Source organism: Enterobacter cloacae complex sp. OE43NF (assembly GCF_023544405.1).
GTDB classification, from domain to species: Bacteria; Pseudomonadota; Gammaproteobacteria; order Enterobacterales; family Enterobacteriaceae; genus Enterobacter; species Enterobacter cloacae.
On sequence record NZ_JAMJFW010000001.1, the window covers coordinates 1 to 113,993 of the forward strand.

108 protein-coding genes, 3 tRNA genes, 3 pseudogenes and 1 other annotated feature (1 of these 115 running past the window's edge) are annotated in these 113,993 nt (G+C 55.3%); of the genes and pseudogenes, 60 read left to right on the top strand and 54 right to left on the bottom strand.

Features of this window, described 5'->3' with window-relative positions; genetic code table 11:
* Positions 1-421: 421 nt before the first annotated feature.
* From M8370_RS23540 to M8370_RS00010, 3 genes and pseudogenes are all read left to right on the top strand, one after another.
* A pseudogene (locus tag M8370_RS23540) lies at positions 422-1,253 on the top strand (DEAD/DEAH box helicase); the annotation flags it as partial.
* 5 nt (positions 1,254-1,258) lie between these two features.
* Positions 1,259-1,729, top strand: a pseudogene (locus M8370_RS00005) (HlyD family secretion protein); the annotation flags it as partial.
* Positions 1,719-2,795, top strand: coding sequence for a DUF2955 domain-containing protein (locus M8370_RS00010; protein WP_013095434.1), 1,077 nt, complete (start codon positions 1,719-1,721; stop codon positions 2,793-2,795). The pseudogene M8370_RS00005 and the gene M8370_RS00010, both read left to right, overlap by 11 nt.
* Here the strand turns inward: M8370_RS00010 and M8370_RS00015 are convergent.
* The gene (locus M8370_RS00015; protein WP_250020353.1) at positions 2,765-4,063 is read right to left on the bottom strand and encodes a DUF445 domain-containing protein; all 1,299 of its coding nucleotides are present in this window, start codon (positions 4,061-4,063) and stop codon (positions 2,765-2,767) included. The genes M8370_RS00010 and M8370_RS00015 overlap by 31 nt on opposite strands.
* A 169-nt stretch (positions 4,064-4,232) precedes the next feature.
* Here M8370_RS00015 and M8370_RS00020 point away from each other — a divergent pair, with 169 nt between their 5' ends.
* Together M8370_RS00020 and M8370_RS00025 are read left to right on the top strand one after the other, a co-directional pair.
* Positions 4,233-4,520, top strand: a complete 288-nt coding sequence (locus tag M8370_RS00020) for a BrnT family toxin (RefSeq protein ID WP_047023211.1) — start codon at positions 4,233-4,235, stop codon at positions 4,518-4,520.
* Positions 4,507-4,809, top strand: coding sequence for a BrnA antitoxin family protein (locus tag M8370_RS00025; protein ID WP_023620649.1), 303 nt, complete (start codon positions 4,507-4,509; stop codon positions 4,807-4,809). The genes M8370_RS00020 and M8370_RS00025 overlap by 14 nt, the downstream gene beginning before the upstream one ends.
* Before the next feature lie 30 nt (positions 4,810-4,839).
* Here the strand turns inward: M8370_RS00025 and M8370_RS00030 are convergent, their stop codons facing one another.
* Positions 4,840-5,478: a LysE family translocator gene (locus M8370_RS00030; protein WP_250020354.1), complete on the bottom strand. Its 639-nt coding sequence runs from the start codon at positions 5,476-5,478 to the stop codon at positions 4,840-4,842.
* Positions 5,479-5,526: 48 nt separating this feature from the next.
* Entirely contained in the window at positions 5,527-6,270 is a 744-nt protein-coding gene (locus M8370_RS00035) for a helix-turn-helix transcriptional regulator (protein WP_062729728.1), read from the bottom strand.
* 137 nt (positions 6,271-6,407) lie between these two features.
* On the opposite strand from M8370_RS00035, the gene M8370_RS00040 reads away from it, so the two are divergent.
* Positions 6,408-7,778 carry an NAD-dependent succinate-semialdehyde dehydrogenase gene (locus M8370_RS00040; RefSeq protein ID WP_038418628.1) on the top strand — a complete coding sequence of 457 codons (1,371 nt, stop codon included), beginning with the start codon at positions 6,408-6,410 and terminating at the stop codon, positions 7,776-7,778.
* Positions 7,779-7,819: 41 nt separating this feature from the next.
* On the opposite strand, the gene M8370_RS00045 is transcribed toward M8370_RS00040, so the two are convergent.
* The gene (locus tag M8370_RS00045) at positions 7,820-8,140 is read right to left on the bottom strand and encodes a hypothetical protein (protein ID WP_013095439.1); all 321 of its coding nucleotides are present in this window, start codon (positions 8,138-8,140) and stop codon (positions 7,820-7,822) included.
* Positions 8,140-8,685 carry a YfaZ family outer membrane protein gene (locus M8370_RS00050; protein WP_013095440.1) on the bottom strand — a complete coding sequence of 182 codons (546 nt, stop codon included), beginning with the start codon at positions 8,683-8,685 and terminating at the stop codon, positions 8,140-8,142. The genes M8370_RS00045 and M8370_RS00050 overlap by 1 nt, the downstream gene beginning before the upstream one ends.
* Before the next feature lie 402 nt (positions 8,686-9,087).
* Here M8370_RS00050 and M8370_RS00055 point away from each other — a divergent pair, with 402 nt between their 5' ends.
* Entirely contained in the window at positions 9,088-10,446 is a 1,359-nt protein-coding gene (locus M8370_RS00055) for an esterase-like activity of phytase family protein (RefSeq protein WP_250020355.1), read from the top strand.
* Positions 10,447-10,498: 52 nt separating this feature from the next.
* Here the strand turns inward: M8370_RS00055 and yjiA are convergent, their stop codons facing one another.
* The 14 genes from yjiA to hpaG all read right to left on the bottom strand — a co-directional run bounded on the left by yjiA (position 10,499) and on the right by hpaG (position 25,516).
* Entirely contained in the window at positions 10,499-11,452 is a 954-nt protein-coding gene (gene yjiA / locus M8370_RS00060) for a GTPase (RefSeq protein WP_038981101.1), read from the bottom strand.
* Positions 11,453-11,462: 10 nt separating this feature from the next.
* Positions 11,463-11,666, bottom strand: coding sequence for a YbdD/YjiX family protein (locus tag M8370_RS00065; protein ID WP_003856610.1), 204 nt, complete (start codon positions 11,664-11,666; stop codon positions 11,463-11,465).
* A gap of 114 nt (positions 11,667-11,780) precedes the next feature.
* Positions 11,781-13,934 (bottom strand): carbon starvation CstA family protein, encoded by a 2,154-nt coding sequence (locus M8370_RS00070; RefSeq protein ID WP_029882188.1) that lies wholly within the window; start codon positions 13,932-13,934, stop codon positions 11,781-11,783.
* A gap of 213 nt (positions 13,935-14,147) precedes the next feature.
* On the bottom strand, positions 14,148-15,041 hold the full coding sequence (locus tag M8370_RS00075; protein ID WP_250020356.1) for a helix-turn-helix transcriptional regulator: 894 nt from the start codon (positions 15,039-15,041) through the stop codon (positions 14,148-14,150).
* Between the two features lie 178 nt (positions 15,042-15,219).
* Positions 15,220-15,732: a 4-hydroxyphenylacetate 3-monooxygenase reductase subunit gene (locus M8370_RS00080; RefSeq protein ID WP_047352037.1), complete on the bottom strand. Its 513-nt coding sequence runs from the start codon at positions 15,730-15,732 to the stop codon at positions 15,220-15,222.
* 17 nt (positions 15,733-15,749) lie between these two features.
* Entirely contained in the window at positions 15,750-17,312 is a 1,563-nt protein-coding gene (gene hpaB, locus M8370_RS00085; RefSeq protein WP_013095447.1) for a 4-hydroxyphenylacetate 3-monooxygenase, oxygenase component, read from the bottom strand.
* A 177-nt stretch (positions 17,313-17,489) separates the two neighbouring features.
* Positions 17,490-18,422, bottom strand: coding sequence for a 4-hydroxyphenylacetate catabolism regulatory protein HpaA (gene hpaA / locus M8370_RS00090; protein ID WP_058678932.1), 933 nt, complete (start codon positions 18,420-18,422; stop codon positions 17,490-17,492).
* Positions 18,423-18,431: 9 nt separating this feature from the next.
* The gene (gene hpaX, locus M8370_RS00095; RefSeq protein WP_250020357.1) at positions 18,432-19,778 is read right to left on the bottom strand and encodes a 4-hydroxyphenylacetate permease; all 1,347 of its coding nucleotides are present in this window, start codon (positions 19,776-19,778) and stop codon (positions 18,432-18,434) included.
* 21 nt (positions 19,779-19,799) lie between these two features.
* On the bottom strand, positions 19,800-20,597 hold the full coding sequence (hpaI, locus tag M8370_RS00100) for a 4-hydroxy-2-oxoheptanedioate aldolase (protein WP_038981110.1): 798 nt from the start codon (positions 20,595-20,597) through the stop codon (positions 19,800-19,802).
* Positions 20,598-20,606: 9 nt separating this feature from the next.
* Complete coding sequence (gene hpaH, locus M8370_RS00105; RefSeq protein WP_250020358.1) at positions 20,607-21,410, bottom strand: 2-oxo-hept-4-ene-1,7-dioate hydratase; 804 nt, start codon at positions 21,408-21,410, stop codon at positions 20,607-20,609.
* A 122-nt stretch (positions 21,411-21,532) separates the two neighbouring features.
* Positions 21,533-21,913, bottom strand: coding sequence for a 5-carboxymethyl-2-hydroxymuconate Delta-isomerase (locus tag M8370_RS00110; RefSeq protein WP_038418633.1), 381 nt, complete (start codon positions 21,911-21,913; stop codon positions 21,533-21,535).
* 9 nt (positions 21,914-21,922) lie between these two features.
* Entirely contained in the window at positions 21,923-22,774 is an 852-nt protein-coding gene (hpaD, locus tag M8370_RS00115; RefSeq protein ID WP_029882183.1) for a 3,4-dihydroxyphenylacetate 2,3-dioxygenase, read from the bottom strand.
* Between the two features lies 1 nt (position 22,775).
* Positions 22,776-24,242, bottom strand: a complete 1,467-nt coding sequence (hpaE, locus tag M8370_RS00120) for a 5-carboxymethyl-2-hydroxymuconate semialdehyde dehydrogenase (protein WP_250020359.1) — start codon at positions 24,240-24,242, stop codon at positions 22,776-22,778.
* Positions 24,239-25,516 carry a 4-hydroxyphenylacetate degradation bifunctional isomerase/decarboxylase gene (gene hpaG / locus M8370_RS00125; protein WP_250020360.1) on the bottom strand — a complete coding sequence of 426 codons (1,278 nt, stop codon included), beginning with the start codon at positions 25,514-25,516 and terminating at the stop codon, positions 24,239-24,241. Before hpaG ends, hpaE begins: the two co-directional genes overlap by 4 nt.
* Positions 25,517-25,784: 268 nt before the next feature.
* On the opposite strand from hpaG, the gene hpaR reads away from it, so the two are divergent.
* Positions 25,785-26,225: a homoprotocatechuate degradation operon regulator HpaR gene (gene hpaR, locus M8370_RS00130; protein ID WP_013095456.1), complete on the top strand. Its 441-nt coding sequence runs from the start codon at positions 25,785-25,787 to the stop codon at positions 26,223-26,225.
* A gap of 83 nt (positions 26,226-26,308) precedes the next feature.
* Positions 26,309-27,973 (top strand): methyl-accepting chemotaxis protein, encoded by a 1,665-nt coding sequence (gene tsr, locus M8370_RS00135; RefSeq protein ID WP_013095457.1) that lies wholly within the window; start codon positions 26,309-26,311, stop codon positions 27,971-27,973.
* 72 nt (positions 27,974-28,045) lie between these two features.
* Here the strand turns inward: tsr and M8370_RS00140 are convergent, their stop codons facing one another.
* The 10 genes from M8370_RS00140 to M8370_RS00185 form a co-directional block, all read right to left on the bottom strand.
* Positions 28,046-28,564, bottom strand: coding sequence for a GNAT family N-acetyltransferase (locus tag M8370_RS00140; RefSeq protein ID WP_130626863.1), 519 nt, complete (start codon positions 28,562-28,564; stop codon positions 28,046-28,048).
* The gene (opgB, locus tag M8370_RS00145; protein WP_250020361.1) at positions 28,564-30,855 is read right to left on the bottom strand and encodes a phosphatidylglycerol--membrane-oligosaccharide glycerophosphotransferase; all 2,292 of its coding nucleotides are present in this window, start codon (positions 30,853-30,855) and stop codon (positions 28,564-28,566) included. The genes M8370_RS00140 and opgB overlap by 1 nt, the downstream gene beginning before the upstream one ends.
* Before the next feature lie 270 nt (positions 30,856-31,125).
* The gene (locus tag M8370_RS00150) at positions 31,126-31,608 is read right to left on the bottom strand and encodes a YjjA family protein (protein ID WP_013095460.1); all 483 of its coding nucleotides are present in this window, start codon (positions 31,606-31,608) and stop codon (positions 31,126-31,128) included.
* An 83-nt stretch (positions 31,609-31,691) separates the two neighbouring features.
* Positions 31,692-32,429, bottom strand: a complete 738-nt coding sequence (gene dnaC, locus M8370_RS00155; protein WP_023620778.1) for a replicative helicase loader DnaC — start codon at positions 32,427-32,429, stop codon at positions 31,692-31,694.
* Entirely contained in the window at positions 32,426-32,971 is a 546-nt protein-coding gene (gene dnaT, locus M8370_RS00160; RefSeq protein WP_014830554.1) for a primosomal protein DnaT, read from the bottom strand. The genes dnaC and dnaT overlap by 4 nt, the downstream gene beginning before the upstream one ends.
* A gap of 148 nt (positions 32,972-33,119) precedes the next feature.
* Entirely contained in the window at positions 33,120-33,548 is a 429-nt protein-coding gene (locus M8370_RS00165; RefSeq protein ID WP_013095463.1) for an organic hydroperoxide resistance protein, read from the bottom strand.
* An 84-nt stretch (positions 33,549-33,632) separates the two neighbouring features.
* Complete coding sequence (locus tag M8370_RS00170; RefSeq protein ID WP_013095464.1) at positions 33,633-34,085, bottom strand: MarR family winged helix-turn-helix transcriptional regulator; 453 nt, start codon at positions 34,083-34,085, stop codon at positions 33,633-33,635.
* Between the two features lie 41 nt (positions 34,086-34,126).
* A complete protein-coding gene (locus M8370_RS00175; RefSeq protein WP_013095465.1) occupies positions 34,127-34,768 on the bottom strand; it encodes a TetR family transcriptional regulator in 642 nt (213 codons plus the stop codon).
* 67 nt (positions 34,769-34,835) lie between these two features.
* Positions 34,836-35,309, bottom strand: a complete 474-nt coding sequence (locus tag M8370_RS00180) for a threonine/serine exporter (RefSeq protein ID WP_013095466.1) — start codon at positions 35,307-35,309, stop codon at positions 34,836-34,838.
* Positions 35,300-36,076, bottom strand: a complete 777-nt coding sequence (locus M8370_RS00185; RefSeq protein WP_029882175.1) for a threonine/serine exporter family protein — start codon at positions 36,074-36,076, stop codon at positions 35,300-35,302. Before M8370_RS00185 ends, M8370_RS00180 begins: the two co-directional genes overlap by 10 nt.
* A 412-nt stretch (positions 36,077-36,488) precedes the next feature.
* Between M8370_RS00185 and M8370_RS00190 the strand changes: the two genes are divergently transcribed.
* The gene (locus tag M8370_RS00190; protein WP_020688833.1) at positions 36,489-37,226 is read left to right on the top strand and encodes a helix-turn-helix transcriptional regulator; all 738 of its coding nucleotides are present in this window, start codon (positions 36,489-36,491) and stop codon (positions 37,224-37,226) included.
* Positions 37,223-37,858 carry a DNA-binding transcriptional activator BglJ gene (gene bglJ / locus M8370_RS00195; RefSeq protein ID WP_013095473.1) on the top strand — a complete coding sequence of 212 codons (636 nt, stop codon included), beginning with the start codon at positions 37,223-37,225 and terminating at the stop codon, positions 37,856-37,858. The genes M8370_RS00190 and bglJ overlap by 4 nt, the downstream gene beginning before the upstream one ends.
* 42 nt (positions 37,859-37,900) lie before the next feature.
* On the opposite strand, the gene M8370_RS00200 is transcribed toward bglJ, so the two are convergent.
* On the bottom strand, positions 37,901-38,359 hold the full coding sequence (locus M8370_RS00200) for a YbaK/EbsC family protein (RefSeq protein ID WP_013095474.1): 459 nt from the start codon (positions 38,357-38,359) through the stop codon (positions 37,901-37,903).
* Between the two features lie 328 nt (positions 38,360-38,687).
* Here M8370_RS00200 and M8370_RS00205 point away from each other — a divergent pair, with 328 nt between their 5' ends.
* Positions 38,688-40,034: a PTS cellobiose transporter subunit IIC gene (locus tag M8370_RS00205; protein ID WP_013095475.1), complete on the top strand. Its 1,347-nt coding sequence runs from the start codon at positions 38,688-38,690 to the stop codon at positions 40,032-40,034.
* A gap of 95 nt (positions 40,035-40,129) precedes the next feature.
* Here M8370_RS00205 and fhuF read toward each other — a convergent pair whose 3' ends face one another.
* Both fhuF and M8370_RS00215 read right to left on the bottom strand, forming a co-directional pair.
* On the bottom strand, positions 40,130-40,918 hold the full coding sequence (gene fhuF / locus M8370_RS00210; protein ID WP_013095476.1) for a siderophore-iron reductase FhuF: 789 nt from the start codon (positions 40,916-40,918) through the stop codon (positions 40,130-40,132).
* A gap of 92 nt (positions 40,919-41,010) precedes the next feature.
* Complete coding sequence (locus M8370_RS00215; RefSeq protein ID WP_058678925.1) at positions 41,011-42,075, bottom strand: GGDEF domain-containing protein; 1,065 nt, start codon at positions 42,073-42,075, stop codon at positions 41,011-41,013.
* A gap of 216 nt (positions 42,076-42,291) precedes the next feature.
* Between M8370_RS00215 and M8370_RS00220 the strand changes: the two genes are divergently transcribed.
* Positions 42,292-42,561, top strand: a complete 270-nt coding sequence (locus M8370_RS00220; protein WP_013095478.1) for a DUF1435 domain-containing protein — start codon at positions 42,292-42,294, stop codon at positions 42,559-42,561.
* A gap of 42 nt (positions 42,562-42,603) precedes the next feature.
* On the opposite strand, the gene M8370_RS00225 is transcribed toward M8370_RS00220, so the two are convergent.
* From M8370_RS00225 to rsmC, 4 genes are all read right to left on the bottom strand, one after another.
* A tRNA-Leu gene (locus tag M8370_RS00225) sits at positions 42,604-42,690 on the bottom strand.
* 31 nt (positions 42,691-42,721) lie between these two features.
* Positions 42,722-42,808 (bottom strand) — tRNA-Leu (locus tag M8370_RS00230).
* A 28-nt stretch (positions 42,809-42,836) separates the two neighbouring features.
* Positions 42,837-42,923, bottom strand: a tRNA-Leu gene (locus tag M8370_RS00235).
* 151 nt (positions 42,924-43,074) lie between these two features.
* The gene (gene rsmC / locus M8370_RS00240) at positions 43,075-44,103 is read right to left on the bottom strand and encodes a 16S rRNA (guanine(1207)-N(2))-methyltransferase RsmC (protein ID WP_013095479.1); all 1,029 of its coding nucleotides are present in this window, start codon (positions 44,101-44,103) and stop codon (positions 43,075-43,077) included.
* Between the two features lie 102 nt (positions 44,104-44,205).
* On the opposite strand from rsmC, the gene M8370_RS00245 reads away from it, so the two are divergent.
* The 8 genes from M8370_RS00245 to M8370_RS00280 all read left to right on the top strand — a co-directional run bounded on the left by M8370_RS00245 (position 44,206) and on the right by M8370_RS00280 (position 50,569).
* Complete coding sequence (locus tag M8370_RS00245; protein ID WP_013095480.1) at positions 44,206-44,619, top strand: DNA polymerase III subunit psi; 414 nt, start codon at positions 44,206-44,208, stop codon at positions 44,617-44,619.
* On the top strand, positions 44,588-45,031 hold the full coding sequence (rimI, locus tag M8370_RS00250; RefSeq protein ID WP_013095481.1) for a ribosomal protein S18-alanine N-acetyltransferase: 444 nt from the start codon (positions 44,588-44,590) through the stop codon (positions 45,029-45,031). Before M8370_RS00245 ends, rimI begins: the two co-directional genes overlap by 32 nt.
* Positions 45,032-45,051: 20 nt before the next feature.
* Entirely contained in the window at positions 45,052-45,729 is a 678-nt protein-coding gene (gene yjjG, locus M8370_RS00255; protein WP_045292816.1) for a pyrimidine 5'-nucleotidase, read from the top strand.
* A 92-nt stretch (positions 45,730-45,821) separates the two neighbouring features.
* On the top strand, positions 45,822-47,411 hold the full coding sequence (prfC, locus tag M8370_RS00260) for a peptide chain release factor 3 (RefSeq protein ID WP_023621922.1): 1,590 nt from the start codon (positions 45,822-45,824) through the stop codon (positions 47,409-47,411).
* A gap of 300 nt (positions 47,412-47,711) precedes the next feature.
* On the top strand, positions 47,712-48,329 hold the full coding sequence (gene osmY / locus M8370_RS00265; protein ID WP_013095484.1) for a molecular chaperone OsmY: 618 nt from the start codon (positions 47,712-47,714) through the stop codon (positions 48,327-48,329).
* A 126-nt stretch (positions 48,330-48,455) separates the two neighbouring features.
* The gene (locus M8370_RS00270; RefSeq protein ID WP_003856556.1) at positions 48,456-48,617 is read left to right on the top strand and encodes a DUF1328 domain-containing protein; all 162 of its coding nucleotides are present in this window, start codon (positions 48,456-48,458) and stop codon (positions 48,615-48,617) included.
* Positions 48,618-48,737: 120 nt separating this feature from the next.
* Positions 48,738-49,790, top strand: coding sequence for a patatin-like phospholipase family protein (locus tag M8370_RS00275; protein ID WP_013095485.1), 1,053 nt, complete (start codon positions 48,738-48,740; stop codon positions 49,788-49,790).
* Positions 49,787-50,569 (top strand): metal-dependent hydrolase, encoded by a 783-nt coding sequence (locus M8370_RS00280; RefSeq protein ID WP_013095486.1) that lies wholly within the window; start codon positions 49,787-49,789, stop codon positions 50,567-50,569. The genes M8370_RS00275 and M8370_RS00280 overlap by 4 nt, the downstream gene beginning before the upstream one ends.
* Here the strand turns inward: M8370_RS00280 and M8370_RS00285 are convergent.
* Together M8370_RS00285 and M8370_RS00290 are read right to left on the bottom strand one after the other, a co-directional pair.
* The gene (locus M8370_RS00285) at positions 50,564-51,424 is read right to left on the bottom strand and encodes a YjjW family glycine radical enzyme activase (protein WP_038418645.1); all 861 of its coding nucleotides are present in this window, start codon (positions 51,422-51,424) and stop codon (positions 50,564-50,566) included. The two genes, M8370_RS00280 and M8370_RS00285, sit on opposite strands and share 6 nt — an antisense overlap.
* The gene (locus M8370_RS00290; RefSeq protein ID WP_013095488.1) at positions 51,399-52,946 is read right to left on the bottom strand and encodes a YjjI family glycine radical enzyme; all 1,548 of its coding nucleotides are present in this window, start codon (positions 52,944-52,946) and stop codon (positions 51,399-51,401) included. Before M8370_RS00290 ends, M8370_RS00285 begins: the two co-directional genes overlap by 26 nt.
* A 262-nt stretch (positions 52,947-53,208) precedes the next feature.
* Between M8370_RS00290 and deoC the strand changes: the two genes are divergently transcribed.
* The 4 genes from deoC to deoD all read left to right on the top strand — a co-directional run bounded on the left by deoC (position 53,209) and on the right by deoD (position 57,492).
* Positions 53,209-53,988: a deoxyribose-phosphate aldolase gene (deoC, locus tag M8370_RS00295; protein ID WP_013095489.1), complete on the top strand. Its 780-nt coding sequence runs from the start codon at positions 53,209-53,211 to the stop codon at positions 53,986-53,988.
* A gap of 100 nt (positions 53,989-54,088) precedes the next feature.
* Positions 54,089-55,411 (top strand): thymidine phosphorylase, encoded by a 1,323-nt coding sequence (gene deoA, locus M8370_RS00300; RefSeq protein WP_013095490.1) that lies wholly within the window; start codon positions 54,089-54,091, stop codon positions 55,409-55,411.
* Between the two features lie 51 nt (positions 55,412-55,462).
* Positions 55,463-56,686 carry a phosphopentomutase gene (gene deoB / locus M8370_RS00305; RefSeq protein WP_013095491.1) on the top strand — a complete coding sequence of 408 codons (1,224 nt, stop codon included), beginning with the start codon at positions 55,463-55,465 and terminating at the stop codon, positions 56,684-56,686.
* 83 nt (positions 56,687-56,769) lie between these two features.
* Positions 56,770-57,492 carry a purine-nucleoside phosphorylase gene (deoD, locus tag M8370_RS00310; protein WP_013095492.1) on the top strand — a complete coding sequence of 241 codons (723 nt, stop codon included), beginning with the start codon at positions 56,770-56,772 and terminating at the stop codon, positions 57,490-57,492.
* A gap of 61 nt (positions 57,493-57,553) precedes the next feature.
* Here deoD and lplA read toward each other — a convergent pair whose 3' ends face one another.
* Together lplA and M8370_RS00320 are read right to left on the bottom strand one after the other, a co-directional pair.
* The gene (lplA, locus tag M8370_RS00315) at positions 57,554-58,570 is read right to left on the bottom strand and encodes a lipoate--protein ligase (protein ID WP_038418649.1); all 1,017 of its coding nucleotides are present in this window, start codon (positions 58,568-58,570) and stop codon (positions 57,554-57,556) included.
* A 39-nt stretch (positions 58,571-58,609) separates the two neighbouring features.
* Positions 58,610-59,254 (bottom strand): YtjB family periplasmic protein, encoded by a 645-nt coding sequence (locus M8370_RS00320; protein ID WP_013095494.1) that lies wholly within the window; start codon positions 59,252-59,254, stop codon positions 58,610-58,612.
* Positions 59,255-59,371: 117 nt separating this feature from the next.
* Here M8370_RS00320 and serB point away from each other — a divergent pair, with 117 nt between their 5' ends.
* The 3 genes from serB to nadR all read left to right on the top strand — a co-directional run bounded on the left by serB (position 59,372) and on the right by nadR (position 63,069).
* Positions 59,372-60,340 (top strand): phosphoserine phosphatase, encoded by a 969-nt coding sequence (gene serB / locus M8370_RS00325; protein WP_013095495.1) that lies wholly within the window; start codon positions 59,372-59,374, stop codon positions 60,338-60,340.
* A gap of 75 nt (positions 60,341-60,415) precedes the next feature.
* Positions 60,416-61,801: a DNA repair protein RadA gene (gene radA / locus M8370_RS00330; protein WP_013095496.1), complete on the top strand. Its 1,386-nt coding sequence runs from the start codon at positions 60,416-60,418 to the stop codon at positions 61,799-61,801.
* A 35-nt stretch (positions 61,802-61,836) separates the two neighbouring features.
* Positions 61,837-63,069, top strand: coding sequence for a multifunctional transcriptional regulator/nicotinamide-nucleotide adenylyltransferase/ribosylnicotinamide kinase NadR (nadR, locus tag M8370_RS00335; protein ID WP_014830583.1), 1,233 nt, complete (start codon positions 61,837-61,839; stop codon positions 63,067-63,069).
* A gap of 105 nt (positions 63,070-63,174) precedes the next feature.
* Here nadR and M8370_RS00340 read toward each other — a convergent pair whose 3' ends face one another.
* Positions 63,175-64,176 (bottom strand): zinc-binding alcohol dehydrogenase family protein, encoded by a 1,002-nt coding sequence (locus tag M8370_RS00340; RefSeq protein ID WP_013095498.1) that lies wholly within the window; start codon positions 64,174-64,176, stop codon positions 63,175-63,177.
* A gap of 108 nt (positions 64,177-64,284) precedes the next feature.
* On the opposite strand from M8370_RS00340, the gene M8370_RS00345 reads away from it, so the two are divergent.
* Entirely contained in the window at positions 64,285-65,184 is a 900-nt protein-coding gene (locus M8370_RS00345) for a LysR family transcriptional regulator (RefSeq protein WP_045292797.1), read from the top strand.
* A gap of 91 nt (positions 65,185-65,275) precedes the next feature.
* Here the strand turns inward: M8370_RS00345 and ettA are convergent, their stop codons facing one another.
* Complete coding sequence (ettA, locus tag M8370_RS00350; RefSeq protein ID WP_013095500.1) at positions 65,276-66,943, bottom strand: energy-dependent translational throttle protein EttA; 1,668 nt, start codon at positions 66,941-66,943, stop codon at positions 65,276-65,278.
* Between the two features lie 227 nt (positions 66,944-67,170).
* On the opposite strand from ettA, the gene sltY reads away from it, so the two are divergent.
* A complete protein-coding gene (gene sltY / locus M8370_RS00355; protein WP_013095501.1) occupies positions 67,171-69,108 on the top strand; it encodes a murein transglycosylase in 1,938 nt (645 codons plus the stop codon).
* A 55-nt stretch (positions 69,109-69,163) separates the two neighbouring features.
* The gene (gene trpR / locus M8370_RS00360) at positions 69,164-69,493 is read left to right on the top strand and encodes a trp operon repressor (RefSeq protein ID WP_013095502.1); all 330 of its coding nucleotides are present in this window, start codon (positions 69,164-69,166) and stop codon (positions 69,491-69,493) included.
* A 27-nt stretch (positions 69,494-69,520) separates the two neighbouring features.
* Here the strand turns inward: trpR and yjjX are convergent, their stop codons facing one another.
* Positions 69,521-70,036, bottom strand: coding sequence for an inosine/xanthosine triphosphatase (gene yjjX, locus M8370_RS00365; protein WP_029882672.1), 516 nt, complete (start codon positions 70,034-70,036; stop codon positions 69,521-69,523).
* A gap of 49 nt (positions 70,037-70,085) precedes the next feature.
* On the opposite strand from yjjX, the gene gpmB reads away from it, so the two are divergent.
* The gene (gene gpmB / locus M8370_RS00370; RefSeq protein ID WP_013095504.1) at positions 70,086-70,733 is read left to right on the top strand and encodes a 2,3-diphosphoglycerate-dependent phosphoglycerate mutase GpmB; all 648 of its coding nucleotides are present in this window, start codon (positions 70,086-70,088) and stop codon (positions 70,731-70,733) included.
* Here gpmB and robA read toward each other — a convergent pair.
* Entirely contained in the window at positions 70,730-71,599 is an 870-nt protein-coding gene (gene robA, locus M8370_RS00375; protein WP_013095505.1) for an MDR efflux pump AcrAB transcriptional activator RobA, read from the bottom strand. The two genes, gpmB and robA, sit on opposite strands and share 4 nt — an antisense overlap.
* Positions 71,600-71,810: 211 nt before the next feature.
* Here robA and creA point away from each other — a divergent pair, with 211 nt between their 5' ends.
* Positions 71,811-72,284 (top strand): protein CreA, encoded by a 474-nt coding sequence (gene creA / locus M8370_RS00380; protein ID WP_013095506.1) that lies wholly within the window; start codon positions 71,811-71,813, stop codon positions 72,282-72,284.
* A 46-nt stretch (positions 72,285-72,330) separates the two neighbouring features.
* Here the strand turns inward: creA and arcA are convergent, their stop codons facing one another.
* Positions 72,331-73,047 (bottom strand): two-component system response regulator ArcA, encoded by a 717-nt coding sequence (gene arcA / locus M8370_RS00385; protein ID WP_003856501.1) that lies wholly within the window; start codon positions 73,045-73,047, stop codon positions 72,331-72,333.
* A gap of 95 nt (positions 73,048-73,142) precedes the next feature.
* Here arcA and yjjY point away from each other — a divergent pair, with 95 nt between their 5' ends.
* The 7 genes from yjjY (at position 73,143) to M8370_RS00420 (ending at position 79,950) form a co-directional block, all read left to right on the top strand.
* Positions 73,143-73,283 carry a YjjY family protein gene (gene yjjY, locus M8370_RS00390; RefSeq protein ID WP_001541509.1) on the top strand — a complete coding sequence of 47 codons (141 nt, stop codon included), beginning with the start codon at positions 73,143-73,145 and terminating at the stop codon, positions 73,281-73,283.
* Positions 73,284-73,682: 399 nt separating this feature from the next.
* Positions 73,683-74,369, top strand: a complete 687-nt coding sequence (locus M8370_RS00395; protein ID WP_250020362.1) for a tRNA/rRNA methyltransferase — start codon at positions 73,683-73,685, stop codon at positions 74,367-74,369.
* Between the two features lie 211 nt (positions 74,370-74,580).
* Positions 74,581-74,649 (top strand): thr operon leader peptide, encoded by a 69-nt coding sequence (thrL, locus tag M8370_RS00400; RefSeq protein ID WP_015572623.1) that lies wholly within the window; start codon positions 74,581-74,583, stop codon positions 74,647-74,649.
* Positions 74,588-74,705, top strand: a sequence feature (Thr leader region). (Overlaps the previous gene by 62 nt.)
* Positions 74,706-74,729: 24 nt before the next feature.
* Positions 74,730-77,192 carry a bifunctional aspartate kinase/homoserine dehydrogenase I gene (gene thrA / locus M8370_RS00405; RefSeq protein WP_218656398.1) on the top strand — a complete coding sequence of 821 codons (2,463 nt, stop codon included), beginning with the start codon at positions 74,730-74,732 and terminating at the stop codon, positions 77,190-77,192.
* A 1-nt stretch (position 77,193) separates the two neighbouring features.
* Positions 77,194-78,123 carry a homoserine kinase gene (gene thrB / locus M8370_RS00410; protein WP_013095510.1) on the top strand — a complete coding sequence of 310 codons (930 nt, stop codon included), beginning with the start codon at positions 77,194-77,196 and terminating at the stop codon, positions 78,121-78,123.
* Positions 78,124-78,126: 3 nt separating this feature from the next.
* Positions 78,127-79,413, top strand: coding sequence for a threonine synthase (gene thrC / locus M8370_RS00415; protein WP_095907323.1), 1,287 nt, complete (start codon positions 78,127-78,129; stop codon positions 79,411-79,413).
* A 243-nt stretch (positions 79,414-79,656) separates the two neighbouring features.
* Positions 79,657-79,950: a DUF2502 domain-containing protein gene (locus tag M8370_RS00420; RefSeq protein ID WP_038981154.1), complete on the top strand. Its 294-nt coding sequence runs from the start codon at positions 79,657-79,659 to the stop codon at positions 79,948-79,950.
* Positions 79,951-79,982: 32 nt separating this feature from the next.
* On the opposite strand, the gene yaaA is transcribed toward M8370_RS00420, so the two are convergent.
* Complete coding sequence (yaaA, locus tag M8370_RS00425) at positions 79,983-80,756, bottom strand: peroxide stress protein YaaA (RefSeq protein WP_045292781.1); 774 nt, start codon at positions 80,754-80,756, stop codon at positions 79,983-79,985.
* Between the two features lie 66 nt (positions 80,757-80,822).
* A complete protein-coding gene (locus tag M8370_RS00430) occupies positions 80,823-82,253 on the bottom strand; it encodes an alanine/glycine:cation symporter family protein (RefSeq protein ID WP_023621215.1) in 1,431 nt (476 codons plus the stop codon).
* A 262-nt stretch (positions 82,254-82,515) separates the two neighbouring features.
* On the opposite strand from M8370_RS00430, the gene tal reads away from it, so the two are divergent.
* The 3 genes from tal to M8370_RS00445 all read left to right on the top strand — a co-directional run bounded on the left by tal (position 82,516) and on the right by M8370_RS00445 (position 85,612).
* Entirely contained in the window at positions 82,516-83,469 is a 954-nt protein-coding gene (gene tal / locus M8370_RS00435; protein WP_013095515.1) for a transaldolase, read from the top strand.
* Between the two features lie 110 nt (positions 83,470-83,579).
* Positions 83,580-84,167: a molybdopterin adenylyltransferase gene (mog, locus tag M8370_RS00440; RefSeq protein ID WP_013095516.1), complete on the top strand. Its 588-nt coding sequence runs from the start codon at positions 83,580-83,582 to the stop codon at positions 84,165-84,167.
* A gap of 122 nt (positions 84,168-84,289) precedes the next feature.
* Positions 84,290-85,612 carry an MFS transporter gene (locus M8370_RS00445; protein ID WP_020688467.1) on the top strand — a complete coding sequence of 441 codons (1,323 nt, stop codon included), beginning with the start codon at positions 84,290-84,292 and terminating at the stop codon, positions 85,610-85,612.
* On the opposite strand, the gene satP is transcribed toward M8370_RS00445, so the two are convergent.
* The gene (satP, locus tag M8370_RS00450; RefSeq protein WP_013095518.1) at positions 85,589-86,155 is read right to left on the bottom strand and encodes an acetate uptake transporter; all 567 of its coding nucleotides are present in this window, start codon (positions 86,153-86,155) and stop codon (positions 85,589-85,591) included. The two genes, M8370_RS00445 and satP, sit on opposite strands and share 24 nt — an antisense overlap.
* A gap of 297 nt (positions 86,156-86,452) precedes the next feature.
* Here satP and dnaK point away from each other — a divergent pair, with 297 nt between their 5' ends.
* The 4 genes from dnaK (at position 86,453) to nhaR (ending at position 91,904) form a co-directional block, all read left to right on the top strand.
* Entirely contained in the window at positions 86,453-88,366 is a 1,914-nt protein-coding gene (gene dnaK, locus M8370_RS00455; RefSeq protein WP_013095521.1) for a molecular chaperone DnaK, read from the top strand.
* A gap of 87 nt (positions 88,367-88,453) precedes the next feature.
* Positions 88,454-89,599 (top strand): molecular chaperone DnaJ, encoded by a 1,146-nt coding sequence (dnaJ, locus tag M8370_RS00460; protein WP_014830600.1) that lies wholly within the window; start codon positions 88,454-88,456, stop codon positions 89,597-89,599.
* A 173-nt stretch (positions 89,600-89,772) separates the two neighbouring features.
* Positions 89,773-90,948, top strand: coding sequence for a Na+/H+ antiporter NhaA (nhaA, locus tag M8370_RS00465; RefSeq protein ID WP_038981162.1), 1,176 nt, complete (start codon positions 89,773-89,775; stop codon positions 90,946-90,948).
* 56 nt (positions 90,949-91,004) lie between these two features.
* On the top strand, positions 91,005-91,904 hold the full coding sequence (gene nhaR, locus M8370_RS00470) for a transcriptional activator NhaR (RefSeq protein ID WP_020688469.1): 900 nt from the start codon (positions 91,005-91,007) through the stop codon (positions 91,902-91,904).
* 58 nt (positions 91,905-91,962) lie between these two features.
* On the opposite strand, the gene rpsT is transcribed toward nhaR, so the two are convergent.
* Positions 91,963-92,226, bottom strand: a complete 264-nt coding sequence (rpsT, locus tag M8370_RS00475; RefSeq protein ID WP_003856458.1) for a 30S ribosomal protein S20 — start codon at positions 92,224-92,226, stop codon at positions 91,963-91,965.
* Positions 92,227-92,327: 101 nt separating this feature from the next.
* Here rpsT and M8370_RS00480 point away from each other — a divergent pair.
* The 10 genes and pseudogenes from M8370_RS00480 to M8370_RS00525 all read left to right on the top strand — a co-directional run bounded on the left by M8370_RS00480 (position 92,328) and on the right by M8370_RS00525 (position 104,607).
* A pseudogene (locus M8370_RS00480) lies at positions 92,328-92,546 on the top strand (DUF2575 domain-containing protein).
* 7 nt (positions 92,547-92,553) lie between these two features.
* Positions 92,554-93,480 carry a bifunctional riboflavin kinase/FAD synthetase gene (ribF, locus tag M8370_RS00485; RefSeq protein ID WP_020688470.1) on the top strand — a complete coding sequence of 309 codons (927 nt, stop codon included), beginning with the start codon at positions 92,554-92,556 and terminating at the stop codon, positions 93,478-93,480.
* Between the two features lie 45 nt (positions 93,481-93,525).
* Positions 93,526-96,342, top strand: a complete 2,817-nt coding sequence (gene ileS, locus M8370_RS00490; protein ID WP_013095526.1) for an isoleucine--tRNA ligase — start codon at positions 93,526-93,528, stop codon at positions 96,340-96,342.
* Positions 96,342-96,842 carry a signal peptidase II gene (gene lspA, locus M8370_RS00495; protein ID WP_013095527.1) on the top strand — a complete coding sequence of 167 codons (501 nt, stop codon included), beginning with the start codon at positions 96,342-96,344 and terminating at the stop codon, positions 96,840-96,842. Before ileS ends, lspA begins: the two co-directional genes overlap by 1 nt.
* 117 nt (positions 96,843-96,959) lie before the next feature.
* Entirely contained in the window at positions 96,960-97,409 is a 450-nt protein-coding gene (gene fkpB, locus M8370_RS00500; protein WP_250020363.1) for an FKBP-type peptidyl-prolyl cis-trans isomerase, read from the top strand.
* Position 97,410: 1 nt separating this feature from the next.
* Complete coding sequence (gene ispH / locus M8370_RS00505; protein WP_013095529.1) at positions 97,411-98,361, top strand: 4-hydroxy-3-methylbut-2-enyl diphosphate reductase; 951 nt, start codon at positions 97,411-97,413, stop codon at positions 98,359-98,361.
* Positions 98,362-98,566: 205 nt separating this feature from the next.
* Entirely contained in the window at positions 98,567-99,388 is an 822-nt protein-coding gene (gene dapB / locus M8370_RS00510; RefSeq protein WP_013095530.1) for a 4-hydroxy-tetrahydrodipicolinate reductase, read from the top strand.
* Positions 99,389-99,842: 454 nt separating this feature from the next.
* Positions 99,843-100,991 carry a glutamine-hydrolyzing carbamoyl-phosphate synthase small subunit gene (carA, locus tag M8370_RS00515; protein ID WP_250020364.1) on the top strand — a complete coding sequence of 383 codons (1,149 nt, stop codon included), beginning with the start codon at positions 99,843-99,845 and terminating at the stop codon, positions 100,989-100,991.
* A gap of 18 nt (positions 100,992-101,009) precedes the next feature.
* Entirely contained in the window at positions 101,010-104,234 is a 3,225-nt protein-coding gene (gene carB / locus M8370_RS00520; RefSeq protein ID WP_013095532.1) for a carbamoyl-phosphate synthase large subunit, read from the top strand.
* Positions 104,235-104,373: 139 nt separating this feature from the next.
* Positions 104,374-104,607, top strand: coding sequence for a YgdI/YgdR family lipoprotein (locus M8370_RS00525; protein ID WP_013095533.1), 234 nt, complete (start codon positions 104,374-104,376; stop codon positions 104,605-104,607).
* Positions 104,608-104,654: 47 nt separating this feature from the next.
* On the opposite strand, the gene M8370_RS00530 is transcribed toward M8370_RS00525, so the two are convergent.
* Positions 104,655-107,198, bottom strand: a complete 2,544-nt coding sequence (locus M8370_RS00530; protein WP_250020365.1) for an autotransporter family protein — start codon at positions 107,196-107,198, stop codon at positions 104,655-104,657.
* A gap of 746 nt (positions 107,199-107,944) precedes the next feature.
* Between M8370_RS00530 and kefF the strand changes: the two genes are divergently transcribed.
* From kefF to folA, 3 genes are all read left to right on the top strand, one after another.
* Complete coding sequence (kefF, locus tag M8370_RS00535) at positions 107,945-108,475, top strand: glutathione-regulated potassium-efflux system oxidoreductase KefF (RefSeq protein WP_048972731.1); 531 nt, start codon at positions 107,945-107,947, stop codon at positions 108,473-108,475.
* On the top strand, positions 108,468-110,333 hold the full coding sequence (gene kefC, locus M8370_RS00540) for a glutathione-regulated potassium-efflux system protein KefC (RefSeq protein ID WP_250020366.1): 1,866 nt from the start codon (positions 108,468-108,470) through the stop codon (positions 110,331-110,333). The genes kefF and kefC overlap by 8 nt, the downstream gene beginning before the upstream one ends.
* A 114-nt stretch (positions 110,334-110,447) precedes the next feature.
* Positions 110,448-110,927 carry a type 3 dihydrofolate reductase gene (gene folA / locus M8370_RS00545; RefSeq protein WP_008502023.1) on the top strand — a complete coding sequence of 160 codons (480 nt, stop codon included), beginning with the start codon at positions 110,448-110,450 and terminating at the stop codon, positions 110,925-110,927.
* A gap of 39 nt (positions 110,928-110,966) precedes the next feature.
* Here folA and apaH read toward each other — a convergent pair whose 3' ends face one another.
* The 4 genes in view from apaH to pdxA are tightly spaced (at most 4 nt apart) and all read right to left on the bottom strand, a layout consistent with a single transcriptional unit that may run on beyond the window.
* Positions 110,967-111,815 carry a bis(5'-nucleosyl)-tetraphosphatase (symmetrical) ApaH gene (gene apaH / locus M8370_RS00550; protein WP_013095538.1) on the bottom strand — a complete coding sequence of 283 codons (849 nt, stop codon included), beginning with the start codon at positions 111,813-111,815 and terminating at the stop codon, positions 110,967-110,969.
* Positions 111,816-111,819: 4 nt separating this feature from the next.
* On the bottom strand, positions 111,820-112,197 hold the full coding sequence (gene apaG / locus M8370_RS00555) for a Co2+/Mg2+ efflux facilitator ApaG/CorD (protein WP_013095539.1): 378 nt from the start codon (positions 112,195-112,197) through the stop codon (positions 111,820-111,822).
* Positions 112,198-112,200: 3 nt separating this feature from the next.
* A complete protein-coding gene (gene rsmA / locus M8370_RS00560; protein WP_013095540.1) occupies positions 112,201-113,022 on the bottom strand; it encodes a 16S rRNA (adenine(1518)-N(6)/adenine(1519)-N(6))-dimethyltransferase RsmA in 822 nt (273 codons plus the stop codon).
* Positions 113,019-113,993, bottom strand: partial view of a 4-hydroxythreonine-4-phosphate dehydrogenase PdxA gene (gene pdxA / locus M8370_RS00565; protein ID WP_013095541.1) — the 3' portion only. 12 nt of this gene lie beyond the right edge of the window; 975 of the gene's 987 nt are visible here — the last part of the coding sequence; the start codon falls outside the window, past its right edge — the gene reads right to left on this strand; the stop codon is at positions 113,019-113,021. The genes rsmA and pdxA overlap by 4 nt, the downstream gene beginning before the upstream one ends.

A 113,993-nucleotide genomic window follows, 5' to 3' on the forward strand; every position in this document is an offset into this window, starting at 1 on the left:
AACTTCACACCCCAAATCCGCCTACCTGAATTACCCTGCCCAACACGGCCAGCCCACACGCAGCAAGGCTTTGCAGGTGGTTGGTTAAAAAATAAACTCAAGAAGGTGACTATACCGGAGAGATAACCTACGTACAGCGTTGCTGACAAAGAAAGCTACTAAATTGGGGAAAGGCTACCACTAAAACGGGATACTACCGTCACAAGCTGTGGCCGAAAGCCTGCCTACGGCCTGACCCTCGGCAATGCCCGCCGCTCCTGCGTTTAGTCCAGATCGCCGGAAGAAAGCATCTACAGTAGAGAAACAGAACCCCGACGCCATTGCAATGATGGTAACTACTAAGAAGGACAGACTGCCACACTCTCGGCGTTTCCATCCTACGCCCCATTCTAAACTCACCTTAATTTCTGGAGATTTCACCATGCCAACAAACCTACGCCGCCTGCTTGCGCAGGCTGCCGACGCTGACCCGCTCAATACTGCGGACGCAGATGTACAGCAAATGATTGCTGACGGGATTGTTATTCGACGTTCCAAGATATGCCCCGTAAAGCGTAAACCCGTAAAGGCGGCCTACAACACAAAGACCGAAGAGTTTTATTACAATGCAGATGGCTCCGCGATGACCCTGCGGGAGTGGCGAGCGCTGCACGGTGTTCAACCGAAGAAGCAAAAACAGCGCTCTGACACGGGGCTACGGCAAGTCATCCAGCCCGGCGACGCTATTCATTGCCGACGAGCTGAGATAGAAATGTGGCTGAACAAGAAGCCTGCCCGGTACGCCGAACCACTGCCGCCAGATTTTCCCGGCGTTCGCGTAGATGATGCCGCATTGAAACCGCGCGAGCACGCCATCCCGGAAGCGACCACAGGGCAAAACGCCTTTCTCAAAGCCTGCCGTGAGTTTCTGATTTGCGATGACGCCACCCTGAAAAGAATCAACCGGGGCATGAGCCAACTGGAAGCGATGCGCCATGCTGACTTTACGCGAATGGGTGACAGCCCGGCTTTCCGTCAGTTGTGGTGCGGTGAGCTGAAACCCACGGATGATAATTTCAATACGCTGAATCTGCATTGTGACGTTGGGGGCGCTGGCCTGCCGCCATCCATCCCGCCGCTGGTTACAGCGCCGTACAGGTTCCGTGAGCTGGAGCAATGCGACCGCCCGGCGTTTGTGCCATTGCCGCCGCCAGATGGTGGCGACTGGCGACCCGGCCAGCAGGACGTAGCCGCCGCTGTGTTTGCCCGTGACCGCGATACGAAGGTTTACGCCCAGGCGAACGGTACGGTCAGCAACCTGCAGTTGAGCCCCGGGTTTTATGCCTCGTCCGGCTCGGCGGCGCTGGCGCTGGTGAATAATCAGACCGATATTGTGGCCGATTTTCGTGAGAAGAGTCTGCGCCATACCCATCAGGGGACCGATGCCGCCGTGGTATTTGACGCCTTTCCGGGACAGGTTTTCCGCGCCCACGTGACCAGCAGCGATGCGGGGATCCTTGCCGGACAGGAGGCGGTGAGCGGCGAACTGTCCGCGCCGGAAACCTCCAACCGTTGGGTGCGCGACGCTCAGCGAATGCGCATTCACGTGGCGCTGGATGAGACGCTGCCGAAACCGCTCCCGACCGGCGCTCGTGCCACCGTGCAGCTCTACAACAGCGAAGGGCCGTTTGCGCGCTTCTTCTCCGGGATGCAAATCCACCTGGTGAGCCTGCTCCACTATGTCTATTAGCACGCTGGCGCGGGTCTTTACCCCGCACGGCAACATCGTCTATACGGCCAATGACTTTCGCCAGACCCTGCGCATCGTCTTTGCCGGGATGATCGCGCTGAGTATTTCAAGTTTCTATAACACCAGCTACGGCGTGTTTTATGTGGTCTACCCCATCATGCTGCTGTCGCTGGTGCCGGTTTTTAACCGCCATGTGGCGAAGCAGTTTATCTTCAGCGCATCGCTAAACTGCGTCGAAATGGTGATTATTATCGGCTATCTGTCCCAGTGGCCGGTGATCATGACGCTGGTGGTTTTTGCGCTGTATGTCATGCGTTTTCGCTTTATGAGTAAGGGGCCGCTATTCCTGTTCGGGTCGATGGGCGTGGTGTGCCAGAGCGTGATGCTCAACTTTATGAGCTATCCCACCACCGACTGGCACACGCTGCTGTTTTCCAACATTGAAGCGAGTGTGATGGCGGTATGCCTGAGCGCGCTGATGAACTACCTCCTGCCGGACGTTGAGCCGCGCAAGCCGCCGCCGCTGATCGAGAAAGATGATGCCCGCGTGCGGCACGAGTCTCTGCTCTCCGGCACCGTTGCGACGATGATTTTTGTCATCTTCCAGATAAGCGATTTGAGCGATTCGCTTTCGGCGCTGATGGCCGGTGTGTTGATTCTGTTCCCGATGCACTATCGCGGCGCGGTGATGAGCTCTATCTGGCGCGTGGCTGGCGTGGTGCTGGGCTGTCTCTATATTCTGGTGGTGCAGCTTATCCTCTACGATCACAGCAGCCACATGCTACTGATGATGCCGCTTATCGGCCTCGGGCTGGCGTTTGGTGCGCGTCTGCATGTGATGGAGAAGGTGGGAGCCGGCGTTGGGTTTGCCAGCATCACCACCATCGGGATTATGTTCGGTCAGAACATGCACCCGGACAGCGACCTGGTGTTCAGCGATCTCTACCGCATCACCTCGGTGACCTTTTCTCTGGTGGCGACGCTGACGATGGTGTTTCTGGTGCACTTGATCCTCAATCGCTTTGAGGCGACGCGCTACGTCATTGCACCACCCAAAACGGAGTAATGCGCAAGCACGGCGGGCAGTTGCGAGAGTAAAAACAGGATCAGGCCAATTGTCCCGCCCACCAGGGTGCCGTTGACGCGGATAAACTGCAGATCTTTGCCGATATTAAGCTCGATCTGGCGGGACATATCTTTGGCGTCCCAGCTTTTTACCGTGTCGCTGATATGACGGGTGAGAAACGCCGCGAAATCCGGTGCCACGCGGTGCGCCGCCTGCTCGAGGTGCTCATTGAGCGATGCCCGCAGGCTGTCGTCACCGAGCAGCGTTTCGCCAAACCACTGCCCGGCGTTGGCGATGCGCTGCTTCACGCGGGAATCCTCACGTTGCATATCCGCCTTCAGCCACTGGCGCAGGTCAGCCCACATCTCACCCAGATAGCGGTTAAACGCGTCGTCGTTCTTCAGGTAATGCTTGATGTTCTCTGCCTTTGCGGCCATCTCCGGATCGTTTTTCAGGTTGTCGATAAGCTTCAGCGTGGCGCGGTCGAACGCCTGGCGGATCTGGTGGGTACGGTCATGACTGACGTCGTCCAGCAGGGTATTCACCGCGTTTGACACCATCTCCGCGCTCTGATCGCCCAGCCACTCGGTGGGCAGCACCATCGCCTTGCGCGGATGCTCGGTCTTAAGCCAGTGGACGATCTGGTCTGAAATAAATTCCCGCGTGCTATCGCGTTGAATCAGGGTGATCAGGCGGTTGATGATGGCGTCCAGCAGTACCTGATGGCGGTTGTTTTTGGTCATGCTCTCCAGCATCACTGCGCTGGTTTCGGTGAAATCGACCTTATCGATGGCCTTATGCACCGCGCGTTTGAGCAGGCGCTGAATACGCCCATCGTCGGTCAGCTCAAGAAAACCGCCCATCACCTGAATCAGATGCTGCCCGACACGCTGGGCATTGTCGGGCTTACTGAACCAGGTGCCAATTATCTGCGCCGGCTCATAGCGGCGGATCAGCGCCACCAGCGACTGGGTGTCGAGAAACTTCTCCTGCACGAACTGGCCGAGATTATCGCCAATCCGGTCTTTATTGCGCGGGATAATCGCCGTATGGCGCGAGATAAACGGAATGGGCACCCGGCGAAACAGCGCGACGACCGCAAACCAGTCCGCCAGCGCACCAACCATCGCCGCCTCGGCAATGGCCTTCACGCCGCGCACCCAGAAGGTTTGCGGCAGAAACAGGGTGGTGATAAACGCCGCGACGGCAATCAGCAGCAGCGACAGCGCCAGCAGCTTGGCGCGTTTGAGTTCAGCGATTTTTTCCATGGGTTAAGGATAGAGGGAGACGGGGGGAAAGTGCAAAGACGGGAGCGTTACACCATCTTCGCTTCTGGAATCCGCCTTCCGAAATTAAACACCGCTTTTGCTTAATTAGTTTAATCCTTGCGCAGTTTGTATATGCTTTTTTGTATATACAATCAGGGAAGGGTACACTATGCCAACGGAGTATGAGTGGGATAGCGATAAGGCGAAAAGTAACCAGCAAAAACATGGCATACGCTTTGAGGATGCGGTTTTGGTTTTCGACGATCCTTATCATTTGTCTGTTCAGGATCGCTATGAGAACGGTGAGTTTCGCTGGCAAACCATCGGCCTTGTGCAAGGCGTCATTGTTATCCTGGTCGCACATACGGTACGTTTCGAAAGCGGAGGCGAAATTATTCGTATCATTAGCGCACGTAAGGCGGACCGTAAAGAGAGGAGCCGTTATGAGCATCGTTAAACATAAACGAGGTAGTTCGCCTGAGGTTAGCGCTCGTCGTGACGCTGAGCTAAAAGCATTAGCTGAAAAACCAGAAGCAGAAATCGATTACAGCGATATTCCTGCCACGGACGATAAACAGTGGTCCGGGGCGGTGCGAGGGAAGTTCTATCGGCCACTTAAAACGCAGGCATCTGTACGCATTGACGCCGACGTAATGGAGTGGCTGAAACGGCCTGGAAAGGGTTACCAGACGCGGCTAAACGCCATATTGCGTGAAGCGATGCTGCGCGATCAAAACAAAAAATAAACCACGGGCAGCGTTGGGCTGCCCCTTATTTCAGCTTATCAGCTCCAGCAGCCGCCACAGTACCCACCCGCCAAACCCCATTAGTACAACCCCCGCCGCCCGCTCAATTAGCCACAGCGAACGGCTGAGCCTCTGTTGCACCGCGGGCAGCCCCATCAGTGATACCAGCGCCAGATCCCACACCAGCACTACCATCACCATCCAGACGCCGCAGGTCGCCTGCTGAAGCAGCGTGACATTTGGCCCCAGCAGCGCCGTCATCAGCGCCAGATAGAACAGGGCGTTCTTTGGATTTAACAACGCCGAGCCAAGTCCCAGCAGGATCTGCTTACGCAGTGAAGGGAAGCGCTGATGGGTTTCATTCAGCGCCAGCGCTTGCGGGCGGCTGCGCACCAGATGCGAGCCGATCCACAGCAGATACAGCGCCCCGCAAAGCTCGATAAGGATAAACAGCCACGTAAACTGGCGCAGCGCGCTCCAGCCGATAATCACCAGCAGGATATACAACCCGTTGCCCGCGGCGATGCCGAGGCACAGCCCGGCGCTGCCGCGGACCCGGTAGCGCGCCGCGTAGCCCACCAGCAGGAAGAAATCCGGGCCTGGGCTTAACAGGGCGACAAAATGCGCCAGCGCCAGAGCAGGAAAAGCGGAAGGGAATAACAGTTCCATAGCAACCTCTGTGTAAAAAACCGAGGTCAGACTACGGCGATGCAAACGCTATTTATTGTCCAATATTGATCGGCCCGTGGCGTACTGGCGCGGCGTGGCAGCGGTATAGCTCACAAAGGTCTTATGAAAATGGCTCTGATCGGCAAACCCGCTCTGGTAGCCGACATCGGCAATATCATCCCCGGCGCGGAGCCGCGCTTTGGCGTATTCCACGCGGGAGATGTTGAGAAAGCTGCCCGGCGTCAGGCCAGTGTCCTGCCTGAAGGTGCGGATCAGCGTCTCTTTGCGCAGCGAGAAGCGGTGGGCAAGGTCGTCGAGTGACGGCGGGCTGGTTAAATCGGCAAGAAACGCCTGCTGGATGTGCTGGCTGGTTGAGCGTAGTTCACCCGTGCGGCTGGCGCAGCGCGGAAGGGCAGAAATCAGCATGTTCAGGGAATTAGCCGACATGTTCTCAACAACGTTCAGGTAAAGAGCAAACAGCGTGCTGTCGCGAATGACCTGTTCTGCCAGAGGATAATCCGTGTCGATATAGAGCATATGATAGCTGCGGGGCTGGCCCGCAACGGGGTTGCAGCTGTGCGGCACATGCGCCGGGATCACGATGAGATCGCCGGGGTGGAGGATGTACTGCGTGTCATTGCACCGGCAGCAGGTCTGGCCTTCCACTATCGCGCCAATCGAGAGTTGGGGGTGACAATGACGTTTATACGCCACGGTACTCTGCCACGTGCTGCGCAGCTCAAGGCCCGGAAGGCGGTTAAAGGTCTGGCGGATGTGTCGGGTATGGGTCATAGGCGCTCCTGTCAGGAACATTTTTATACCATGCCCTGGCCCTACTAAGAACCTTCCGGATATACCCAACTTTACGTCCATCACCCGTCATGTTGTCTACCCTTACTACCCTAAGCGGTAAAACATGGAGATTCGATATGGCTTATCAGACAGTAAATCCTGCCACCAACCAGCTCATCAAAGAATATCCCTCTCATACCGACGCGGATATCGAAGCGGCGCTAAAAGCGGCCGACGCCCTTTACCATTCGCAGTGGGCGAAAGGTGACATTGAACAGCGCTTGCCGGTGCTGCATAAGCTTGCCGACCTGATCGACGAACGCACCGAGGAGCTGGCTAAAATTGCCAGTCAGGAGATGGGTAAGCTCATCGAACAAAGCCGCGGCGAGGTGAAGCTGTGCGCGCAAATCGCCCGCTACTATGCCGATAACGCGAAGCAGTTCCTGGCCCCGGTGAAGTACCCGTCTGAACTCGGAGAAGCGTGGGTGGAGCATCACCCCATCGGCGTGCTGATGGCCGTGGAACCGTGGAATTTCCCGTATTATCAGCTGATGCGTGTTCTGGCACCTAACCTGGCGGCGGGTAACCCGGTTCTGGCTAAACATGCCAGCATCGTGCCGCACTGTGCCGAAACCTTTGCTCATCTGGTGCGTGAGGCAGGGGCGCCGGAAGGGGCATGGACCAATCTCTTTATCTCGTCTGAGCAGGTAGCGAACATCATTGCTGACGACCGCGTACAGGGGGCCGCCCTAACCGGCTCTGAGAAAGCGGGCAGCGTGGTGGCCGCGCAGGCGGCGAAGCACATCAAGAAATCCACCCTTGAGCTGGGCGGTAACGACGTTTTCGTGGTGCTGGACGATGCGGATCTTGATAAAGCGGTGAAGACAGGCGTGAATGCGCGACTTAACAACGCCGGTCAGGTCTGTACCGCAGCGAAGCGCTTTATCCTGCATGAGAAAATTGCCGATGCCTTCCTGAGCAAATTCACCGACGCCTTTAAGCAGGTGAAAATTGGCGACCCGCTGGATGAAAGCACCACGCTTGGGCCACTGTCGTCTAAAGATGCGCTCGAAACGCTGACAAAACAGGTCAATGAGGCGGTGAAAAAGGGCGCGACGTTACACTATGGTGGTAAACCGGTGCAGCGCGACGGGAGCTTCTTTGAGCCGACGATCCTGACGAATATCTCCCGCGACAACCCGGCGTACTTCGAGGAGTTCTTTGGCCCGGTGGCGCAGATGTATGTGGTGAAAAACGATGACGAGGCGGTCGCCCTGGCGAACGACTCCCACTACGGACTGGGCGGTGCGGTGTTCAGTCAGGATATTGAACGCGCGAAGAAAATGGCGTCACGGATTGAGACCGGGATGGTGTATATCAACTGGCTCACAGATACCGCGCCAGAGCTGCCGTTTGGCGGCGTGAAACGCTCCGGTTACGGACGCGAGTTGTCGGATCTGGGGATCAAAGAGTTTGTGAACCAGAAGCTGGTGGTGGTGCGTAAGTAAGCGGCAATAAAAAACCTGCCAGTAGGCAGGTTTTTTAGAGATTATTGCACTTCAATTTTATCCCAGCCGCTTTTGAACATGCAGCTGTCTACGAGGGTCGCCCTGCGATCCTCATTGGCGTCTTCAACCGTGTAGCTCGTGGAAATATCCTTTTTCTTGTTCTTCAGATCCGTTTTTTCCGAGTCCGAACCGGTCACGACGTTATCCGGGGGCAGATCGATCAGCGCCTGCGCTTCACATTCCGTGAGCTTTTTGTTCATTTCAGCGTCGCTGACGCCCGGTTTCACCCATTTGTACTGGACGCAGCCGGTGAGCAGAAGCGTGAGGCTCAGAACGCAAAGCGCGGTAATGCGGTGTTTCATCAGAAGGTGACTCCACCGCCAACATACGCACCGTCAATCAGGGTGTGGCCTGGACGACCGTCTTTACCATCAACGCTCACGTGGCGGTAACCCACTTTCAGTGTCACAGGTGTAACTGGTGTCCAGCTTACGCCGCCGTTGGCTTCAACGTAGTTTTTCACGCTGTTGTTCATCCCTTCTGGTGCCACGTAGCCTTCACCATACAGATGAATGCTGTCGGTCAGGGCAACGTTTACGCCGCCACCAATCGGGAACGCCACGCCGTTATCGCCTTTTTTCGGGCCGATATAGATAGCTTTTGCGCCCGCGTTCAGCATGACCGGGCCAAGACCCAGGTTATAACCTGCACCCACACCGCCGGTCTGCGTACCGTCATCGGTGTTTTTCAGCCAGTTGCTTTCCACATACAGACCGGATGAGGATTTACCCATCTCAAGATTGAGGTTGGTGAAGTTTTTACCCTGCTCAACGCTGCCACCCAGAGCCAGTGCAGAACCCGATACAGCAGTCAACGCAGTCAGCAGAAGGATATTCAGTTTTTTCATCTCATATGCCTCGTCATCAATTTAATCTGGGCGCACCTTAACAAGCGATGTTAATGACTGCAAATGTGATGAAAGTCGCCGTTTTATGCTGGTTTTGTTAATTTTTTAATTTGGTGGTGTTGCGAGAGTGTTGGGTTGAGAGGTCGTCAACGGGTAATGATTTGGCGTTTAGAAAGTGTTTATTTTTTTAGCTAAACATAATCTGAACGAGAGCAGAAAGAGTGGTTCGCAGCGAATTAATTGGGTTTCTAATAATTTCCAGAAATGTTTCTGCTGTTACAGATAACAACAGAGCTTTACATTTCTTTGGCGCTCCGGCCCGCGCAATGTTGCCATTCGATGTCATTTTCCTGACACGTTTCTTCTTTACGGTGTGAGCTTCACTTTATGGATGCTAACAACATGAAAAGAAAAATTATTCCTGTGCTAATCGGTTGTGTGCTTTCTTTCTCTGCCCTCGCGGCGCAGCCTACGGCTGAGCGCTATGCCGTCAGTTTTCCAGAAGGCACACACGTGAACTACACCGGCGCGTTTGCCAGTGCATTCCCGAACGGGCTTCCGGTTGGGATAGGTTCTGGCCTGCTGTTCACCGGGAAACAGGGCGATGCCCTGACCTTCGCCACCATTACCGATCGCGGTCCGAACGCGGATTCACCGAAAGTGGGTAAAAACGAAGCCAAAATTTTCGTTACGCCAGATTTCGCGCCGCTGCTGATGACGATTCGTGTACAAAACGGCAAAGCGGAGGCCATTGATGCCCGTCCTCTGCATGACGATAAAGGCGCGATCAACGGTCTGCCGCTGGAAAGCGACGTGATTGGATCCACCAATGAAGTGGCCTTCAGCGACACGTTAAAGAGGCTGAAGGGGGATAATCGCGGGCTGGATACGGAAGGGATCACCCCGGACGGTAAAGGCGGTTACTGGCTGTGCGATGAGTATGGCCCGTTCCTGATTAACATCGACAGTAAAGGGAAAATCCTGGCGATCCACGGTCCGCAGGCGGCGGAAGGGGAAAAAGCAATTGCGGGCGGTTTGCCAAATATCCTCAAATGGCGTCAGGCGAACCGCGGCTTTGAAGGCCTCACCCGTATGCCGGACGGGCGTATTATTGCCGCCGTGCAAAGTACGCTGGATATCGACGGTAAGGGCAAGAAAAAGGCGCTGTTTACGCGTCTGGTGAGCTTTGACCCGGCAAGCGGGAAAACCGCGATGTACGGTTATCCCATCGACAGCGCGGCTTACAGCAAAAACAGCGACGCTAAAATCGGCGACATCGTGGCGCTCGATGACCAGCACATCCTGCTGATCGAACAGGGAAGTGATAAAAACGACGGAATGCGTAACCTGATTTACAAGGTCGATCTCAGTAAGGCGAGCGACCTGTCAGGTTTCGACAAGCCGGGCGAGTATCCGGAGTTTGATGATGAGAAAACCCTGGCACAGCGCGGCATTACCCTTGCGCAGAAAACGCAGGTTGTTGATCTGCGCGCCCTGGGCTGGCAGCAGGAAAAGGCTGAAGGGCTGGCGCTGATCGACAGCAAAACGCTGGCGGTGGCGAATGATAACGACTTTGGCGTGAAGGTGGCGATGCAACATCCGGTCGAGGGCAAGAAGCTCAAGGATTATCGGGTGAACGCGGAAGGAAAGCTGACGCTGGATGATAAACCGGTTGAGACGACCCTTAGCGTGAAGCCGCTGGGGAAACCGGCGTCTGACAGTGAGCTGTGGATTGTGACGCTGCCGGAGGCGGTGAAATAAGGTTTACCCCTCACCCTAACCCTCTCCCAAAGGGAGAGGGGATGCTGGGCGGTTATCTCTTCAGCCCCGCAAACGCCGCCCGAATTTCCTCTTCCGGCAGCTGGATGCCAATAAACACCATCACGCTGCGCGGTGTCTCGTCGCCCCAGGGTCTGTCCCAGTCCGCGCTGTACAGCCGCTGTACGCCCTGGAACAGCAGGCGGTTTGGTTCGCCGTCGATCCACAGCATGCCTTTGTAGCGCAGCAGTTTATCGGCAAACGACAGCAGCAGGTTCTCCATCACGCGGGAGACCTCGCTGATGTCTACCGGGTAATCCAGCTCCACCACAATCGACGCTACGTCGTTCTGCTTATCCGCCATAAAGTGAAAACGCGGTTTTGAGGTGACATGCTCTTCCAGCATAAAACCGTTGGTGTTGAATAGCTGAGACAGGTCGATATCGCCGTGCGTCACGGTGTATACCGGCGCGCGGGCGTTGATGCGTGCGAGGCGCTCGCGCAGTTTAACGCTCTCGCCCGCCACGTCGGTTTTGGTCAGCAGGATGCGGTCGGCGTAGCCCACCTGAGACTGGGCGATGGTAAACTGGTTCATCTGATCGTCGGCGTGAACCGCGTCGACCAGGGCAATCACGCCGTCCAGCAGGTAGCGCTGGCAAAGGATGTCATGCGAGAAAAAGGTCTGAATAATCGGGCCGGGGTCGGCCATGCCGGTGCATTCAATCACCAGGCGGTCGAAGTGGATGTCCCCACGATCGCGGCTGTCGAGCAGGTCCAGCAGGGCATCTTCCAGTTCGTTAGAGCGGGTACAGCAGATGCAGCCGTTGGTCAGGGTTTTGATCTGCGTGGCGCGATCGCCAATCAGCTGGTCGTCAACGGAGACTTCGCCGAACTCGTTTTCGATCACGGCGATTTTGAAACCGTGCTGCGCGTTGAGAATGTGGCGCAGCAGGGTGGTTTTACCGGCGCCGAGGAAACCGGTCAACAGGGTGACGGCAATCGGGGTCATGGTCTCTCCTTTAGCAGCAGCGGACGCCGCCTTCTCCACTTCCGCCGTAGCGCGCTTCCTGACGCTCGCGGAAGAATTCAGTGTAGGTCATGTAGGGCTTATCCGGGTGGTTGGTTTTCATATGCTCAACGTAGTTGTCATAGTCCGGAATGCCAATCAGCATTTTCGCTGCCTGACCGAGGTATTTTTTTGCTTCGCCTAAGTTACCAAACATTGTGGATTCCAGACAGGAAAAGCCCCTCACCCTAACCCTCTCCCCATAGGGGAGAGGGAACTTTTACACCCTCTCCCCTATGGGGAGAGGGCTGGGGTGAGGGGTATTAGTAGATTAATGGTGCGAAGAGGTCTTCACGCCGCCTTCCGGTACCGGCACGTACGGGGTCTCTTTGTCCGTTCGACCTTCAGCGTTACGCACTTTCATCCAGGTTTTGATGCCGTAGAAGATAATGCTGTACACCACCACCAGGAACAGAATGCTCAGACCCGCGTTGGTGTAGTTGTTCACCACGATATGGTTCATGTTGGCAATCTGCTGGGCGGTGAGATCCGCGCCACCGGCGGCAATTTTCGCTTTGTACTGGTTAGCCATGTAGAAGAAGCCTTCCAGCTGCGGGTTGCTGCTGAACAGTTTCAGACCCAGCGCCCAGGTGGTGCAGAGCAGCAGCCACAGCGCAGGCACAACGGTGACCCAGATGTATTTGGTGCGTTTCATCTTCACCAGTACCACGGTGCCGAGCACCAGGGCAACGGCTGCCAGCATCTGGTTAGAGATACCGAACAGCGGCCACAGGCTCTTCACGCCGCCGAGTGGGTCAACAACGCCCTGGTACAGCAGGTAACCCCACAGGCCAACGCAGCCCGCAGTACCCAGCACGCCCGCCACCAGAGAGTCGGTTTTCTTCAGGAACGGCACGAAGTTCCCCAACAGATCCTGCAGCATAAAGCGGCCTGCACGGGTACCGGCGTCCAGCGCGGTGAGGATGAACAGCGCTTCGAACAGAATACCGAAGTGGTACCAGAAGCCCATGTCCGCCCATGGCAGCACTTTGTGGAACACGTGTGCAATACCTACCGCCAGCGTCGGTGCGCCACCGGCGCGGTTCAGCACGGACGGTTCGCCGATGTCTTTCGCGGTCTGCATGATCTGCTCAGGCGAAATCACAAAGCCCCAGGAGCTGACGGTCGCCGCCGCGTGGGCGCTGGCGTCCTTCAACTGCGCCATAATCAGCGCCGCGTTGTCACCGCCCATCTCATGCAGATTTGGCATGGTGATGCCCAGGCCTGCCGGCGGGGTGTTCATCGCGAAGTAAAGACCCGGTTCGATGATAGACGCAGCCACCAGCGCCATGATCGCCACGAAGGATTCCATCAGCATGGCACCGTAACCGATGAAACGCGCGTCGGTTTCGTTGGCCATCAGCTTCGGCGTGGTGCCGGAGGAGATCAGCGCGTGGAAGCCAGAAACGGCACCACAGGCGATGGTGATAAACAGGAACGGGAACAGGGCGCCTTTCCACAGCGGACCGGTACCGTCAATGTACTGGGTCACCGCCGGCATTTTCAGTTCAGGGTTGATGATCACAATACCGATCGCCAGCCCGACGATGACGCCGATTTTCAGGAAGGTCGCCAGATAGTCACGCGGAGCCAGAATCAGCCATACCGGCAGAAGGGCAGAGATAAACGCGTAACCAATCAGGGCAAAGGTGATGGTGGTGTCTTTAAAGGTCAGCGCCGGACCCCAGTACGGGTCGTGCGCAATCACACCGCCGAAGTAGATTGAGGCAACCAGCAGCACGATACCAATGACCGACACCTCGCCGACGCGGCCAGGGCGCAGGAAGCGCATGTAGATCCCCATGAACAGCGCAATCGGCACGGTAGAGCAGACGGTAAAGACGCCCCACGGACTTTCAGCCAGCGCTTTCACCACGATTAATGCCAGCACCGCGAGGATGATGATCATAATCAGGAAGCAGCCGAAGAGGGCGATGGTACCCGGCACGCGGCCCATCTCTTCTTTGATCATCTCACCCAGCGACGAACCGTTACGGCGCGAGGAGATAAACAGCACCATAAAGTCCTGCACTGCACCCGCCAGCACTACACCAGCGAGCAGCCACAGGGTACCCGGCAGGTAGCCCATCTGCGCGGCCAGTACCGGGCCGACCAGCGGGCCAGCGCCTGCAATGGCGGCAAAGTGGTGACCAAACAGCACATAGCGGTTGGTTGGCACGTAGTTCAGGCCGTCATTGTTAATGACCGCCGGGGTGGCACGCGTCGGGTCGAGTTTCATGACCTTCTGCGCGATGTATAAGCTGTAGTAGCGATAAGCCACAAGGTAGACGGAAACCGACGCGACCACGATCCACAGGGCGCTTACGTGTTCGCCCCGGCGTAATGCGACAACCGCCAGACAGAAAGCGCCGAGGATCCCGAGTAAGGCCCAGGGCACGTGCTTCAGTAGTTTTTTAGTATCCATAGTAAGACCTGGTTTTTTATGTAAAGAAAAAAGGGTCAGGGTTCGTTGTGAGGAGGTATTGAGTAATGCTGGAGCGATCGTGCCAGAAGCTTGCGCGCGTAAAGGGGAGAAAATGGGTGAGTGGTTGAAAGTGCCTGGTGAGCGGTCAAAGGGGGCGGCGAGTGGTTCAGGCTCGCCGCCAGCGGGAGAAATAATGTGATACAGATCACCCGGTTACCGTGGCTGCGCACCCGCCAGGTAGCCTTCCAGCGTTTTAACCAGCTTTTCCTTAAGCCAGGCTGGCTCCAGGATCTGAATGTTGGGTAACCAGTAGAACAGCAGCGGCAGGATCTGGTTTTCATGTGCTGCCTGACAGCGCAGCGTCACGCCGTCGTGTTGCTCCTCCAGCAGCTCTTGTGCCGGGAGGAGATCGCGGCGCAGGAAGTAGTGTGAAATATTATCCTTAATAAATATTTTCACCTCGAAAGTATCTTCCGATACCCACGGATCGAGGTTTTTTTCCAACAGCCCGATCACATTTTCGTCCGGCGTAAAGGTGCGTTTCTGAATATCAAGCCAGCGAATCTGACTCAATGAGAAGGATTTTAACCGGCTATTTTCGGTAGCTTGTAAATACCATATATTTTTTTTGTTAATGAGTTTATAGGGGTTAATCAGCCGGGTTTTGCCTTTATAAACGATCTGGCAAACATTACAGTTTTTAATCGATTTTTCAATGTTGGATAAATGGCGACGAATATCACGTTCCGCCGTGTGCTCCGCCTCGTTGGCGAGAATAAGAATATGATTTTCGTCAACGCGGTTTTCGAGTTTCTCCCAAAACTCCGCGTTTCTTTCGGGGAAAAAGCTATCAGCATTCAGGAAGTTAGCAAGGGTATGGTGTAATCCTTGTCCGCCGGGCGATTGCGCGGAATGGATCAGCCGATATAGCCCGTTTCCGGTATGTTCCACAATCGGGGAGAGCGCATTTAAATCCCGGTAGACGGTACGCTCGGTAATATTAAATTTCTCCATCAGCGCACTGCGGTTTATCACACCGTTTAAATGTAGCTCATGGAGAATATCGACCAGACGTTCAGCCGAGCGGCTCCGCGTCGTTTTAGCCATAAGGTCTTCCTGTATATTAGGGTATGCGCTGAATGATGCGGGTAGCACTGACACAGCGTGTCAGTATTCAGGCACAGAAAATTTCTCTTATGGCTATATAACGGCGTGATTTAGCGGAAACCTTAGGAATTTTTGCAGAAAGGCGCGCTGGCCTCAGGAGGGCCAGCGCGAGAGGGGATCACACGGCTGCTTCCGGCTCCATCATTACCGGGTGGAAACGGCGTTTGAAATAGATCAGGCCGTGGCCCTCTTCACTGAGGATGATATTTTTAATTTCAACAAGATAAACCAGATGCGTGCCGATGGTTTGCACCTGACTTATCTCGCCTTCCAGGCTTGCCAGCGCCCCTTTCAGCACCGGTTGCGCCAGCAGACCTTTCTGCCAGCAGGAGAGGGTAAAGCGCTCCTCCATGGCCATCCCGGTCATACCGGCGAAGTGGCGAGCCATGATCTCCTGCTCGTGGTTGAGCACATTCACGCACAGTTTGCCGTTGCCCTGAAACACCGGGTTCATGGCGCTGTTGGCGTTGATACAGACCATAATCGACGGCGGGGAATCCGTTACCGAGCAGACGGCAGTGGCGGTGATCCCGCAGCGTCCGGCATCGCCCGCCGTGGTGATGACATTCACCGCGGCCGACAGGCTGGCCATGGCGTCGCGAAAACGCAGGCGTTGTTCATCTGAATGCATTGAAACCTCCCGCTGCGTTATTTCAGCAGCTTGTCCAGCATGTTGATATCGCTGTTGTTGTGCAGGTGTGGCACCGTCCAGCCGTGTTGGTCGTACTCAGACATGCAGCGGTCGACCATCGCCATCATTTTGTCCATGTTGCCGGAGCTTTGCGCCTGGCGCAGACACTGCAGGCGAATTTCGTCCTGGCTGCCGGAGTAATTGATCTCATACAGCTCGTGACGGCCGCCAAATTCGCTGCCGATGGCATCCCACATCAGCTTCAAAATCTTGATGCGTTCGACGTGATCCATGCCGTTGGAGCCGCGCACGTACTTCGCCAGATACTGATCGATCTGCGGGTTGTTCAGATCCCGTGCGCTGGATGGCAGGTAGATCAGCCCGCTGGTGACGTTGCGTTCGATGATGTTTTTAATCTTCGCGTAGGCCATTGGCGCCATCACGCGATAGGTTTGCAGCGCCGCGTGATCCGGCAGGTACGCACCGTTCACCCACGGCGTGGCTTCGGAACACATGGAGTCGCTCAGCGCCCAGAACATATTGCGCCAGGCGACCACTTCGCCGAGATCTGCCTGCACGCCGCGGAACTCCAGGGTGCCGGTACACTCCAGCGATTTTTTCAGCAGGGCGGTGATGAAGTCGAGCTTCACCGCCAGACGCACGCAGGCCTGCAGCGGGTACATGCGGGCAAAACCGCCTTCCATAGTCCAGCGACGGCAGCGGTCGAAATCGCGGTAGATCAGCACGTTTTCCCATGGGATCAGTACATTATCCATCACCAGGATCGCGTCGTTCTCATCAAAACGGCTGGAGAGCGGGTAGTCGTACGGCGAGCCGGTAGCGCCAGCCACCATCTCGTAGGAGGCGCGGGAGATCAGCTTCACCCCTTCGGCGTCCATTGGCGCGACGAACATCAGCGCAAAGTCCGGGTTTTCGCCCATCACCTGCGCGGAGCCAAAGCCGATCATGTTGTAGTGGGTCAGCGCCGAGTTGGTGGCAACTACTTTGGCACCGCTGACGATGATCCCGGCGTCGGTCTCTTTTTCCAGCTTGATATAGACGTCTTTCACCTCGTCCGCCGGTTTGTGGCGGTCGATAGGCGGGTTGACGATAGCGTGGTTAAAGTACAGGCCGGTTTCCTGAATGCGGGTATACCAGTTACGGGCATTTTGCTCAAACTGGCCGTAGAAGGCCGGGTTTGCGCCGAGCGCGCAGCCGAACGCGGCTTTGTAGTCCGGCGTGCGGCCCATCCAGCCGTAGCTCAGGCGAGACCACTCGGCGATGGCGTCTCGCTGCTGACGCAGGTCATCGGCGCTTTTCGCCACGCGGAAGAACTTATGGGTGTAACCGCCGCTGCCGGTGTCGGTGCCCCAGCACAGCGTATCCTGCATGTCCGGTTTGTGCAGCGCGTCGTACATCTGCGCGATGGAGGCCGCCGCATTGCGAAACGCCGGATGGGTGGTGACGTCTTTAACGCGCTCGCCGTAGATATAAATCTCGCGGCCATCCTGCAGGCTTTTTAAATACTCTTCGCCGGTTAACGGGCGTTTGGTATCAGCGCGGAACTCTTCAGGCTTCATAGGGACCTCGTATCGGAATTGGTTTGTTAAATTTATGTTTTGTTTTTGTTGTTTAATTGAAGCGTGAGAGGGGCGGAACGTGAAGGGACGATTGGGACAACGGCAGGTACTTTTCGCGAGAGATCGCAGAGTGTGATTTCCCTCACCCTAACCCTCTCCCAACGGGAGAGGGGACGGTTACTCCCTCTCCCGTTGGGAGAGGGCAGGGGTGAGGGCAACAGGGGAAACCGGTACTTTCTGCGCCCGATACGCGCTGGGCGAGCAACCCGTCAGGCGATTGAAAAAGCGGGCAAAATAGGCCGGATCCTTAAAGCCCAACTGCCACGCAATCTCGCTGACCGTACTGTCGGAAAAGAGCAACAGCCGTCTGGCTTCGCGCAGCTGGCGGTCGAAGATCAGCCGCTTCGGCGGACGGTTGGCGAAACGGCGGCAGATATCGGTCAGGCGGGATTCGGTCAGGTGGAGTTCACAGGCGTAGTCCGGCACCGTCCAGTGCTGGTGATAGTGGGTGTCAATCAACTGGGTAAAGCGCTGGAACAGTTTTAACTCACCGCGCATGCCGCCTGAAGCGTGGTCGTCGAGCCTGGCGTTACGCAGCAGCAGGGTAAAGACCGCCTGCGCGAGCAGTACCAGGGTATGCTCGCGTCCGGGAAGTTGCCCGGTGGATTCCCTGGCAATCAGCTGCCAGTAGTGCCTGAGCGCCGCCAGCTCGTCGGGCTTATCGGCCAGCGACAGGCAGATCCCCGGCAGGCCAAACGCTTCTCGCGTGCCGGGGTAGAGCACCTCCAGCAGCGGCCAGATGAGATCCTCGCGTACCGTCAGAACGTGGCCATCGCTGTCGGATTCGGTGATAAACGCGTGTGGCACCGACGGCGGGGTAATGACGAACAGCGGAGCCTGCACCGAGTAGCGATGATCGTCGAGCTGGAGTTCTATCTGCCCGGTATCAAGAAAGTGCATCTGAAAATACTGGTCGTGACGATGCGCCTGCATGTCGCGGCCAAAAAAGGCCGCCATGCGGGCGAACGACTGATAGTGCACATCGTCGGTGCCCAGACTTTCGTCGTACTCTTTGCTGATATCGATATTGGCGACGGGGCTCTGGCACATAGCTCCTCCTCAGTGGATCTTCTGTGCCGCCATCCCCGGATCGCGCCCGAGGCTTTCCTGGCGGGTCATTGGGATCCGCGTCAGCACCAGCGCGCCCACCACCAGCAGCCCGGCGACGAACCACAGCCCGGAGCTGAAGCTGCCGGTGGCATCACGCAGAATGCCGATCAGCAGCGGGCTGACGGCGGATCCGACGTTGCCGATAGCGTTGATCACCGCCAGCGCCACCGCACGGGACTGCAGGCTAATAACCTGATCCGGCGTGGTCCAGAATATCGCCATGGCGGTAAACGATCCGGTTGAGGCCATGATGATGCCAAGCAGCTGGATCAGGCTGTGATCGGTGGCCGAGGCCAGCATCCATCCCGCCGCCGCGAAGAGATACGGCAGGATGGTGTGCTTTTTTCGCTCTTTCAGCCTGTCGGAGCGACGGCTCCACCAGATCATGCCGAGGATGGTGCAAAACTGCGGGATCGCCGCCAGCAGGCCGATCACAATGTTGCTGCTGCCGGTGTTGAAGCTTTGCAGGATCTGCGGCGTCCAGATGTTGATCGCACTCAGCGTGTTCGTCAGGCAGAAATAGGCCAGCGTATAGAGCAGTACCGCCGGGGTCAGGACTTCACGCAGCGTTGAACGCGGCGTGGCGGCATGCGCCACCGCCAGCTCTTGCTCACGGGCGATCATGGTTTTCAGCGTTTGCTTTTCTTCATCATCCAGCCAGCTGGCCTGATCCGGGGTGTCGTTAAGGTAGAACCAGGTCACCACGCCGAGCACCACCGACGGCAACCCTTCCAGCAGGAACAGCCACTGCCAGCCTTTCAGATTCCACAGCCCGTCCATCGCCAGGATGTAGCCGGAAAGAATAGAGCCGAGCATCATGGTTACCGGCATGGCAATCATAAACAGTGCGTTGGCGCGGGCGCGGTGATAGGCCGGGAACCACCAGGTGAGATAGACCAAAATCCCCGGCAGGAAGCCAGCCTCGGCAATGCCCACCAGCATGCGCAGCACATAGAGCGTTTCCGGGCTGGTGGCGAACATGGTGCAGGTGGACGCGATCCCCCACACCACCATGATCCCGGCGATCCAGCGCCGGGCGCCGATCTTCGCCAGCATGATGTTGCTCGGGATCCCGCACAGCACGTAGGTGACGTAAAAGAGCGTCGCGGCCAGGCCAAACATCGTGGAGGTGAGGCTCAGATCTTTGCCCATCGTCAGCCCGGCAAAGCCAATGTTGATGCGATCGAGAAACGAAAAGACAAACAGGATAAAGAGAAACACGATCAAACGACGGAACAGCTTATTTATAACGCGATGTTCAACAGCTTTATTATCTTGCAGGGTAGAGGTCGTCATGGTGCGCTCCAGATCTTACGTTTAGTAGACGGATTTATTGTTATTAACTGACGTAACCGGGTGATCGATAAAACGTGCCGCCAGCGCTTCGGCGCTGCGGGCGAGCAGGGTGGTGTCGACGCCGACGGCGACAAACAACGCACCGAGTTCGAGATAGCGTTTGGCCAGCTGCTCGTTGGCCATCAGGATGCCGGGCGCTTTGCCGGCGCTCAGGATTTGCGCGATCGCCTGTTCAATGGCCGCCTGCACTTCCGGATGCTGAGGATTACCGGCAAAGCCCATGTCGGCGCTCAGATCCGCCGGGCCGATAAACACCCCGTCGACGCCGTCCACATCCAGGATCTGCGGCAGGTTTTTTAGCGCCTCGCGGGTTTCGATTTGCACCAGCACGCACATGGCGTCGTTGGCCTGGTGCAGGTAGTCCGGGATGCGGTTCCAGCGTGAGGCCCGCGCCAGGGCGCTGCCCACGCCGCGAATACCCGCAGGCGGATAGCGCGTGGAACGGACCGCCAGACGGGCTTCTTCGGCGTTTTGTACCATCGGTACCAGCAGGGTTTGCGCGCCCACATCCAGCAGCTGTTTGATCTGCACCGGATCGTTCCACGACGGGCGTACCACCGGCTGGCTCGGATAAGGGGCGATGGCCTGCAGCTGGGTTAAGACGGTCTGCACGGTGTTCGGCGCATGTTCGGCGTCGATCAGTAGCCAGTCGAAGCCAGCCCCCGCCAGCAGTTCGGCGCTGTAGCTGCTGGTCAGCCCCAGCCATAAACCAATCTGCGGCTTTCCGGCTTTCAGCGCCGTTTTGAATGCGTTTTGCATGGTTATCTCCTAGACAAAGCGGCAGCTGATGGAGCCCATGTTGCCGTAGTCCACGTGGAAGGTATCGCCTCTGCTGGCCGCGACCGGACGGGTAAACGAACCGCCGAGAATGATCTGGCCTGGCTCAAGCTGAACGTCGTAGGGGGCAAGTTTGTTGGCCAGCCACGCCACGCCGTTAGCCGGGTGGTTGAGCACGCCCGCGGCGACGCCGGTCTCTTCGATCACGCCGTTGCGATAGAGCAGGGCGGAGATCCAGCGCAGATCCAGCTCGTCGGGCTTAATCGGACGGCCGCCGAGGATCACGCCCGCGTTGGCGGCGTTATCGGAGATGGTGTCGAACACCTTGCGCGGGCGCTGGGTTTCCGGGTCAATGTTGTGGCAGCGGGCATCGATGAGCTCCAGCGCGGGGATGACATAATCCGTGGCGTTGTAGACGTCGAAGATCGTGCAGTTCGGGCCGCGCAGCGGTTTTGCCAGCACGAAAGCCAGCTCCACCTCAATGCGCGGGACGATAAAGCGATCGACGGGGATGTCGCTGCCGTCGTGGAAGAACATATCGTCCAGCAGCGCACCGTAGTCCGGCTCGCTGATCTGCGAGCTGGCCTGCATCGCTTTTGAGGTGAGGCCGATCTTGTGGCCTTTCAGCACGCGGCCTTCGGCGATTTTCAGGTTCACCCATTCGCGCTGTACGGCGTAGGCGTCTTCAATCGTGATCTCCGGGTACTCCAGCGAGATCGCGCGGATCTGCTCCCGGAACTGCTCCGCCTGATGCAGGCGGTGGGCGATCAGGGTATGGGTGTGTTTGTCGAGCATGGCGATATCCTGTTTTATGTTTGTTTTCTCCCTCTCCCAGTGGGAGAGGGACGGGGTGAGGGCATCGGGCCGCAGAGATTTCCCCTCACCCTAACCCTCTCCCAAAGGGAGAGGGGACGGTATTACGTAAACAACGCGTGTACGTTGTTTTGTTTGTAATTGAGCGTCGGGTGCAGTTCATCGAGCTCAAACGACAGCGCCAGATAGCGGGCGGCCATGAGGTTGGCAAAATGCGCTTTGATCAGCGCAAACAGCATCTCCCCCACGGCCTCGCGGCTCTCCAGGCTGCGCCCGGCGCCAATCTTCAGCGTCATATGCACAAAGGCGTACTCCTGCTTGCCGTCCGCCATCTGCCAGGTATCCAGCCAGTGGGCGCGGCTGCGGATACCGCCGATAGGAAAAATGCCGGTGGCGGCCAGCGCCTCGTTCACTTTGGCGAACAGCCCCGGCAGGTCGGCCTGCTCGCGGATGTTGTCGGTACATTCAGCGATAAAATGCGGCATGGTGGCTCCTTACGCGGGCAGCGGGAAAACGGCGTTAACCTGGCCGGTACCGGAGCTGGCGAACAGCTCGGTGAGGAATTCAACCTTGCCGTCGTATTTGTCCCAGCCGAGCATGCCCAGCAGCATCACCGTGTCGTGCATGTTGCCCTCGCCGTAGCAGTAATCGGCGTACTCCGGCAGCATGCTGCAGAACTCTTTGAACTGGCCTTCGCGCCATAGCTTCACCACCCGTTCATCCATCTGGCGGTCGAACTCGCGGGTGTAGCTGTTCATCCCTTCTTCCGCACGCTGGTCGTCGATAAAGCGGTGCGACAGCGAGCCGCTGGCAAGCACCGCCACGGTGCCGTCATACTTTTCGATGGCGCTGACGATGGCCTCGCCCAGCCTGCGGCTGTCGGCGAAGTCGTGAACCGTGCAGAATGCCGAGATGGAGACCACCTTGAAGTGCTTATCCGCGTTCATGTAGCGCATCGGCACCAGCGTGCCGTACTCCAGCTTCAGGCTCGGGATGTTGTGCGCTTTGGCGCGCACGCCAAGCTTGACCGCCTCGTCGGCGATCAGCTGCCCGAGCTCCGGGTTGCCGTCGTAGTCGTAGGTCATGTCGCGGATAAAGTGCGGCAGCTCGTTACTGGTGTAGACGCCTGAAAAATGGTCCGCGCAGTTGATGTGATAGGCGCTGTTCACCAGCCAGTGGGTGTCGAAGACGATGATGGTGTCGACGCCCAGCTCGCGGCAGCGCTTGCCGATCTCTTTGTGCCCGTCAATGGCCCCCTGACGGCAGCCGTGGTTTTTACCCGGCAGCTCAGAGAGATACATTGACGGTACGTGCGTGATTTTTGCCGCTAACGCTAACTTTCCCATTTTAGATCCCCCATTTTGGAATCGGATGGTCGCCCATGGAGATGCAGACGTTCTTCATCTCCGCGAACACCTCAAAGCTGTACTCGCCGCCTTCGCGCCCGGTGCCGGAGGCCTTCACGCCGCCAAACGGCTGGCGCAGATCGCGCACGTTCTGGGTATTCACGAACACCATGCCCGCTTCGATATTGCGCGCCAGACGCAGCACTTTGCTGACGTCCTGGGTCCAGATGTACGACGCCAGGCCGTACTCCACGTCGTTGGCCAGGCGTAGCCCTTCCGCTTCATCCTTGAACGGCAGCAGGCATGCTACCGGGCCGAAGATCTCCTCCTGCGCCACGCGCATGCGGTTGTCGACATCCGCCAGCACCGTCGGGCGCAGGAAGTTACCGCCTTTCAGGTGCGCAGGCAGGTCGGCCGGTTTGTCCGGGCCGCCCGCCAGCAGGGTCGCGCCCTCCTCAATGCCCAGGCGGATATAGCCGGAGACTTTCTCCCAGTGCTGTTGGCTAATCAGTGCGCCAATCTGGGTGTTCGAATCGGTCGGATCGCCCACGCGCAGGCGGTTGGCGCGCTCGGCGAAGCGTTTGACGAATTCCGGGTAGATGCTCTGCTGGATGAAAATGCGCGAGCCCGCGGTGCAGCGCTCGCCGTTGATGGAGAAGATGGTGAACAGGGCGGCGTCCAGCGCGCGCTCAATGTCGGCATCTTCAAAAATCAGCACCGGGGATTTGCCGCCCAGCTCCATGGAGTATTTCTTCAGCCCGGCGTTTTTCATGATATTGCGCCCGGTGGCGGTGCCGCCGGTGAAGGAGACGGCCCGCACGTCGTGATGGCGCACCAGCGCATCGCCTGCCGTGGCGCCATAGCCCTGCACCACGTTCAGCACGCCCGCCGGAATACCCGCCTCCAGCGCCAGTTCGCCCAGATGGTCGGCGGTCAGCGGCGAGAGTTCAGACATCTTCAGCACGGCGGTATTCCCCAACGCCAGGCATGGGGCGACCTTCCAGGTAGCGGTCATAAACGGCACGTTCCATGGCGACACCAGCGCGCAGACGCCCACCGGCTGCACCAGGGTGTAGTTCAGCATCTTGTCGTCAACCGGGTAGGTTTTGCCGTTCATCTGCTGGCACACTTCGGCGAAGAACTCAAAGTTGTGCGAGGCGCGCGGGATAAGCACGTTTTTGGTCTGGTGGATGGGCAGGCCGGTGTCGGCGGTTTCCATCGCGGCAATGTCCGGCACGTTCTGGTCAATCAGATCGCCCAGGCGACGCATCAGACGCGCACGCTCTTTCATCGGCAGGTTGGCCCACTTTGGGAAAGCCTCTTTTGCTGCCGCCACGGCCTGATGGATTTCCGCTTCCCCGCCGGCGGCGACTTCTGCCAGCACCTCGCCGGAGGCCGGATTGGTGGTGTGGAAGTAGTCGCTTCCCGCCACGTTTTTGCCGTTGATCCAGTGATTAATCTTTTTCATTTTGCCGTCTCCTCACTCACAATCCGGTTTACCAGGCGACCCACGCCTTCCACTTCCACCACCACTTCATCCCCCGGTACCACGTCGGACAGTCCTTTTGGCGTGCCGGTGGCGATCATGTCGCCCGGCTGCAGAGTCATGAATTCGCTCAGGTATGCAATCAGGTATGGGATGCTGAAGATCAGATCCGCCGTGGTCCCTTCCTGACGTAATTCACCGTTGACGAAGGTGCGCAGGGTTAAGTTATGCGGATCGGGAATGGCTGCTTTTGGCACGATGTTGGGGCTGATGGGGGTTAACCCGTCGCGGCTTTTGACCCGCAGATTCGGGCGGTAGTAATTTTCGAGATAGTCGCGAATGGCGTAGTCGTTACAGACCGTGTAGCCGGCAACAAAATCCATCGCCTCGGCTTCACTGACCTTACGCGCGGTTTTGCCGATGACCACCACCAGCTCCGACTCGTAGTGCATGTACTCAACGTTGTCCGGGCGTACCGAGGTCTGGTTGTCGCCGTTGAAGGTATTGGGCGCTTTGATAAATACCAGCGGCTCGGTCGGTGGCGTGAATGCCAACTCGCTGGCGTGATCGGCGTAGTTCAGGCCGAGGGCGAACAGCGTGGGGTGAGGGTGCGCGCCCTGAGCCATCGCCACGTCGCGTTCATCCACCACCGGGTTTTCCAGTGCCGGGAACCCTTCCGCCAGAATGCGTACCCGATCGCCCGGGCGGATCTCGACGCGGCTTTGCGGCGTGCCGAGCAAGATCGCATCGCCCGGATTCAGGGTCGCGAACTCGCTCAGGGCGCTCAGCAGTTCGGCGGCGTTGCGCTGTAGCCCGGCGGTGTTCCAGTGGTCCGCTTCGCGGCCGTTGATTTCAGTGATGATAGTCAGGTTATCCACGTTGTCGACGGCGACCAGCTCACCCAGCGGACAAAACCCGTCCCGGCATTTGGCTTTGATTGCCGGGCGATAAAAGCTCTCTTCCGGCAGGCTTACCTCGTTGGCCAGCGCGTACCCGGCGATGTAGGCCGCCGCGTCCTCGACGCGAACTTTGCTGGCCGTTTTGCCCACCACCAGCGCGACGGTTGCGCCGCTCAGCACCGTCTCACCCTGCGGGAACGGGATGGGTTCACCTGCGCGGATCACCGTGTTGTGTGGCTTGATAAACCACACCGCGGTTTTTGGCGGGGTGTTGTAGGGGGCTTTTTCAAACGCCTCAGCCCAGGCGTCGCGCTGGCTTTGGTGGTTCAGCGCCACGGCAAAAACGGTACCTTTCATTGACATACTCCTCAGGCCGGAACGCCGGCGTTGATTTTGTTAATATGTTAATGATCTGGTTTTATGCTTTTGCTGATTATTTCGCAATCAGAAGTGAAATATTTGTGATATGAATAACAATAAATTTACATTTTCGTTTGAAATGATATATTTATCATCGTGTTAATGAAGTGCTGTTGTTTCTGTTAGACTTTTCGATGGTCAAAAAGCAGTTGATTAAAACAGCGATTTTGAATTGTTTACTTGTTAACAATAAGCGGGAGTGGCTATGCATGATTCTTTAACTATCGCCCTGTTGCAGGCGCGGGAAGCGGCAATGTCCTACTTCCGACCAATTGTGAAGCGGCATAACCTGACCGAGCAGCAGTGGCGCATTGTGCGTGTACTGGCTGAACATCCCTCGATGGATTTTCACGATCTGGCGTTTCGGACCTGCATATTGCGCCCGAGCCTGACGGGCATTCTGACGCGCATGGAGCGCGACGGTCTGGTGCTGCGCTTAAAACCGGTCAATGACCAGCGCAAACTGTACGTGTCGCTGACCAAAGAGGGCAACGCGCTGTACGAGCACGCTCAGGCGCAGGTGGAAGAGGCGTACCAGCAGATAGAGGCGGAATATACGCCGGAGAAGATGAAACAGCTGACGGCGCTGCTTGAGGAGTTTATCGCGCTGGGAAACCGCCATAACGCAGCGCGTGACGAAGAGTAAAAACCACAAATTAAAGGATGATTTTCGTAAAGTTTTCCCTTTCCAGGCCGAAAATTCTGTATCTGTCTGAAGGAAGAGAAAACATGTTAAACCGTATCAAGATTGTCACCAGCTTAATGCTGGTTTTAGCGATATTTGGCCTTTTACAACTGACCTCCGGTGGTCTTTTCTTCAATGCCCTGAAGCATGACAAAGAGAATTTCACCGTCCTGCAAACCATTCGCCAGCAACAATCCACGCTGAACGCCAGCTGGGTGGCGTTGCTGCAAACCCGTAACACCCTGAACCGCGCGGGCATCCGCTACATGATGGATCAGAACAATATCGGCAGCGGCGCGACCGTGAACGATCTGATGCAAATTGCCTCTGTGTCACTGAAACAGGCGGAAAAAAACTGGGCCGCCTACGAAGCCCTGCCGCGCGATCCGCGTCAGAGCGACGCTGAAGCGATGGAAATTAAGCGTAACTACGATATTTATCACGGCGCGCTGGCGGAGCTGATTCAACTGCTGGGGGCAGGCAAAATTAACGCTTTCTTCGATCAGCCTACCCAGAGCTATCAGGATGGTTTTGAGAAGCAGTATGTGAACTACCTGCTGCAGAACGACAAGCTGTATCAGATGGCGGTGGAAAACAGCAACAGCTCTTACAGCCAGGCGATCTGGGTGCTGATCAGCGTGCTGATGGTTGTGCTGGTGGTCATCGTGGGCGTGTGGCTGGGTATCAAGCAGGCGTTGATCTCTCCGCTGACCCGTCTCATCGACAACATCCGCCATATCGCCAGCGGCGATCTGGTGAAGCGCATTGAAGTGGAAGGCGCTAACGAGATGGGTGAACTGGCCGACTCGCTGCGTCATATGCAGAGCGAACTGGTGCGTACAGTTGGTGACGTGCGTAACGGCGCAAACGCCATCTACAGCGGCGCGAGCGAAATCGCGATGGGCAATAACGATCTCTCTTCCCGTACTGAACAGCAGGCCGCTTCCCTGGAAGAGACCGCAGCCAGCATGGAGCAGCTGACGGCGACCGTGAAGCAGAACGCCGAGAATGCCCGCCAGGCGAGCAACCTGGCGCTGAGTGCGTCTGAAACCGCACAGAAGGGCGGGAAAGTGGTGGATAACGTGGTGCAAACCATGCGCGACATCGCGGGCAGTTCGCAGAAAATCGCCGATATTATCAGCGTGATTGACGGTATTGCCTTCCAGACCAACATTCTGGCACTGAACGCGGCGGTTGAAGCTGCACGTGCGGGTGAGCAGGGTCGCGGATTCGCCGTCGTGGCAGGTGAAGTACGTAACCTGGCCCAGCGCAGTGCCCAGGCTGCCCGTGAGATCAAGAGCCTGATTGAAGACTCCGTCGGTCGTGTGGAAGTGGGCTCAACGCTGGTGGAAAGCGCCGGTGAAACGATGGGTGAAATCGTTAATGCGGTGACCCGCGTGACCGATATCATGGGCGAAATCGCCTCTGCCTCTGATGAGCAGAGCCGCGGTATCGATCAGGTTGGTCTGGCGGTGGCGGAGATGGATCGCGTGACTCAGCAGAACGCCTCGCTGGTGGAAGAGTCTGCTGCTGCCGCTGCGGCGCTGGAAGAGCAGGCGAGCCGCCTGACGCAGGCCGTCGCGGTGTTCCGTATTCAGCAGGAGCAGATGAAAGCACGTGAGTTTGCCGCAGCCAAAAGCGTTGCTGCACCGGTGGTGATGCGTAAACCGGCGACCGCGGATGCGGGCGATAACTGGGAAACCTTCTAACGCCGTGCGTGGTGCCGGGTGGCGGCTACGCCTTACCCGGCCTACGCAATGACGGTGCGCCGTCGGACGATATTACAGAGGCAGGCGCATGGCACAGCGAGCGTCATACGCTAAACCGTGCGCCATCTCTTCTTCGCGTTTTTCACGCAGTTCAGGCGTCAGCGTCGTTATCATTTCAAACCCCAGCCGCGCATAGAACGGCGCATTCCACGGCACGTCCCGGAAGGTTGTCAGCGTCAGCGATGCCAGCCCCCTTTTGCGGGCCTGGTCAGCGACACAGGCGATGAGCCGTCGGCCGATCCCTTTTCCCTGCCAGTCCAGATGCACCGAAAGCTCCACGATGAACAGCGACGAAACGTGCAATTCTGCGAGGATAAAACCGACCGGCTGGTCGTTGGCCAGCGCCAGCCAGCTCAGTCCGCGTTCGGCGTAGTCGAGATGCTGCTCAGCGGAAATGACCTCGCCCTCTGCAAGCCAGGCGAGTTCCGGGTAATCCCGGAAACGCTCGCCCGCTGCGCGTTCTATGGCGGGCAGGGCGGTGACGTCACCGGGGCGTGTTGGGCGAACGGTGATGTTAAGGCCGACACGCATTAGCCTGCGTTACCCACGATTTTAATTTCGACCATGCCAATCCCGAGCTCGCGCGGTGAGTGGCCGAGAATATTGCCTTCATTGGTGGATTGCGGCTCTGGCGGCACAATCACCAGGGTATTACTCCGTGAAGGATTATCGAAATGCAGCGTGGTGGTGCTGACTTCGTTGCCAAGGGTCAGCGTCTGCTCGCTGTCGCCCACCCGTACCGGAACAGGGCGGTTAGCATTAGCGCCATACGCTTTGGCGGTGATCACCAGGTCGAATTTCTGCGGCAAGGGGTGGGCATACTCAATTTTTACCTCATTGCCCAGCTGTGCGTTGGACCAGCGTCCCCAGGACTCCGGACGAGAGATACCGCTGAACTGTTTAACCTCTTCCGGCGCACCGGCGACGTTGAAGATAAAGCTGTCGGCTTTATAGCGAATATCGTTGTCGACGATTTTCAGCATATCAATGTTGCGCTGATAGCGGGCGGTATCGATAACCGTATCCCTGAAGGCGGTTTTGCCCTTCCATACTGGCTTATCCACGTGCTGCACGGTTTGCTCCCCGCCAAGCTGCCCCTGAGAGACGCACCAGTCCGTCGACAGCGCCAGCGGCGGCAACCAGAGCTGGCCCATTTTGTAGCACTTATCGACCCAGACAAAGTTATCACGCGGGGCAAACTCCGCCAGTTGGAAGCGCAGCGGCGCCGAGTATTCGCTTTCGGGCAGCGGCTCAACGCGGTTATCCGGCACGCGCAGCAGCAGCGGCAGCCGGAAGTGGCTGCCTGAGAAGGCGATCGTTTTTTTATCCTGATCGATAGTGAAGTCTTTCATCTCTTTCGGGAAGTTCCACAGACGAATGATATCCGGCTTCCAGGCGAGGATTTTTTCCTTCATGTTGAGGAACACTTCGGACAGCGATTGTCCCGACAGCGTGCTGCGGCCCAGACCAATAAAGTTGTCACCGCCAAGAATATCCAGCACCGTGGCACCGTTATCCATCGAATTACGCTTGGTGGCGATTACCTCCTGCTGCGGTTTGTCGCCGCGCAGAACGAAGAACAGGTTGCTGCGATCCTGTTTGTTCAGCTGATCCCACGCGCTGTTTTTCATCGCCAGATGGTCTGAAGAGACCACGATCACCGTGTTTTTGAACCAGGGTGAGGTTTTGATTTTCTGAACAAGGGCGGCGATATGCTCCTGGCTACAGGTGACGGCGCTGAAGGATTTATTATCTTTGCCGTCAATGTCGTAGCGTTTGCGCTTGCAGGTGCGCGAGACGAAACCGTCAGGATGGTGAGTATCTACCGTCAGGGCAAAGAGGGAGAAGCGTTTCCCGGCGCGGGACAGTTCTTCGAATTTTTTCCAGGTCTCCTCCAGCACGGTATCGTCGTAGAAGCCCCAGTCGTTGCGGTAAGTGGGGTCGGCGACGGTCGTTTTTAACTCTTCTGAGCCGTACAGATGATCAAACCCGTGTGATTTCAGGAACACATCTTTTCCGGCAAAGCGCAGGTTGGCCCCCTGGACAAAATAGTTCTCGTAACCGGAGTTTTTCAGGATGTCGCCCAGGCAGATATTCTGCGGGAAGAAGCTCGACATTGAAGCTGAGGCGTTGCCTTCAAAGGGGGCAAACAGAGGAATGCCGCACTGGGAGGCAACCATTCCGGCAATGGTGTAGTCGGTGCCGGGCAGCTGCATGGTGTGACTGAAGTCGAGGCCTTCGTTTTTCAGCGCGCCCAGATCCGGCGTCAGGTTCGGGAAGGCGTCGTTATCGAAATAGGTCCTCTCCAGACTCTCACCGTAGATGTACACCAGATTAAGCTTCGGGTTGGCTATCGTTTTCGATGGCTCTTTATAGTACGCCACGAAATCCGGATCACCGTCGCGCGACTGGGATTTCACCAGCTCGGTGATCTGATGAAATGCCGGGCTGGCATCCACGGAGGCCAGCGCAAGGAAAAGCGCCAGCAGGCTGTAGCCATGGTGGTGCGGAAGATGACGGCGGCGGCGCAGCACCCAGGCGAGCGCGCCAAAAATGGTCACCAGCGCCAGCACCAGCCCCAGACCGGGGAGGATATACTTACCCACGCCCGCGCCCGTCAGGCTATTGGTCAGGGTGTAGAGCACCGCATCGTTTATCCCGTCTCCGGTAAAGTAATCGCTGGCGTAGAGCGTAATGTTTAAAACAATAAAAATGCCGAGCACCACCAGCGTGGCGATAAACCACCAGGTATTACGGCCAGCTTTCCAGGCGTAAACGCCGATGGAGGCCAGAAAAAGGGCAAGGGACATTAACTCTGACAACAGCATATCCTCATGACGCCAGGTGCTTCGCTGGCTAATTGATTATTTTTTGGGTAATACAATGTAATGGCGATGTCGCTAAGCTGCAATTTTAGTGTCACGAAAGTGTGCCGTTGTTAGGAATTGGTTTAGAAAATCGTTTTTTTGAAGGCGGTCGCATCCTGCTGTACGGATGCTGAGACGAGGGCAGAAGGGGAAAATGCCGGTTTCACGCCGCGTTGCAAGACTAACGTATTAAACGCGGCGTGTTGTGGCAGGAAATGGGGCCGATCAGGAGATGAAATTAACGCCTTGTTTCAGCACCAGATCGCAGGCTTTGGTTTTCACCTGTTTCGCCAGAGATGAGTTGCCAAGGGTGCTCAGATTCAGCTGCTGACCATTTTGCGCGTTCAGCAGACCCTGAATGCCGTCCATGTAGTTGGTGTCGGCTTTCTGCTCCTGGGTGTCCAGACCCAGCTTACCGAGCACCTGGTTTTTCACATTTTGCGCATCGGTCACGGAAGCCAGCTTTTGCTTCGCACAGTATTCCAGGATGCCTGCTGCGTTGTTCATTGTGCCGGCACTCAGACTCTGGGAGCTATTGCCCAGCAGGCTGGTGAGGGAAGAGGCTGACAGCCCGCCCTGAGTGCTGCCGCTCTCTTTGGTGAGTTCGCTGGCGGCGCTGGAAAGGGACTCCTGCCATGACGCGGCATGGGCCATGCCGGTGACCAGCAGGGCGCCTAAAAGTGTGCTGAAAAGAATCTGTTTTTTCATAATGGCTTTCTCAAAAAGGTCCGTTTTGGGCCGGCAGAGGTCCAGTATATACCTCCGCTCCGGCGGCGATTCCTGGAACTGTCTTAATACTCTTTACCGGTGACGCGGCTGCGATAGCTTTCCCAGTCAAAGATGACGTAGAGGCTGTTGCCCAGCTTCATGCGATCCATCACGCGCTCGCCCAGTAAGCGGGTCATCTCGTCGATATTGTGGTTGGTCAGCATGCCGGTGGGACGCTTGGAAGAAGAGCGGCGATCGACAATCTGGTTAATGATCACCTTTTCATAGCGGGATTCGGTTTGAACACCAATCTCGTCAATAACCAGCAAATCCACATTGCTCAGATCGTTAAGCAGCTGCTCTTCGCTGGTTTCACGGTTGCTGAAGGTGTCTTTCATGGCAGACATGATATCGGCCACGGTAATGATTAACACCGATTTCCCGCGCAGAAGCAGTTCGTTGCAGATGGCGGCGGCCAGGTGATTTTTACCGGTGCCGGGCTTACCGCTGAAGATAAAGCTGGCGATGTTGCCGTCGAATTCGTCCACGTACTGCCGGGCGGCGGCCAGGGCGTTCATCTGCCCGTGGGTCTCAATTTTATAGTTATCGAATGAGCAGTTCTGATGCAGGGGGCGAATACCGGAGCGGTTAAAGGTACGCTGCATTTTCATCGCCCGGTTTTCGCGGGCGAGGGCGGCAGCGCGGATCTCACCCTGTTCTTTTTGCCACGCCAGAAGTTCTTCACCCGTTGTGAAGGCAGGTTTCACATTGGCTGGCATCATCTTTTGCAGTCGTTTCATCAGGTCGCCGACGTTTTTCATTTCGCACCTCGGAATCCATTAGGGATCTGTTTATCCGGTTCTGAAAAAGCGTTGATATCGCGTTTTGGCTGGCCGTTATTGCTGGCGCGGTTAATTTGCAGATGGCGGGCGAGCTTTTGCTGCCACTGAATGTGGGTAAAGACTTTGCCTTCTGCCTGCCACCAGGCAATAAAGGCGGCAAGCTCCTCAGGGGTAGCCGGTTGCGTCAGCGCAATGCCCCACAATGCCGCCTGCCGCTGGAAATCCACATCCGGATGCCAGCCCGCGTACAGGGCAAATTTCCCCATCGGCACCGTGACGGGGGCGTTACCCGGCTCTTCAAAGAACTGGTTATCGAGCGTGACGTCACTTGCCGGGCGCGACAACCGCGCTTCTATCTCCAGAAGCTGCGCCAGACGCTCCGGGGTGAGGGCGTAAAACGCCGGGGCGTTATCGGCCAACACTGCAAGCGTGCCGCCTTCGGCGTGCGTCAACACACCGCGGGGATCGCGCATAAAGGCATCAATACCAGCAATGCTGGTGGTCAGAATTCTGGAGGACATAACGCTTTCTCTACTGATTACTACGGGCGTGATATGGGCTTATGGTAGCACAGAGAGGATGAGGGAATGGAGGGGATTTCCCCGGTGGCGCTGCGCTTACCGGGGCTACAGTCGTAGGCCTGATAAGCGCAGCGCCATCAGGCATTTATCACGCGATGATATTCAGGGTCACGTCGATGTTGCCGCGGGTCGCGTTAGAGTACGGGCACACAATGTGCGCGGCATCCACCAGTTTTTTGGCTTCTGCAGGATCCATACCTTCAACGTGAATGTTCAGTTTGGCTTCAATACCAAAACCGGTTGGCAGTGGACCAATGCCCACTTCACCTTCAATGAAGGCCTCTTTTGGCAGCGTAAATTTGTCGCGCGCAGCCACAAATTTCATCGCCCCCAGGAAACAGGCAGAGTAGCCGGCAGCAAACAGCTGTTCAGGGTTGGTCACTTCGCCCCCCATGCCGCCCATTTCTTTTGGCACACCCAGTTTGACGTCCAGGACGCCATCGGAAGAGGTTGCGCGGCCGTCACGGCCTCCGGTCGCTTTTGCTTTGGCAGTGTAGACAACTTTTTCTAAAGACATGGCAGGTTCCTCATCTTACGTTAGTGCGTGCTATTAAATAGCGCGCGATGTATTGGGGTAAATAAATACGCGTAAAGTATAGCCTTACGCGTGATGTAACTGATGTCGCAAAAGTTCAAGCTGCTGCTTGAGTGCCAGCATGGTGTCAGTGTCACATTGCGCTGCGCATCCCACCGCGTGGGGGATCCCGGAGGCCTGCTGCTGCAGCTCACGTCCCGCGTCGCTCAGCGTGACGGCGACCTGGCGTTCATCTTTACGCGAACGCTGACGGTTGATCAGCCCGGCGCTTTCCAGACGCTTCAACAGCGGCGTCAGGGTGGCAGAGTCAAGGAACAGCCGCTCACCGATGTCCGACACCGTAATGTCATCCTGCTCCCACAGTACCAGCATCACCAGGTATTGCGGGTAGGTCAGGTTAAGCGGCGCCAGCAGTTGCCGGTACAGCTTGTTAAGCGCCAGGTTTGCCGAATAGAGGGCAAAACAGAGCTGGTTATCCAGCAGAAGCGCGTTGGTGGTGTCGTTCGTTTTTGCGTTCATGAGTTGAATATAGATAGTGCGCGATATAATTGCAAGCAATTTTATGGACAGGTATAACGAAGCGCCACCTGAACGGCCATTTTCCGGTAGTGCTGGCGCTGAGCCTGCTCGTCTGCTCCCTCTTCAAACAGCAGCGTAAAGGTGTAGCTGTTGGCAACATAGTGGAAGCTGAAGCTGCTGATCAGGCGGTGAAGATCCCGCGGGTCAACCGACTGGCTGAACAGCTGCTTTTCTTTTCCGCGCCGCAGGATATCGTCGAGCAGATCGAGCGCGCTGCGGTTGACCTGGCGCAGGTAGCTGGATTGCTGCATAAAGCGACCACGCTGCATGTTCTCCATGCAGATAATACGAATGTAATCCGGGTGGTCTGCGTGGTAGTCAAAGGTGGCTTCCACCAGGTGCACCAGCGCTTCAACCGGCGGTATGTCTGCAAGGCTGAGCGCTTTTTCACTGGCGCGGATCCGGGTGTAGACGTACTCAAGAACGAGAAGGTAAAGATTTTCTTTGTTCTTAAAATGGTAAACCACCATCCGTTTCGTGGTGCCTGCTTTCTCTGCGATCTGCTCCATGCGGGCGCCGTTCAACCCATATTCAGCAAAAAGGGCGATAGCGCTCTGAAAGATTTTTTCCTTCAGGCTGGATTCTTCACTGTGCTCAGGGAGTTCGCTGCCAGGGTTTGCCACATCCTTTCCTTATCGTCACTAAACGGAATAGAAAGATTATCCCCATGGCAGCGAAATAACACAAACATCAAACGCGCGGGCGTTTGCGGTAAAGCCACAGCCCCGGGATCGACAACCCGATAGAGAGTGCGCCAACAATAGATGAGGCCTTAAGAAAGTTGCTCAGAAGCAGGATCATTTGTGGCTCGGTGTAGCCAAAGTGGCTGATTTTTACCGCTGAAATCATGGCCGTATAGGCTGAAATGCCGGGGAACATCGGGATGACGGCCGCGACGGTGAATACCTTAGGGTGCGCCAGATACCAGCGCGACCACTGAATACCAATGCTGCCGACCAGCATGGAGGCCATAAAAGTTGACCACTCGATGTTAAAACCAGCGGTCATCATGATCATTCTCGAGCCATGACCGATGGCGCCCAGCAGCGCACACCATGGCAAAGCGCGCTGCGGGACGTTGAAGACCATCGCAAAGCCGACGGCGGGAATGGCGGCCAGGATCATGTCCTGCATCAGTGCCAGCAGAAACGTTATCACGCCCATCCGCGTAACCCCCACAGCGTCATGGCCATCACTACGCCGATACAGGTTGCCAGCGTAAGCAGGCTGGCAATCGCCCAGCGAGCCAGACCGGTATTGATGTGCCCTTTAAACATATCGGCAACGGCGTTAATCAGCGGGAAGCCCGGAACCAGCAGAAGCACGCTGGCGGCCATGGCGATGGTAGGCGTGTTGGCAAACTGCGGCAGGCGCAGCAGCAGCCCCGACACCGTGGTGGCAACAAACGCGGTGATGCAGAAGTTAATTTGTGGGTGTAACTGCCGGTGCGTCAGTACCTGGCGTACATACATGGCGATGCTGCTGGCGCAGAAGGTCACGAACGCGCCGTCCCAGCCCCCTTTATTGAGCTTACAAAAACAGGCGCACGATAACCCCACCATCAACACCACCAGCCAGCGCGGATAACGTAGGGGTTTAATTTGGTTGAACCGTTTTTCTATCTCTTTCAGGTCGAGTAGCTTATGTTCAGCCAGAATGACGATGTGCTGCACTTCGGTTACCACATGCATATTAATGCCGCGGTCGTGGTTTTTACGGGTAGAGGTGAGGCACTGGCCATCTTTGATGGTGGTCAGCACGATAGCGTTCGATGAAATCGCGCTTTCGACGCTATCCATCCCCAATGCCAGCCCCAGACGCGTCGAAAGCTCCTCGACCAGGGCGCTTTCCGCCCCGTGCTGGAGCAGGAAAAGTCCGCACTGAATACACAGCCGCGTGGTGGCACGCTGCATCGATATTTCTGCCTGCATGTAGTGTCCCGAAGTGTTGGTGAGTCGCTTGCCTGTTGGCCCCTGATGCTTACTTTTAGCACAGAGTGCGGTATCCCTTGCTCTGGGTCAGATCAAGATTCCTGCAAACAGTTGCAGCCCGGTTCGCGAAAAAGAATGAGGTTTAAATATAAATACGATGAATTTGTATGAGTCGAAATATAGAATATTTATATTAAGTTATTCTTATTTTATATTTTCATTATTTTAATGCTCTTGCAATTAAATTTAATTGCGCTTTGTGAGATATTAGCGTTGTTTTAGGCCTTTCTTAAGCTAAGAACATATCTCATCTTCTGCTTGTATTAATCAGTCTACACTCAGGGACGAAAAAACATAAATCTTGATGCGTTTAGACGCTACTCATCAAATGAAAAATGGACACGGAGGGTCTATGTTGTCATTGAATGGTAAACATGGCGTAGTTATCAGCAGGGTACCCGTTATGCAAAACGGGTTAGGCAGCGTTATGGCAAACCATTTCCCAGAATTTGAATTGACTTATTGTCGTTCGCTGCAGGAGTTAACGTTACTTCAGCTTCGCCGGGCTAATGTCATTATTGCTGATATTTCAGGTGAATACAGGAAACCCCGGGGAACGTTAGAAGAATATTACAACTTACTGAACCAATACCGGGATATTCACTGGATTTTTATGGTCTCTCGTCCCCTTTATCCCATTGCAGTGGAACTGCTTATGCGCCCGGAAAGCACGTTGCTTTCAGAAATGGAGCCGATTGAAGGCGTGATTAATGCTATTCGTGCAGGTAGCGAGCGGGCGGAGCGGATAAGCCAGACGTTATTGTCTCCTGAACCCGCCGAGGCGGAAACCGAAGACGAACCGTTTGTTGCGCTGACCCACTCTGAACGCAAAGTGTTACGCCTGCTAGGTAAGGGTTGGGGAATTAACCAAATTGCTACCTTGCTCAAGAAGAGCAACAAAACAATCAGTGCGCAGAAAAACAGTGCGATGCGACGGTTGTCGCTGCGCAGCAATGCCGATATGTACGCCTGGATTAACAGTGCACAGGGAATGAGAGAGCTGAGTTTAATGTCAGCCTATGGAGAGTATGAGGAATGGAAAAAACCGATACACCAGGACATATCGCTGTCATCGAAAATTGCACAATGAGTGCCGTTGGGCTGCAGCATCTTTTTGCGATGCCGATGCTCAGCCATTATCGACTGCACCTCTTCAGTCAGTTCGAAAGCTTTAAAAAGGCGCTGACCAATATCTCTTTTTTCTCGGTGATCTATTCGCTCTCGGATGCGCGTGAGGAGCGTCGTAACTGCCTGGCTTCCCTGCGGGATCTCGCTTTCACCCATAGTGATATTCAGCGAATTGTACTTGCGTCTGATGACATGGAAGCGCGCCTGATAAGCCATCTGTCGCCTTCTCGTCTGCATGGCATTGTGAGTAAATCGGTACCGCTGAGCCACCTGCAGGAGGAGCTGGTGGTGCTATTGAGAGAGACGCATCATATCAATGACAATATGCTGAACCACTGGTATGTCAATCAAAACAGATTGTTAAGCCCAACGGAGCGGGCGATATTGCGGTATATGTCTTTCGGGTTTTCCATTCCTGAAATCGCGACACAACTTGAACGCAATATTAAAACCATCCGCGCGCACAAGTTTAATGCGATGGTGAAACTGGGGGTGAATTCTGACGTAGGGTTGCTTGATGCGGCGGATATTCTTACCCATCTTCCGGCAAGAGACATGCGCTGTTCGGTGTCAGGCTCGCCGGCATTTTTATAATCGGTGATTTTTTGATGCGCCAGATACATTCTGGCACATCAATTAAATGCATACATCGACCCACTTTGCGGACGTCAGCTCAGCCATCCGGTCTGGAGAAATGCGCACGGCGCTGTGGATGGCACCTGCGGCGGGCAGCACTTCCGCGTACTGTTTTAACGAAATATCGCAGTAAACAGAAAGTGGGTTTTCCAGCCCGAACGGACAGACTCCCCCGACGGGATGGCCTGTAATCGTCACCACTTCATCACTACTGAGCATGCGCGCTTTTGCACCAAAGGTATCTTTCAGTTTTTTGTTGTCCAGACGCGCATCGCCTTTCGCCACTACCAGAATCACCTCATTTTTTACTTTTAGCGATAATGTCTTGGCGATTTGACCCGGCTCAACGCGATGAGCGGCAGCAGCCAGCGCAACGGTCGCGGTACTTTGACTCAGTTCAATGATTTCTATATCCGGCGCGTTGTCGGCAAAAAACTGCTGTACAGACTGCAAACTCATTGTTTCCTCCTGACAAATATCCTGCGTAATCTGTCATAAGAATTTATCTGCTGTAAATATCTCTTAAGTAACAAATATCCTACATGGCCGATTTCTGGATCGCCTTCACATTCACGGAAACCGGTTACAGTAACCGGTTGCAGAGCGTGAATCAGAGATTAATACTGAGGACGTAACGTCCCCTGTATCCAATAATAAGAGCACATTATGAAACCATTCCGTCTGAGCAGTACCGCTGGTACACGAGCCAGCAAGGTTGTGAAGCTGATTTATGGAACAACGTGTGGCGTGAAAGCGCCCGTATCGAACGTCTGACAGGAGATCTGCTATGTCTGCCAACCATGCTGCGTTTAATCTGATATTCCGTTTCGTTGAAAATTACGTCAGTCCCATTGCCGGGCGGATCTCTTCCCAGCGTCATGTTATGGCTATCCGCGACGGGTTTATCTCCGCGATGCCCTTCATGATTGTCGGTTCATTTTTGTTAGTGTTTGCTTACCCACCGTTTTCGCCAGACACCACCTGGGGCTTCGCGCGCGCCTGGCTGGACATGGCAAAGCAATTTGAAGGCCAGATCCTGACGCCGTTCGATATGACGATGGGCATTATGTCCATTTATATTTGTGCGGCCATAGCCTATAACCTCGGCAAACACTATGTGAAATCGCATCAGTTAGATCCGTTCATGTGCGCCATGCTGTCGCTGATGGCGTTTCTGCTGGTGGCTGCACCTAAGACCAAAGGCACGCTGCCCGTAGACAGCCTGGGAGGTACGGGGATCTTTACCGCGATTCTGGTAGCAATCTACTGCGTTGAGATGATGCGTTTCCTCAAAGCGCACAATATCGGTATCCGTTTGCCGGACCAGGTTCCTCCGATGATCAAAAACTCCTTTGATCTGCTGATCCCGGTGCTGGTGGTCGTACTGACGCTCTATCCGCTGAGTTTGTTGATTCAATCTCAGTTTGGCATGCTGATCCCGCAGGCCATTATGTCAATCTTCAAACCGCTGGTTTCCGCTGCGGATTCTCTGCCTGCCATCCTGCTGGCGGTGTTGATTGGTCATTTATTGTGGTTCGCAGGGATCCACGGGGCGGCAATTGTCTCCGGGATGCTGCAGATGTTCTGGCTGACCAATCTCGGGGCTAACCAGACCGCCCTGGCGGCAAGCCAGCCTCTTCCCCATATCTTTATGGAGGCGTTCTGGACGTTCTTTATCGTGATTGGGGGCTCGGGGGCGACAATGGGGCTGGTGTTCTGCTACCTGCGCAGCCGTTCAGCGCACCTGCGCTCAATCGGGCGTCTGAGCGTGGTGCCGAGCATCTTTAACATCAACGAACCGGTCATTTTTGGTACGCCGATCGTCATGAACCCGGTGTTCTTTATTCCGTTCCTGCTGGCACCGATGGTCAACGCCGTGCTGGCCTGGGCGGCAATGAAGTTTGATTTGATAAGCCGCGTGATCTCTGTTGTGCCATGGACAGCACCCGCGCCTGTGGGTGCCGCATGGGCGCTGGGCTGGGATTTCCGCGCGGCTATTCTGGTAGTGGTGCTTGCGTGTGTCTCAGCCATCATCTACTTCCCGTTCTTTAAAGTGTACGAGAAGCAGCTGCTGGAGCAGGAAGCGGAAGAAGCGCAGCGTAATGCGGAAGCGGAAAATCAGCAGGTGGCCTAGGTAAAAGCAAAACGGCAACATAAGTTGCCGTTTTTAGTGTTTGTTCCCTCTCCCTGTGGGAGAGGGTCAGGGTGAGGGCATCAGGCCGGGTACGACTACTTCAGCGTACAATCCCCGCACTGCTGAACGTCCGGCAGGCGATAGCGCTGGCAGCAGGTGCGGCGCACCAGAAGCCCGTCACGCGGCACCACGGTACGGAATAACGGGTTATCGCGGCCATCCGCAAGCTGTTTCGTAAAGAACAAGGACTGACGCAGGGCATCCACCTTCTCATCACCGAGCAGGGGCTTCATTTCCGTCAAATACCAGTGGATTAAATAGCCGGTATTACTCCAGATAAGCTTCCCGTTGATCTCACCTGTCTCTTCCAGAGCATTCACCACCGGCATCAGGGCGCGGGTCACGAGCCGCTCCATCCGCTGCGTGGCAGAAAGATGCATGGCCGTTGGGTCTTCGTGAAGATCGATCCAGAAGCAGGCCGCACGCCCCGTCTCGTGGAACTCAACGTGAAAATACTCCGGGGAGAGATCCAGCATGGTCTCCTGGGTGAGCAATGCCAGCATAAGCGGAGGCGCCATCAGGCCGATATACCATTGCGCCCAGAGAGAGAGCAGGGGCTTATTTTCCCGCGTAAGGGTGGGTTGATTGCGATAGATATGGTCAGAATAGGTTGCCAGCAGCGACTGGCGTTTTGCCGGCTGCTGCCACTGTGCCAGTGTCATGGCGTGGTGCGGATGCGGCTCATCCAGTTTGATAAAGTCCAGCAGATGGGCACGGGTTGCCGCTATCTTTTCGCGTATGGCTTCCGCAAGCGAAGAGTCTCCCGTGGTGAGACGGGCTCGCCAGAGGAGGGGTTCAACAGTCTGTACGGTATGAGTGGCCATAATAGATAGAAATCTAAATGATAATGATTGCCAATCCTAACTATTGCTCATACCGATGGCAAGACTTTTGTCCTGGAGAGAGAATGCTGTGCTTAAACCGCCTGTAGCTCTTCGCTGAGCAGAATGTTATTCCGCCCAAGATGCTTTGCTTCGTAGAGGGCTTTATCTGCTTTTTCCAGCGCGCCTTCTGCGTCTTCATTCTCAAAAATGGCAATACCAATGCTGATGGTGACGTTAGTCGCGACGCGCTCATTGAACATGTGGGGGATTTTTAAGTCGTACACTTTCTGACGAATGCGCTCTGCCGTCTGGCGGGCATGTTCCAGCGAGATGTTCGTCAGCAGTACCATAAACTCTTCCCCGCCAAACCGCGCCACAATGTCCCGCGAGCGTACGGCATCACGAATGGCTGCCGAGACACGGATTAACGCCTGGTCACCCATCATATGGCCGTAGTGGTCGTTATAGGCCTTGAAGTGATCGATATCCATTAGCAGGACAAAGTGTTCACCGTTTTCTACCGCGGGCAGATTCTCCAGTCGACTTTGCAAGCCGCGACGGTTATACAGGCCGGTAAGCGGATCCATCATGCTGAGATCGGTCAGGGTTTCTCGTTCTTCCAGTAACCGGGAGAGGAGCTCCTGAGCGAAGCGATCGTTACGTCTTTGTAGTACGTGGTGAACGCCGATAGCCACGACCGGAAGAATGAAAGAGTAGATCATTCTCAACCAGTGTTCAGAGGGGCTTAACCACAGGCAGACAATAAATGCGGGTAATGAGTGGAGCGTAAACGCTTTGATATTAATGGCGAATGCCAGCGAACCGATAAAAAGCACCGTTAATAGCGCCATGATCAAATATGTCGCCCGATCGTGCGTAATTAACGAAAATTTTGAGGCGATTTGCCAGGCCCATAAAATACCGAATATCGCTGAAACCACAGGAATATTTATCTTGCGGGTACTCTTTTGCCAGTGCCAGAGCAGCAATCCGGTGCTGAGCGTAAAAATAGCCAGCAGGGGGAAAGATAACAGCTGAACAGAATAGAGCGGATTTGTTACCGAGAACACCGCTGAGGTTGCGTTCAAAAATAAAAATAAACGTAACGATAATTGATATTTGCTGTTGACCAAAGACCGCCAGGATTGTGATGTCATAGTAGTGCGTTTTTATTAAAATTTAATTAAAACAGATAAATGGGTGTTGTTTCGCAATAATGGAAGCAAAAAAAATCAACGAGTAATTATCAGAGAAACTTTATGAGTAGTTAACAGGTGGGCAATTTATCACCTTAAACAATGCCTGTCATTACGGGAAAGGTAAACGGCCACGGTTTTTAATTATCGGTGCTGACAAATGATAATGCTTGTCATATGATATTGGTTATCATTATCGATTCGAAAGGGCAAACCATGTTGAACCGGGTGTTAGGAAGTGGTTGGGGGGTATTACTGCCGGGAGCCATCCTCGGCGGTCTGATGTTTGCCGATCTCTCCATTGAACTCTGGAAAGCCATCATCGTGTCAGGGTTGCTGATGTCCTCAGCCATGATCTGGCATAAGCAATTACGGCACTTTGTTTTGTTGCCATCATGCGTCGCGCTGGTCAGTGGAATTCTGGTGATACTGATGAGTTTGAAATAACAGGGAATAACATGAAGGACTTCAGAGGGGATGCAAGATAATTGGTGCGAGGGGGGGGACTTGAACCCCCACGTCCGTAAGGACACTAACACCTGAAGCTAGCGCGTCTACCAATTCCGCCACCTTCGCACAGTTATCTTACTTTTTGATATCGCCTCGTTGGTGCGAGGGGGGGGACTTGAACCCCCACGTCCGTAAGAACACTAACACCTGAAGCTAGCGCGTCTACCAATTCCGCCACCTTCGCCCAGTGCGAGCAATATCAACGTGATTTATGGTGCGAGGGGGGGGACTTGAACCCCCACGTCCGTAAGGACACTAACACCTGAAGCTAGCGCGTCTACCAATTCCGCCACCTTCGCATACCATCGATACTGTAAAAGTATCGTAACCACGGAGGCGCATTCTAGATGTTTTGAGCTTTACGTCAATAGAAAAATGCGCGCGTTGTTTTGATTGCTGCAAAAATGGCCGGAGGGGGATGGCACTTCTCCGGCAAACAATACCCGTGGATTACTTTTTAGCCTGGCGCGTCATCACGGTACGGTAGACCTTAAAACGGCCTGTTTGCGCGATAACTTCATGGAAGCCGAAGGTTTCATCCAGCACTTTTGGGTACGGCAGAAACGCGTTGGCGACGATCCTCAGTTCACCCCCGCTGTTCAGGTGACGTACAGCGCCACGGATCAGCGTTTGCGCTGCTTCAAGGCTGGTTTCGATGCCATCGTGGAACGGCGGATTTGAAATAATCATGTCGAACCGACCGGTAACGTCAGAGAAGACGTTGCTGGCGAAGACATCCCCTTCGAAGCCGTTTGCGGCAAGCGTCGCTCGGCTGGCTTCAACTGCGGGCGCGCTGACGTCACAGAGCGTCAGGCGGACTTTTGGTGAGTGGCTTGCCAGCACCGTGGCCAGTACCCCTGCACCACAGCCTACATCCAGCACTTTGCCTTTGGTGTGCGGCGTCAGCGTGGAGAGCAGCAGCTTACTGCCCACGTCCAGCCCGTCACGGCTGAAAACGCCCGGCAGGGTTTTAATGGTCAGGCCATCAAGCTGATACGCATCCCAGTATGTCCCGGCATCAAAGGAAGGCTGGTTTTCCAGACGACCATGATACAGGCCGCAGCGACGGGCGCTGTCGACTTTATTGAGCGGGGCGTACGCTTCCAGCATCTGCTCTGCGCTTCGCACGCCGCTGCGGTTCTCACCGACCACGAAAATATCGCACCCGACCGGCAGCAGAGAGAGCAGATTCATCAGCTGGAACTGCGCTTCCGGTTTGTTCTTCGGCCAGTAGTAGATCAACGTGTCGCAGTCAGCGACATCACTCTGTTCCGCCACCAGGCTAAAGCGTGCGCGCTCGCCCATCTGGCGGCTCAGCACCTGCCAGTGGTGGTAGTATTGGGTGTGGGCACGGCTTTCAGCACAGTCGAAACGCGCGGGCAGGTCATCCTGCATATCTCCGGCAAACAGAATACGGCTTTCTTCGAAATCATCACTGTGACGCAGCAAGACTTCACTTGCCGGGGTAAATGCAGACATGAATTGTTCCTCAATAAACTCAGGCGGGGATTATAGTAGGTAGATGGCGCACTTTCGACACATTTGCTATATTTGCGCGCCTGAGAGACAGGAGTTTTCGCTATGACATCCCGACGTGACTGGCAGTTACAGCAGCTGGGTATCACCCAGTGGGCCTTGCGTCGCCCGACGGCGTTGCAGGGTGAAATCGCCATCGCCATCCCTGCGCATGTGCGTCTGGTGATGGTGGCGGAAGAACTGCCTGCCCTGAATGATGCCCTGATTGGTGATGTCCTTCGCAGCCTGAAGCTGACGGCCGACCAGGTTTTACAGCTGACGCCGGACAGGGTCGCCATGCTTCCTCCTGACAGCCATTGCAACTGCTGGCGAATGGGCGAGACAAACGACATATCCCTTTCCGGGAGCCAGATCAGCTCCCCCGTGCTGGAAGAGCTGAAAGCCAACCCAAAAGCGCGAAGCGCGCTATGGCAACAAATCTGCGAATATGAACACGATTTCTTCCCTCACGACGCCTGATCTGCCTGCGGCGTATGCGATTGAAACACGCGCCCATGCGTTTCCGTGGAGCGAAAAGACACTCGCCAGCAATCAGGGCGAACGGTATCTGAATTACCGCCTGGACGTTGACGGCACCCTGGCCGCATTTGCGATAACCCAGGTCGTTCTGGATGAGGCCACGCTGTTTAATATCGCGGTGGATCCCGCGTTTCAGCGCCGTGGGCTGGGAAGAGAACTGCTTACGCATCTCATTCGTGAGCTCGAAACCCGTGACGTTTTCACCCTGTGGCTGGAGGTGCGCGCGTCAAATGTCGCCGCCATCGCGCTCTATGAAAGCTTAGGCTTTAACGAGGCGACAATTCGCCGTAACTACTACCCGACCGCAGAGGGACGTGAAGACGCCATTATTATGGCTCTGCCGATTGGATAACGAAAAATAAGGTTGTAACGATGAAATGGGACTGGATTTTCTTTGACGCCGACGAAACGCTCTTTACGTTCGATTCGTTCGGTGGTCTACAGCGGATGTTTTTGGACTATAGCGTGACTTTCACCGCTGAAGATTTTCAGGACTATCAGGCGGTGAATAAACCGCTGTGGGTGGATTACCAGAACGGTGCCATCACCGCGTTACAACTGCAGCACCAGCGTTTCGATGTCTGGGCCGAACGGTTAAATGTAAGTCCAGGCGCGTTAAACGAGGCATTCCTCAATGCGATGGCCGATATCTGCGCCCCGTTGCCGGGGGCGGTTTCCCTGCTTGATTCGCTGAAAGGCAAGGTCAAACTGGGGATCATCACCAACGGTTTTACCGCGCTGCAGCAGATTCGCCTTGAGCGCACGGGCCTGCGCGATCATTTCGACGCGCTGGTGATCTCAGAAGAGGTGGGCGTGCCGAAGCCGGATCCGCGTATTTTTGATTATGCACTGGCGCAAGCCGGCAACCCCGATCGCGACCGTGTGCTGATGGTGGGTGATACCGCAGAGTCGGATATTCTGGGCGGCATGAATTCTGGTCTGTCCACCGTCTGGTTGAATGCGCATGGCCGCATGAAGCCAGAAGGTATTGAGCCAACCTGGACCGTAACGTCGTTGAACGAACTGGAGCAGCTCCTGTGTAAACAATGATTGCCTGCCCCCCATTGATGGGTAAAATAGCCGCATTTTTCATATTCCATGATGCGCGGCCTGCTGTCGCGCTTATATAAGAAGATTTGATTATGACGTTGTCTCCTTATCTGCAAGAGGTGGCCAAACGCCGCACTTTTGCCATTATCTCGCACCCGGATGCCGGTAAAACCACCATCACCGAGAAGGTGCTGCTGTTCGGACAGGCCATCCAGACCGCCGGTACCGTAAAGGGCCGTGGCTCCAGCCAGCACGCAAAATCTGACTGGATGGAGATGGAAAAACAGCGTGGTATTTCGATTACCACCTCCGTGATGCAGTTCCCGTATCACGACTGCCTGGTGAACCTGCTGGACACCCCGGGCCACGAAGACTTCTCCGAAGATACCTACCGTACGCTGACGGCGGTGGACTGCTGTCTGATGGTGATCGACGCCGCAAAAGGTGTAGAAGACCGTACCCGTAAGCTGATGGAAGTGACCCGTCTGCGCGATACGCCAATCCTCACCTTTATGAACAAACTCGACCGTGACATCCGTGATCCGATGGAGCTGATGGATGAAGTGGAAAACGAGCTGAAGATTGCCTGTGCGCCCATCACCTGGCCAATTGGCTGCGGTAAATTGTTCAAAGGGGTTTACCACCTTTATAAAGACGAAACGTATCTGTATCAGACAGGTAAAGGCCACACCATTCAGGAAGTGCGCATCGTGAAAGGTCTGGATAACCCGGATCTGGACGCCGCGGTGGGTGACGAGCTGGCTGCGCAGCTGCGTGACGAGCTGGAGCTGGTGAAAGGCGCATCTCATGAGTTCGATAAAGAGCTGTTCCTGAGCGGCGAAATTACCCCGGTCTTCTTTGGTACTGCTCTGGGTAACTTCGGCGTCGACCATATGCTCGACGGTCTGGTGGAGTGGGCGCCGCAGCCGATGCCACGTAAAACCGACACCCGTGAAGTGGAAGCGAAAGAAGAGAAGTTCACCGGCTTCGTCTTTAAAATTCAGGCCAATATGGACCCGAAACACCGTGACCGCGTGGCCTTTATGCGCGTGGTGTCCGGCAAGTATGAAAAGGGTATGAAGCTGCGTCAGGTGCGTATCGGTAAAGATGTGGTGATCTCCGACGCGCTGACCTTCATGGCGGGCGACCGTTCGCACGTGGAAGAAGCGTATCCGGGTGACATCATCGGTCTGCATAACCATGGCACCATCCAGATCGGCGATACCTTCACGCAGGGCGAAATGATGAAGTTCACCGGGATTCCGAACTTCGCGCCAGAGCTGTTCCGCCGCATTCGCCTGAAAGATCCGCTGAAGCAGAAACAGCTGCTGAAAGGGCTGGTGCAGCTTTCCGAAGAGGGTGCTGTGCAGGTCTTCCGTCCAATCGCGAATAACGATCTGATCGTGGGTGCGGTGGGTGTGCTGCAGTTCGACGTGGTGGTTGCGCGTCTGAAGAGCGAATACAACGTGGAAGCGATTTACGAATCGGTTAACGTGGCGACCGCGCGCTGGGTTGAGTGTGCTGACGTGAAGAAATTCGAAGAGTTCAAGCGTAAGAATGAAGTTCAGCTGGCGCTGGATGGCGGTGATAATCTGACCTATATCGCCCCAACCATGGTTAACCTGAATCTGACGCAGGAACGTTATCCTGACGTACAGTTCCGCAAAACGCGCGAACACTAATCCCCTCTCAGAGCACGGCAGCCGCCGTGCTCTTCTTTATTTCCTGTCTTATTAGTCCCTTGCGGAATGTTCTTAATTCATCGCATTTTCGCGCTTTTTGCTCGTTTTTTGCCCGAAACTGAAAGCACCTCTGTGAGAGTGATCTATATTTAACTCAGTGTTTAGCTCCGGGCGTGGATGAATAAACTGTTCAATGCATGACTTTAGGTTCTCCATTTTGCCCGTGTGTCTATTCGCAATATATAAAACTACTAAGGAAGTATGTAGCCCGAATAACGGGCAAAACACAGGAATACATCGATGAATATGACAAGACTGAAGATTTCTAAAACTCTGCTGGCGGTGACATTGGGTAGCGTTCTGGTAAGCGGCTCCGCTCTGGCGGAATCCAGCACCATGGATAAAGCGCAAAACACCGCTAATACCGCAGGGGAAAAAATCGATAGCTCTATGAATAAAGTCGGTAATTTCATGGATGACAGCTCAATCACAGCAAAAGTGAAAGCCGCGCTGGTAGATGATGAAGCTATCAAGAGCACCGATATTTCCGTAAAAACCGAGCAAAAAGTCGTCACCCTGAGCGGCTTTGTTGAAAGCCAGGCCCAGGCCGAACAGGCCGTAAAAGTGGCGAAGGGTGTTGAAGGCGTTGCGTCTGTAAGTGACAAACTGCACGTCCGTGACAGCAAAAACGCGTCGGTGAAAGGCTATGCAGGCGATGCCGCTACGACCAGCGAAATCAAAGCTAAACTGTTAGCTGACGACATCGTGCCATCGCGTAAAGTCAAAGTGGAAACCACCGACGGTGTGGTTCAGCTTTCCGGTACGGTAGATTCTCAGGCGCAAATTGACCGCGCCGAATCCATTGCGAAAGCGATTGATGGTGTGAAAAGCGTTAAAAACGATCTGAAAACGAAGTAAACCTGCACGATTCGCCCGACAGGCCAGCCCTGCGGGCGAAATAAAAATGACTCTGGAAAAACGCCGGTGAGTGACCTGAGCGCTCATATTTAGCGGCCGACATTAACTATGGTAAAGGAGAGGCTTATGTTTCGTTGGGGCATTATATTTCTGGTTATCGCGTTAATTGCCGCCGCTTTGGGCTTTGGCGGACTGGCGGGTACAGCGGCCTGGGCAGCTAAAATTGTCTTCGTTGTCGGTATCATCCTGTTCCTGGTGAGCCTGTTTACGGGACGCAGACGTCCGTAGCAAACGCAATATTCCTTAAACAAAAAAAAGCCAGTCGTGATGACTGGCTTTTTCTTATTTGCGTTGTTGGTCGGGTGCGTTACTGTGGAGAGAGAAAATAATCAAAACAGGAAAGCAGAGGTGGGGCAACGAATTCCCGTTACGCTCGGCAATATTGCGCCGCTGACGTTAAAACCGTTTCGTGCTGGTCAACTTGCGCTGGTTTGCGAGGGGGGTGGGCAGCGCGGCATTTTTACCGCCGGCGTGCTGGATGAATTTATGCGCGCGCAATTCAACCCGTTTGACCTTTACTTCGGCACGTCTGCCGGGGCGCAGAACCTGTCTGCCTATGTCTGTAACCAGCCTGGCTACGCGCGAAAAGTCATTATGCGCTACACCACGGCGAAAGAATTTTTTAACCCGGTGCGCTTCGTGCGGGGCGGCAACCTGATCGATCTCGACTGGCTGCTGGAATCCACCTCCAGCCAGATGCCGCTGGCGATGGATACCGCCGCACGCCTGTTTGATAGCGGCAAAGCGTTCTGGATGTGCGCCAGCCGGGGCGATGATTATTCCCCGGGCTATTTCTCTCCGCAAAAAGAGAACTGGCTGGATATCATCCGTGCCTCCAGCGCCATTCCCGGCTTTTATCGGACCGGCGCGCTGCTGGACGGCATCAGCTATCTCGACGGCGGCATCAGTGACGCGGTGCCGGTGCAGGAAGCGGCCCGGCGGGGGGCGAAAACCATTGTGGTGATCCGCACTGTGCCGTCGCAAATGTACTACACGCCGCAGTGGTTTAAACGGATGGAGCGCTGGCTGGGCGACAGCAGTCTGCAGCCGCTGGTGAATATCGCGAAGCAGCATGAAACCACCTACGGCGCGATGCAACGCTTTATTGAAAAACCGCCGGGTAAGCTGCGTATTTTTGAAATTTATCCGCCGAAACCGCTGGTCAGTATGGCGCTCGGCAGCCGTGTTCCCGCGCTGCGTGCAGATTATAAAACGGGGCGACTGTGCGGACGCTACTTCCTGGCGACGGTTGGAAAAATGCTGGCAGAGCAACCGCCGCTGCACCGGCACAAACACATTATTACGCCGCCTGCGATTGTGGCTAACGATCCGCTGACCGTGCCACTGGTGGATGTCCCGCAGGCGAATGACGCTTTACTGGATAACGAGGATCTGGCGTGACGCACCGTTTTGTTGATACCCACTGCCACTTTGATTTTCCGCCGTTTACGGGGGACGAGACGCAGAGCATTGAGCGCGCCGCTCAGGCGGGTATCCACGCGATGATTGTGCCTGCAATCGAAGTGGACAGATTCGAGCGCGTGCTTGATCTCGCCCGCCGCCATGATGCGCTGTATGCCGCGCTGGGTCTGCATCCTATAGTGATAGAACACCATCTGGACGAACATCTCGACGTACTGGATGCGGCGCTGCAAACCCGCGAAAACAAACTGGTCGCGATGGGTGAGATCGGCCTCGATCTCTATCGCGATAATCCGCAGTTTGAACGCCAGCAGAGGATCTTTGATGCCCAGCTCAGGCTGGCAAAGCGTCACGATCTGCCGGTGATCCTCCACTCACGACGTACGCACGACAAACTGGCGATGCACCTGAAACGCATCGATCTGCCGCGAAAAGGGGTAGTGCACGGTTTCTCCGGTAGCCTGCAGCAGGCGCAGCGTTTTATTGAACTGGGCTATAAGATTGGCGTGGGCGGTACCATTACCTATCCCCGGGCCAGCAAAACGCGCGACGTAATGGCACAGTTACCGCTGTCTGCTCTGTTACTGGAAACGGATGCTCCTGATATGCCATTAAACGGTTTTCAGGGACAGCCGAACCGCCCGGAACAGGCGGCACGCGTGTTTACCACGCTGTGTGAACTGCGTGAGGAGCCGGAAACGGAGATTGCAGATGCGCTGCTGGAAAATACCCGCGCGCTGTTTGGCATCACGCTATAGGTAAAGTGCCGGGCGGATCACCGTGATGTGCTGTTTTTCGAGCGCCAGCGCCAGCGGCTCGATGTCCTCCGGTGTAGCGCTGCGCCATGACGCCGCCTCGCCGTAAACCCCGTGCGCGTGAAACGCGTTAATGCGCACCGGCACATTCCCCAGCCCGAGGATAAATGTCGTCAGGGGCTTAAGATGCTCCAGATAATCGCACTGCTCAGGGATCACCAGTAAACGCAGTTCCGCCAGCCGCTGATGCTGCGCCAGCCAGCGAATGCTCTGCTTAATCTGCGGGTTTTCGCGTCCGGTCAGCACGCGGTGATGTTCGTTTCCCCACGCCTTGAGATCCACCATCGCGCCATCCAGTACCGGCAGCAGTCTTTGCCAGCCGGTTTCCCCCAGCAGACCGTTACTGTCCACCAGACATGTAAGGTGGCGCAGGGCGGGATCCGTTTTGATCGCCGTGAACAGGGCGATCAAAAACGGCAACTGGGTAGTGGCTTCGCCGCCGCTCACGGTAACCCCTTCAATAAAAGGGGCGGCTTTACGGACCTGCGCGAGGATCTCTTCCACGCTCAGGCGCTGCGCCATTGGCGTTGCCTGCTGCTGGCACAGATGCAGGCAGGTATCGCACTGCTGGCACTGACTCTCCTGCCACCAGACGCGCCCGGCCTGAATGTTCAGTGCATCGTGCGGACAGTGGGGCACGCAGTCGCCGCAGTCGTTGCAGCGCCCGATGGTCCACGGGTTGTGGCAGGTTTTACAGCGCAGGTTACAGCCCTGCAGGAAGAGGGCCAGGCGGCTGCCCGGCCCGTCCACGCAGGAGAAGGGGATAACCTGACTAACTAAAGCGCATCTGCTGTTCATGGCTGACCACGCGCGGCTGACGTTCCAGAATGCGGGTATTGCGTGCGGCTTCTTCGCCAAGCCAGGTGGTATTGGTGCGCGATCCGGCTTCGCGATACTGTGCCAGATCCGACAGCCGCACCATATAGCCGGTCACGCGCACCAGATCGTTACCGGCTACGTTGGCGGTAAATTCCCGCATACCGGCCTTAAACGCCCCCAGGCACAGCTGCACGACCGCCTGCGGATTGCGTTTTACCGTCTCATCCAGCGTTAGAATGTCGCTGATCCCGGCGGAGTAGTGCGGGTGATGCGGCGCCACGGCCAGCAGATGAGTGATGGGATCCGGCTCGTCGCCGTACGGCAGACGCGCGCCCGGAGTGGTACCGACATCTGAACTTATTCCCGACTGTGCATGGAGCATCGCGCGCTGTTTCCAGCCGTATTTCACCGGCGTGTTTTCCACAAACGCCGCCAGCTGCTCGCTGATGCGATAGCCCAGCGCGTTGGCCTGCTCGCTCTTACCGTAACGGCCGTCGATACCCGCTTTTTCGCAAAGCGTATTCACCGCCTCTGCCATCCCGTACATGCCAAACATCGGTACAAAGCGATCGGCATCAATCAGCCCCTCTTTCACCAGGAAGCTATTCTCAAAGAAGCCGGATTGTTGATAGAGAAACGCGCAGCGGGCATCAATGATGGCCATTTGTTGCTGGCAGTAGTGCGGCAACATACGCGTGAAGAAATCGTCGGGTGACGCGCTGTGTTCAGCAATCGCCCGCAGATTGAGGCGGACCAGCGTACTGCCGCCGCCCGCCAGCGGCAGCGAGTTGTAACAGCTCACGATGCCATAGCGGCCTTTTGTGAAAATTTTATCATTCACCGGGCCATGGGAAATATGCGGTTTGCTGCATTCACAGATATTTTTTGCCACCTCAAGCAGGAGATCGTCCGGCGTCACGTCCGGGTCATAAATAAACGTCAGATTTGGTGCAGCCTGCTTCAATTCTGCATCGGCACGCAAAATGGCGCGGGTGATGGGGGTATCTGCCGGACCAATGTTGACGTGCGTAAAGGCGTCCGGCAACGTTCTGTCGAGATAGCGCCAGAAACGTTTTATTCGGCTATCGATCGCTTCTTGTGTTAGGATTCTAACATAGGGTTGCAGTAAGGCATCAAGGTGACCGAGATAGACCGGCATTGATGTTACTGACGGCACATGATGGTAGAGAATGGTTAACAGCGAGAGCGCGTCATCCAGATCTTTCGCCCCCTCCAGCTCCAGCCATTCTGAACCTTTAGCCAGAAACGTTGCGTAATCCGGCAGAACATAACGGGGTTTATAGGGCGCGTGCCCTTCAAACATGTCGCAGATAAATCCCTTGTCCAGCGCGGCACGAGCCGCCTCAGGAAGTGCCGGATAAGGCAGATTGTTTTCCGCTTCCAGCGCCAGAAAATGACGCTTCTGTTCCGGGGTTAACACCGGGCTTGTCACAATGTGCTGGCAACGTTGTTGCAGGGCGTCGGGGCTGGCGTGGGGCATGTTCGCTTCCTTGATTGTTCTGCGGATGATGAACGGATTGTAGGAAGCCATCCCGTCAGGGCTTTTGATCTGACGAGGGGAATCGCTGCATTCGTCAGCAGTTCACGCATTAAAATTTGAAGCAGATCTCATTACAGTAATGCAAATTTGTACGTAGTTTTCATTAACTGTGATGAATGTCGAAGTGTGAATGCGGGTGGATGTTAGAATACTCACAGACCCGCAAGGTAAAATTGATACGGCACCGCCGTTGGAGAATGTTATGACCGATTTAACTGCAAGCAGCCTGCGCGCGTTGAAACTGATGGACCTGACCACCCTGAACGATGACGACACCAATGAAAAAGTCATCGCCCTGTGTCATCAGGCGAAAACGCCAGTGGGCAACACTGCCGCTGTCTGCATTTATCCGCGCTTTATCCCGATTGCCCGCAAAACTCTGAAAGAGCAGGGTACCCCGGACGTGCGCATTGCAACCGTAACTAACTTCCCGCACGGCAACGACGATATCGAGATCGCGCTGGCGGAAACCCGCGCGGCGATTGCCTACGGCGCAGACGAAGTTGACGTGGTATTCCCGTACCGTGCGCTGATCGCGGGCAACGAGCAGGTGGGCTTTGACCTGGTGAAAGCCTGTAAAGACGCCTGCGCGGCGGCAAACGTGCTGCTGAAAGTGATCATCGAAACCGGCGAACTGAAAGAAGAAGCGCTGATTCGTAAAGCGTCCGAAATCTCCATCAAAGCCGGTGCGGATTTCATTAAAACCTCTACCGGTAAAGTGCCGGTGAATGCGACCCCGGAAAGCGCGCGCATCATGATGGAAGTGATCCGCGATATGGGCGTGTCCAAAACTGTGGGCTTTAAACCGGCGGGCGGTGTGCGTACTGCGGAAGACGCGCAGCAGTTCCTGGCGATTGCCGACGAGCTGTTCGGCGAAGAGTGGGCGGACTCACGTCACTACCGCTTCGGCGCGTCCAGCCTGCTGGCAAGCCTGCTGAAAGCGCTGGGTCATGGCGACGGTAAGAGCGCCAGCAGCTACTAAGTTTGAATTGCCGGGTGGCGCTACGCTTACCCGGCCTACAGGATCGTGGTCGGGTATATCGTACCCGCCATCATTCACCCGATTCCTCATGGGGGTTACCGTGTTTCTCGCACAAGAAATTATTCGTAAAAAACGTGATGGTCATGCATTAAGCGACGAAGAGATCCGCTTCTTTATCAACGGCATTCGAGATAACACCATCTCAGAAGGGCAGATTGCAGCCCTGGCGATGACCATCTTCTTCCACGATATGTCGATGCCTGAGCGTGTCTCGTTGACCATGGCGATGCGAGATTCAGGAACCGTACTGGACTGGAAGAGCCTCAACCTCAACGGCCCGATTGTCGACAAACACTCCACCGGCGGCGTAGGCGATGTAACGTCTCTGATGCTCGGCCCCATGGTGGCGGCCTGCGGCGGTTATATCCCGATGATCTCCGGGCGCGGCCTGGGACACACCGGCGGTACGCTCGACAAACTGGAAGCCATTCCGGGCTTCGATATCTTCCCGGATGACAACCGCTTCCGCGAAATTATTAAAGACGTTGGCGTGGCGATCATCGGCCAGACCAGCTCGCTCGCCCCGGCAGACAAGCGCTTCTACGCAACCCGCGATATCACCGCAACCGTTGACTCCATCCCGCTGATCACCGCCTCTATTCTGGCGAAGAAACTGGCAGAGGGGCTGGACGCGCTGGTAATGGACGTAAAAGTGGGTAGCGGCGCGTTTATGCCAACCTATGAACTCTCTGCTCAGCTTGCTGAAGCGATTGTTGGCGTTGCCAACGGCGCAGGCGTGCGCACCACCGCACTGCTGACGGACATGAATCAGGTGCTGGCCTCCAGCGCTGGTAACGCCGTCGAAGTGCGCGAAGCCGTTCAGTTTCTGACAGGCGAATACCGCAACCCACGACTGTTCGACGTGACCATGGCGCTGTGCGTCGAGATGCTGATTTCAGGCAAACTGGCGAAAGACGACGCTGAAGCGCGCGCGAAGCTGCAGGCGGTGCTGGATAACGGCAAAGCGGCAGAGATCTTTGGCCGCATGGTGGCGGCGCAAAAAGGCCCGACCGATTTCGTGGAAAACTACGCGAAATACCTGCCGACCGCGACGCTCAGCAAAGCCGTTTATGCCGATAGCGAAGGTTTCGTCTCTGCTATGGACACCCGTGCACTGGGTATGGCGGTGGTCTCGATGGGCGGCGGCCGTCGTCAGGCATCGGACACTATTGATTACAGCGTTGGCTTTACCGATATGGCCCGTCTGGGCGACAGCGTTGACGGAGAACGTCCGCTGGCGGTGATCCACGCCAAAGACGAAGCCAGCTGGCAGGAGGCGGCGAAGGCGGTGAAAGCGGCCATTACGCTTGCTGATAAAGCACCAGAAAGCTCGCCTTCGGTCTATCGTCGTATCACCGAATAGCGGTATACTGATCCGATCAATCATTTTTAGCACTACGTACGGAGAACAATTATGAAACGTGCATTTATTATGGTGCTGGACTCATTCGGCATCGGCGCAACCGAAGATGCAGAACGTTTTGGTGACGTGGGTTCCGATACCATGGGTCACATCGCGGAAGCCTGTGCGAAAGGCGAAGCGGACAACGGTCGTAAAGGCCCTCTGACTCTGCCCAATCTGACCCGCCTCGGTCTGGTGAAAGCGCATGAAGGTTCTACCGGTAAAATCGCTGCCGGTATGGACGGCAACGCGGAAGTGGTGGGCGCTTACGCCTGGGCGCATGAGCTCTCTTCCGGTAAAGACACCCCGTCCGGTCACTGGGAAATCGCCGGTGTGCCGGTTCTGTTTGACTGGGGCTATTTCTCCGATCACGAGAACAGCTTCCCGCAGGAACTGCTTGATAAGCTGGTGAAACGCGCCAACCTGCCGGGCTACCTCGGTAACTGCCACTCTTCCGGTACCGTGATTCTGGATCAGCTCGGCGAAGAGCACATGAAAACCGGTAAGCCGATTTTCTACACCTCTGCTGACTCCGTATTCCAGATTGCCTGCCACGAAGAGACGTTTGGCCTGGATAAACTGTACGAGCTGTGCGAAATCGCCCGTGAAGAGCTGACCGAAGGCGGCTACAACATTGGTCGTGTTATCGCGCGTCCGTTTATCGGCGACAAAGCGGGTAACTTCCAGCGTACCGGTAACCGTCACGACCTGGCCGTTGAGCCACCGGCACCTACCGTGCTGCAGAAACTGGTTGATGAGAAAGGCGGTCACGTGGTTTCCGTGGGTAAAATCGCCGATATCTACGCCAACTGCGGTATCACCAAAAAGGTGAAAGCCACCGGCCTGGATGCGCTGTTTGACGCGACCGTCAAAGAGATGAAAGAAGCGGGTGATAACACCATCGTCTTCACCAACTTCGTCGACTTCGACTCCTCCTGGGGCCACCGTCGCGACGTGGCGGGTTATGCGGCCGGCTTGGAGCTGTTCGACCGTCGTCTGCCAGAGCTGATGGAGCTGGTGGGTGAAGATGACATTCTGATCCTGACCGCTGACCACGGCTGTGACCCAACCTGGACCGGTACTGACCACACCCGTGAGCACATTCCGGTGCTGGTGTATGGCCCGAAAGTGAAACCGGGCTCGCTGGGTCACCGTGAAACCTTCGCGGACATCGGCCAGACGATTGCGAAATATTTTGGCACGTCTGACATGGAATATGGCAAGGCGATGTTCTGAGTTATGTTGGGTGCGGCCTGATGCCCTCACCCCAACCCTCTCCCACGGGGAGAGGGCGAATTTACAATGAAAAGGAACTGAAGATGGCAACTCCTCACATTAACGCAGAAATGGGTGATTTCGCTGACGTCGTATTGATGCCGGGCGACCCGCTGCGCGCGAAACACATTGCAGAAACTTTCCTGGAAGACGTGCGTGAAGTGAACAACGTTCGCGGCATGCTGGGCTTCACCGGAACGTACAAAGGCCGCAAAATCTCCGTGATGGGCCACGGTATGGGTATTCCATCCTGCTCCATCTACACCAAAGAGCTGATCACCGACTTCGGCGTGAAGAAAATCATCCGTGTTGGCTCCTGCGGCGCGGTGCGCATGGACGTTAAACTGCGTGACGTGGTGATTGGTATGGGTGCCTGCACCGATTCCAAAGTCAACCGTATGCGTTTCAAAGATCACGACTTCGCGGCGATTGCTGACTTCGGCATGGTGCGTAACGCGGTTGACGCGGCTAAAGCGCTGGGCGTTGATGCTCGCGTGGGTAACCTGTTCTCCGCGGATCTGTTCTATGCGCCGGACGGCGGCGAGATGTTCGACGTGATGGAAAAATACGGCATCCTGGGCGTGGAAATGGAAGCGGCGGGCATCTACGGCGTCGCGGCTGAGTTCGGTGCGAAAGCGCTGACCATCTGCACCGTGTCTGACCACATCCGTACCCACGAGCAGACCACGGCTGCTGAGCGTCAGACCACCTTCAACGACATGATCAAAATCGCGCTGGAATCCGTTCTGCTGGGCGATAAAGAGTAATTCTGTCTCTTCCGGCCCTCTCCCTGTGGGAGAGGGTTGGGGTGAGAGCTCCAGGCCGCACCTAGCGCACGGCCCGTGCAATCCACGCTGACAACTCCCTCAGCTCATTTTCCTGCCCCGGGAAATCCCCGATCAACGCATCGCATTCCTGCTGCAGCATATCCGCCCGATACAAACAGCCCTGCAAACGAGCCGCCAGCGCCTCTAACGGCGCCGGGTTAAGGCTGTCCGTAAATACCTGCGTGCGGGTGATATGACCTTTCTCTACGTCAAAGTGCAGCTCCACGCCGCCCCAGGTAAAGCGTTCGTCCAGCAGATGCGAAAAGGCAGGCGCCTGGCCAAAGTTCCACTCCCAGCTGCTCTGACGGGCAAAGGTTTCGGCGAAATTGGGCAGATCCGGGGTTTTATCCGGGGAGATCACCTCTGCCTCTACGCGCTCACCGTAATGGGCAAAGAAGGCTTCCTGGATCGCCTTGCAGATTTGCGCGTGAGTGATGTCTGGCAGTAGCTCAACCAGGTTGGCCACGCGCCCCCGCACGGAAGTGATCCCTTTGGCCTGCAGTTTTTTCTTGTCGGGATTCAGGTAGTTCGCCAGACGGCTGAGATCGGCGTTAAGAAGAAGGGTGCCGTGGTGGAAGCCGCGATCCAGTGTTTCGCGATAGGCTGAGCCTGACACTTTGCGATCTCCATCGGGCGTTTTGACCACCAGGTCGTTACGCCCGGAGGCTTCTGCCGTCACGCCGAGCGAATTGAGCGCGTTGAGGACAATGGACGTTGAGATGGTCTTGTCGTATTCCGGTTTACCCGCCATAAAGGTAAAGCAGGTATTGCCCAGATCGTGGAATACCGCACCACCGCCGCTGCTGCGGCGCGCCAGACGGACGTTGTCCTCTTCCATACGCCGGGTGTTACACTCTTTCCACGGATTCTGTGCGCGGCCAATGACCACCGTGTCGGCATTGCGCCAGAGAAACAGCACGCGTTGGGTGGCGGGCATCTGGCGGAAGATGCACTCTTCCACCGCAAGATTAAACCACGGATCGTAAGAGTCAGAGAGCAGCAGGCGTAACGTCGTCATGGCAGAGTTCCTTTTCCGAATCATCAGCCTACTTTATCACTAATCTTTCTTTTCGCTCTCTTCGTCTTCAGGAACAGATTTGCTGGCGGTCAGCAGGAAGGGCGACTGCTGCCAGCGGGTGCGCTTGCCCTGCAGCAAGGTGCGGGCCAGTACCACGCCAATGGCGAGGGAGAGCAGGAGCATCAGACGGAGTATATTGGTGGTGTTATCCACCTGTTTGGCTTCCGTGGGCAGGGTATGGGTGTCGAGCGTCAGGCGCAGATACCCCAGCGGACCATTTTTGCCCTGAATAGGTTCGACGATCTGCTGGTTAAAGTAGCCCCCGGCTTTTTTACCGTCCAGCGCCAGCCTGTCGCGTACGTCGACATGCTCGCCCGCGCGGGCAATCAGATCGCCTTTTTCATCGTAGACACCGGCATCCAGGATACGGCTGTTCTCGGTTAACTGACGCAAAACCTGGCTGATGCGTTTGTCATCCGGCGTTTCGGTACGCATAGCGGGCGCGACGTTAAGCGTAACCTGACGCGCCAGCGTTCGGGCCAGCTCCTCAAACTGCGGATTCCGTTGCCGTTGATGATTCTGGCTAAACCACGACGCCCCTTGCATCAGCACCACTAACAGGGCGAGACAGAAAAGGACGATCACGGCACGATGAAGCCGGAATTTCAGTTTTGCGCGAGCCATATTCCACCTGCTGAAAATTTACGGCTTAATGTTGCCAGAAGTGATGGTTACAGGGTAGCCTCATGCGTTATTTTCCCTCTGGAACCTTCCGGCGCGAACGAAATTACAGGAGCTTCAATGCCGAACATTACCTGGTGCGACCTGCCAACGGATGTCTCTTTATGGCCAGGATTGCCGCTCTCTTTAAGTGGCGATGAGGTGATGCCTCTGGATTACCACGCTGGCCGTAGCGGCTGGCTGCTGTACGGACGCGGCCTGGATAAGCAACGCCTTACCCAATATCAAACTAAACTGGGTGCGGCGATGGTGATTGTCGCCGCCTGGTGTGTGGAAGATTATCAGGTCATTCGCCTGGCCGGTTCCCTGACGCAGCGTGCGACGCGTCTGGCGCACGACGCCGGGCTGGACGTTGCCCCGCTGGGTAAAATCCCTCATCTGAAAACGCCGGGTCTGCTGGTGATGGATATGGACTCTACCGCCATCCAGATTGAGTGTATCGATGAGATTGCCAAACTGGCGGGCAGCGGCGAGCTGGTGGCGGAAGTGACCGAGCGCGCGATGCGCGGCGAGCTGGATTTTACTGCCAGCCTGAGACAGCGCGTGGCGACCCTCAAAGGGGCCGATGCCAATATCCTGCGTCAGGTGCGCGATGAACTGCCGCTGATGCCCGGGCTGACGCAACTGGTGCTGAAGCTCCAGTCGCTGGGCTGGAAAGTGGCGATCGCTTCCGGTGGCTTTACCTTCTTCGCGGATTACCTGCGGGAAAAACTGCATCTGACCACCGTGGTCGCCAACGAGCTGGAGATCATGGACGGTAAGCTGACCGGGCAGGTGCTCGGCGATATCGTGGATGCGCAGTATAAAGCCAATACGCTGAGCCGACTGGCCGAGAAATATGAAATTCCGGTTGCCCAGACCGTTGCCATTGGCGATGGCGCAAACGATCTACCGATGATCAAAGTTGCCGGTCTTGGCATTGCCTACCATGCCAAGCCAAAAGTGAATGAAAAGACGGAAGTGACAATCCGTCACGCTGACCTGATGGGGGTGTTCTGCATTCTCTCCGGCAGCCTGAATCAGAAATAACGGTATGCGATTGTAGGCCGGGTAAGCGTTAGCGCCACCCGGCGCGCAGGCCGCACTGAAATAACGAGGTAAACCGTGGCTAAAGCCCCAAAACGCGCATTTGTCTGTAATGAATGTGGTGCGGATTATCCGCGCTGGCAGGGGCAATGCAGCGCCTGCCATGCCTGGAACACCATCACCGAAGTGCGTGGTGTGGCGGCTTCGCCGAGCGTGGCCCGCAATGAACGCCTGAGCGGTTATGCGGGTAATGCCGGTGTGGCAAAAGTCCAAAAACTGTCAGAAATCAGTCTGGAAGCGTTGCCGCGCTTCTCCACCGGCTTCAAAGAATTTGACCGCGTGCTTGGCGGCGGCGTGGTGCCGGGCAGTGCGATCCTAATCGGCGGTAACCCGGGAGCGGGTAAATCGACCCTGCTGCTGCAAACGCTCTGCAAGCTCGCCGAGCAGATGAAAACCCTGTACGTCACTGGCGAAGAGTCCCTGCAGCAGGTGGCGATGCGAGCACACCGTCTGGGGTTACCTACCGGCAATCTGAATATGCTGTCGGAAACCAGCATTGAGCAGATCTGCATGATTGCTGAAGAAGAGCAGCCGAAGCTGATGGTGATTGACTCCATCCAGGTGATGCACATGGCGGATATTCAGTCCTCGCCGGGCAGCGTGGCGCAGGTGCGTGAGACCGCCGCGTATCTGACGCGTTTTGCCAAAACCCGCGGCGTGGCGATTGTGATGGTCGGCCACGTTACAAAAGATGGTTCCCTGGCGGGGCCAAAAGTGCTTGAGCACTGTATCGACTGCTCCGTGATGCTGGACGGCGACGCAGACTCCCGCTTCCGTACCCTGCGCAGCCACAAAAACCGCTTTGGTGCGGTGAACGAGCTAGGCGTATTTGCCATGACCGAGCAGGGGCTGCGCGAAGTCAGCAACCCGTCGGCCATCTTCCTGAGCCGGGGGGATGAAGTCACCTCCGGCAGTTCGGTGATGGTGCTGTGGGAGGGGACACGCCCGCTGCTCGTTGAAATTCAGGCGCTGGTGGATCACTCGATGATGGGTAACCCGCGGCGCGTGGCGGTCGGTCTGGAACAGAACCGTCTGGCGATCCTGCTGGCGGTGCTACACCGTCATGGTGGCCTGCAAATGGCCGATCAGGATGTCTTCGTCAACGTGGTCGGGGGCGTGAAAGTTTCAGAGACCAGTGCCGATCTGGCGCTGCTGCTGGCAATGGTCTCCAGTCTGCGCGACAGACCGCTGCCGCAGGATTTGGTGGTCTTCGGCGAAGTGGGGCTGGCCGGGGAGATCCGTCCCGTGCCCAGCGGCCAGGAGCGCATCTCCGAGGCGGCGAAACATGGCTTCCGCCGGGCGATTGTGCCGGCGGCCAACGTGCCGAAGAAGATCCCCGAAGGGATGCAGGTCTTTGGCGTTAAAAAACTCGCAGATGCGTTAAATGTCTTTGACGACTTATAATTACGTATTCGATTTTGCAGGAGGCACCGTAATTTATGTCATCATTTGACTACATCAAGACCGCAATCCGTCAGAAAGGCTGCACGCTACAGCAGGTGGCTGACGCCAGCGGCATGACGAAAGGCTATCTTAGCCAGTTGCTGAACGCCAAAATCAAAAGCCCCAGCGCGCAAAAGCTTGAAGCGTTACATCGCTTTCTGGGGCTTGAATTCCCGCGTATGCAAAAGAACATCGGCGTGGTGTTTGGTAAGTTTTACCCGCTGCATACCGGCCATATCTACCTGATCCAGCGCGCCTGTAGCCAGGTCGACGAGCTGCACATCATCATGGGTTACGATGAAACCCGTGACCGTCAGCTGTTTGAAGACAGCGCCATGTCGCAGCAGCCGACGGTGCCGGATCGCCTGCGCTGGCTGCTTCAGACCTTCAAATATCAGAAAAACATTCGCATTCATGCCTTTAACGAAGAGGGCATGGAGCCGTATCCACACGGCTGGGACGTGTGGAGCAACGGCATTAAAGCATTTATGGAAGAGAAGGGCATTGCGCCCAACTGGATCTACACCTCTGAAGAGTCCGACGCACCGCAGTTCCGCGAGCATCTGGGCATTGAAACGGTGCTGATCGATCCTAAGCGTACATTCATGAACATCAGCGGGGCGCAGATCCGCGAAAACCCGTTCCGCTACTGGGATTACATCCCGACCGAAGTGAAGCCGTTCTTTGTGCGCACAGTTGCGATTCTGGGCGGTGAATCCAGCGGGAAATCGACGCTGGTTAACAAGCTGGCAAATATCTTCAATACCACCAGCGCGTGGGAATACGGACGTGATTATGTCTTTTCCCATCTGGGGGGAGACGAGATGGCGCTGCAGTATTCTGATTACGATAAAATCGCGCTAGGCCATGCTCAGTACATTGATTTCGCGGTGAAATACGCCAACAAAGTGGCCTTCATCGACACCGATTTTGTCACCACACAAGCTTTCTGTAAGAAGTATGAAGGACGCGAGCACCCGTTCGTACAGGCGCTGATCGATGAATATCGCTTCGACCTGGTGATCCTGCTGGAAAACAACACGCCGTGGGTCGCCGACGGGATGCGCAGCCTCGGTAGCTCAGTGGACAGAAAAGAGTTCCAGACGATGCTGGTGGAGATGCTTCATGAGAACAACGTGGAGTTTGTCCACGTTGAAGCGTCGGATTACGACACCCGTTTCCTGCGCTGCGTCGAGCTGGTGAAGGAGATGATGGGGGAGCAGGGGTAAATTCACAGGCTTGCCCCTCACCCTAACCCTCTCCCCATGGGGGAGAGGGGATCGTACGGAGCTGTCTTTACCCTCTCCCCCGTGGGGAGAGGGGGAATTATCCACTCAGAACGCAACCACCACCTTCCCGCGCATATGCCCGTCCAGCACTTTGCGGTGGGCCTCGGTAATGCTTTCCACGCTCAGCCCGTGCAGCGTTTCGCTGAGCGAACTCTCCACCACGCCGTTATCTACCAGCTTCGCCACCTCGTTTAAGATCTCACCCTGACGCGCCATATCGGCAGTCTGGTACATGCTGCGGGTATACATGAATTCCCAGTGCAGGGCGGCGGATTTGGATTTCAGCTTGTCCTGGTTCAGCGGGTGCGCATTTTCGACGATGGAGCAGATGTGTCCCTGCGGCGCAATCAGTTCGCTGACCGCGTCCCAGTGGCCATCGGTATCATTGAGGATGAAAATATAATCCACAAAGGTGATGCCCTGTTTGGCCAGTTCACCTTGCAGATCGCGATAATTCACCACCAGATCCGCGCCGCGATCGCGACACCATTGGGCTGAGTCTTCCCGCGACGCGGTGGCGATGACCCTGACCTTGCTGTTGTGCTTCGCAAACGGGATCGCAAGGGAGCCTACGCCGCCGGCACCGCCGATGATCAGCAGCGTTTTGTCCGACCCGGCATCCTGAATATTCAGGCGCTCAAACAGCCCTTCCCAGGCGGTGAGCGCGGTCAGCGGCAATGCGGCAGCGGCATCCCAGCCAAGGCTTGTCGGTTTGTGTCCGACAATACGCGCATCAATCAGCTGATGCGTGGCATTACTGCCCGGACGGGTAATATCACCCGCGTACCACACTTCGTCGCCCGGTTTGAAGCCGGTGACGCTTGTCCCCACCGCTTTGATGACACCGCTGGCATCCCAGCCGAGAATGCGTGGCGCCTGCAGGCCGTTTTTAACAAGACTCGCATGCACTTTGGTATCGACCGGGTTGATGGAAACGGCTTTCACTTCCACCAGCAGATCGTGTTCACCGGGCTGTGGCATCGGTTGGGTGATCTCAATAAAAGCTGCGGGATTTTCAGGATTAACGGCAATGGCTTTAACAGACATGATCAACTCCTCAATGGAATGCGTTTTGTTGAGGCTAGTCTATTAAGTGGTCATGCGCATGATAAGATGGACAATCAAGAACGGAGTGTTCGTATGGGGTGAACAATCATGTTTAAACAGCTGCAGGATATGGCGCTGTTTGCGCTGGTGGCGGAGATGGGCAGTTTTACCGCCGCAGCGCAGAAAGCAGACCTGCCGAAATCCAGCGTTAGCCAGCGGATTAGCCAGCTTGAGCAGCAGGTGGGGATCCGCCTGCTAAACCGCACCACGCGCAGGCTGAATCTGACCTTTGCGGGGGAGCACTATCTGGTGCATTGTCGCGAGATGCTGGCGGCCAGTGAAAGGGCGGAGTATGCCATTCAGCGGCTGCGTGAAAACCCCAGCGGGCGGCTTCGTATCACCTGCCCGGCGGGCATTGGCGCGACGTTACTGGCACACCTGAATGCCGAGTTTCAGCTCCGCTATCCTGACGTTTCGCTGGATGTCTCTATTTCTGACGATGTGCTCGATCTGGTGGAGTCTGGTTTTGACGTGGCGCTGCGTACCGGTAAACCGCAGGACTCCTCGCTGATTGGCCGCATGATTGGCCACTGTCCGCGCTATATGCTGGCATCACCGGAATATCTGGCACGCCGGGAGCCGCTGCACCATCCCCGCCAGCTGGTGGATCACCGTTGTATTACCCACAAGGCCTGGTCTGAATGGCTCCTGCAAAGCGAGAGTGAGGATTACCGCTATCTGCCGGACAATGCGCATATGACGGATAATCTTGTGTATGCCCGTGAATGTGCGGTAGCTGGTGCGGGAATCACACTCTTACCCGCTTTTTTGCTGGAAGATAAAATTGAAAAAGGGGCGTTGGTGCAGGTGCTACCGGAGTGGAACGTTGAAGGAAACGATCTCTGGCTCGCCTATCCGAGCCGTAAGCTCAATTCGCCTGCGCTGATGAGCTATATCGACTTTGCGATGCAGTTTGATGAGGTGAAGCGGTTTTACGTGGGTGGGTGATTATGTGCGGCCTGTTGCCCTCACCCTGACCCTCTTCCTCGGGGAGAGGGAACAAACATAAAAAACGGCAACCGAAGTTGCCGTTGTGCTTTTATTTCGCGATACGCTTGTACTTAATACGCTTCGGCTCCAGCGCGTCTGCGCCCAGCGTGCGTTTCTTGTACTCTTCGTATTCGGTGAAGTTACCTTCGAAGAACTCCACTTTCCCTTCATCCTGGTAGTCCAGAATGTGGGTGGCGATACGGTCAAGGAACCAACGGTCGTGCGAGATAACCATGGCACAGCCCGGGAACTCCAGCAGGGCGTTTTCCAGCGCGCGCAGGGTTTCGATGTCGAGGTCGTTGGTTGGTTCATCGAGCAGCAGTACGTTACCGCCAACCTGCAGCAGCTTCGCCAGATGCAGACGACCACGCTCACCACCGGACAACTCGCCGACGCGTTTACCCTGATCGGTACCTTTGAAGTTAAAGCGGCCAACGTAGGCACGGCTTGGCATCTCGGTGTTGCCGATACGCATGATATCCAGCCCGCCGGAGACTTCTTCCCACACGGTTTTGCTGTTATCCATTGCGTCACGGAACTGGTCAACGGACGCCAGTTTCACCGTTTCACCCAGGGTGATAGAGCCGCTGTCAGGCTGCTCCTGACCGGACATCATACGGAACAGGGTGGATTTACCCGCCCCGTTCGGACCGATGATACCGACGATGGCACCCTTCGGTACGGAGAAGGAGAGATCGTCGATCAGCACGCGGTCACCGTAAGATTTACGCAGGTTGCTGACTTCGACCACTTTATCCCCCAGACGCGCGCCAGGTGGAATAAACAGTTCGTTGGTTTCGTTACGTTTCTGGTATTCGGTGTTGTTCAGCTCTTCGAAGCGTGCCAGACGGGCTTTGCCCTTAGACTGACGGCCCTTCGTGCCCTGACGTACCCACTCCAGCTCTTTCTCAATAGACTTACGGCGTGCTGCTTCAGCAGACGCTTCCTGCGCCAGACGCTGATCTTTCTGCTCCAGCCAGGAAGAGTAGTTGCCTTCCCATGGGATACCCTCGCCGCGGTCCAGCTCCAGGATCCAGCCCGCCACGTTGTCGAGGAAGTAACGGTCGTGGGTGATCGCCACCACGGTGCCTTCGAAGTCGTGCAGGAAGCGTTCCAGCCACGCCACGGATTCCGCATCCAGGTGGTTAGTGGGTTCGTCGAGCAGCAGCATGTCTGGTTTTTCCAGCAGCAGACGGCACAGCGCCACGCGGCGACGCTCACCACCGGAGAGGTTGGCGATTTTCGCATCCCAGTCCGGCAGACGCAGGGCGTCAGCGGCGCGCTCCAGCTGCACGTTCAGGTTGTGACCGTCGTGCGCCTGGATAATCTCTTCAAATTTGCCTTGCTGAGCGGCCAGTTTATCGAAGTCCGCATCTGGCTCGGCGTATTTGGCATACACTTCATCCAGACCTTTCAGCGCGTTAACCACTTCGGATACCGCTTCTTCAACCGATTCACGAACGGTGTGTTCAGGGTTCAGCTGAGGTTCCTGCGGCAGGTAGCCAATTTTGATGCCAGGCTGCGGACGGGCTTCACCTTCGATGTCTGTATCGATGCCGGCCATGATGCGCAGCAGGGTGGACTTACCGGCACCGTTGAGGCCCAGAACACCGATTTTTGCGCCCGGGAAGAAGCTCAGCGAGATATTTTTAAGAATATGACGTTTCGGCGGTACCACTTTGCCGACACGATGCATGGTATAAACGAATTGAGCCACGTTGGACTTCGCCTCTTTTATCGTGATGAAAAGGAATTTCAGCCTCGAAGTGTAGCCTTTTTCCCGCCCTAATCCCAGCCAGGAACGTCGGGAGTGTTAAAACGCGCAGGAAAGGTAAAAAAGTGTCCGTAACGTGGCGCGTTCCGGGATGCCTGGTTAGCATAAGTTAATTAGACTTTGACGTGGCAAGACGCTGCAATTGACGAAAAAACAATGAGGAAGAGCTTGTGGAAAAAGCCAAACGGGTGGTCTGGCGTCTGCTGGCGGCCAGCGTATGCGTAATGGCGGTAAGCCAGGCGGTGCATGCCGATTCACTGGATGAACAACGTAACCGCTACGCCCAGATTAAACAGGCGTGGGACAACAAACAGATGGATACTGTGCAGGCGTTGATGCCGACGCTGAAAGACTATCCTCTCTATCCCTATCTGGAGTATCGCCAGATTACTGACGATCTCATGAATCAACCCACGGTTACCGTGAATAACTTCATTCAGGCGAATCCGACCCTGCCGCCCGCCCGGAACCTGCAGTCTCGTTTTGTAAACGAGCTGGCGCGTCGTGAAGACTGGCGCGGTCTGCTGGCGTTCAGCCCGGAAAAACCGAACACCACGGAAGCCCAGTGTAACTATTACTATGCAAAATGGGCCACCGGTCAGCAGGAGGAGGCCTGGGCCGGGGCAAAAGAGCTGTGGCTGACCGGGAAAAGCCAGCCGAACGCTTGTGATTCGCTCTTTGGTGCCTGGCGTGCTTCCGGTAAACAGGATCCGCTGGCTTACCTTGAACGTATCCGTCTGGCGATGAAAGCCGGAAACACGCGTCTGGTGATGGCTCTGGCGGGACAAATGCCGTCGGATTACCAGACCATTTCCACGGCCGTGATGTCGCTGGCAAACGATCCCAACAGCGTTCTGACCTTTGCCCGCAGCACGGGAGCGACCGATTTTACCCGACAGATGGCGGCGGTGGCCTTTGCCAGCGTGGCGCGTGACGATGTCGAAAACGCGCGGCTGATGATCCCGCAGCTGGTGCAGGCACAGCAGCTCAATGAAGAGCAAACCCAGGAACTGCGCGACATCGTGGCGTGGAGACTGATGGGCTCGGACGTAACCGACGAACAGGCCCGCTGGCGGGACGATGCCATTATGCGCTCCAACTCCACGTCGCTGGTGGAACGTCGCGTGCGCATGGCGCTGGGGACGGGCGATCGTAAAGGCCTCAATACCTGGCTTGCGCGTCTGCCGATGGAAGCCAAAGAGAAAGACGAATGGCGCTACTGGCAGGCGGATCTGCTGATGGAGCGGGGACGCGATGACGAAGCCAAAGAGATCCTCCACGCGCTGATGCAGCAGCGAGGCTTCTACCCGATGGTGGCCGCGCAGCGTCTGGGTGAGGAGTACACCTTCCGCATTGATAAAGCGCCGGGTAACGCCAGCCCGGCGTTGACCCAGGGGCCGGAAATGGCGCGCGTGCGCGAGCTGATGTACTGGAATATGGACAACACCGCCCGTAGCGAGTGGGCGAATCTGGTCACCAGCCGCACTACGGATGAGAAAGCCCAGCTTGCCCGTTACGCCTTTGATAACCACTGGTGGGATCTGAGCGTTCAGGCGACGATCGCTGGCAAGCTGTGGGATCATCTCGAAGAACGTTTCCCGCTGGCCTACAAAGATCTGTTCGATCGCTACACCAGCGGTAAAGATATTCCGCAAAGCTATGCCATGGCGATTGCCCGTCAGGAGAGCGCCTGGAACCCGAAAGTCCGTTCCCCGGTAGGGGCCAGCGGCCTGATGCAGATTATGCCGGGCACGGCGACGCATACGGTGAAGATGTTTAATATCCCGGGATACAGCAGTCCATCACAGCTGCTGGATCCGGATACCAACATCAACATTGGTACCAGTTATCTGCAGTACGTCTATCAGCAGTTTGGTAACAACCGCATTTTCGCCTCTGCGGCGTATAACGCGGGCCCAGGGCGCGTGCGTACCTGGCTGGGTAACAGCGCCGGACGCATCGACGCCGTGGCGTTTGTCGAGAGCATTCCGTTCTCAGAAACGCGCGGCTACGTGAAGAACGTGCTGGCGTATGATGCCTACTACCGTTACTTCATGGGGCAAAAAGATACCCTGATGAGCGATGCGGAGTGGCAGAGACGTTACTGATTGGGATGGGTTGTGTTATGCTGTACTCGTTAATGAGTACAACAGGCGGCATAACATGACCCAGCATTCCCCGTATTCCTCGGCACTGGCCGAACAACGTCATCAGGAGTGGCTTCGTTTTGTGGAGTTGCTCCGCCAGTCTTACGACCAGGATCTGCATCTACCCCTGCTGCAACTGATGCTGACGCCTGACGAGCGTGAGGCGTTGGGCACGCGCGTGCGGATCATCGAAGAGTTACTGCGCGGTGAGATGAGCCAGCGTGAGCTCAAAAACGAGCTGGGCGCGGGGATCGCGACGATCACCCGCGGTTCAAACAGCCTGAAGTCTGCGCCGGTTGAGCTGCGTCAGTGGCTGGAAGCGGTATTGCTGAAAAACGCCGGATGACGGCTGCGCCTTATCCGGCCTGCACGTTCAACGATAAATGGCGTTATGGAACGGGCTTAACGCCAGGATCACTGCCTGATGGTAAACGCTTGAGCGCGTAAGCGCGCCAGCAGTAAAGACGCCAATTGCTCCTTCTTTACGGCCTATTTCATCAATGCCGGTGTATTGCGACATCACTGGCCCGAGCGCTTCGCCTGCGCGCACTTTTTCCAGAATGATGTCCGGCAGCGGCAGGGTGGCCGAGCGTGCTTCACCACGCTGTTCGCGGCTTTCGATAACCACCCAGCTAAACGTCGCGCCTTCGTCAATTCCCGCTTCAATGGCGACCCAGAAGTCGGCATCGGGTGCGGCCGCTTTCGCATTTAACACGCGATTTCGTGCGCCAGCGCGCGTTTCTTCGCTGCCAAACGGCTGTTCAGGAACGCCACTCTCGACGCCGACGGCATCAATATGGCAGGATCCTTCGCCGAAAATCTCTTCAAATGCCCTTAGAATTGCCTGAATTTTGGCAGGATTGGTGGTAGCAGAGACAACATGGTGCATAATTAAGCTCGATTCAAAAAAACTCATCGCAGTATAACGGAAAAAAAGCATGTTACAGGTATACCTTGTTCGCCACGGTGAAACGCAGTGGAACGCCGAGCGACGTATTCAAGGCCAGTCCGACAGTCCTCTCACTGAAAAGGGTGTGCAGCAAGCGTGGCAGGTGGCAGAACGTGCCAGAACGCTGGGCATTACCCATGTCATCACCAGCGATCTAGGTCGCACGCAGCAGACGGCGCGCATAATTGCTGATGCCTGTGGTTGTGATGTGCTGCTTGAACCGCGCCTGCGCGAGCTGGATATGGGGGTGCTCGAAAAACGCCATATCGATACGCTGACGGAAACGGAAGAGGGCTGGCGCCGCACGCTGGTTAACGGTACCGAAGATGGCCGTATCCCTGAGGGCGAATCCATGCAGGAGCTGAGCGTGCGTATGCATGCTGCGCTGGCGGAATGCCTGAAGCTGCCCGCCGGAAGCCGTCCACTGCTGGTGAGTCACGGGATTGCGCTGGGATGTCTGGTCAGCACCATTCTGGGGTTACCGGCCTATGCGGAGCGCCGTTTGCGTCTGCGCAACTGCTCTATTTCCCGTATTGATTATCAGGAAAGCGCGTGGCTGGCGTCGGGATGGGTCGTTGAGATGGCAGGGGACATTTCGCATCTTGATGCCCCTGCACTGGATGAACTGCAGCGCTAACGACGGATCGGGATTAAGAATTCCATCCGCAGATTAATGGGGCCTTCTTCCGGTTTCGCATCGCTTGCCGGGTAGTAGCGCTCAATATCCTGACCTTTACGGCGATTCAGGTTCAGCATAGGCATGCATGTTCCGTAAACGGTCAGGATGAATTCCTGTACGCCCGTTCCCAGCCCTTCGTAGGAGAACATCACATACTCTCCGCCTTCCAGCACGACCGGTTTAGAGCCCTGAATATAGCCATTGGCCATCTCCGGCGTTAACGCGGTGGTGTAGAACACCTCCTGCTCGTCGTCTTTTTCCTGGCTTGGATGCGTTTCGTTGAGACCATACAGGATAGGCGGGATCGCCGGGGCATGGCTCAGGAAGTCGCGCCAGAACTGAACGCGCATTTGATGGCGGAACTCAGAAATCTGCTCCAGAGAACAGGTGTAGCTCTGTGTCGTACCGATCAAATGGGTTTCCGGCAGGGTAATGATTTCGTACTTCGGCATGGCGAACTCGCCCAGACGCAGCGGCGGGCGCATACCGTATGAGCTCCAGTCAGGTGAGCGGCGATAGAGTGCTGGCGTCAACGAGAACTGTTTTTTAAAAGCTCGGGTGAATGTTTGTTGCGAGTCGAAACGATACTGCAGGGCAATATCAAGAATGGGCCGCGCGGTCAGGCGTAAGGCCACCGCAGATTTAGATAAACGACGTGCGCGAATATAGGCACCGATAGCATGACCGGTGACATCCTTGAACATCCTTTGCAGATGCCACTTGGAATAGCCTGCTTTAGCCGCCACATTATCCAGTGACAAAGGCTGGTCAAGATGACCTTCCAGCCAGGTTAGCAGGTCGCGAATAATTCCAGCCTGATCCATATACTATCCTCATCCTTAAAACAGCAGGTGCCTGATAACAGGTTAGCGGATAATAGCATTTTTTGATGTTTTAGCATTCAGTGTTTTTTTTGCTCATTAATGCTTTTTGTCCTGCGTTTTGGGTGAATATATTCTAATCCTGTGATCTTGCTACATTTTTGTCTAACGTGTTGAATAATCGCTCAACGTAATATTAAGAAATGGTAACAATATGAAATATAAGACATTGCTCTTAACAGCCTTACTGCTGATAGCGGGCCGCGCGGCGCAGGCGGAACAGATTGGTTCTGTCGATACCGTGTTTAAAATGTTTGGGCCGGACCACAAAATTGTGGTGGAGGCGTTTGACGATCCGGATGTGAAAAACGTCACCTGCTACGTTAGCCGGGCAAAAACCGGGGGGATTAAAGGCGGTCTGGGACTGGCCGAGGATACATCCGATGCGGCCATCTCCTGCCAGCAGGTCGGGCCGGTTGAACTGAGCGAGAAAATCAAAAACGGCAAAGCGCAGGGGGATGTGGTGTTCCAGAAACGGACGTCGCTGGTCTTCAAAAAGCTGCAGGTGGTGCGTTTTTACGATGCTAAACGTAACACCCTGGCCTACCTTGCTTACTCCGACAAAGTAGTGGAAGGCTCACCGAAAAACGCGATTAGCGCGGTGCCGATTATGCCATGGCGGGAATAAAAAAAACGGCGCTTTCGCGCCGTTTTTTATGGTGTTGACTGCGGGATCACTCCTGCAGGTCACCGCAGAAACGATAGCCTTCGCCGTGAATTGTGGCGATGATTTCCGGCGTATCTGGCGTAGATTCGAAATGTTTACGAATACGACGGATGGTCACGTCTACAGTACGGTCGTGTGGCTTCAGCTCACGGCCGGTCATTTTCTTCAGCAGTTCTGCACGGGACTGAATTTTGCCCGGGTTTTCACAGAAGTGCAGCATCGCGCGGAATTCACTGCGCGGCAGTTTATACTGCTCACCGTTCGGGCTGATCAGTGAACGGCTATTGATATCGAGTTCCCAGCCGTTGAATTTGTAGCTGTCTACGCTACGACGCTCTTCGCTGACGGTGCCCAGGTTCATGGTGCGGGACAGCAGGTTGCGTGCACGAATGGTTAACTCGCGTGGGTTAAACGGTTTGGTGATGTAGTCATCCGCACCGATTTCCAGGCCAAGGATCTTATCAACTTCGTTATCACGGCCTGTCAGGAACATTAATGCGACGTTCGCCTGTTCACGCAGTTCGCGCGCCAGCAGAAGGCCGTTTTTACCTGGCAGATTGATATCCATAATGACCAGGTTGATATCATTTTCAGAAAGGATCTGATGCATCTCTGCGCCATCGGTCGCTTCAAAGACATCGTAGCCTTCTGCTTCGAAAATGCTCTTCAACGTGTTGCGTGTTACCAACTCGTCTTCAACGATAAGAATGTGCGGGGTCTGCATGTTTGCTACCTAAATTGCCAACTAAATCGAAACAGGAAGTACAAAAGTCCCTGACCTGCCTGATGCATGTCGCAAATTAACATGACCGGGCTAACGTGACTAAAGTACGTAATTGCGTTCTTGATGCACTTTCCATCAACGTCAACAACATCATTAGCTTGGTCGTGGGTACTTTCCCTTTGGACCCGACAGTGTCAAAAACGGCTGTCATCCTAACCATTTTAACAGCAACATAACAGGCTAAGTGACACCTGACACCCAATAAAACTACGCTTCGTTGACATATATCAAGTTCAATTGTAGCACGTTAACAGTTTGATGAAATCATCATAGCTAAATGCTAGCCTTTGTCACAATTTTTCAATAAACCAACTAGTTGCGGATCTTGATTGATAAACGTTACGAATCCAACTTAAATCGCGTATTCACCCTGTCATTATCATTATAAAACATAAGGATAATCAGGTTCTGTTAACATTCTAAATGATTGTTCAGCTACAAAATAGTTTAGCGCTTTTAATTTGTTATGAAACGCTATTTCGGTGATTTGTGTTGCAGAATTGTAAATTCGCGCCGCGTAATATGTTGACGCGCATCACATTAATCCCCGCTAACTGATTAAAAAGAGAGCATAAATGCATCTGTCGATTGTACTGGTCGCGCCAGCCAGAGCTGAAAATATAGGCGCTGCGGCGCGTGCCATGAAGACCATGGGGTTCACCGATTTGCGTATTGTGGACAGCGCTGCTCACCTGGAGCCCGCGGCGCGTTGGGTGGCGCACGGGTCGGGCGATATTCTTGATAATATAACCACTTACGACACGCTCGCCGACGCGCTGCACGATATTTCGTTTACCGTTGCGACCACGGCGCGCAGTCGGGCGAAGTTCCACTATTACGCCACGCCAGCGGAACTGGTACCGATGCTGAGCGAGAAAAGCCAGTGGCTGGAAAAAGCGGCGCTGGTGTTTGGGCGGGAAGATTCAGGATTAACAAACGACGAACTGGCGCTCGCGGATGTGCTGACGGGGGCTCCGATGGTCGCGGATTACCCGTCCCTGAATTTAGGCCAGGCGGTGATGGTCTATTGCTATCAATTAGCGTCCTTAATACAAATTCCCCAACCGCCAGCGGTGGGTACCGACGAAAACCAACTGGCCGCGCTGCGTACGCGCGTTGACAACCTGCTGATGCAACTTGGCGTGGCGGATGACCAAAAAATGGCTGACTGGCTGCAGCAGCGTCTTGGGCGTCTGGAGCAGCGCGATACGGCAATGCTGCACCGTTTGCTGCACGATATCGAAAAAAAATTATCCGAGTAAAATGCTGCCATAAGTTTTTACTATGGCGTAAGCGTCTGACGTTAAGGGTTGCCTCTGGCGGAATCGGATGAAAATAAATCTGCACGCAGCGGGACGTAAGAATGCACTGAATTGTGATCAAATTAAAAATTCATTGACTTAAGGTGCCCGATCCTTTAACCCTAAAAGAATACAGCACAGACAGATAATAATGACAGAGTACACAACATCCATGAAACGCATCAGCATCACCACCATTACCACAACCATCATCATTACCACAGGTAACGATGCGGGCTGACGCGTACAGGAAAAACAGAAAAAAGCCCGCACCTGAACAGTGCGGGCTTTTTTTTCGGCTAAAGGAAACGAGGTAGAACCATGCGAGTGTTGAAGTTCGGCGGTACATCAGTGGCAAATGCAGAACGCTTTCTGCGTGTTGCCGATATCCTGGAGAGCAACGCCAGGCAGGGACAGGTCGCGACCGTTCTCTCTGCGCCGGCAAAAATCACTAACCACCTGGTGGCGATGATTGAAAAGACCATTGGCGGTCAGGATGCACTTCCGAACATTAGCGATGCCGAGCGTATCTTCGCCGAGCTACTTCAGGGACTGGCGGAGGCACAGCCAGGTTTCCCGCTCGTACAGCTGAAAGCCTTCGTAGAACAAGAACTTGCCCAGATTAAACATGTGCTGCACGGTATCAGCCTGCTGGGTCAGTGCCCGGACAGCATCAACGCGGCGTTGATTTGCCGCGGTGAGAAACTCTCTATCGCCATCATGGCGGGCCTGCTGGAAGCGCGCGGGCATCACGTCACGGTGATTGATCCGGTTGAAAAACTGCTGGCGGTGGGCCACTACCTCGAATCCACCGTTGATATTGCTGAATCAACCCGCCGCATCGCTGCGAGCAAAATTCCTTCTGACCATATGATCCTGATGGCGGGCTTCACCGCCGGCAATGAAAAGGGTGAACTGGTGGTGCTGGGCCGTAACGGCTCTGATTACTCTGCTGCTGTGCTGGCCGCCTGTTTACGCGCGGACTGTTGCGAGATCTGGACTGACGTTGACGGCGTATACACCTGCGACCCGCGCCAGGTACCGGACGCCAGGCTGCTGAAGTCGATGTCTTACCAGGAGGCGATGGAGCTTTCCTACTTCGGCGCGAAAGTGCTTCACCCTCGTACCATCTCCCCCATTGCCCAGTTCCAGATCCCTTGCCTGATTAAAAATACCGGTAACCCGCAAGCGCCTGGCACGCTGATTGGCGCCAGCACCGACGAAGATGGCCTGCCGGTGAAAGGTATCTCTAACCTCAACAACATGGCAATGTTCAGCGTCTCCGGGCCTGGTATGAAAGGGATGGTTGGCATGGCGGCGCGCGTGTTTGCCGCAATGTCACGCAATGGGATCTCTGTGGTGCTGATCACCCAGTCCTCATCGGAATACAGCATCAGCTTCTGCGTGCCGCAGGGTGACTGTCTGCGCGCCCGTCGTGCGCTGGAAGAAGAGTTCTATCTGGAGCTGAAAGAAGAGCTGCTGGAGCCATTATCCATTCAAGAACGTCTTGCGGTTATCTCCGTGGTTGGCGACGGTATGCGCACGCTGCGCGGTATCTCCGCCAAGTTCTTTGCCGCGCTGGCGCGCGCCAATATTAATATCGTGGCGATTGCCCAGGGCTCATCCGAGCGTTCTATTTCGGTGGTGGTTGATAACGATGACGCGACTACCGGCGTACGCGTGGTTCATCAGATGCTGTTCAACACCGATCAGGTGATTGAGCTGTTCCTGATTGGCGTGGGCGGTGTTGGCGGTGCGCTGCTGGAGCAGGTGAAGCGTCAGCAGGAGTGGCTGAAGAAGAAGCATATCGATCTGCGCGTCTGCGGGATCGCCAACTCAAAAGCGCTGTTGACCAACGTTCACGGGCTGAACCTGGAAAACTGGCAGGCCGAGTTGAACGAGGCAAAAGAGCCGTTCAACCTTGGGCGTCTGATCCGTCTGGTGAAAGAGTATCACCTGCTGAACCCGGTGATTGTCGATTGTACGTCGAACCAGGCGGTTGCCGATCAGTACGCGGACTTCCTGCGCGAAGGCTTCCACGTGGTCACGCCGAACAAAAAGGCCAACACCTCGTCGATGGATTACTATCACCAGCTGCGTCTGGCGGCGAGCAAATCGCGTCGCAAGTTCCTGTACGACACCAATGTGGGGGCGGGCCTGCCGGTTATCGAAAACCTGCAGAACCTGCTGAACGCGGGCGACGAACTGCAACGTTTCTCCGGCATTCTCTCCGGTTCGCTGTCCTTTATTTTCGGTAAGCTGGATGAAGGGATGAGCCTCTCAGAAGCAACCCGCGCCGCGCGTGAACTGGGCTACACCGAGCCGGATCCGCGTGACGATCTCTCCGGTATGGACGTGGCGCGCAAACTGCTTATTCTGGCGCGCGAAACGGGCCGTGAACTGGAGCTATCCGATATCGTGATAGAACCCGTGCTGCCGGCTGAATTTGACAGCAGCGGTGACGTCAGCGCCTTTATGGATAATTTACCGCAGCTGGATGACGCTTTTGCCGCACGCGTGGCGAAAGCCCGTGATGAAGGTAAGGTATTGCGCTATGTTGGCAACATTGAAGAAGATGGCGTGTGCCGGGTGAAGATTGCCGAAGTCGATGGCAACGATCCGTTGTACAAAGTCAAAAACGGCGAAAACGCCCTGGCGTTTTACAGCCACTATTATCAGCCATTGCCGCTGGTGCTTCGCGGCTATGGTGCAGGGAACGATGTTACGGCGGCGGGTGTGTTTGCCGATCTGCTGCGTACCCTGTCATGGAAGTTAGGAGTTTAACATGGTCAAAGTTTATGCCCCGGCTTCCAGCGCCAATATGAGCGTCGGGTTTGATGTGCTGGGTGCGGCGGTGACGCCGGTGGACGGTTCACTATTGGGCGATACGGTCACGGTGGAAGCGGCAGAAAGTTTCAGCCTGAATAACGTGGGACGTTTTGCCAGCAAGCTGCCGTCCGAACCGCGCGAGAATATTGTCTATCAGTGCTGGGAGCGTTTCTGTCAGGAGATCGGGAAAAACGTGCCGGTCGCCATGACGCTGGAAAAAAGTATGCCGATTGGCTCTGGCCTGGGATCAAGTGCCTGCTCTGTTGTGGCCGCGCTGGTGGCGATGAATGAGCACTGTGGCAAACCCCTGAACAATAGCCGTCTGCTGGGGTTAATGGGTGAGCTGGAAGGCCGCATCTCTGGCAGTATCCACTACGATAACGTCGCGCCGTGTTTCCTCGGCGGTATGCAGTTGATGATCGAAGAAAATGGCATCATCAGCCAGCAGGTGCCAGGGTTTGATGAGTGGCTGTGGGTCCTGGCCTACCCGGGTATCAAAGTGTCTACTGCGGAAGCGCGGGCGATCCTGCCTGCGCAGTATCGCCGTCAGGACTGCATCGCCCATGGGCGTCATCTGGCAGGCTTTATTCACGCCTGTTATACCCGTCAGCCACAGCTGGCGGCGAAATTGATGAAAGATGTGATTGCCGAACCGTATCGTACGAAGTTGCTGCCTGGCTTTAATGAGGCGCGACAGGCATCGCTTGATATTGGCGCGCAGGCGTGCGGCATCTCCGGCTCCGGCCCGACGCTGTTCGCCCTGTGCGATAAGCCAGACACCGCGCAGCGCGTGGCGGACTGGCTCTCTAAACACTACCTGCAAAATCAGGAAGGCTTTGTTCATATTTGCCGTCTGGACACGGCTGGCGCACGAGTACTGGGATAACGAATGAAACTCTATAATCTGAAAGATCATAACGAGCAGGTCAGCTTCGCGCAGGCGGTGACTCAGGGACTGGGCAAAAATCAGGGGCTGTTCTTCCCTCACGATCTCCCTGAATTCCCGCTGACCGACATTGATGAGCTGCTGAAGCAGGACTTTGTCACTCGCAGCACAAAAATTTTGTCTGCGTTTATCGGCGACGAAATCCCGCAGGAGTTGCTGGAAGAGCGCGTACGTGCGGCGTTCGCCTTCCCGGCACCGGTTCAGCAGGTTGAGCCGGATGTGGGCTGTCTGGAGCTGTTCCACGGCCCAACCCTGGCGTTTAAAGACTTCGGCGGCCGCTTTATGGCGCAGATGCTTACCCACATCTGCGGCGACAAGCCGGTCACCATTCTGACCGCTACCTCCGGGGATACCGGTGCCGCCGTGGCGCATGCTTTTTACGGTCTGAAGAACGTCCGCGTGGTGATCCTCTATCCGAAAGGCAAGATCAGCCCACTCCAGGAAAAACTGTTCTGCACCCTCGGCGGCAACATTGAAACCGTGGCGGTAGATGGCGACTTCGATGCCTGTCAGGCACTGGTGAAACAGGCCTTCGATGATGAAGAGCTGAAAGCCGCGCTGGGGCTCAACTCTGCTAACTCCATTAACATCAGCCGCCTGCTGGCGCAGATTTGCTACTACTTCGAAGCGGTTGCCCAACTGCCGCAAGAGGCGCGCAATCAGCTGGTGGTTTCGGTACCGAGCGGAAACTTTGGCGACCTGACCGCGGGCCTGCTGGCGAAATCCCTCGGGCTGCCGGTGAAACGCTTTATTGCGGCGACCAACGCCAACGACACCGTGCCACGCTTCCTGAAAGACGGTAAATGGGCGCCGAACGCGACCCAGGCGACGCTCTCTAACGCGATGGACGTGTCACAGCCAAACAACTGGCCGCGCGTGGAAGAGCTGTTCCGCCGTAAAGTGTGGCGTCTGGGCGATCTGGGCTATGCGGCGGTCACCGATGAAACCACCAAAAGCACCATGCGTGAGCTGAAAGCGGTGGGGTATACCTCTGAACCGCATGCGGCGATTGCTTACCGTGCGCTGCGCGACCAGCTGAATCCTGGCGAGTATGGCCTGTTCCTGGGGACGGCGCATCCGGCAAAATTCAAAGAGAGCGTGGAAGAGATTCTGGGTGAAACGCTGCCGCTGCCGAAAGAGCTGGCGGATCGCGCTGACCTGCCGCTGCTCTCTCATGAGCTGCCGGCGGATTTTGCCGCGCTGCGTAAGCTGATGATGACCCGAGCGTGATTTTTTGCCCGGTGGCGCTGCGCTTACCGGGCCTGCAACAATCTCAATCGTAGGCCGGGTAAGCGAAGCATCACCCGGCTTTTTTGTGAAGAAAATAAGGAGAAAAATAGCAGGGAAAAAGCAGAAATTCCCAATAAATGCGGTCACTTAGCGTTTAGGATTGCAGAGAATAACATCTCAGGTTCCCCTCACGTAATCTCCTTACATCGGCCCACGTTGGGCAAGAATCATAAGGAGTCACCGATGTCTAAACTGAAACCTGCGCTGATTGCGCTTTCACTGATGCTGGTCGCTCCCATGGCGGTACAGGCATCCGAAATCACCCTGGTTCCGGCGGTCAAACTGCAGATTGGCGATCGGGATAATAACGGCCATTACTGGGACGGCGGCCGCTGGCGCGACCATGACTGGTGGAAGGCGCATTATGAGTGGCGCGATAACCACTGGCGTCCACATGATGAGCATCGCGATCATGACGATCGTCATGACCACCGCCACGACGATCACCGACCAGGCCCGGACTGGAAGCATCACTAATACAAACCCCGCCAGCAGGCGGGGTTGTTTTTTTACTGTTCGTGACGCTTAAATACCAGTTCCCCTTTCCCTGACGCTTCCTCGTCAAAGAAATACCCCTCGCTGTTGAAGCCGGTGAGCTGCTCTGGCTTCGTCAGGCGGTTTTGAATGATGTAGCGGCTCATCAGGCCACGCGCTTTTTTGGCATAGAAGCTGATGACCTTAAACTTGCCGTTTTTCTCATCAAGGAAGACCGGTTTAATAATTTCCGCATTGAGCTTCTTCGGCTTCACCGATTTGAAGTATTCATCGGAGGCGAGGTTAATCACCACGTTATCCCCCTGCGCGTGCAGGGCTGCGTTCAGCTTATCGGTGATAATGTCGCCCCAGAAATGGTACAGATCTTTGCCTTTGGCGTTTTCCAGGCGGATGCCCATCTCCAGACGATAGGGCTGCATCAGATCCAGCGGGCGCAGCACGCCGTACAGGCCTGAAAGCATACGCAGATGCTGCTGGGCAAAATCGAAATCGGCTTCGCTGAACTCTTCTGCCTGCAGGCCGGTATAGACATCGCCCTTGAAGGCCAGAAGCGCCTGGCGCGCATTCGCAGGAGTAAAGTCAGGATGCCACTCATGGAATCGGGTCGCGTTGAGATCGGCGAGCTTATCACTGATGCTCATCAGCGAGGCGATTTGCGGCGCGGAGAGCTTACGCGCCTCGTGAATCAGCTGTTGCGAGTAGTCCAGCAGTTCAGGCTGGGTATAACGCTCGGTCGCGAGCGGGCTCTGGTAGTCGAGCGTTTTTGCAGGTGAAATCAGAATCAGCATATCCAGTCCTTGCAGGAAATTTAAGGCGACTTTAGCAAAAAATCGCCCTGAATTGATCGATAGCTGTTATTGCCGCGGCAAATCATCCCACGTACCGGGCGCAATCTGCGACTTGATTTCGGGATAGCGCGAGGCGTCAAACACCGGCGGAACCCCCAGCTTGCGCTGGCGAAGGTAGTCCCGGGCGATGAGGGTGACTACGGGCGAGAGCAGCAAAATCGCCGTCAGGTTGGTGATCGCCATCAGCGCCATAATCACGTCCGCCAGTTGCCAGACCACCGGCATGCTAAGCAGAGAGCCCACGATGACCATCAGCAACATGCCCAGGCGCAACAGGTTGAGCATGGGGCGAGAGTTGAGCTTCAGGAAAATGAGGTTGTTCTCGGCGTAAAGGTAATTGACGACCATCGAGCTGAAGGCGAACAACAGCAGAATGAGCGAAACAAATCCCGCTCCCCAGCCACCGGTAAGGTTCACCAGCGCCTGCTGAAGAAGCTGTATCCCGCCGGCTTCCGATGAGTGAGAGATCGGGCCTGCCAGCAGCAAGATCATGGCGCTGGAGGAGCAGATAATAATCGTGTCCGTGAAGACGCCAATCATTTGCACAATGCCTTGCGCGGCCGGGTGAGGGGGCCAGGAAGCGGCCGCCGCCGCGGCATTGGGGGTAGACCCCATTCCGGCTTCGTTAGAGAACATACCGCGTTGAAAACCCGCCATCAGCGCCTGGCTAAAGGTATAGCCCAGCGCACCCGAAGCCGCTTCACGCCAGCCAAAGGCGCTGCTGAAAATGGTCGCAATCACATCCGGCACCTGGTCGATATGCAACGCAGCGACCAGCAGGCTGGCCGCAACCCAGAGCAAGGCCATAATGGGAACCAGCCACTGCATCAGGCGGGCTGTACCCTTAAGACCGGTAGAGATGGTCAGCAGTATGCAGAGGGCTAACCCCGCGCCGGTGAGCCATTCCGGACAGGCGAAGGCATAGCGCAGGGCATGGGCGACAGAATTTGCCTGGACGGTGTTGAAAATCAGGCCATAGGCGACGAGTAAGAAAAGCGAGAACAGCACGCCCATCCAGCGCATCCCTAAGCCGCGCGCCATGTACCAGGCAGGGCCACCGCGAAACTGGCCATGATGATCTTTTTCTTTGTAGAGCTGGGCGAGAGAGCATTCGGCAAAGGAAGTTGCCATGCCGATAATTGCCGTCACCCACATCCAGAAAACCGCCCCCGGCCCACCGGCGCTGATAGCCAGCGCGACCCCCGCCAGGTTACCGCTGCCAAGCCGTGCCGCAAGGCTGGTGCACAGCGCCTGGAACGAGGTTAATCCACCGGGTTGTGGCGTGACGCTGTTTTTCAGACTTCTGCCAAATTTGCGGATATAACGAAACTGGATAAAACCGCTGCGTAACGTAAACCATATACCTGCTGCCAGAAGCAGGTATATCATTATCGAACCCCAGAGCACTTCGTTAATAAAGAAAAAGAAATCAGGCATTAACGTCCCTCATGTTGATGCCAGGATAAGGATGTAAGCGCTACCACATATTGGGCGTACTGTTACGTAGCTACCTCTTAATATTCCGAGTTTATCATACATTGCCTAAGCGCACTGTCTGCGGTTGCGCTACCCCTCTGTCGTGTTATCATCAGGGCAGACCGGTTACATCCCCCTAACAAGTAAACCTGTCATTTTTCCGCTGCAGGCATGCTGTCGGTAGCGTGAATTATCCAGGGCACGTTAAAAGAGAAACACTATCATGACGGATAAATTGACCTCCCTTCGTCAGTTCACCACTGTCGTAGCTGACACCGGAGATATCGCGGCAATGAAGCTGTACCAGCCGCAGGATGCCACAACTAACCCTTCTCTGATCCTTAACGCCGCGCAGATCCCTGAGTATCGCAAACTGATTGACGACGCTGTGACCTGGGCGAAAGCACAGAGCAACGACCGCGCGCAGCAGGTTGTGGATGCCACTGATAAACTGGCAGTGAACATCGGTCTGGAGATCCTTAAACTGGTTCCTGGCCGCATCTCTACCGAAGTGGATGCGCGTCTCTCCTACGACACCGAAGCGTCTATCGCGAAAGCCAAACGTCTGATCAAAATGTATAACGATGCGGGTATCAGCAATGACCGTATCCTGATCAAACTGGCTTCTACCTGGCAGGGTATCCGCGCTGCTGAACAGCTGGAAAAAGACGGTATCAACTGTAACCTGACGCTGCTGTTCTCCTTCGCGCAGGCGCGTGCATGTGCGGAAGCGGGCGTATACCTGATTTCTCCGTTCGTGGGTCGTATTCTGGACTGGTACAAAGCCAATACCGACAAGAAAGAGTACGCCGCGTCTGAAGATCCAGGCGTGATTTCCGTGACTGAAATCTACGAATACTACAAACAGCACGGTTATGAGACCGTTGTTATGGGCGCAAGCTTCCGTAACGTCGGCGAAATCATCGAACTGGCTGGCTGTGACCGCCTGACCATCGCACCAGCGCTGCTGAAAGAGCTGGCTGAGAGCGAAGGTACCATCGAGCGTAAACTGTCTTACACCGGTGAAGTGAAAGCGCGTCCAGAGCGTATCACTGAATCCGAGTTCCTGTGGCAGCACAACCAGGATCCAATGGCGGTAGACAAACTGGCTGACGGTATCCGTAAGTTTGCTATTGACCAGGAAAAACTGGAAAAAATGATCGGCGATCTGCTGTAATCATTCTGCGTGACCGGGCTCCCGGTCACGCGACTTCTTTCGTACTCTGTCTGAAATTCCCCTCTGCGTGTATCATTCCCTTTAATCAGTACTTTTTGAATGGAATGGATATGAATACCTTACGCATCGGCTTAGTGTCGATTTCTGACCGCGCCTCAAGCGGTGTTTATCAGGATAAAGGCATCCCTGCTCTTGAAGAGTGGCTGGGTAGCGCGCTGACCACCCCGTTTGAAATCCAGACCCGCCTGATCCCGGACGAACAGCCGATCATCGAGCAGACGTTGTGTGAGCTGGTGGATGAGATGAGCTGCCACCTGGTGCTGACCACCGGCGGAACCGGTCCTGCACGTCGTGATGTGACACCAGATGCTACGCTTGCTATAGCTGACCGTGAAATGCCGGGCTTCGGTGAACAGATGCGCCAGATTAGCCTGCACTTTGTTCCAACGGCGATCCTCTCCCGTCAGGTGGGGGTGATTCGCAAGCAGGCGCTGATCCTGAATCTGCCGGGCCAGCCTAAGTCGATCAAAGAGACGCTGGAAGGGTTAAAAGCGGATGACGGCAGCGTGATCGTCCATGGGATCTTTGCAAGTGTACCGTATTGTATACAGCTGCTGGACGGGCCGTATGTCGAAACCGATGACAAAGTAGTAGCAGCATTTCGTCCTAAAAGCGCACGCCGCGAAACAATCTCCTGAAAATAATCATTATGTGACATTAGCTGAAGCTGCTGTGGTGTGCTAAAAGTTTTACGGTATAGTAATTTTTTCTTTACGATAGCTGTAATAATAATTCCACAACACACGCTAAATGGTTCGCTATGTCACATAACACCCGACCTCTGAATCGACAGGACTACAAAACTCTTACGCTCGCGGCCCTGGGCGGCGCGCTGGAGTTTTACGATTTCATCATCTTTGTTTTCTTTGCCGCTGTGGTGGGGGAGTTGTTCTTCCCGGCGGATATCCCGGAATGGCTGCGTCAGGTGCAAACCTTCGGTATTTTTGCTGCCGGGTATCTGGCGCGTCCTCTTGGGGGGATTGTGATGGCGCACTTTGGCGATCTTGTCGGGCGCAAAAAGATGTTTACCCTCAGTATCCTGCTGATGGCCGTGCCGACGTTGGCCATTGGTCTGCTGCCAACCTACGCCTCGATGGGCATTCTCGCCCCGTTATTGTTGCTGCTGATGCGTATTCTTCAGGGGGCGGCCATCGGCGGTGAAGTGCCGGGGGCGTGGGTGTTTGTCGCGGAGCATGTTCCGGCGCGCCGCATTGGTATCGCCTGCGGAACCTTAACCGCGGGGCTAACGGTGGGGATTTTGCTCGGTTCCGTCGTCGCGACAATTGTGAATACCAGCATGACGCAACAGGCCGTACACGACTGGGGCTGGCGTCTGCCGTTCCTGCTGGGCGGGGCGTTTGGCCTGGTGGCGATGTACCTGCGCCGTTGGCTCCAGGAGACACCGATTTTCCTCGAAATGCAGCAGCGCAAAGCGCTGGCACAAGAGTTGCCCGTTAAAGCCGTTGTGGTGCGTCATAAAAAAGCGGTGGTGGTGTCGATGCTGCTTACCTGGTTGCTCTCGGCAGGCATTGTGGTGGTGATTTTGATGTCGCCGGTCTGGCTGCAAAAGCAGTACGGCTTTGCCCCGGCGGTGACCTTACAGGCGAACAGTATCGCCACGGTTATGCTCTGCTTCGGCTGCCTGGCCGCCGGGCTGGCTGCGGATCGTTTCGGTGCCAGCGTAACCTTTATCGTTGGCAGCCTGTTACTGGCGGGCTCAAGCTGGGCGTTTTACCATCTGGCCGGGAGTCATCCTGAACAGCTGTTCCTTTTATACGGCGTGGTAGGGCTGTGCGTTGGCGTGGTGGGGGCGGTGCCTTATGTGATGGTTCGGGCCTTCCCGCCAGAAGTCCGTTTCACCGGGATCTCATTCTCATACAATGTTTCATATGCCATCTTCGGTGGACTGACGCCGATTGCGGTTACGGTATTGATGGGCGTGTCACCGCTGGCACCTGCCTGGTATGTGCTGGCGTTGTCGCTGATGGGGCTGGTGTTGGGGATTTGGCTTCGCCAGATGGGAGAATGTCGTGCCCGCGAGGCGGACACGACAGAGGGATCAGTGTTTTTCACCAATCGGTAAAATGGTGCGGTCAAACTGCTCGTTCAGCACTTCACCCATTGCCAGGTAGATAGCGCTTGCGCCGCAAACCAGACCAATCCAGCCTGCAACGTGAACGATGCCTTCGTTGTCCACCAGATGACCAATCGCCAGCAGGGCGAACAGCACGGTCAGGCTCAGGAAGACAAACTGCAGTGCACGGTTACCCTTGAGGGTGCCAAAGAACATGAACAGGGTGAAGACACCCCACAGGCCCAGGTAAACGCCCAGGAAATGGGCGTTTGCCGCCTCTGCCAGGCCCATTTTAGGCATCAGCAGAATGGCGACCAGGGTCAGCCAGAAGGAACCGTAAGAGGTAAAGGCGGTTAAGCCGAAGGTATTGCCTTTCTTATATTCCAGCAGGCCCGCGAAGATTTGCGCGATACCGCCGTAAAAAATGCCCATCGCCAGGATAATGCCATCCATCGGGAACATCCCGATGTTGTGCAGGTTCAGCAGAATGGTGGTCATGCCAAAACCCATCAGGCCCAGCGGAGCCGGATTAGCCAACTTAGTGTTGCCCATAAGTCCTCAAAAAAATCATCATTAATATGGTGAAATGGTTAAACCCGCGACAGTACTCCCTGAAGGGGCGCGGCATCATAATGGGCGCAAACGATGCCGTCTATGATCTCGTCAGGGGGAAATTAAAATTTTTTTTATCCTTCCCCCCTTGATGGATGACGTTGCGACCCCATCTTGTAAGCAACCGCAGTGTGTGGACCTGAAAAAAAGCAAATCTGGGCAGTTGAAAAAGCACGTTCTGCCCTTATTACAGGTACACAACCACATGTTGACTGAATTTTTAGTGGAGACGTTTAGATGGGTAAAATTATTGGTATCGACCTGGGTACTACCAACTCTTGTGTAGCGATTATGGATGGCACTACTGCACGTGTGCTGGAGAACGCCGAGGGCGATCGCACCACGCCTTCTATCATTGCCTATACCCAGGATGGTGAAACTCTGGTTGGTCAGCCGGCTAAACGTCAGGCAGTGACGAACCCGCAAAACACCCTGTTTGCGATTAAACGCCTGATCGGCCGCCGCTTCCAGGACGAAGAAGTTCAGCGTGACGTTTCTATCATGCCTTACAAAATCATCGCAGCAGATAACGGCGATGCATGGCTTGATGTGAAAGGCACCAAAACAGCACCACCTCAGATCTCTGCTGAAGTGCTGAAAAAAATGAAGAAAACCGCAGAAGATTACCTGGGTGAGCCGGTAACTGAAGCAGTTATCACCGTTCCTGCGTACTTCAACGATGCTCAGCGTCAGGCAACCAAAGATGCTGGCCGTATCGCAGGTCTGGAAGTAAAACGTATCATCAACGAACCAACCGCTGCTGCTCTGGCTTACGGTCTGGATAAAGAAGTTGGCAACCGTACTATCGCGGTTTACGACCTGGGTGGTGGTACCTTCGATATCTCTATTATCGAAATCGACGAAGTAGACGGCGAAAAAACCTTCGAAGTTCTGGCAACCAACGGTGATACGCACCTGGGTGGTGAAGACTTCGATACCCGTCTGATCAACTATCTCGTTGACGAATTTAAGAAAGATCAGGGCATTGACCTGCGTAACGACCCGCTGGCTATGCAGCGCCTGAAAGAAGCCGCTGAGAAAGCGAAGATCGAACTCTCTTCCGCTCAGCAGACCGACGTGAACCTGCCGTACATTACTGCAGACGCGACCGGTCCTAAACACATGAACATCAAAGTGACCCGTGCGAAACTGGAAAGCCTGGTAGAAGACCTGGTGAACCGTTCTATCGAGCCACTGAAAGTTGCACTGCAGGATGCTGGCCTGTCCGTGTCTGATATCAACGACGTTATCCTCGTTGGTGGCCAGACCCGTATGCCGATGGTTCAGAAGAAAGTGGCTGAATTCTTTGGTAAAGAACCACGTAAAGACGTTAACCCGGATGAAGCAGTGGCAATTGGTGCTGCGGTTCAGGGCGGCGTGCTGACCGGTGATGTTAAAGACGTTCTGCTGCTGGACGTTACCCCACTGTCTCTGGGTATCGAGACCATGGGTGGCGTAATGACGGCGCTGATCAGCAAAAACACCACCATCCCAACCAAGCACAGCCAGGTGTTCTCTACCGCTGAAGATAACCAGTCTGCGGTAACCATCCATGTGCTGCAGGGTGAGCGTAAGCGTGCGTCTGATAACAAATCTCTGGGTCAGTTCAACCTGGATGGTATTAACCCGGCACCACGCGGCATGCCGCAGATCGAAGTGACCTTCGATATCGATGCTGACGGTATTCTGCACGTTTCCGCGAAAGACAAAAACAGCGGTAAAGAGCAGAAGATCACCATTAAGGCCTCTTCCGGTCTGAACGAGGAAGAGATCCAGAAAATGGTTCGTGAAGCGGAAGCCAACGCGGAATCTGACCGTAAGTTCGAAGAACTGGTTCAGACCCGTAACCAGGGCGACCATCTGCTGCACAGCACCCGTAAGCAGGTTGAAGAAGCAGGCGATAAACTGCCAGCGGAAGACAAAACTGCTATCGAAGCTGCACTGAGCGCGCTGGAAACGTCTCTGAAAGGCGAAGACAAAGCGGATATCGAAGCGAAGATGCAGGAGCTGGCACAGGCTTCTCAGAAGCTGATGGAAATCGCTCAGCAGCAGCATGCCCAGCAGCAGGCAGGCGCTGACGCTTCAGCGAACAACGCGAAAGACGACGACGTTGTCGACGCTGAGTTCGAAGAAGTTAAAGACAAAAAATAATCGCCCTGATGCAGGGTAATTAATCGGCACGGGCGTAGGAGAACTCTCCACGCCCGTGCTCGCATGTTAAGGGGCTTAAAAAAACCAATGGCAAAGCAAGACTATTACGAGATTTTAGGCGTTCCGAAAACTGCGGAAGAGCGTGAAATCAAAAAGGCGTATAAGCGCCTGGCCATGAAATTCCACCCGGATCGCAACCAGGGTGACAAAGAGGCTGAAGCTAAATTTAAAGAGATCAAAGAAGCCTACGAAGTCCTGACCGATGCACAAAAACGTGCGGCCTATGACCAGTACGGTCACGCAGCCTTTGAACAGGGCGGCATGGGTGGCGGTGGATTCGGTGGCGGCGGCTTTGGCGGCGGCGCTGATTTCAGCGATATCTTTGGCGATGTTTTCGGCGATATCTTCGGTGGTGGCCGCGGTCGTCAACGCGCAGCGCGTGGTGCGGATCTGCGCTACAACATGGAACTGACGCTGGAAGAGGCCGTTCGCGGTGTCACCAAAGAGATCCGCATCCCGACGCTGGAAGAGTGTGACGTTTGCCATGGCAGCGGTGCGAAAGCGGGTACGCAGCCACAAACCTGTCCAACCTGTCACGGTTCCGGTCAGGTGCAGATGCGTCAGGGCTTTTTCGCCGTTCAGCAGGCATGTCCGCACTGTCATGGTCGTGGGACGCTGATTAAAGATCCATGCACCAAATGCCACGGCCACGGTCGCGTTGAGAAAACCAAAACCCTGTCCGTTAAAATCCCGGCTGGCGTAGATACGGGTGACCGCATCCGTCTGGCAGGTGAAGGCGAAGCAGGTGAGCACGGCGCACCAGCAGGCGATCTGTACGTTCAGGTGCAGGTGAAACAGCACGCTATCTTTGAGCGTGAAGGCAACAACCTCTACTGTGAAGTCCCGATCAACTTTGCTATGGCAGCGCTCGGTGGCGAAATTGAAGTGCCTACACTGGATGGGCGCGTGAACCTGAAAATCCCAGGCGAAACGCAGACCGGTAAGCTGTTCCGCATGCGCGGTAAAGGCGTGAAATCCGTTCGCGGTGGTGCGCAGGGCGACCTGCTGTGCCGCGTGGTGGTTGAAACCCCGGTTGGCCTGAACGACAAGCAGAAACAGCTGTTAAAAGAGCTGCAGGAAAGCTTTGGCGGCCCGACGGGTGAGAAAAACAGCCCACGCTCCAAAAGCTTCTTCGATGGCGTCAAAAAATTCTTCGATGATTTGACCCGCTAAATCGTTAGCTGGTAACTATCCTTTAAAAACCCGGAAGCGATTCCGGGTTTTTTATTTCTTGTTCGAAAGCTCGGTTAAACTGAGTATATATTCAATATTAATCTGTTTTTACCGATTTGTTTGCGCTGATATTATGGTTTTATCGAGGTATTGTTGTAAAAGAGAGAATTAACGTGAAATTACTACACCGTTTTTTTAGCAGTGAAGCATCCGGCGGCGTGATCCTGATTATTGCTGCTGCGGCCGCGATGCTGCTCGCCAACATGGGCATGACGCGCGATCTCTATCACGCATTTCTGGAAACGCCCGTCGAGCTTAAGGTCGGCGCGCTGGAAATTAACAAGAACATGCTGCTGTGGATCAACGATGCGCTGATGGCGGTGTTCTTCCTGCTGGTGGGGCTTGAGGTGAAACGTGAGCTGGTGATGGGCTCGTTAGCCAGCCGCCAGCGCGCAGCATTTCCGGTGATCGCCGCCATTGGCGGGATGGTCGTTCCGGCGCTGCTCTTCCTCGCGTTTGCCTGGCAGGATCCTGTCGCGCGTGACGGGTGGGCGATCCCGGCGGCAACGGATATCGCGTTTGCGCTTGGCGTTTTAGCGTTGCTCGGGAGCCGGGTTCCGGTTGCACTGAAAATCTTCCTGATGGCGCTGGCGATCATTGATGACCTGGGGGCTATCGTCATTATCGCGCTGTTCTACACCAGCGATCTGTCGATTCTGTCGCTGAGCGTGGCAGCAGGGGCGATTGCAGTCCTGGCGCTGTTGAACATTTTCAATGTCCGTCGCATTGGAATTTACATCCTTGTGGGGATGGTGTTGTGGACGGCGGTGCTGAAATCGGGTGTCCATGCCACGCTGGCCGGGGTGATCGTCGGCTTCTTTGTGCCGCTTAAGCCGCAGGAGGGTAAATCACCGGCCAAACAACTGGAGCATGTGCTGCACCCGTGGGTCGCCTTTATGATCCTGCCGCTGTTTGCGTTTGCCAACGCGGGTGTTTCCCTGGGAGGGGTTACGCTGGAGGGGCTCACTTCCGTGCTGCCGCTGGGTATTATTGCCGGGCTGTTTATTGGTAAACCGCTGGGGATCAGCCTGTTCTGCTGGCTGGCGCTGAAGTTTAAGCTGGCATCGTTGCCGAACGGCACAACATTTGGTCAGATTATGGCGGTCGGCGTGCTGTGCGGTATCGGATTTACCATGTCGATCTTTATCTCGACGCTGGCGTTTGGTGCAAACGCGCCTGAGCTGATTATCTGGGCAAAACTCGCCATTCTTATCGGTTCATTACTGGCCGCAGTTATTGGTTATACCTTATTGAAGGTGAAGTTGTCCGGGCAGGCCGTCCAGGCATAACGGAAAACCGGGAGGAGGTCATTCTTCTCCCGATACACTCAGGGAGAGAAGACGCGATGTCTCATTTGAATTACAACCATCTGTATTACTTCTGGCATGTTTACAAACAAGGCTCGGTGGTCGGGGCGGCAGAAGCTCTTTTTCTGACGCCACAAACTATCACCGGGCAAATCAAGGCTCTGGAAGAACGCCTGCAAGGCAAGCTGTTCAAGCGAAAAGGACGTGGCATAGAGCCAAGCGAGTTGGGTGAACTGGTTTTTCGCTATGCGGACAAGATGTTTACCCTGAGCCAGGAGATGCTGGATATCGTCAACTACCGCAAAGAGTCTAATTTGCTGTTTGACGTGGGCGTGGCGGATGCCCTCTCGAAACGGCTGGTGAGCGGCGTGCTGGATGCGGCGGTGGTTGAAGACGAGCAGATCCATTTGCGCTGTTTTGAATCCACACACGAGATGCTGCTGGAGCAGTTGAGCCAGCATAAGCTGGATATGATTATCTCGGATTGCCCCATCGACTCCACGCAGCAGGAGGGGCTGTTCTCGGTCAAGATTGGTGAATGCGGGGTAAGCTTCTGGTGCATTAACCCGCCTCCGGAAAAACCATTCCCTGCCTGTCTGGAAGAACGCCGCTTACTGGTGCCGGGAAGGCGCTCCATGCTGGGGCGTAAGCTGCAGAACTGGTTTAACTCTCAGGGGCTGAACGTGGAGATCCTGGGTGAGTTCGATGATGCAGCACTGATGAAAGCGTTTGGTGAGGCGCACAACGCAATCTTTGTTGCGCCGACGCTGTACATGCACGATCTCTATTCAGATAACAAGATTACCGAGATTGGCAGAGTCGATAACGTCATGGAGGAGTACCACGCCATCTTCGCCGAAAGGATGATTCAACACCCGGCGGTGCAGCGTATCTGTAACCGCGACTACTCGGCGCTGTTTACCCCGCCAGCAAACTGAAGGTATAAAAAAAACCCGCGTTAAGCGGGTTCTTTAAACAAGCAACAACAAGCGGCGATTAAGCCAGTTTGTTGATCTGCGCGGTCAGGTTTGCTTTATGACGCGCTGCTTTGTTTTTGTGGATCAGACCTTTAGCAGCCTGACGATCCACGATTGGTTGCATTTCGTTAAATGCGTTCTGCGCTGCAGCTTTGTCGCCAGCTTCGATTGCTGCGTATACTTTCTTGATGAAAGTACGCATCATAGAGCGACGGCTTGCGTTGTGCTTACGAGCCTTTTCAGACTGAACGGCACGTTTCTTAGCTGATTTGATATTAGCCAAGTCCAACTCCCAAATATGATCTATGTGGACAATTCAAAGGCCGAGGAATATGCCCTCTTTGCCTTCTTTTGTCAATGGATTTGTGCAAATAAGCGCCGTTAATTAGCGACGCTACGTTACGTAGTGATGGCGCAGGATTCTACCAGCTTGTCTTTCGTGAATACAGCTTTTCGGCATAAAAATCGCAGTTCCCGGACAGATTTTTTTGCTGTGAAAGGTCAGCATGATGAAATCATTACGGCTTTCTGTTTTGTGCAGACAATCGTCGGTTAACCTTAATCGCTGTACAAGGTATACTTTGGCGATTTTCACTGTTTTGAGCCAGACATGAAGCTGATACGCGGCATACATAATCTCAGCAAAGCCCCCCACGGGTGCGTGCTGACCATTGGTAATTTCGACGGCGTGCATCGTGGGCATCAGGCGCTGTTGCAGGGATTGCGTAAAGAAGGGGAGGCACGTGGCCTGCCCGTGGTAGTGATGATTTTCGAGCCGCAGCCGCTGGAACTGTTCGCGGGCGATAAATCGCCTGCCCGACTTACTCGCCTGCGCGAGAAGTTGCGCTATCTGGCACAGTCCGGTGTGGACTACGTATTGTGTGTCCGTTTTGATCGTCGTTTTGCCGCGCTGACAGCACAAAATTTCGTCAGCGACCTGTTGGTCAAGCGCCTTGGCGTGCAGTTTCTCGCCGTGGGTGATGATTTCCGCTTTGGCGCTGGTCGTCAGGGCGATTTCTTGCTATTACAGAAGGCTGGCCTGGAATATGGTTTTGACGTCACCAGCGCGATGACCTTTTGCGAAGGTGGCGTGCGCGTCAGCAGTACGGCGGTTCGTCAGGCGCTGGCCAATGATGAACTGGAGACCGCAGAGAATTTGCTGGGGCATCCGTTTACCATTTCTGGTCGTGTGGTTCATGGCGATGCGCTGGGCCGTACGATAGGTTTCCCGACGGCGAATATACCGCTGCGTCGTCAGGTCTCCCCGGTTAAAGGGGTATATGCGGTGGAAGTGGCTGGACTGGGCGAGAAACCTTTTTACGGTGTCGCCAATATTGGCACACGTCCTACGGTCGCCGGTGTGCGACAGCAGCTGGAAGTGCATCTGCTGGACGTTGTAATGGACCTCTACGGTCGCCATATAGATGTCATACTGCGTAAAAAAATACGCAATGAGCAGCGATTTGCCTCGCTGGATGAACTAAAAGCGCAAATCGCGCGAGATGAATTAACGGCCCGCGAGTTTTTTGGGCTTTGAACCCGGCTTAAATGCCTACGTGATAAATACGGAACCGAGAATCTGATGAGTGACTATAAATCAACCCTGAATTTGCCGGAAACAGGGTTCCCGATGCGCGGCGATCTCGCCAAGCGCGAACCGGGAATGCTGGCGCGTTGGACCGATGATGACCTGTACGGCATCATCCGTGCAGCCAAGAAAGGCAAAAAAACCTTCATTCTGCATGATGGCCCTCCATATGCGAATGGCAGCATTCATATTGGTCACTCTGTAAACAAGATTCTGAAAGACATTATCGTGAAGTCCAAAGGACTCGCGGGATATGACTCGCCTTACGTTCCGGGTTGGGACTGCCACGGTCTGCCGATTGAACTGAAAGTTGAGCAGGAGTTTGGTAAGCCGGGTGAGAAATTCACCGCGGCGGAATTCCGTGCAAAATGCCGTGAATACGCGGCCACTCAGGTTGACGGCCAGCGTGCAGACTTTATTCGTCTGGGCGTGCTGGGCGACTGGTCGCATCCGTACCTGACCATGGACTTCAAAACCGAAGCCAACATCATCCGTGCGCTGGGTAAAATCATCGGCAATGGCCACCTGCACAAAGGCGCGAAGCCGGTGCACTGGTGCGTGGACTGCCGTTCTGCGCTGGCAGAAGCAGAAGTTGAGTATTACGACAAAACCTCGCCTTCAATCGACGTGGCCTTCGAAGCGGTCGATCAGGATGCGATCAAAGGTAAATTCGGCCTGCCGGGCGTAAGCGGCCCGATCTCGCTGGTTATCTGGACCACCACCCCATGGACGCTGCCTGCTAACCGTGCAATCTCCCTCTCCGGTGAGTTCGAATATGCACTGGTTCAGATTGACGGTCAGGCGCTGATCCTGGCGAAAGATCTGGTGGAAAGCGTGCTGAAACGCGCGAACATCACCGACTACACCGTGCTGGGCACCGTGAAGGGCGACGCGCTGGAACTGATGCGCTTCAAACACCCGTTCCTGGACTTCGACGTTCCGGCAATCCTGGGCGACCACGTGACGCTGGAAGCCGGTACCGGTGCAGTACATACCGCCGGTGGTCACGGTCCTGACGACTACAACATCAGCCTGAAATACGGTCTGGAAATCGCGAACCCGGTTGGTCCGGACGGATCATACCTTCCTGGTACGTATCCATCGCTGGACGGTATCAACGTCTTCAAAGCGAACGACATCATCGTGGAGATGCTGCGTGAGCGCGGCGCGCTGTTGCACGTTGAGAAAATGCAGCACAGCTACCCGTGCTGCTGGCGTCACAAGACGCCGATCATCTTCCGTGCGACCCCACAGTGGTTCGTCAGCATGGATCAGAAAGGCCTGCGTGAGCAGTCTCTGAAAGAGATCAAAGGCGTGCAGTGGATCCCGGACTGGGGCCAGGCGCGTATTGAATCCATGGTGGCTAACCGTCCTGACTGGTGTATCTCCCGTCAGCGCACCTGGGGCGTGCCGATGTCGCTGTTCGTGCATAAAGAGACGCACGAACTGCACCCGAACACGCTGGAACTGATGGAAGAAGTGGCGAAGCGTGTTGAAGTTGATGGCATTCAGGCGTGGTGGGATCTCGATGCCCGCGATATCCTGGGCGCTGACGCGGACAACTACGAGAAAGTGCCAGATACTCTGGACGTGTGGTTCGACTCCGGGTCTACTCACGCCTCCGTGGTTGACGTGCGTCCTGAGTTTGCCGGTCACGCGGCTGATATGTATCTGGAAGGTTCTGACCAACACCGTGGCTGGTTCATGTCATCTCTGATGATCTCCACCGCCATGAAAGGTAAAGCTCCTTACCGTCAGGTACTGACCCACGGTTTCACCGTTGATGGTCAGGGCCGTAAGATGTCCAAATCTATCGGTAATACCGTTTCTCCGCAGGACGTGATGAACAAACTGGGCGCAGACATTCTGCGTCTGTGGGTGGCATCTACCGACTATACCGGCGAAATGGCGGTATCAGATGAGATCCTGAAACGTGCTGCTGACAGCTATCGTCGTATCCGTAACACCGCGCGCTTCCTGCTGGCGAACCTGAATGGTTTCGATCCGGCAAAAGACATGGTGAAACCGGAAGAGATGGTGGTGCTGGATCGCTGGGCGGTAGGCTGTGCGAAAGCGGCGCAGGAAGATATCGTTAAGGCATATGAGTCTTACGATTTCCATGAAGTGGTGCAGCGCCTGATGCGCTTCTGCTCCATCGAGATGGGCTCGTTCTACCTCGACATCATCAAAGATCGCCAGTACACCGCGAAAGCGGACAGCGTGGCGCGTCGTAGCTGCCAGACTGCGCTGTATCACATCGCAGAAGCACTGGTGCGCTGGATGGCGCCAATTATGTCCTTCACCGCGGATGAAATCTGGGGCTACCTGCCAGGTGAGCGTGAGAAGTATGTCTTCACCGGCGAGTGGTATGAAGGTCTGTTCGATCTCTCCACTACCGAAGCGATGAACGATGCCTTCTGGGACGAGCTGCTGAAAGTGCGTGGCGAAGTGAACAAGGTCATTGAACAGGCGCGTGCTGACAAGAAAGTCGGTGGTTCTCTGGAAGCGGCAGTGACCCTGTACGCAGAACCTGAGCTGGCGGCCAAACTGACGGCGCTGGGCGATGAATTACGATTTGTCCTGTTGACCTCCGGTGCGAAAGTTGCGGATTATGCCGACGCTTCTGCTGATGCTCAGCAGAGCGAACTGCTTAAAGGACTGAAAGTCGCACTGAGCAAAGCCGAAGGTGAGAAGTGCCCGCGCTGCTGGCACTACACCACCGATGTCGGCCAGGTGGCGGAACACGCAGACATCTGCGGACGCTGTGTAAGCAACGTCGCCGGTGACGGCGAAAAACGTAAGTTTGCCTGATGAGTAAAACTCTCTGTTCAACAGGACTGCGCTGGCTGTGGCTGGTTGTGGTGGTGCTGATTATTGATCTGGGCAGCAAGTTCCTGATCCTCCAGAACTTTGCTCTGGGGGATACGGTTCCGCTGTTCCCGTCGCTTAACCTGCACTATGCGCGTAACTACGGTGCGGCGTTTAGCTTCCTTGCTGACAGCGGTGGCTGGCAGCGCTGGTTCTTTGCGGGTATTGCTATCGGTATCTGTGTGGTGCTGGCGGTGTTGATGTACCGTTCGAAAGCGACGCAAAAGCTGAACAACATCGCCTATGCGCTGATCATTGGCGGCGCGTTAGGTAACCTGTTCGATCGCCTGTGGCATGGCTTTGTGGTCGATATGATCGACTTCTACGTCGGCGACTGGCACTTTGCGACCTTTAACCTCGCCGATAGCGCAATTTGTATCGGTGCGGCGTTAATCGTGCTGGAAGGTTTCTTGCCGAAACCCGCCGCGAAAGAGCAGGCTTAATTGTAAATGCCGGGTGGCGCTGCGCTTACCCGGCCTACAGAATTTGTGGCCTCCCGTAGGCCCGGTAAGCGCAGCGCCACCGGGCAACAGGTGACCCAAAACAAGCGAGCAATTTGCATGTCTAAATCCGTACAAAGCAATAGCGCGGTTCTCGTTCACTTCACGCTGAAACTGGATGACGGCTCAACGGCCGAATCCACCCGCAATAACGGCAAACCAGCCCTGTTTCGTCTTGGCGATACGTCGTTATCTGAAGGTCTGGAGCAGCAGCTTCTGGGTCTGAAAGAGGGGGAGAAGAAGGCGTTTACGCTGGAGCCGGATGCGGCGTTTGGCGTGCCAAGCCCGGATCTTATCCAGTACTTCTCTCGTCGTGAGTTTATGGATGCGGGCGAACCGGAAATCGGGGCGATTATGCTCTTTACCGCTATGGATGGCAGCGAAATGCCTGGCGTGATCCGCGAAATCAACGGCGACTCCATCACCGTAGATTTCAACCATCCTCTTGCCGGGCGCACCGTCCATTTTGATATTGAAGTGCTGGAGATCGATCCGGTACTGGAGGCCTGAAATGCAGATCCTGTTGGCTAACCCGCGCGGCTTCTGCGCCGGTGTAGACCGCGCTATCAGCATTGTTGAAAACGCGCTGGAGATTTACGGCGCGCCGATTTACGTGCGTCACGAAGTTGTACATAACCGTTACGTGGTCGACAGCCTGCGTGAACGCGGTGCAATCTTCATTGAGCAGATCAGCGAAGTGCCGGACGGCGCGATCCTGATTTTCTCCGCACACGGTGTCTCCCAGGCGGTACGTAACGAAGCGAAAAGCCGTGATTTGACGGTGTTCGACGCCACCTGTCCGTTGGTAACCAAAGTGCATATGGAAGTGGCGCGCGCCAGCCGTCGCGGTGAAGAGTCGATCCTGATTGGTCATGCGGGTCATCCGGAAGTCGAAGGCACCATGGGCCAGTACAGCAACCCGGAAGGGGGGATGTATCTGGTGGAGTCGCCGGAAGATGTTCTGACGCTGAACGTAAAAAACGAAGCCCGTCTGTCGTTCATGACGCAGACCACGCTTTCAGTTGATGATACGTCGGATGTGATTGACGCATTGCGCCAGCGTTTTCCGAAAATCGTCGGGCCGCGTAAAGATGATATCTGCTACGCAACCACTAACCGCCAGGAAGCAGTGCGTGCGCTGGCTGAGCAGGCGGACGTGGTGCTGGTGGTCGGCTCGAAAAACTCCTCTAACTCCAACCGTCTGGCCGAACTGGCGCAGCGCATGGGCAAGGCGGCGTTTCTGATTGACGACGCGACGGACATTCAGGAAGCGTGGGTGAAAAACGCGGCCTGTGTCGGTGTCACCGCAGGGGCTTCCGCACCGGATATCCTGGTGCAGAACGTGATCACCCGTCTGCAGGAACTGGGTGGTGGTGAAGCCGTTCCGCTGGAAGGCCGCGAAGAAAACATCGTCTTCGAAGTCCCGAAAGAGCTGCGTATTGATGCACGCGAAGTGGAATAATCCTTCTTCTGAGGAAAGGCCAGCACCTCCTGTGCTGGCCTTTTTTTTATCTGCTACTTTATCGTGACGACAAAATCATGTCTTTTACTGATATTTGAGTCCGTTTCACGTTAAATTCTAATTATCGGTGTTTTCAGTTGGCAGGCCTGACAAAGGCTGGTTAATCTGAAAACGGTTTACATCATTTTAACGTAAGAGAATAACTATGCATGATGCACAGATCCGTGTCGCTATTGCGGGCGCGGGTGGACGTATGGGTCGCCAGCTCATTCAGGCGGCACTTCAGATGGATGGCGTAGCGCTGGGCGCTGCACTGGAACGTGAAGGTTCATCGCTTCTTGGGGCCGATGCCGGTGAACTGGCAGGCGCGGGCAAGACGGGCGTTACCGTTCAAAGCAGCCTTGATGCGGTGAAAGATGATTTTGATGTGTTTATCGATTTCACCCGGCCAGAAGGCACACTGACCCATCTGGCATTTTGCCGTCAGCACGGCAAAGGCATGGTGATTGGCACCACCGGGTTTGATGAAGCCGGTAAACAAGCCATTCAGGATGCGTCACATGAGATTGCTATTGTCTTCGCTGCTAACTTTAGCGTGGGCGTCAACGTTATGCTTAAGCTGCTGGAGAAGGCCGCAAAAGTGATGGGCGATTATACCGACATTGAGATTGTCGAAGCTCACCACCGTTACAAGGTCGATGCTCCCTCCGGCACGGCGCTGGCAATGGGCGAAGCGATTGCGCATGCACTGGATAAAGATTTAAAAGACTGCGCGGTATATACCCGCGAAGGCCATACGGGCGAACGTGTCCCGGGAACGATTGGTTTCGCAACCGTGCGTGCGGGTGACATCGTCGGGGAACATACTGCGATGTTCGCCGATATTGGAGAACGTGTAGAGATCACGCATAAAGCATCCAGCCGCATGACATTTGCCAATGGTGCCGTTCGCTCCGCTTTGTGGTTAAAAGGCAAAGAAAATGGTCTTTTTGATATGCGTGATGTGCTCGATCTCAACAATTTGTAAGAGATATTACCCATCGTGATGTGGTTATTGCAGTCGTAACTTTTTGATTGCATAGGGCAATAATTTATTGCCCTTTTATTTTATCCATTCCATGTTTAGTTTTATCTTTTTTGACTAAAAGTAGATGTTATCCATTCATTTTGTGTTGCTGACATGTAAATTTTGACCGTTTGGTCCACTTTTTATTATCTGAGTACCAGAAATTCCAATAAACTTGCCACGCAAGCGTTTTCTGTCGTGATTTACCTGATCTTTTTGCCGATTAACATCTTTTCAGGCCGCCAGGCTTGCAAAAGGATAATTAAAATATCCGTTTTGAGTTGACTTTTACCTGGCAAATCTCCAGAATGCCGCCGTTTGCCAAAAATCCGCTGGCAACACATTTGCATTGATTTATGACATGGTTGTGAATTAATATGCAAATAAAGTGAGTGAATATTCTCTGGAGGGTGTTTTGATTAAGTCAGCGCTATTGGTTCTGGAAGACGGAACCCAGTTTATCGGTCGGGCCATAGGGGCAACGGGTTCGGCGGTTGGGGAAGTCGTTTTCAATACTTCAATGACCGGTTATCAAGAAATCCTCACTGATCCTTCCTATTCTCGCCAAATCGTTACTCTTACTTATCCTCATATCGGCAATGTCGGCACCAATGCTGCTGACGAAGAATCTTCTCAGGTACATGCGCAAGGCCTGGTCATTCGCGACCTGCCGCTGATTGCCAGCAACTTCCGCAATACCGAAGACCTCTCTTCCTATCTGAAGCGCCATAACATTGTGGCGATTGCCGATATCGATACCCGTAAGTTAACGCGTCTGCTGCGCGAGAAGGGTGCACAGAACGGCTGCATCATCGCAGGGGACAACCTCGATGCGGCGCTGGCGCTGGAAAAAGCGAAAGCCTTCCCGGGCCTGAATGGCATGGACCTGGCGAAAGAAGTGACGACCACTGAAGCATACAGCTGGACGCAAGGTAGCTGGACGCTGTCAGATGACCTGCCGGAAGCGAAAAAAGAGAGCGAGCTGCCGTTCCACGTGGTCGCCTACGATTTCGGCGCCAAGCGCAATATCCTGCGCATGCTGGTTGATCGCGGCTGCCGTCTGACGGTGGTGCCGGCGAAAACCTCTGCCGAAGACGTACTGAAGATGAACCCGGATGGCATCTTCCTCTCTAACGGACCTGGCGACCCGGCACCGTGCGATTACGCTATCGATGCCATCAAGTCCTTCCTCGAAACCGATATTCCGGTATTCGGCATCTGCCTCGGCCATCAGCTGCTGGCGCTGGCGAGCGGGGCGAACACCATTAAGATGAAGTTCGGTCACCACGGTGGTAACCACCCGGTGAAAGACATCGACAACAACACGGTGATGATTACGGCACAGAACCACGGCTTCGCAGTAAATGAAGCGTCAATGCCGGCTAATCTGCGCGTGACGCACAAATCCCTGTTCGATGGCACCCTGCAGGGGATCCATCGTACCGATAAGCCAGCGTTCAGCTTCCAGGGACACCCGGAAGCCAGCCCGGGGCCGCACGATGCCGCACCGCTGTTCGATCACTTCATCGAACTTATCGAGCAATACCGTAAGACCGCTAAATAATCAGGAGCCGAGAAGACCATGCCAAAACGTACAGACATAAAAAGCATCCTGATCCTTGGCGCTGGCCCGATTGTTATCGGTCAGGCCTGTGAATTTGACTACTCCGGTGCACAGGCGTGTAAAGCCCTGCGCGAAGAGGGTTACCGCGTTATCCTGGTGAACTCTAACCCGGCGACCATCATGACCGACCCGGAAATGGCGGATGCAACCTACATCGAGCCGATTCACTGGGAAGTGGTACGTAAAATCATCGAGAAAGAGCGTCCGGATGCAGTTCTGCCGACCATGGGTGGCCAGACTGCACTGAACTGCGCGCTGGAGCTGGAGCGTCAGGGCGTGCTGGAAGAGTTCGGCGTGACCATGATTGGTGCGACCGCCGACGCGATTGATAAAGCAGAAGACCGTCGTCGCTTCGACGTGGCGATGAAAAAAATCGGCCTCGACACCGCACGTTCCGGTATCGCTCACAACATGGAAGAGGCGCTGGCCGTTGCGGCTGAAGTGGGTTATCCGTGCATCATCCGTCCTTCCTTCACCATGGGCGGCACCGGCGGCGGTATCGCCTACAACCGCGAAGAGTTTGAAGAGATTTGCGAGCGCGGCCTGGATCTCTCCCCAACCAAAGAGCTGCTGATTGATGAATCGCTGATTGGCTGGAAAGAGTACGAGATGGAAGTGGTGCGTGATAAAAACGACAACTGCATCATCGTCTGCTCCATCGAAAACTTCGATGCGATGGGTATCCACACCGGCGACTCCATTACCGTTGCGCCAGCGCAAACGCTGACCGACAAAGAGTACCAAATCATGCGTAACGCCTCGATGGCAGTACTGCGTGAAATCGGCGTCGAAACCGGTGGTTCTAACGTGCAGTTCTCGGTGAACCCGAAAACCGGCCGTCTGATTGTTATCGAAATGAACCCGCGCGTGTCCCGCTCCTCCGCGCTGGCCTCTAAAGCGACCGGCTTCCCGATTGCGAAGGTGGCGGCGAAACTGGCGGTCGGTTACACCCTTGACGAGCTGATGAACGACATCACCGGGGGCCGCACGCCTGCGTCCTTCGAACCGTCTATCGACTACGTTGTAACCAAAATTCCACGCTTCAACTTCGAGAAATTCGCTGGCGCGAACGACCGTCTGACCACCCAGATGAAATCTGTGGGTGAAGTGATGGCGATTGGCCGCACGCAGCAGGAATCCCTGCAGAAAGCGCTGCGCGGCCTCGAAGTGGGCGCGACCGGCTTCGATCCGAAAGTGAGCCTGGACGACCCGGAAGCACTGACCAAAATCCGCCGCGAGCTGAAAGACGCGGGCGCAGAGCGTATCTGGTATATCGCCGACGCCTTCCGCGCAGGCTTGTCCGTGGACGGCGTGTTCAACCTGACCAACATCGACCGCTGGTTCCTGGTGCAAATTGAAGAGCTGGTGCGTCTGGAAGAGAAAGTGGCGGAGCTGGGCATCAATGGCCTGGACGCTGACTTCCTGCGCATGCTGAAACGCAAAGGCTTTGCCGACGCGCGTCTGGCAAAACTGGCCGGCGTGCGTGAAGCGGAAATCCGCAAGCTGCGCGACCAGTATGACCTGCACCCGGTCTACAAGCGTGTTGATACCTGTGCGGCAGAGTTCGCGACCGATACGGCTTACATGTACTCCACGTATGAAGACGAGTGTGAAGCGAATCCGTCCGTTGACCGCGACAAAATCATGGTACTGGGCGGTGGCCCAAACCGTATCGGCCAGGGCATCGAGTTTGACTACTGCTGCGTACACGCCTCTCTGGCGCTGCGCGAAGACGGTTACGAGACCATCATGGTCAACTGTAACCCGGAAACGGTCTCTACCGACTATGACACCTCTGACCGTCTCTACTTCGAACCGGTAACTCTGGAAGACGTGCTGGAAATCGTGCGCATTGAGAAGCCAAAAGGCGTGATCGTGCAGTACGGCGGCCAGACGCCGCTGAAACTGGCGCGCGCGCTGGAAGCCGCAGGTGTGCCGGTTATCGGTACCAGCCCGGATGCCATTGACCGTGCAGAAGACCGCGAACGTTTCCAGCAGGCGGTTGACCGTCTGAAGCTGAAACAGCCGGCAAACGCCACCGTGACTGCGATTGAACAAGCGGTTGAGAAGGCGAAAGAGATTGGCTACCCGCTGGTGGTGCGTCCTTCTTACGTGCTGGGCGGCCGCGCGATGGAAATCGTCTACGACGAAGCTGACCTGCGTCGTTACTTCCAGACGGCAGTCAGCGTGTCCAACGATGCGCCGGTGCTGCTGGATCGCTTCCTCGACGATGCGGTTGAAGTGGATGTGGATGCTATCTGCGACGGCGAAATGGTGCTGATTGGCGGCATCATGGAGCACATCGAGCAGGCGGGCGTGCACTCAGGCGACTCCGCCTGTTCTCTGCCAGCGTACACCCTGAGCCAGGAAATTCAGGACGTGATGCGTCAGCAGGTGCAGAAACTGGCCTTCGAACTGCAGGTTCGCGGTCTGATGAACGTCCAGTTCGCCGTGAAAGACAACGAAGTCTACCTGATTGAAGTGAACCCGCGTGCGGCACGTACCGTACCGTTCGTCTCTAAAGCGACCGGTATTCCGCTGGCAAAAGTGGCGGCGCGCGTGATGGCCGGACAGACGCTGGCACAGCAGGGCGTCACAAAAGAGATTATCCCGCCGTACTACTCGGTGAAAGAGGTGGTGCTGCCGTTCAACAAATTCCCGGGCGTTGACCCGCTGTTAGGGCCAGAGATGCGCTCTACCGGGGAAGTGATGGGCGTGGGCCGCACCTTTGCAGAAGCGTTTGCTAAAGCGCAACTGGGCAGCAATTCCACCATGAAGAAATCTGGCCGTGCGCTGCTCTCTGTTCGCGAAGGCGATAAAGAGCGCGTGGTTGACCTGGCTGCCAAGCTACTGAAACAGGGCTTCGAGCTGGATGCAACCCACGGTACGGCGATTGTGCTGGGTGAAGCGGGAATCAACCCGCGTCTGGTGAACAAGGTGCATGAAGGTCGTCCGCACATTCAGGATCGCATTAAGAATGGCGAATACACCTACATCATCAACACCACTGCGGGCCGCCAGGCGATTGAAGACTCCAAGCTGATTCGCCGCAGCGCGCTGCAGTACAAAGTGCATTACGACACCACCCTGAACGGCGGTTTCGCAACAGCCATGGCGCTGAACGCGGATGCCACCGAGAAGGTGATTTCGGTCCAGGAAATGCACGCCCAGATTAACAAGTAAGACAAATTGCCCGGTACCGTTCGGTTACCGGGCATTCTTCCCCTCTTCAGAACCTTCTGGTTTTCCATCCGCATTCAGTCAGTTAGCCTAAAATGGTTAGGTCGATAATGAAATTCAACTGAGAGCAGGGGAAAACACCATGCAAAATAAACTACTGATCGCTTCCGTTCTGGCTGCCACTGCAATGTTCACCGTAGCGGGGTGTTCATCTAATCAGGCGGTAAAAACCACCGATGGCCGCACCATCATTACGGACGGCAAACCGCAGGTGGATGACGATACCGGTCTGGTGTCGTATAAAAACGCGGAAACGGGTCAAACCGAGCAGATTAACCGTGACCAGGTTAAATCCATGGGTGAACTGGATAATTAAAAAAAGCAGTGGCATCTGCCACTGCTTTTTTGCTTGATGCGGATGGATTACCAGCGGTGGTTTAACAAAATATGACCGCCGTAAGCGGCATAGTTGTTTTCACCCCATTCGCCGCTGGCGCGAAGTGAAATTGTCGTGGTCTCGTTAAGATTGCCGGTAATACCCAGCTCTACCTGACCACGATCCTCCGGCGTATCATTACTTACGGTTTCGTCGTTGAAGGCCAGATCTTTTTGACCTGCACCCTTCAGCCAGTTCACCGCAACGTATGGCTGCCAGGCCGTGACGTCCTTTTGCTGGAAATAGCTGGATTTCACACCCAGACGACCGAAGACGCTGTCGTTATCCAGAGTCGTCACCCGGACCCCATCGCGGTCCGTATGATTTTCCTGATCAAGATAGCTGTAGATCACCTGTGCCTGAGGCTCGATCTTCCAGGTACGCTCGTTTTCAGATGGGATAACCCACGCATGGCCGACTTCAACAGACGCGGCAAAACCTTCGCTGTTGTAATCCTCATCGTTGCGGTTGCTGGTCACTTTGTTGTTGTACCAGCTGTAGGCGGCCCAGGTATCAATGTAGCTTCCCAGGCGTAATTTCTGATTTTCCTGCCAGGTGGCGTATAGCCCAACGTTGAAGCCATCGACTTTACCCTGTGCGTCACGCACGTTGTATTTCGCATCTGAGTGGGTCTTCGCCTGGCCTGCACCGAACATGCCACCGGCACGCAGGATACCGCTGTCCATTGGCTTGCTGAGGAAATCGCTGCCGACTTGCAGAACGGTGGTCGTGGTGTCGTAGCTGACTTTATCGCCGCCTGCATCATTTTCATGGTAACGACCTTTTACATACATCCAGGTATTCAGATCGTCTTCGTTACGGAAAGTGAGCTGATCGCGATCGTCACGTTTGTGCAGGAACATACTCTGAGCAGCCAGATAGTTACCTAAATACGCGCCCACTTCAGGTGCCATCACTTCTGGTGCTGGGGTATTGCCGCCGCCGTTATCGCTATTATCACCACCGTCGCCGTTATCAGTGCCGCCGCTGTTGCCGCCATCGTCGGTATTGCTGCCATTGTCATTGTTACCGCCATTATCAGTGTTACCGCCATCGTCGGTATTGCCACCGTTGTCGGTATTATCACCGTCATCGGTATCATCTGTTGGATCGACAGGTGGCGTGGCCTTCGATTCCAGGTACCAGTTCCCGTCACTATGCTGGTAAAGAGAGTATTCGTATGCGCCTGCCACAACCGGTTTGGCCAGCGTCAGCTGTGCTTCAGAGCTGCCGGCGACGCTGACAATCTCCATGCCGTTCACGGTCTGTGCGCCAAGTCCACCCATGTTGCTGACGGTCACGCCGGACTGGCCAAAACTGCTGCCGGTTATTGTGAGATGATCGGTAGGTGCCGTGTCAGTACCCAGCTCGCTGTTTAACACAATCTGGCTACCTTCTGCGCCGGTATAGTCACCATTAATGGTAAAGTCATTACCCACGCTGTGGTCGGCAGCACTGAGCAAAAGCGTGCCGCTGTTGGTCACGTTGCCGTTAATGGTATCAATGCCAGCGTTTCTGAGGGTTGCATTACCCTCAATTGCATTCCACGCTGCCAGCGTACCGCCGCTGAGAATAGTGATGTTGTTGTAGACGGTTCCTGCGGTGGCAAACTTTGCCCCGTTCTGCACGGTGAGAGTGGCATTGCTGTTTTCAACACCTAACGTTGCGCCTGCCGCTACCAGCGTTGTGCCGTTTCGCAGGGTCGTATCGCCGGTATAGCTGTTGTTGCCGGTAAGCGTCAGCGTATTCGCATCAACTTTCTCTACGTTTCCGCTGCCGGTCATGTCGGTAGAAAACGTAAAATTGCCTCCCTGGTTAAAGATAACCGTACCATTGTTGGTTAGGCCGCCGCTGAGGTTCGCCATACCTTCGCCATTGCCCAGCTGGAGCGTGGCTTCATTCGCAACCAGCGTATTGCCAGCATTGGAAACGGTACCCGCCAGGGTCAGGTTGCCGCTATTCACCTGCAGTGAATCACCTGCACCAATAATGTCGACGTTACCCGTCAGCGTCCAGTCTTCACCGTTCATTTTGACAGAGGCGAAACCATCGCCTTCGTTCAGTCCGATAAAATTGCTGTCTTCTGTACCGGTGCCTACCAGGGTTAGGGTGTTACCTTTCGAGACTGTCGAAATAACGTCACCTGATAATGATGAGCCAGTATTAAGCACCAGGGTGTTATTTTTATCGCTGGCAAAAAATACTGCCGCATTTCCACCCCCGAGCGAACCGCTATTCGTAATATCAACTTTAGCGTTACCTGAGACATAAATACCGTTCTGCGAGCCTGTTATGGTACCGCTATTTGATATTTTGGAATTGCCATTTTTTAGCGCAATACCATCGCCTTCCAGGCCATTGAATGTCCCTTCATTGTTAATTGCTGTAGCAACTTCAGTACTAAGCCCTGTATTGCCTTCGACTTTCCCCGTTGCTGTATTGGTAATATTTACCGTTGATGAATTTTCGCTAATGAAAATACCCGTCTGAACACCTTTTATATTACCTTCGTTGATTAAATTCCCCTGCATTGATTCGATGTTTACCGCATTTGCTTCAGTAGAAGAAATGGTTGCTCCAGTTTCATTCGTAATGATGACTCGTTGAGCGCCGGTGTTAATATCAAGACCGTTGGCCGCTCCAGATATATTACCTTTATTTGTTACTGATGTGACATCAATACCTGATACGGATACGGCTGCTTTATTGCTTGAGGAAGAAATCGTTACATCTTTATTGATAACATATTCGGTATCAGCGGAAAAATCTTGTGGGACGGAAGTAGACTGTTCAATAATTCCTGCTGAGGTTATTGCTGGTGTGAATGCCAATATGGCGGGGAACAGTCTTCCGAGCATTCTGGTTGTTCTGTTAAGTTCAATGCGTATATTACTCATGCACACATCCATTTGAATGAAAAGTTCGTGAAATGTTCAGGTTAATAATTGCGTATACATTTCTGAAGAGCGGTTATCGCAAAACCATCTAAAATTATTATTTTTTCAATAGGTTATGTATACTTTGTTTTATTAAAAAGTCGTTTTAAGAATGCTTAATATTTCAGTGTGGTAAATGTAAAATCGGTTAGATATTTCTGGTGGCTATGGATTCCTGTTTGTTCAAAGACGCACATATATGAACAACATTGATGGTTAAAGAAGCAGTTACGATACTTGCGATTTGCCGACACCAGGCAATGGGAGACTTTCAGTGAGCGAGTTAAATGTCTACACTCACTGCTACCAGAGAGAACGGAACCGTAAAGACAGGCTAACTGATGATTCTGATAATTTATGCGCATCCCTATCCGCATCACTCCCATGCGAATAAGCGCATGCTTGAACAGGTAAGGACACTCGACAACGTAGAGATACGTTCCCTCTATCAACTTTATCCTGATTTTAACATCGACATCGCCGCCGAACAGGAGGCGCTCACTCGCGCCGATCTGATCATCTGGCAACACCCGATGCAGTGGTACAGCATACCTCCGCTCCTCAAATTGTGGATCGACAAAGTCTTTTCCCACGGCTGGGCGTATGGTCACAACGGGCATGCGCTGAAGGGAAAAAGCCTGATGTGGGCTGTGACCACCGGTGGAGGAGAAAGCCACTTCGATATTGGCTCTTTCCCGGGTTTTGAGGTGCTGGCACAACCGCTTCAGGCGACAGCACTCTACTGTGGTCTTACCTGGCTTCCTCCATTTGCTATGCACTGCACATTTGTTTGTGACGATGAGACGTTGCAGGCGCAGGCTCGTCATTATAAACAACGCTTACTTGAGTGGCAGGAGACGCACAATGGATAGCCATACGCTGATACAGGTGCTGATTTACCTTGGCGCGGCGGCGCTGATTGTGCCCGTGGCGGTTCGCCTGGGGCTGGGCTCTGTGCTGGGTTATCTGATCGCCGGGTGTGTTATCGGACCCTGGGGATTCCGCCTGGTCACCGACGCGGAGGCGATCCTGCATTTCGCCGAAATTGGTGTCGTGCTGATGCTGTTTGTCATTGGTCTGGAACTTGACCCGCAGCGGTTGTGGAAGCTGCGCGCCTCAGTGTTTGGCGGTGGGGCGCTACAAATGGCGGCCTGTGGTCTGCTGTTGGGCGGCTTCTGTATTCTGCTGGGAATGGACTGGAAAGTGGCAGAGCTTATTGGCATGACGCTGGCACTCTCTTCGACGGCGATTGCCATGCAGGCAATGAACGAGCGAAACCTGACCGTTTCTCAGATGGGGCGCAGTGCGTTTTCGGTTCTGCTGTTTCAGGATATCGCGGCGATTCCGCTGGTGGCGATGATCCCGCTGCTGGCCGCAAGTGGGGCCTCCACCACGCTCGGCGCTTTTGCCCTCTCTGCATTAAAGGTGGTCGGTGCGCTGGCACTGGTTGTCCTGCTTGGCCGGTATGTAACACGTCCGCTGCTTCGATTTGTCGCCCGCTCGGGGTTGCGGGAAGTGTTCAGTGCCGTGGCGCTGTTCCTGGTGTTTGGTTTTGGTCTGCTGCTGGAGGAAGCCGGGCTGTCGATGGCGATGGGAGCCTTCCTCGCGGGCGTTCTGCTGGCCAGCTCAGAGTATCGACACGCGCTTGAAAGTGATATCGAGCCATTTAAAGGACTGCTGCTGGGGCTGTTTTTCATCGGGGTCGGGATGTCGATCGACTTTGGCACGCTGGTCACGCATCCACTGCGGATCCTCATTCTGCTGGTCGGTTTCATGGTCATCAAAATGGTGATGCTGTGGCTGATCGCCCGTCCGCTTAACGTGCCTGGCAGACAGCGTCTTTGGTTCGCCGTGCTGCTCGGACAGGGAAGCGAATTCGCGTTTGTGGTTTTCGGCGCGGCGCAAATGGCCAATGTGCTCGATCCCGAGTGGGCGAAAGCGTTGACGCTGGCGGTCGCGCTGTCGATGGCGGCAACGCCGATCCTGCTGGTGCTGCTGACGCGTCTGGAAAAAAACGGCAGCGAACAGGAACGTGAGGCCGATGAGATCGACGAGGAGCAGCCGCGGGTCATCATCGCCGGATTCGGTCGCTTTGGGCAGATCACCGGTCGTTTACTGCTCTCAAGCGGGGTAAAAATGGTCATCCTCGATCACGATCCGGACCATGTGGATACCCTGCGTAAGTTCGATATGAAAGTCTTCTACGGCGATGCAACGCGTGTCGATCTGCTGGAATCAGCCGGGGCAGCGAAAGCGGAAGTCCTCATCAACGCGATTGACGATCCCCAGACCAGTATGCAGCTGGTTGAACTGGTGAAGGAGCATTTCCCGAACCTGACCATTATCTCCCGCGCGCGCGATGTGGATCACTATATCCAGCTGCGACAGGCGGGGGTGGACGCACCCGAGCGTGAAACCTTCGAAGGGGCGCTTAAGTCTGGCCGCATGGCGCTGGAAAGTCTGGGCCTGGGCGCGTATGAAGCGCGCGAGCGTGCGGACCTGTTCCGTCGCTTCAATACCGATATGGTGGAAGAGATGGTGGCGATGGCGGGCAGTACGGCCACAGAGCGTGCGGCGGTGTTTAAACGCACCAGTGCGATGCTGACAGAGATCATTAATGAGGATCGTAATCATCTGTCGCTGGTGCAGCGTCATGGCTGGCAGGGAACGGAGGAAGGCAAGCATACCGGCGATCCGGCGGACGAACCGGAGAGTAAACCTTCCGCGTGAAGTGGAGTTGCCAGCAATATTAAAAAATTTCTCTCTCTTTACCATGCCGCCAGTCGACGAAAGATTAAGCTTTCCGTATAGTGGCGGCAATTTTTTGCATCCGGGAAATTTTCAATGATCAGTCTGATTGCAGCGCTGGCGGTGGACCGTGTTATCGGTATGGAAAATGCCATGCCGTGGAACCTGCCTGCCGATCTCGCATGGTTTAAACGTACGACGTTAAACAAGCCGGTAGTGATGGGCCGCCTGACCTGGGAGTCGATTGGTCGTCCATTGCCGGGCCGTAAGAATATCGTGATCAGTAGCCAGCCTGGCACTGACGATCGCGTCGAATGGGTGAAATCCGTGGACGAGGCGATTGCCGCGTGCGGTAACGCCGAAGAGATCATGGTGATTGGTGGTGGGCGTGTGTATGAGCAGTTCCTGCCAAAAGCGCAAAAGCTCTATCTGACGCATATTGATGCGGAAGTGGAAGGCGATACCCATTTCCCGGACTACGATCCGGACGAGTGGGAATCGGTATTCAGCGAATTTCACGACGCGGATGCGCAGAACTCACACAGCTACTGCTTCGAGATTCTGGAACGTCGCTAGTTGATAGACCCTCTCCCGGCCGGGAGAGGGAATTCACTCTCAGGAGGCGACTGCCTCGCCTTCCCCCAGGTCCAGCTGTCGGTTGGACGGCTGCACGAAGTATGTTTTATCTTCCCAGCGTAAGCAGGTTAAATCCCCGCCCCAGCAACAACCGGTATCAAGACCGTAGATCCCTTCCGGCGTGCCTTTCCCTTCTAGCGCGGCCCAATGACCAAACACCACGCTGTACTCACTGGTGACCGGCCCGGGGATCGCAAACCACGGTTTAAGCGGTGCAGGTGCGCTTTCCGGCGTCTCTTTTGAGTACATATCCAGTTGCCCGTTCGGGAAGCAGAAACGCATCCGTGTGAACGCGTTCGTGATGAAACGCAGGCGCGCCAGACCGCTCAGATCTTCACTCCAGTGATTTGGCATGTCGCCGTACATGGCATCAAGGAAGAAGGGATAGGAATCGCTCGCCAGCACGGCTTCTACGTCACGCGCGCAGGTTTTGGCCGTCTCAAGATCCCACTGTGGGGTGATCCCGGCGTGTGCCATGACCAGTTTTTTCTCTTCATCGATCTGCAACAGGGGCTGACGACGCAGCCAGTTGATCAGTTCGTCGGCGTCTGGCGCCTCCAGCAGCGGGGTGAGGCGATCTTTCGGCTTATTGCGGCTGATGCCGGCAAAGACGGCGAGCAGATGCAAATCATGGTTGCCCAGCACCATGCGAACGCTGTCGCCCAGCGATTTTACGAAGCGTAAAACCTCCAGGGAGCCTGGCCCACGCGCCACTAAATCGCCCGTCAGCCAGAGAATATCCCGTCCTGGCGTAAAGTCGACCTGTTTTAATAATGCGATCAGTTCATCGTAGCAACCGTGAACGTCGCCAATCAGATATGTAGACATTAGATTAATGAATGAGTGTTGTAACGGCGAGACGGAACACAGGAATAGCAACGCGGAACACATTGCCATCGACGTCGACCATTTCATAATGGCCTTGCATGGTACCCAGCGGCGTTTCGATCACTGCACCGCTGGTGTACTGATACTCTTCGCCAGGGGCGATGTGGGGCTGTTCACCAACCACACCTTCACCCTGAACTTCGATTTCACGGCCATTGCCGTTAGTGATAAGCCAGTAACGCCCGAGCAGTTGCACAGGCATCCGCCCCAGGTTGCGAATGGTCACGGTGTAGGCGAAAACAAAACGTTCTTCATCGGGTGAGGACTGCGACTCAACGTAAACGCTTTGTACCTGGACACAGACGCGGGGCGAATCAATCATGGCTTAACTCTCCTTCGGCGGCGCATTTTCGCTAATGTAATTAGCCAGTTTACAGTACTGCTCAACAGAGATGTTTTCTGCTCGCATTGCCGGGTCAATGCCCAGCTCGGCCAGCACGTCAACGGTGAACAGATTGCCGAGGCTATTACGGATCGTTTTACGGCGCTGGTTAAAGGCTTCTGTGGTGATACGGCTCAGTACGCGCAGGTCTTTGACCGGGTATGGCATCGTTTTATGCGGCACAAGGCGCACAACCGCAGAGTCGACTTTTGGCGGCGGCGTGAAGGCAGACGGCGGCACTTCGAGTACCGGGATCACATTGCAGAAATATTGTGCCATCACGCTTAAACGACCATACGCTTTACTGTTCGGCCCTGCAACCAGACGGTTTACCACCTCTTTTTGCAACATGAAGTGCATGTCGGCAATGGCATCAGTATAGCTAAAGAGGTGGAACATCAGCGGCGTGGAGATGTTATAGGGCAGGTTACCGAATACGCGCAGCGGCTGACCCATTTTTTCCGACAGCTCGCCAAAATTCATGGTCATGGCATCTTGCTGATAAATCGTCAGCTTCGGCCCAAGGAACGGGTGCGTTTGCAGACGAGCAGCGAGATCGCGGTCGAGTTCGATAACGGTCAGTTCGTCCAGACGTTCGCCGACGGGTTCAGTCAGTGCTGCCAGACCGGGGCCGATTTCAACCATCGCCTGGCCTTTTTGCGGATTGATGGCCGAGACAATACTGTCGATCACGAACTGATCGTTGAGGAAGTTTTGCCCGAAGCGTTTACGGGCTAAGTGGCCCTGATGGACTCGATTAGTCATTGAGTATTAACAATCATTTTGATGGCGAGATTAAGCGCCGTAATAAAACTGCCGACATCCGCTTTTCCCTGTCCTGCCAGATCCAGCGCAGTACCGTGGTCAACGGACGTTCGAATAAAAGGTAAACCGAGGGTGATATTCACACCGCGGCCAAAGCCCTGGTATTTTAGCACGGGCAGGCCCTGATCGTGGTACATCGCGAGCACGGCATCGGCATTATCCAGGTATTTGGGCTGGAAAAGGGTATCGGCAGGCAATGGCCCGCTCAGGTTCATCCCTTTCGCCCGCATTTCATTCAGCACCGGAATGATGGTGTCGATCTCTTCAGTCCCCATATGCCCGCCTTCACCGGCGTGTGGGTTCAGGCCACAGACCAGAACGTGCGGCTGTTTAATACCGAATTTGGTCTGCAGATCGTGATGCAGTATCCCGATGATCTCCCGCAGCAGTTCAGGGGTGATGGCGTCAGGAATGGCCTTAATCGGCAGATGGGTTGTTACCAGAGCCACCCGCATCGCTTCCGTCGCCAGCATCATCACTACTTTCGGGCTGTGCGATCGCTCTTCAAAAAACTCGGTATGTCCGGTGAACGGAATACCGGCTTCGTTAATCACCCCTTTGTGCACGGGGCCCGTAATCAGGGCAGCAAATTCCCCTTTTATGCAACCATCGCAAGCGCGCGCCAGGGTTTCGACAACATAGTGGCCGTTTTCAGTGCTGAGCTGACCCGGAATAACAGGAGTACGAAGGGGGACGGGAAGAAGCGTGAGCGTTCCGGCTTGCTGCGGTGCAGGCTGCTGACCTTCAACGTAAGGGATAAGCGTTAAAGGCAGACCGAGCAGTGAAGCCCGGTCTTGTAACAGTGTTGCATCAGCACAGACGACCAGTTCCACCGGCCAGCTACGTTGGGCAAGCTGGACCACGAGGTCAGGCCCAATCCCGGCGGGTTCGCCGGGGGTGATCACAACACG

What these genes read in the sequence shown, in the direction of transcription:
- M8370_RS00010 (WP_013095434.1), top strand. Translation starts at nt 1,719, where the DNA reads ATGTCTATTAGCACGCTGGCGCGGGTCTTTACCCCGCACGGCAACATC.
- M8370_RS00015 (WP_250020353.1), bottom strand. Translation starts at nt 4,063, where the DNA reads ATGGAAAAAATCGCTGAACTCAAACGCGCCAAGCTGCTGGCGCTGTCG.
- M8370_RS00020 (WP_047023211.1), top strand. Translation starts at nt 4,233, where the DNA reads ATGCCAACGGAGTATGAGTGGGATAGCGATAAGGCGAAAAGTAACCAG.
- M8370_RS00025 (WP_023620649.1), top strand. Translation starts at nt 4,507, where the DNA reads ATGAGCATCGTTAAACATAAACGAGGTAGTTCGCCTGAGGTTAGCGCT.
- M8370_RS00030 (WP_250020354.1), bottom strand. Translation starts at nt 5,478, where the DNA reads ATGGAACTGTTATTCCCTTCCGCTTTTCCTGCTCTGGCGCTGGCGCAT.
- M8370_RS00035 (WP_062729728.1), bottom strand. Translation starts at nt 6,270, where the DNA reads ATGACCCATACCCGACACATCCGCCAGACCTTTAACCGCCTTCCGGGC.
- M8370_RS00040 (WP_038418628.1), top strand. Translation starts at nt 6,408, where the DNA reads ATGGCTTATCAGACAGTAAATCCTGCCACCAACCAGCTCATCAAAGAA.
- M8370_RS00045 (WP_013095439.1), bottom strand. Translation starts at nt 8,140, where the DNA reads ATGAAACACCGCATTACCGCGCTTTGCGTTCTGAGCCTCACGCTTCTG.
- M8370_RS00050 (WP_013095440.1), bottom strand. Translation starts at nt 8,685, where the DNA reads ATGAAAAAACTGAATATCCTTCTGCTGACTGCGTTGACTGCTGTATCG.
- M8370_RS00055 (WP_250020355.1), top strand. Translation starts at nt 9,088, where the DNA reads ATGAAAAGAAAAATTATTCCTGTGCTAATCGGTTGTGTGCTTTCTTTC.
- yjiA (WP_038981101.1), bottom strand. Translation starts at nt 11,452, where the DNA reads ATGACCCCGATTGCCGTCACCCTGTTGACCGGTTTCCTCGGCGCCGGT.
- M8370_RS00065 (WP_003856610.1), bottom strand. Translation starts at nt 11,666, where the DNA reads ATGTTTGGTAACTTAGGCGAAGCAAAAAAATACCTCGGTCAGGCAGCG.
- M8370_RS00070 (WP_029882188.1), bottom strand. Translation starts at nt 13,934, where the DNA reads ATGGATACTAAAAAACTACTGAAGCACGTGCCCTGGGCCTTACTCGGG.
- M8370_RS00075 (WP_250020356.1), bottom strand. Translation starts at nt 15,041, where the DNA reads ATGGCTAAAACGACGCGGAGCCGCTCGGCTGAACGTCTGGTCGATATT.
- M8370_RS00080 (WP_047352037.1), bottom strand. Translation starts at nt 15,732, where the DNA reads ATGCATTCAGATGAACAACGCCTGCGTTTTCGCGACGCCATGGCCAGC.
- hpaB (WP_013095447.1), bottom strand. Translation starts at nt 17,312, where the DNA reads ATGAAGCCTGAAGAGTTCCGCGCTGATACCAAACGCCCGTTAACCGGC.
- hpaA (WP_058678932.1), bottom strand. Translation starts at nt 18,422, where the DNA reads ATGTGCCAGAGCCCCGTCGCCAATATCGATATCAGCAAAGAGTACGAC.
- hpaX (WP_250020357.1), bottom strand. Translation starts at nt 19,778, where the DNA reads ATGACGACCTCTACCCTGCAAGATAATAAAGCTGTTGAACATCGCGTT.
- hpaI (WP_038981110.1), bottom strand. Translation starts at nt 20,597, where the DNA reads ATGCAAAACGCATTCAAAACGGCGCTGAAAGCCGGAAAGCCGCAGATT.
- hpaH (WP_250020358.1), bottom strand. Translation starts at nt 21,410, where the DNA reads ATGCTCGACAAACACACCCATACCCTGATCGCCCACCGCCTGCATCAG.
- M8370_RS00110 (WP_038418633.1), bottom strand. Translation starts at nt 21,913, where the DNA reads ATGCCGCATTTTATCGCTGAATGTACCGACAACATCCGCGAGCAGGCC.
- hpaD (WP_029882183.1), bottom strand. Translation starts at nt 22,774, where the DNA reads ATGGGAAAGTTAGCGTTAGCGGCAAAAATCACGCACGTACCGTCAATG.
- hpaE (WP_250020359.1), bottom strand. Translation starts at nt 24,242, where the DNA reads ATGAAAAAGATTAATCACTGGATCAACGGCAAAAACGTGGCGGGAAGC.
- hpaG (WP_250020360.1), bottom strand. Translation starts at nt 25,516, where the DNA reads ATGAAAGGTACCGTTTTTGCCGTGGCGCTGAACCACCAAAGCCAGCGC.
- hpaR (WP_013095456.1), top strand. Translation starts at nt 25,785, where the DNA reads ATGCATGATTCTTTAACTATCGCCCTGTTGCAGGCGCGGGAAGCGGCA.
- tsr (WP_013095457.1), top strand. Translation starts at nt 26,309, where the DNA reads ATGTTAAACCGTATCAAGATTGTCACCAGCTTAATGCTGGTTTTAGCG.
- M8370_RS00140 (WP_130626863.1), bottom strand. Translation starts at nt 28,564, where the DNA reads ATGCGTGTCGGCCTTAACATCACCGTTCGCCCAACACGCCCCGGTGAC.
- M8370_RS00150 (WP_013095460.1), bottom strand. Translation starts at nt 31,608, where the DNA reads ATGAAAAAACAGATTCTTTTCAGCACACTTTTAGGCGCCCTGCTGGTC.
- dnaC (WP_023620778.1), bottom strand. Translation starts at nt 32,429, where the DNA reads ATGAAAAACGTCGGCGACCTGATGAAACGACTGCAAAAGATGATGCCA.
- dnaT (WP_014830554.1), bottom strand. Translation starts at nt 32,971, where the DNA reads ATGTCCTCCAGAATTCTGACCACCAGCATTGCTGGTATTGATGCCTTT.
- M8370_RS00165 (WP_013095463.1), bottom strand. Translation starts at nt 33,548, where the DNA reads ATGTCTTTAGAAAAAGTTGTCTACACTGCCAAAGCAAAAGCGACCGGA.
- M8370_RS00170 (WP_013095464.1), bottom strand. Translation starts at nt 34,085, where the DNA reads ATGAACGCAAAAACGAACGACACCACCAACGCGCTTCTGCTGGATAAC.
- M8370_RS00180 (WP_013095466.1), bottom strand. Translation starts at nt 35,309, where the DNA reads ATGGGCGTGATAACGTTTCTGCTGGCACTGATGCAGGACATGATCCTG.
- M8370_RS00185 (WP_029882175.1), bottom strand. Translation starts at nt 36,076, where the DNA reads ATGCAGGCAGAAATATCGATGCAGCGTGCCACCACGCGGCTGTGTATT.
- M8370_RS00190 (WP_020688833.1), top strand. Translation starts at nt 36,489, where the DNA reads ATGTTGTCATTGAATGGTAAACATGGCGTAGTTATCAGCAGGGTACCC.
- bglJ (WP_013095473.1), top strand. Translation starts at nt 37,223, where the DNA reads ATGAGTGCCGTTGGGCTGCAGCATCTTTTTGCGATGCCGATGCTCAGC.
- M8370_RS00200 (WP_013095474.1), bottom strand. Translation starts at nt 38,359, where the DNA reads ATGAGTTTGCAGTCTGTACAGCAGTTTTTTGCCGACAACGCGCCGGAT.
- M8370_RS00205 (WP_013095475.1), top strand. Translation starts at nt 38,688, where the DNA reads ATGTCTGCCAACCATGCTGCGTTTAATCTGATATTCCGTTTCGTTGAA.
- fhuF (WP_013095476.1), bottom strand. Translation starts at nt 40,918, where the DNA reads ATGGCCACTCATACCGTACAGACTGTTGAACCCCTCCTCTGGCGAGCC.
- M8370_RS00215 (WP_058678925.1), bottom strand. Translation starts at nt 42,075, where the DNA reads ATGACATCACAATCCTGGCGGTCTTTGGTCAACAGCAAATATCAATTA.
- M8370_RS00220 (WP_013095478.1), top strand. Translation starts at nt 42,292, where the DNA reads ATGATATTGGTTATCATTATCGATTCGAAAGGGCAAACCATGTTGAAC.
- rsmC (WP_013095479.1), bottom strand. Translation starts at nt 44,103, where the DNA reads ATGTCTGCATTTACCCCGGCAAGTGAAGTCTTGCTGCGTCACAGTGAT.
- M8370_RS00245 (WP_013095480.1), top strand. Translation starts at nt 44,206, where the DNA reads ATGACATCCCGACGTGACTGGCAGTTACAGCAGCTGGGTATCACCCAG.
- rimI (WP_013095481.1), top strand. Translation starts at nt 44,588, where the DNA reads ATGAACACGATTTCTTCCCTCACGACGCCTGATCTGCCTGCGGCGTAT.
- yjjG (WP_045292816.1), top strand. Translation starts at nt 45,052, where the DNA reads ATGAAATGGGACTGGATTTTCTTTGACGCCGACGAAACGCTCTTTACG.
- prfC (WP_023621922.1), top strand. Translation starts at nt 45,822, where the DNA reads ATGACGTTGTCTCCTTATCTGCAAGAGGTGGCCAAACGCCGCACTTTT.
- osmY (WP_013095484.1), top strand. Translation starts at nt 47,712, where the DNA reads ATGAATATGACAAGACTGAAGATTTCTAAAACTCTGCTGGCGGTGACA.
- M8370_RS00270 (WP_003856556.1), top strand. Translation starts at nt 48,456, where the DNA reads ATGTTTCGTTGGGGCATTATATTTCTGGTTATCGCGTTAATTGCCGCC.
- M8370_RS00285 (WP_038418645.1), bottom strand. Translation starts at nt 51,424, where the DNA reads ATGAACAGCAGATGCGCTTTAGTTAGTCAGGTTATCCCCTTCTCCTGC.
- M8370_RS00290 (WP_013095488.1), bottom strand. Translation starts at nt 52,946, where the DNA reads ATGCCCCACGCCAGCCCCGACGCCCTGCAACAACGTTGCCAGCACATT.
- deoC (WP_013095489.1), top strand. Translation starts at nt 53,209, where the DNA reads ATGACCGATTTAACTGCAAGCAGCCTGCGCGCGTTGAAACTGATGGAC.
- deoB (WP_013095491.1), top strand. Translation starts at nt 55,463, where the DNA reads ATGAAACGTGCATTTATTATGGTGCTGGACTCATTCGGCATCGGCGCA.
- deoD (WP_013095492.1), top strand. Translation starts at nt 56,770, where the DNA reads ATGGCAACTCCTCACATTAACGCAGAAATGGGTGATTTCGCTGACGTC.
- lplA (WP_038418649.1), bottom strand. Translation starts at nt 58,570, where the DNA reads ATGACGACGTTACGCCTGCTGCTCTCTGACTCTTACGATCCGTGGTTT.
- M8370_RS00320 (WP_013095494.1), bottom strand. Translation starts at nt 59,254, where the DNA reads ATGGCTCGCGCAAAACTGAAATTCCGGCTTCATCGTGCCGTGATCGTC.
- serB (WP_013095495.1), top strand. Translation starts at nt 59,372, where the DNA reads ATGCCGAACATTACCTGGTGCGACCTGCCAACGGATGTCTCTTTATGG.
- nadR (WP_014830583.1), top strand. Translation starts at nt 61,837, where the DNA reads ATGTCATCATTTGACTACATCAAGACCGCAATCCGTCAGAAAGGCTGC.
- M8370_RS00340 (WP_013095498.1), bottom strand. Translation starts at nt 64,176, where the DNA reads ATGTCTGTTAAAGCCATTGCCGTTAATCCTGAAAATCCCGCAGCTTTT.
- M8370_RS00345 (WP_045292797.1), top strand. Translation starts at nt 64,285, where the DNA reads ATGTTTAAACAGCTGCAGGATATGGCGCTGTTTGCGCTGGTGGCGGAG.
- trpR (WP_013095502.1), top strand. Translation starts at nt 69,164, where the DNA reads ATGACCCAGCATTCCCCGTATTCCTCGGCACTGGCCGAACAACGTCAT.
- yjjX (WP_029882672.1), bottom strand. Translation starts at nt 70,036, where the DNA reads ATGCACCATGTTGTCTCTGCTACCACCAATCCTGCCAAAATTCAGGCA.
- gpmB (WP_013095504.1), top strand. Translation starts at nt 70,086, where the DNA reads ATGTTACAGGTATACCTTGTTCGCCACGGTGAAACGCAGTGGAACGCC.
- robA (WP_013095505.1), bottom strand. Translation starts at nt 71,599, where the DNA reads ATGGATCAGGCTGGAATTATTCGCGACCTGCTAACCTGGCTGGAAGGT.
- creA (WP_013095506.1), top strand. Translation starts at nt 71,811, where the DNA reads ATGAAATATAAGACATTGCTCTTAACAGCCTTACTGCTGATAGCGGGC.
- arcA (WP_003856501.1), bottom strand. Translation starts at nt 73,047, where the DNA reads ATGCAGACCCCGCACATTCTTATCGTTGAAGACGAGTTGGTAACACGC.
- M8370_RS00395 (WP_250020362.1), top strand. Translation starts at nt 73,683, where the DNA reads ATGCATCTGTCGATTGTACTGGTCGCGCCAGCCAGAGCTGAAAATATA.
- thrA (WP_218656398.1), top strand. Translation starts at nt 74,730, where the DNA reads ATGCGAGTGTTGAAGTTCGGCGGTACATCAGTGGCAAATGCAGAACGC.
- thrB (WP_013095510.1), top strand. Translation starts at nt 77,194, where the DNA reads ATGGTCAAAGTTTATGCCCCGGCTTCCAGCGCCAATATGAGCGTCGGG.
- thrC (WP_095907323.1), top strand. Translation starts at nt 78,127, where the DNA reads ATGAAACTCTATAATCTGAAAGATCATAACGAGCAGGTCAGCTTCGCG.
- M8370_RS00420 (WP_038981154.1), top strand. Translation starts at nt 79,657, where the DNA reads ATGTCTAAACTGAAACCTGCGCTGATTGCGCTTTCACTGATGCTGGTC.
- yaaA (WP_045292781.1), bottom strand. Translation starts at nt 80,756, where the DNA reads ATGCTGATTCTGATTTCACCTGCAAAAACGCTCGACTACCAGAGCCCG.
- M8370_RS00430 (WP_023621215.1), bottom strand. Translation starts at nt 82,253, where the DNA reads ATGCCTGATTTCTTTTTCTTTATTAACGAAGTGCTCTGGGGTTCGATA.
- tal (WP_013095515.1), top strand. Translation starts at nt 82,516, where the DNA reads ATGACGGATAAATTGACCTCCCTTCGTCAGTTCACCACTGTCGTAGCT.
- mog (WP_013095516.1), top strand. Translation starts at nt 83,580, where the DNA reads ATGAATACCTTACGCATCGGCTTAGTGTCGATTTCTGACCGCGCCTCA.
- M8370_RS00445 (WP_020688467.1), top strand. Translation starts at nt 84,290, where the DNA reads ATGTCACATAACACCCGACCTCTGAATCGACAGGACTACAAAACTCTT.
- satP (WP_013095518.1), bottom strand. Translation starts at nt 86,155, where the DNA reads ATGGGCAACACTAAGTTGGCTAATCCGGCTCCGCTGGGCCTGATGGGT.
- dnaK (WP_013095521.1), top strand. Translation starts at nt 86,453, where the DNA reads ATGGGTAAAATTATTGGTATCGACCTGGGTACTACCAACTCTTGTGTA.
- dnaJ (WP_014830600.1), top strand. Translation starts at nt 88,454, where the DNA reads ATGGCAAAGCAAGACTATTACGAGATTTTAGGCGTTCCGAAAACTGCG.
- nhaR (WP_020688469.1), top strand. Translation starts at nt 91,005, where the DNA reads ATGTCTCATTTGAATTACAACCATCTGTATTACTTCTGGCATGTTTAC.
- ribF (WP_020688470.1), top strand. Translation starts at nt 92,554, where the DNA reads ATGAAGCTGATACGCGGCATACATAATCTCAGCAAAGCCCCCCACGGG.
- ileS (WP_013095526.1), top strand. Translation starts at nt 93,526, where the DNA reads ATGAGTGACTATAAATCAACCCTGAATTTGCCGGAAACAGGGTTCCCG.
- lspA (WP_013095527.1), top strand. Translation starts at nt 96,342, where the DNA reads ATGAGTAAAACTCTCTGTTCAACAGGACTGCGCTGGCTGTGGCTGGTT.
- fkpB (WP_250020363.1), top strand. Translation starts at nt 96,960, where the DNA reads ATGTCTAAATCCGTACAAAGCAATAGCGCGGTTCTCGTTCACTTCACG.
- ispH (WP_013095529.1), top strand. Translation starts at nt 97,411, where the DNA reads ATGCAGATCCTGTTGGCTAACCCGCGCGGCTTCTGCGCCGGTGTAGAC.
- dapB (WP_013095530.1), top strand. Translation starts at nt 98,567, where the DNA reads ATGCATGATGCACAGATCCGTGTCGCTATTGCGGGCGCGGGTGGACGT.
- carB (WP_013095532.1), top strand. Translation starts at nt 101,010, where the DNA reads ATGCCAAAACGTACAGACATAAAAAGCATCCTGATCCTTGGCGCTGGC.
- M8370_RS00525 (WP_013095533.1), top strand. Translation starts at nt 104,374, where the DNA reads ATGCAAAATAAACTACTGATCGCTTCCGTTCTGGCTGCCACTGCAATG.
- M8370_RS00530 (WP_250020365.1), bottom strand. Translation starts at nt 107,198, where the DNA reads ATGCAGGGGAATTTAATCAACGAAGGTAATATAAAAGGTGTTCAGACG.
- kefF (WP_048972731.1), top strand. Translation starts at nt 107,945, where the DNA reads ATGATTCTGATAATTTATGCGCATCCCTATCCGCATCACTCCCATGCG.
- kefC (WP_250020366.1), top strand. Translation starts at nt 108,468, where the DNA reads ATGGATAGCCATACGCTGATACAGGTGCTGATTTACCTTGGCGCGGCG.
- folA (WP_008502023.1), top strand. Translation starts at nt 110,448, where the DNA reads ATGATCAGTCTGATTGCAGCGCTGGCGGTGGACCGTGTTATCGGTATG.
- apaH (WP_013095538.1), bottom strand. Translation starts at nt 111,815, where the DNA reads ATGTCTACATATCTGATTGGCGACGTTCACGGTTGCTACGATGAACTG.
- apaG (WP_013095539.1), bottom strand. Translation starts at nt 112,197, where the DNA reads ATGATTGATTCGCCCCGCGTCTGTGTCCAGGTACAAAGCGTTTACGTT.
- rsmA (WP_013095540.1), bottom strand. Translation starts at nt 113,022, where the DNA reads ATGACTAATCGAGTCCATCAGGGCCACTTAGCCCGTAAACGCTTCGGG.